Genomic DNA, 85,502 nt, shown 5'->3' with positions numbered 1-85,502 from the left:
ACGATCGAGCGCGTGATCTCGGACAACGCGTTCGCCTACCGGCACTCGGCCGCGTTCAAGGACGCCGTCGCCGCGCTCGGGGCGAAGCAGAAGTTCATCAAACCCCACTGCCCATGGCAAAACGGCAAGGTCGAACGATTCAACCGGACCCTCGCGACCGAGTGGGCCTACCGGCAACCTTTCACCAGCAACCAAGCACGCGCCGACGCGCTTGCGCCCTGGATCGAGCACTACAACACTGGCCGGACCCACTCAAGCCACGGACTCACACCTGCAGCCCGAGTGTCACCAACCTAACGGCCTAGTACAGCTAGTACAGCGCGTTCGCGAGCCGACGACGCGCCACGACGACCCGCGGGTCGTCCACACCGATGAGCTCGAAGTACTCCACGAGTCGGACGCGAAGCGCCTCGCGCTCAGCACCGAACACGGTGGGGACGAGGTCGAGCAGGCGCCCGAAGGCGTCCTCGACGTGCCCGCCGCTGACGTCCAGGTCGGCCACGGCGAGCTGCGCCTCGACGTCCTGGGGCGCAGCGGCAGCAGCGCTCCGGACCTCGTCCGCTGTGCGGCCGGAGAGCCGGTCGAGCAGCGACACCTGCGCGAGACCGGCGACGGCCATCTGGTCGTTCGGGTCCTGCGCGATCGCGGTCTTGTACTCCTGCACGGCGGCGGCGTAGTCACCGCGCTCGATCGCGTCGTAGGCGGCCTGGTGGTGCGGTGGCAGCGGCTCCGGCTCGGGTTGGCCCTGCGGCTCCGCGGCGACGTCTCCGGACTGGCCGTCGACGCGCACACGCCCGGTCACGCCGTTCTGCTCGGCAGCAGCGACGACCTGCTCGAAGACGTCGCGGACCTGCGCCTCGGGAAGCGCCCCGACGAAGAGCCCGAGCGGGCGCCCGCCGATGACCGCCGCGACGGTCGGGATGGACTGCGCCTGGAACGCCTGGACGAGCTGCGGGTTGGTGTCCGCGTCGACCTTGGCGAGCACGACACGACCGTCGTACTCGGCGGTGAGCTGCTCGAGGATCGGTGAGAGCTGCTTGCACGGCCCGCACCACTCGGCCCAGATGTCGACGATCACCGGGACGACCGAGGACAGCTCGAGCACGTCCTGGAACGTCTGGTCGGTGACGTCGAGCACGAGCGACGGGACGGCCGGCTCGGTCGTCGACGGCGCTGCACCTGCGGTCGCGCCCTGCGGTGCCCCCGGAGCGGGGGCGGCCGGGGCGGTTGGGGCTGCCGGACGCTGGGCCCGGTCGACGAGCGACGACAGGTCGACGGCTCCGCGGAGACCGGACGGGGTCGGGGGGACGTTGGTCATTGCACCTCACTCGCTGCGGTCAGGCCCTGCGTGAACCCGAGCAGGACCACCTTGTCATCACTTCCGACGGGCGGCACGGAGAAGAGCAGCTGCACGCTGTACGTGGCGCTGATTCCCTTCGTGCTGGAGTCGACGCCCGACAGTGCCTTGACGGCACCCTCGGTGTTCACCTCGGCACCCGCTGCGGTCGGCGTGACCTTCTCGATCTCGTCCAGGTCGGCGGACACGAGCGCACCGGCACCGTCGGTCGCGATGGCGATCGCGCTGTCGTCGGGGACCTGGGACGAGTACTCGATCTTGGCGGTGTCCGGCAGCGATTCGGACTTCTTGTCCTTGTACGCCTTGCCGATGGTCGACCGCAGGCCGTCGCCGTCGGACTCGAACAGCGACGCCGACGAGCTCTCGCTGTCCTTCGACAGCACGTCACCGTAGGCGGCGGCGATGTCGTCCGGCGCGATGCGGAGCAGCTTCGTGTTGCCGGCGAGCTGCGCGGCACCGAGGGACGTCGGCGCGAGGCTCGGCACCTGCGCCGCGGCCTCGAGCGACACGTCGTACGCGACCTTGTACTCGTCGCGTGCGCTCGCCTGGACCATCGTGAGCGCCTGCGGGGCGGTCTTCGCGGTGCAGTCCTCGGCCACGATCGCGAACACCGTGCGCGGCCAGGTGTCCGTCTGCTGCGGGAGCGCGACGCACACCTGCTGCGCGGAGATCGCGGGCGGGGCCGCCGCCTTGTCGTCCTTCGCGCGGATGGCGTAGTTGGCCTTCCGGAAGTCGAGCGCGGCACCCGTGAAGCGCGACTCGAGGAGCGACGCGTCCTTGGCCTCGTCGGCCTTCTGTGCCACCTCGGCGACGCGCTGCACGATCTTCTGGATCTGCTGCTTCGACGCTGCCGTCGGCTCGTCCTGCTCGGCACCCGCCGTCGCCGATGCGGTCGGCGTGGCGGTCACGTCCGCGGAACCGCCCTGCGGCCAGTAGTCGGACGAACAGCCGGCGAGCCCGAGCGCGCCGACGAGCACGATCGGCACGGCGATGAGCGGACGGCGCCCACGACGACCGCGGCTCGGCACCTGGGCACCCGCTGCGGCGGCCCGGCGCGACGCGCGCACCCTGGGCGGCCTCGTCCCACCGCTGCGACGACGCGGACCGCGCCCCCGACGCTGGTGCAGGAACGCCCAGACGAGCAGCGCGACGCCGCCGACGAGGAACAGGCCGCCCGCGACGAGCAGTGGGCCGACCGACGGGGTCGCGGTGTCCCGTGGCCAGGTCACGGACACGTCCGTGGGTGCCGCGTCCTTCCCGTTGCCGAGGACCACGAGCGACACGTCCGACGGCAGCCGCACGGTGAACTGCCCCGCGCCGGGCCACTCCTGGTACCAGAGGTCGCTGCCCGACGGGTCCGGGACGCTCGAGGCACTGCCGGTCGTCTTGCCGACCAGGCGGTCCTGCTCGGCGTCGAACCGGAGCGTGGTGTGCTTCGCGTCACCGATCCAGGCCTGCACGTCGCTCGTCTTGCCGTAGGCGGCGAAGACGTCGCCGGAACCGGAGACGTTGATGCGTTGGTACCCGGGGTTGGCGTTGAGCGTCGACCCCGGGATGACCGTCACCGGGGCGGAGGCCTTGCTGGTCGACTGCGCGACGAGCGAGGACGGTGGCGCGAAGACGGTTCGCTGGCCGACAGCGAGCCCGACGAGCAGCAGACCGATGACGAAACTGACGATCGCCAGGACGAATCGCACGGATCTTCTCCCTACCGCGCCGGGGTGGGGGATGTCGGCGCGCGAATCAGCGCTCCAGGATAGCGAGCGACCCTGGACATCGCATCCCTGCTCGCTGAGCCGAGCGCTCGCGCGCCACCGATGGACCGTCGGCGGCCGCGACTCAGCCCCGTCGGTGGCACCGCCTCGACGAGACCCCGGCTCAGGCCCCCCGGTGGCGCCGCCACTACAATCGTCCGCGGGCCAAGGGCTGGCCCTCCGCCGACCCCCAGGAGCAACACGTGGCGAACGACGAGGCCGAGTTCGGGACCGAGCTGCGCGGGTACCGCCGCGACGACGTGGACCGGGCCCTGGGCGACCTGCGCCGGGAGCTCATCAAGTCGAACAACGACCGCGCCGAGGCCGCGAAGGAGATCCGTCTCCTGCAGACCCGTGTCTCCGACCTGCAGGGCGAGCTCGACGAGGCCGGCACCCCGACGTACAGCGGACTCGGGACGCGCCTCGAGTCGACGCTCCGGGTCGCCGAGGAGCAGTCCACGCGCCTGATCAGCCAGGCCGACATCGACGCGCAGCGCCTGCGTGCCGCGAGCCGGAACGAGGCCGACCGCCTGCTCCGCGAGGCCCGGCAAGAGGCCTCCGAGACGCTCGAGGACGCCAGGAGCCGCGCCACCGACGAACTGTCCCGCGCCCGCGCCGAGTCCGCCGACACCATCGAGCGTGCCCGCGCCGAGGCCGGCCTGCTCACGCAGGACGCCCGCAACGAGGCCGCCGCGATCCGGGGCGCCGCCGTCACCGAGGCCGCCGAGGTCCGCTCGGTCGCCATCCGCGAGACGAACGCCCTGCGTGCCCGCGTCGAGCACGAGGTCGCCGAGCTCCGCGAGACCGCGCAGCGCGACGCCGCGCAGGCCCGCGCCGCGGCCGAGGAACTGGACCGCGAGACCGAGCACCGCCGCAGCGTGTTCGAGGCAGAGCACACCCGTCGTACGGCCGACCTCGAGCGCGAGGAGACCGACCGGCGCACGGCCCTCGACCGCGAGGTCACCGAGGGTCGCACGGCCTGGCACCGCGAGCGCGACGAGCAGCAGCGCGAACACGCCCTCGCGCTCGAGGAGGGCCGCGCCGCCCTCGAGTCGGAGACCGCGACCCGCCGCGCCGACCTGGACGCCGAGCTCGGGGAACGCCGACGCGTGCACGACGAGGAGCTCGCCGCCGCCCGTGCCGGCTGGGAGCGCGAGCTCGCCGGTGCCCGGGCGGCGCTGGAGCAGGAGGCCGAGGCCCTCCGCGCCCAGCTGCGCGTCGACGAGGAGCAGACCCGCGTCGAGAACGCCCGCCTCGTGCAGGAGACCTCCGACCGCATCGCCGATGAGCTGCAGCAGCACAGCGCGCGCATCGAACGGGAGCGCGCCGAGGCCGACGCCGCCGCGGAGCGCGCCGCCCGTGAGCACGCCGACGAGCTCGCCGCCCGCCGGGAGCGCGAGCACGCCGAGCTGGACGCCGAGGTCGCCGACCGTCGCCGCGCCGAGCTCACCGACCTCGAAGCCGAGCGCGCTGCGCTCCAGCAGGAGGTCGAGACGATGCGCGCGGTCCTCGCGAAGGAGCGCGACGAGGTCCGCGCCGAGATCGCCCGCGAGCGCGACGAGGCCCGCACGGCGCTCGAGTCGGAGCTCGCCGCCCGCCGCGACGACGCCGAGCAGGAGTACCTGCAGAAGCACCACGAGACGGTCACCGAGACGCAGAAGTACCTGGACGAGGCGAACCTGCAGCTCGCCGAGGCGACCCGCCGAGCAACCGAGGCCCGCGAACGCGCCGAGCGCCTGCAGCAGGAGGCCGACGACCTCGAGCGCTCCAGCACGGCCGACGCGCAGGAGCACGCCCGGACGATCGTCGCCGACGCCCAGCAGCGCGTGCACCGCATGGTCGCCGACGCCGAGGAGCGCACCGCCGCGATCGAGGCAGAGGCCGAGGACCGCCTGGCGGCGATCCGGACCGAACGCGATGCCGTCGCCGGCTACCTCGAGAACCTGCGTGGCGTGCTGACGCACGCCACCGGACTGCTCGGTTCCGGCGCACCGGACGCCGGTCGCGACGCGGACGCGGACACGGACACCGCGACGGACCTCACCACCCGCTGACGGTGACCCGGCCTGGAGGCGCGACCGGCGCCTCCAGGCCGGGTTGCGTCGTCGGGACGGCCGGGTGGGCCATCAGGCGGAACGGACCGGCAGGTCGGTGTGCGTCGGCAGCGGTGCACTGCCGGGCACGACGAGGTCGGCGATCGTGTCGAGCACGATCCGCACGTACCGCTCCCCCACCCACAGGTGCTTCGCGCCCTCGATCGGCACGACCCGGACGTTCGGCGCAGGAGCGAAGCGACGCGCGGCCTCGTCCGGGCGCAGGAAGTCGTCGTGCTCCGGGACGAGCGCGACCACGGGAACGTCGACGGACGCCCAGCGTGCGAGTTCCTCGTCCGAGGTGCGGTGCAGGGGCGGCGACAGCAGAACCACCCCGGCGACGGTGCCGGCCGCGACGTGCTCGAGCGCGTGCTTGAGGACGACCTCGGTGCCGAAGGACCACCCGACGAGCCACGGCGCGGGGAGCCCGCGCGCGGTGACCTCGCGGACGGCGGCGCGCAGGTCGAAGCCCTCGGAGACGCCGTCGCCGAAGGTGCCCTCGGACGTCCCGCGTGGCGAGGAGACCGACCGGAAGTTGAAACGGAGGACCGCGATGCCGGCGAGATCCGGCAGGCGGGCCGCCGCCTTCTTCAGGACGTGCGAGTCCATGAAGCCCTGCGCCGTGGGCAGCGGGTGCAGGGTGACGATCGTGCCGCGAGCGGGGCGTCCGAGCGGTTCCGCGAGCTCACCGACGAGCGTCAGGTGGTCGTCCGTGTACAGCTCGACGTCGGTCCGCTGTGCCGGCAGTTCGGTGTTCGAGCGGATCTCGGTGCTCATGCGATGCTCCAGCAGTGGTTGTGCCAGTGGCGGCGCGACGCCAGGTCGGCCTCGTCACCGAGGACACCGTCGGCTCGCCAGACGACAACGTGCGCGGTACCGGGCAGGACGGTGCCGCCGCAGCCCGGGCAGACGTACTCTTTCTGCGCCGACGCAGCCGAGACGGGCTGCACGGTGAACGTGCGGCCGCGACGGACCTCGGTCCGCTTCCAGGACGACATGAGCCGGTCGAGGCCCGTGGGTTCGTCCTCGGGCTCGGGTCCGTGACCGCGGGGACGCCGCGGTCGGTTGCTGCGCGGCACCCCCGGCGCCGATCAGTACCAGTTGAAGGACTGGCTGTGGCCCCAGGCTCCGCACGGCGTGCCGTACACGCCCGAGATGTAGTTGAGACCCCAGGTGATCTGGGTCGCCGGGTTCGTCTGCCAGTCGGCGCCGACCGTGCCCATCTTGCTGCCGGGCAGGGCCTGCGGGATGCCGTACGCACCGCTCGGGTTGTAGGCGTTCACGCGCCAGCCGGACTCCTTGTTCCAGAGCAGCACGAGGCAGTTGAACTGGTCGGAGCCCCAGCCGCGGGCCGCGACCATCTCCTGGGCGATCGCCTGCGCGCTGCCGGGGTTCGGCGTGGCGGCCTGCGCGGCGATGGTGTTCGTCGCGGTGACCTTCTTGGTGGCGGTCGTGTCCGCGGTGTCGTCGGTCTCGGTCGCCGGCGGGGCGGTCACCTTCGGCGCGGGGACCGTGACGCCGTAGCCGTCGCGGGAGACCTCGAAGTCGCCGTAGGTGCCGTGCGCGGTGTACTGCTGCGGCTCGACCGGGGCCTTGACGAGCACGGGTGCCGAGACGGCAGCCTGCGCCACGTCCGGCTGCATCGGGTTGAAGAGCGAGCCACCCACGAAGCCGAACACGGCGAAGAACGAGAGCGCGGGGATCGTCGCGCGCTTGCGCATGAACGTGTTCACGCTGCGGGCGGGCTTCGGTGCGGCGGCGACCGCTCGGCGCTGCTGCACGGCACGTCGCTGCTTGACGACGCGCGGGTCGGCCGGCGTCCGCGGGACCGCGGCGTCGAACGTGGATCGCGCCGGAGCGCTGACGGGTGCGGCGGGGATGGACGCCGTCGCGACCGCGGGGGCCGCGTGGAGGACCGCGTGCTCCGCCGTGCGGAGTCGTTCACGTGCCGCGCGACGCTCACCGACGACCGTCTGGTCGAGGTGCTCGCTGCTGCCGCGGTCGGAGCTGAAGTCTGCCGTGTGCCTGCCCATGAGTCCGACCAGGATAACGGAATGGTCACGCAACCGGAAGCACCGGCACCCAGCGCGTCGTCGGATCGCCGGGCCGGACGATGCGGGGAGTCGTCAGCGGACGGCGAGCATGACCTCGACGACGGCGTCCAGCAGTGCGTCGACCTGCGCCTCGCGGTAGCCGCCGTGCTTCGGTCGGAAGACGATCGACCGGACCTCGGTGAGGCTCAGCGGCTTGCCGTCGCGGAAGTAGCCGGCGAGGCGCTGGGCGAAGGCGTCGACGTCCTTCGGGTGGTACCCGGTCCCGAGCGGGCTCGTGCGGGCGAAACGCTGCCCGTCCGGACGCTCCAGGCGGGCGACGACGTCCGAGGCCTTCGAGCGGGCCTCGGCGTACCAGGCCTTCTTGCCGACGGCGGCGATCTCCCGCTCGCGCTCCCGGGCGGCGAAGGCGTCCTCGAGTCGCTCGAGGGCGGCGTCGACGTGCGCCGTGGAGTACCCGCCCTTGCGCATCGAGAACGCGGTGGCGCGGATCTTCGCCGCCTCGATCCCCGGCGCCGTGTCGGCGGCCGTGTAGGCGCGGCGGGCGTCCTCGAGGAACCGGTCGACCTCGTCGACGTCGTACCCGAGGTCGCGGCGGTCTGCGGTGGGGAAGGTGGTGGCCACGGCGACATTCTGCCAGCACCCGACCCTGGCGCTGGCTGGACGCGCCCCGAGCACGCCTGTCAGTGCACGACGATCAGTGCACGACCGTCGGTCCGTGCACGACGATCAGTGCACGACGATCAGGAACAGGACGTACGCGACGGCGGCCGACGGCAGGATGCTGTCGATCCGGTCGAGCAGTCCCCCGTGCCCCGGCAGGAACGACGAGATGTCCTTGATGCCGAGGTCGCGCTTGATCATCGACTCGGTGAGGTCGCCGAGGGTCGCGGACCCGGAGATGAGCACGCCGAGGACGATGCCGGTCCACCACGGCAGCCCGAGCAGGAGCCACACGACGACGATCCCGACGAGGATGCTCGCCGCGACCGATCCGGCGAAGCCCTCCCAGGTCTTCTTCGGGCTGATCCGCGGCGCCATCGGGTGCTTGCCCAGGTTGAGCCCCGTGGCGTAGGCCCCGGTGTCGACGGCGACGACCACCAGGATGAACGCGATCACCCAGAGCTCACCGCGGGGCTGCGCCGACAGCAGGACGATGCACGCTCCGAGGAGCGTGATGTACGCCTGGACGAACAGCCCGTTCGTCAGGTCACGGGCGACGTGCCCGGCCGGCGGCTTCTCGCGCGCGAGGGCGACCTCGACGAGCCGCCAGACCACGATGAGGACGATCCCGCCGAGCACCGCGAAGAGCGCAGCCACCTGTCCGCCGAGGAACGCCAGCGGCACCATGCCGACCGCGGCCGCGACGCTCGGGATCCGCGGCACGTCCCGCCCCGCGAACCGCATGGCGCTCGCGAGCTCGTACACGGCGACACCGAGCAGGAACGCGGCGACGACCATGAACGCCGGCTTCCAGATGAGGAGCGCGGCGAGCATGACGACCGCGAAGGCCAGCGCGATGCCGATCGCCGCTGGCAGGTTCCGTCCGGTGCGCGCCGTCAGCGCCTCGTTGCGCGCGCCGAACTCCGCCTTGCGCTGCTTGAGCTGCGCTTCGAAGTCGGCGCGCGCCGCGCGGGCACGGGCGTCGAAGTCCTGTCGGAGCCCCTTCTTCGCGGACGGGCGCGGTTGCGTGGGGCGGTCGCCGCCCGGGTCGGGGAGACGCATCAGACCTCGAGGAGTTCGGCTTCCTTCTTCTTCAGCGCGTCGTCGATCTGGTCGACGTGCTTCTTCGTCAGGGTCTCGAGGTCCTTGTCGGCGCGGGCGATCTCGTCGTCGGAGATCTCGCCCTTCAGCGCGTCCAGGTCGTCCTTGGCGCGACGACGGATGTTCCGGACGACGACCTTGTGGTCCTCGCCCTTGCCGCGCACGAGCTTCACGAACTCCTTGCGGCGGTCCTGGGTGAGCTCCGGGATCGTCACGCGGACGATCTCGCCGTCGTTCGACGGGCTGGCGCCGAGGTTCGGGAACGTCGCGATGGCGCGTTCGATCTCCTTGAGCGCGGACTTGTCGTACGGCGTGACGACGAGCGTGCGGGCCTCGGGCGTCTGCATGGACGCCAGCTGCGCGAGCGGCGTCGGCGTGCCGTAGTAGTCGACCGGGATCTTCTGGAAGAGCGCGGGGTTGATGCGTCCGGTGCGGACGGTCGCGAAGTCGTCCTTGGCGACGTCGACGGCCTTCGCCATCTTCTCGGTGGCTTCGGTCAGGACATCACTGATCACGGTGGTTCTCCTTCGGTACTGCTGTCGAGTCTAGTCAGCGGCCGGGGTCAGTTGCTGACCACCGTGCCGATCCGCTCCCCGCGGATCGCGGCGGCCACGTTGCCCTCGCCCTCCATGCCGAACACGTGCATCGGCATGCCGTTGTCCATGCAGAGGGAGAACGCGGTGGCGTCCACGACCTTGAGGCCCTGGAGCAGTGCGTCCTGGTACGTCACGTGGTGGAGCTTCTCGGCCGTGGCGTCCTTCTTCGGGTCCGCCGTGTAGACGCCGTCGACGCCGTTCTTCGCGACGAGGACCTCGTGCGCGTCGATCTCGAGCGCACGCTGCGCGGCGACCGTGTCGGTGGAGAAGTACGGCAGACCCGCGCCGGCACCGAAGATCACGATGCGGCCCTTCTCGAGGTGACGCTCCGCGCGGCGCGGGATGTAGGGCTCCGCGACCTGCGTCATGCTGATCGCGGACTGCACGCGCGTGGCCGCTCCGGCCTGCTCCAGGAAGTCCTGCAGCGCGAGGGCGTTCATCACCGTGCCGAGCATGCCCATGTAGTCGGCGCGACCGCGGTCCATGCCGCGCTGCGAGAGCTCGGCGCCGCGGAAGAAGTTCCCGCCGCCGACCACGATCGCGACCTCGACGTCCTGCGCGGCCGCGGCGATCTCCTTGGCGATGGTGCTGATGACGTCCGGGTTCACCCCGAGGGACCCGGCCCCGAACGCCTCCCCCGACAGCTTCAGCAGGACCCGGCGGCGTCCGGTCTTCTCGTTCGTCATGTGGCGCACCCTTCGTCGAATGTCTCGTGGGAATCTACCCGGCCGGAGCCGGTCCGGCGGAGGAGGTCGTGCCTCCGTGCCGGTTCCGCGCGTGTCGCAGCGCGCGCAGAAACGGGGCCCGGAACCGATGTGGTTCCGAGCCCCGTCACGGGTTCGCTACGCGCCGACCTTGACGCGGGCGAAGCCCTGGATCGTGATGCCGGCGTTCTCGGCGGCCTTCGCGACGGACAGCTTGTTGTCCTTCGCGTAGTCCTGCTCGAGGAGCGCGACCTGCTTGCGGTAGGCGTTGAGGCGACCCTCGACGATCTTCGGCAGGGCGGCCTCCGGCTTGCCCTCCTCGCGCGTGATCGCCTCGACGGTCGCGCGCTCCTTCTCGATCGCCTCGGCCGGGATCTCGTCGCGGGTCAGGTACGTCGGGTTCGCGAACGCGACGTGCTGGGCGATCGAGCGGGCCTCGGCCGCGTCGGAGCCCGAGTAGGCGATGACGACGGCGATCTGCGGGGGCAGGTCCTGGCTGGTCTTGTGCAGGTAGACCTCGAAGGCGTCGCCCTCGACCCGGACGACCGTGCGGAGCGCGAGCTTCTCGCCCAGCGCAGCGGCGGCCTCGTCGATCGCCTCGGCGACCGTCTTGCCCTCGAGCGGCGCGGCGTTGCCGGCCTCGACGTCGGACGCGCCTGCAGCGGCGACCGCGGCGACGACCTTGTCGGCGAGGGTGGTGAACTTCTCGTTCTTCGCGACGAAGTCGGTCTCGCTCGCGAGCTCGACGACGGTGGCGGCGCCACCCTCGGTCGACGCCACGACGACGCCCTCGGAGGTCGCACGGTCGTCGCGCTTGGCGACGGCCTTCGCGCCCTTGATGCGGAGCAGCTCGACGGCCTTGTCGTAGTCGCCGTCGGCCTCGACGAGGGCGTTCTTGGCGTCCATCATGCCGGCCCCGAGGTCCTCACGGAGCTTCTTCACGTCAGCAAGGCTGTAGTTGGCCATTGGCTGGAGTCCTTTCTGGACTGGAGTTGTGGAGAGAGAAGGAAGGGGCGCCGAGCCGACCGGCCCGACGCCCCCGGATGTCACTCGGCGGGGGTGGCTTCGGCGTTCTTGTCGGCCTCGGCGATCGGCTCGCCGATCTCCTTCGCGGCGACCTGCGCGTCGGCGTCGTTCTCCTCGACCGGGGTCTCGGCGGCGGGCGCGGCCGGCTCGCCACCGAGGAGCTCCTGCTCCCACTCGGCGAGCGGCTCGGCCTCTTCCTGGTCGCCACCGTTGTGGCGGGTCTTCAGGCCCTCGGCCGCGGCGTCGGCGACGATGCGGGTGAGGAGGCCGACGGAGCGGATCGCGTCGTCGTTGCCCGGGATCGGGTACGTGATCTCGTCCGGGTCGCAGTTGGTGTCGAGGATGCCGATGACCGGGATCCCGAGCTTCTGCGCCTCGTCGACGGCGAGGTGCTCCTTCTTGGTGTCGACGATCCAGAGCGCGCTCGGGGTCCGCGTGAGGTTGCGGATACCACCGAGGGTCTTGTGGAGCTTGTCCAGCTCGCGCTTCTTGATGAGGAGCTCCTTCTTGGTGAAGCCCTTCGTTGTGTCGTCGAAGTCGATCTCCTCGAGCTCCTTCATGCGCGCGAGGCGCTTGGAGACCGTCTGGAAGTTCGTGAGCAGACCGCCGAGCCAACGCTGGTTGACGTACGGCTGGCCGACGCGGGTCGCCTGCTCGGCGATGGAGCCCTGGGCCTGCTTCTTGGTGCCCACGAAGAGGATCGTGCCACCGTGCGCGACCGTCTCCTTGACGAAGTCGTACGCGCGGTCGATGTAGGCCAGCGACTGCTGCAGGTCGATGATGTGGATGCCCGAGCGCTCGGCGAGGATGAAGCGCTTCACCTTCGGGTTCCACCGACGGGTCTGGTGTCCGAAGTGGACGCCGCTGTCGAGCAGCTGGCGGATGGTGACGACGGCCATGCCGTCCCTCCTTGTTCTCGGCGCACGGCTGTCAGGCCGTGAGCACGGTTGCGGTTGTGTCGGTCACGACCGGTGGTCGTGACCCCTGGCGCCCTGTCCGCACGGCCGCCCGCTCGTGAGAGCGGGACCGGTGGCCGAGAGACGCGAGTGGACGCGCGAAGTCAGCGCGCTCGGCGCGCTGCTGGAAGCACTCTAGCAGGTCTGGACGCACGGGAGGCGCGGTGCGGGTCGGACCCGCACCGCGCCTCCAGGACGTGGTGACGCTGGTGCGTCGTTACTTGGCGGACACCGTGTCACCCTCGGCCGTGATGCCCATCTCCTCGAGGGAGCGGCCCTTGGTCTCCGGGATCTTCGCGATCACGAAGAACAGGGAGAGCAGGGCGAACAGGGCGTAGATGCCGTAGGTCACGGTCAGGTTGAAGCCGGACAGGACCGGGAACGAGATGGTGACGACGAAGTTCGCGACCCAGTTCGCCGCGGAACCGACACCGAGCGCGGTCGCACGGATGCGGTTCGGGAACATCTCGCCGAGGAGCACCCACATGAGCGGGCCCCACGTCGCGCCGAAGGACACGACGAACAGGTTCGCGAAGATCAGCGCGATGAGTCCCCACGCGCCGGGCAGCTGCGGCGCGCCGTCGACGATGGTGGCCTGCGAGAAGGCGATCGCGACCATGGTCAGCGACACGAACATGCCCGTCGAGCCGGCGACCAGGAGCGGCTTCCGCCCGAGCTTGTCGACCGTGAAGATGGCGATGAAGGTGACCGCGACGTTCACGACCGAGGTGATCGTGGAGATGAGGAAGGACTGGTCCTCCTTGAACCCGACGGCCTGCCAGAGCGTCGTCGAGTAGTAGAAGATCACGTTGATGCCGACGAACTGCTGCAGGACGGCGAGGATGATGCCGACCCAGACGATCGGCTGCAGGCCGAAGCGGTTGCCCCGGATGGAGCCCTTCTTCTCCTTGGACTCCTTCTCGATGCCGTCCTGGATCTCCTCCAGGCTCGTGTTCACCGTGTCGCGCGGGACGATCTTGCCCATCACGTCGCGGGCGTCCTCCTTGCGGCCCTGCGCGAGCAGGAAGCGCGGGGACTCCGGGAGCGTGATCGCGAGCACGCCGTAGACCACCGAGGGGATCACGCCGACCAGGAACATCCAGCGCCACGCGGCGAGCCCGAGCACCTGCTCCGATGCACCGCCGGCGGTCACCGCGAAGATCTGGTCGGACAGCAGTGCGGCGAAGATACCGAGGGTGATCGCGAGCTGCTGGAACGAGGCCAGCCGACCGCGGATCGCCTTCGGGGACACCTCGGAGATGTAGGCGGGGGCGATGACCGATGCGGTGCCGATGCCGAGGCCGCCGACGAGACGCCAGATCACGAGGTCCCAGGTCGCGAACGCGAAGGCGCTGCCGATCGAGCTGACGAAGAACAGCACTGCTGCCCAGAACATGACGCGGGTGCGGCCCCAGCGGTCCGCCAGGCGGCCGGCGAAGTACGCACCGAAGGCGCAGCCGATCAGGGCCGAGGCGACCGCGAAGCCGCTGGCGGCCTCGGACAGGCCGAACTCGCCCTTGATCGCGTCGACCGCTCCGTTGATGACGGAGGAGTCGAATCCGAAGAGGAAGCCACCGACCGCCGCCGCGATGGCGAACAGGGTGACCTTCCCCTTGAACGCACGGTCCTCGCCGTGCTGGGTGGACGTGTTCGACACGGTGCTCCAGGTTCTTGCCGCCGTGCTGGGTGGCGCACGGTGCCCCGGCGGTCGGCTGGTTCGCCGTCCGAGCGGCGTTGCGTGTTCCGGAGCGCCCCAGACCCTACTCCCCGTTCGGGGCGCGGGCACAACCGGGGTGCGCGGTCGGGTCGTCGCACTCCTCCACCGGACGGGAGGCGCGGCTCCCGTTCCACAGACCACGAGCGCCGTGCGCGGATGGCGTCCGGCGCTGCGAACCTCGGTGCATGCGGTGGAGCGGGTCACTCACGGGGTCGGTACTGGTCGGAGCAGCGCTGGTCGGGACGGCGCCGGTCGGGTCGGTGCCGGTCGGGTCGGTGCCGGTCGGGTCGGTGCCGGTCGGGTCGGTGCGGTCGGTCGGTGCGGCGGTGCTCGCGCCGGGGTCCCCGGGAGCGGCGGTGCGGGCGGCGGACGCGCAGGACGAGGCGCCGTGGGTGTGGCCGACCGGCTCACGGATCGTCGAGCGCGGGTGGGAGGCCCCGGCCGACGACTACGCAGCGGGGCATCGCGGGATCGACGTCGCCGCGTCGATCGGGACGCCCGCGGTGGCGGTGGCCTCCGGCACGGTTTCGTTCGCCGGTTCGGTGGCCGGCCGCGGCGTGGTGTCGATCGACCACGGCGGCGGGCTCGTCTCCACCCTGGACTCGGTCGACCCGTCGGTCTCCACCGGGGACGAGGTTGATCAGGGCAGCACCGTCGGCACCGTCTCGGTCGGGCACTGTCCGGCGTCGGCCCCGTGCCTGCACCTCGGCGCGAGGGTCGACGGTCGGTACGTCGACCCTCTGCCGTACCTGCCGGCCGCCGAGTGGCCGGTGCTGCTGCCGGACGACGCCTGGCCGGGGTGACACGAGCGGGCCGGGCGTGCTCGGGCCGAGCGTGCTCGGGCCGAGCCTCGGCGGGCTGGGTCTGCTCGGGTTGGTCTGCTCGGGGCGGGTCTGCTCGGCGGCGGTGCCGGGTCAGGCGCGCGGGTGGGCCGTGCGGTAGACCTCCCGGAGGCGCGCCGACGAGACGTGCGTGTAGATCTGCGTCGTGCCGAGGCTCGCGTGCCCGAGCAGCTCCTGCACGGCGCGGAGGTCCGCTCCCCCGTCCAGCAGGTGCGTCGCCGCCGTGTGCCGGAAGGTGTGCGGCCCGCTCGGACCCTCCCCCGGCAGGTCCGCGAGCACACGGGCCACGATCCGGTAGACAACACGGGTCCCGAGCCGGCCGCCCCGGTCCCCGAGGAACAGCGCACCGTCCGATCCTGATCCAGCGACGGCGATGCGAGAATGCCCGGCCCCGGCGGACGACACCGCGGTGTCGGTGCGCGCTGCCGCCCGTGCAGCCAGCACCGGACGGCCGCGGCTGGTCCAGGCCTCGAGGGCATCCCGGGCGGGCACCCCGAAGGGCACCACGCGCTCGCGGCCGCCCTTGCCGAGCACCCGCACGGTCAGCCGGGACCGGTCGACCGCGGTCAGGTCGATCCCCACCAGCTCCCCCACCCGGATGGCGGTGGCGTACAGCAGTTCGACCACCGCGAGGTCGCGGAGCGCCACCGGGTCGTCACCAGAGGCCCGACTCGCGAGCCCGTCGAGCAGCACGCGCACCTGGTCGGACCCGACGACCCGCGGCAGGTGGGCCGCGCTCTTCGGCGCCCGGAGCCGCGCCCCCGGGTCGGTCGGCAGCACCCCGGACTCGCTCGCCCACCGGGTGAACGCTCGGACAGAGGACGAGCGCCGCGCGATGGTCGACCGCGCGAGCCCCCGCTGGTCTGCCTCCCAGAGCCAGTCGCGGAGGAGCTCGAGTCCGACGCCGTCGAGGGTCGCGATGCCACGGTCGTCCGCGAAGGCCACGAGCTGCTCGAGGTCACTCGCGTACGCGCGGACCGTCTGTTCGCTGAGCCCACGGGCCGAGCGGACGTGCGTGAGGAACGCCTCCACGACCACGACGATTCGGTCGTCCGTCTGCTCCGCCACGGCCCCAGCGTAGGCGCGGTCCCCGTCACGCCCGCGCCCACCCGCCGCCGATGTGCACCACGAGCCCCTGCAGCTCTGCGAGTGCCAGCGCGTCGGCGACCTCGGCCTGCGACATCCCCGAACGGACGACGATCTCCGGCTCGACGAGCGGACGCCGGCCGAGCGCGTCGAGGACACGGAGCACCTCGGGATCCGTCCGCGCCCCGACGAGCGGGTCGGTCCGAGCGCGGTGGCGGGCGGTCCCGGCACGGCGCGGGTCGTCGTGCTCCCGGCCGTCGGGCGAGCACGACCCCGGCGCCGGGACGTCAGCGACAGAGGTCTCCGCCACGACCGCGCGGACCGGGTCGTCCGGACGCACGACGATCTGGGCCCGCCCGTCGGCGACCAGCCGGTGACACCCCACCGACGCCGACGACGAGAACGCCCCGGGGACCGCGAAGACCGGCCGGCCGAGCTGCGCGGCGTGGTGCGCGGTGTTCAGCGCCCCCGACCGAGCGCCCGCCTCGACCACGACGGTGGCGTCGCCCAGCGCAGCGATCAACCGGTTCCGCGCCAGGAACCGCCAGCGACTCGGCCTGGTGCCCGGCGATGACTCCGCCAGCAGACGACCCTGCCGGGCGACGGTCCGGAGCAGGTCGGTGTTGCCGACCGGGTAGAGCTGGTCGATGCCCCCGGCGAGCACCGCGACGGTCGTCGCCCCCGCAGCCAGGGCGACGCGGTGCGCGACGGCGTCGATCCCGTAGGCCCCTCCGCTGACGACGGCACACCCCGAGTCCGCCGCGGCCGAGGTGATCTCGGCCGCCGCCTCTGCGCCCGCGACCGTGTTCGCGCGGGACCCGACGACCGCGAGCGTCGCCGGGTCGTCAGCCCGTGTGCCGATCGCCCAGAGCACGACCGGCGCGTGCGGTCCGAGGTCGTCCACCCGATCCGGCCACCCCGGAGCCCCTGGGACGAGCAGTCGCGCCCCGACCGCGAGCGCCGCACCGACCGTGTCGGCAGGACGTCGCGCCCGGAGTCGCGGTCCCCAACGTCCGACGGCCGCCCGGAGCGCCGTCCCGAGGGCGTCGGGATCGTCAGCACCCGCAACGTCGTCCTCGAGGGCGGTCCACAGGAGCCCCCGGAGTCCGGCATCCCCGGTCCCGATCGCCCCCTCGACGGCGCGGAGGGCGCGCCCCGCTCCGCACGCAGCGAGCAGCGCGCCCGCCACGCCGTCGCCGGGCTCCACGAGCGCGGACCACACCACGCGGGCCGCCGCCTCTCCGAGGTCGACCCCGTGGACCCCGGGCCCGAGGGCGGTGCCGACCAGGTCCCGCCATGCCTGCTGCCGCATCAGAGCGCACCCCTGAGCGCGAGGGCCTCGTGCACGTGGTGGGTCGCAGGCCGCTCGGCACCCTCGAGGTCGGCGAGCGTCCAGGCGAGTCGCATGGTCCGGTCCCACCCCCGCATGGTCAGCGTGCCGAGGTCGAGCGCCCGGTCGAGCGTCGCCGTCGAACCAGGCTCGGACCGCCCGGCCCCGCGGAGCCAGGCCCCGGACACCTGCGCGTTGCTCGTCCATCCCGTCCCGTCGAGCCGCGCACGTGCTCGGTCCCGCGCACCGACCACGAGCGTCCGGGCCTCGGCGCTCGTCGGTGTCCCGCCGTCCACCGCCCGGATCGACGCCGTCGTGACACGTGGCACCCGGACCCGGATGTCCAGCCGGTCGAGCAAGGGACCGGACATCCGGGCGAGGTAGCGCCGGACGGTGGACGGCGGGCACTCGCACGGCTGCGTGCCCTGTCCGGCGTTCCCGCACGGACACGGGTTCGCCGCGAGCAGGAGCTGACACCGCGCCGGGAACTCCGCCGCGCCCGCCGCCCGGTGCACCGTCACCGTGCCGGACTCGAGCGGCTGCCGGAGGGCGTCGAGCACCGCGCGCGGGAACTCCGGCGCCTCGTCGAGGAACAGCACCCCTCGGGTCGCGCGCGACACCGCGCCCGGGCGGACCGTCCCGCTGCCCCCGCCGATCAACGACACCGCGGACGCCGAGTGGTGCGGCGCCTCCCACGGCGGCCGGGTGGTCCACGAGGCCGCTCCGGCACCGGCGACCGACCGGACCGTCGCGAGCTCGAGCGCAGCCTCGTCGTCGAGGTCCGGCAGGATCCCGTGCAGGCGCTCGGCGAGCATCGTCTTCCCCGCTCCCGGAGGCCCGAGGAGCAGCGCGTGGTGACCCCCGGCCGCCGCGGCGATCACCGCCCGTACGCCGATCGGGTTGCCGACCACGTCCGCGAGCTCCGCTGCCGGGGCGGGTGCGGCCGGGAGCTCGGGCGCGAGCACCGGGTCCACCTGCACGGGCGGCAGCAACGCTCCCCCGGCGATCGCCGCCGCGCGTAGCGAGTCCACGCCGACCACCTGCACGCCGGAGACCACGCGCGCCTCGGCCAGGTTGCCCACGGGCAGCACGACCCGCTCGATGCCGGCCTCGCGCGCGGCGAGCAGCATCGGGATGACCCCGTGCACCGGTCGCACGCGGCCGTCGAGCCCGAGCTCCCCGACGTAGGCCGTCCGCTCGGACACGTCCGGTGCCACCTCGGCGGCGGCGAGCACGGCCATCGCGATCGCCAGGTCGAACCCCGACCCGCGCTTCGGGATCGCGGCCGGGGTCAGGTTCACCGTGATCCGCCGGGCCGGGAGCGGCGACCCGGCGTTGGCCGCGGCCGCCCGCACGCGCTCCCGGGCCTCGCCGAGCGAGGTGTCCGGCAACCCGATGATGCTGAAGCCCGGCAGCTGGCTCGTGAGGTGCGCCTCGACCTCGATGCACCGCGCCCGCACCCCGAGAAGCGCGATCGCGGACGTCCGTCCGACCCCGCTCACAGCACGCCCTCGACGTGCTCGACGCCGTGACGGTCGCCGTCGAGGTGCACCGCCACCGCGTCGATGCGGATGAACGGCGCACTCGTCTCCGGGTGCTCGCGGAACCACTGCGGCACGAGCTGCCGCAGCCGGGCGGCCTTCGCCGGCGTGATCGCCTCGAACGGGTGTCCGGCGGTCGGCCCGGTGCGGGTCTTCACCTCGACGAAGACGAGCGTTCCCCGGTCCCACGCGACGACGTCGACTTCACCGGACCGACACCGCCAGTTCCGGTCGACGATCCGGTACCCCTTCGCCACCAGCCAGTCGACGGCCAGCGATTCCCCCGTCGCTCCGATCCCCCTGCGACCTGTGTTCGTCCGTTCCACGGCGTCACCTCCACCATCGACGATGACGGCGACTGATCACCTCGCGGCGGTCGTTCCCGGAGCGGTGGAGAACACCGCGCCAGGAATGCGTTGTGGAGGAACGACGGAACCCCGGACGACACGAGGTCGTCCGGGGTTCCGTGGAGTCTCAGTGCGCTGGAACTCAGTGCGCTGCTGCGTACGCTTCCTGCACCTGGGTGGAGATACGGCCGCGGCTCGAGACCTCGTACCCGTTCTCCTTGGCCCATTCGCGGATCTTCGCGAGTTCTTCCGAGTTGCCACGCTTCGGTGCCGACTTCTGTGCCGAGGCGGAGCCCGAACCGGAGCGACGGCCGGACACCTTGCGGGCGGCCGCGACGTAGTCGGAGATGGCCTCGCGGAACTTGTCGACGTTGTCGTCGGACAGGTCGATCTCGTAGTTCGAACCATCGAACGCGAATTCGACCGTGCGGCCTTCACCCGCGGCGATGGGGGAATCGTCGAGGTCGTCGACGAGCTGGACGGTGACCTTCTGTGCCATGTCTGCTCCTGTTGTCAGTGGATGTTTCCACTGCAGGTTAGCGGAATGCGCCGCCGAATGTCCGACGTGACACCGCATTTCCCCGGAGAACATTCTCCGACAGAAAACGACGTTCACTCGTCGAGTGCGAGTTCCTTCGGCAATTCGAGTTCACGCGACGTGAGTTCCTCGACGTTCACGTCCTTGAACGTGAGCACACGCACCGACTTCACGAACCGGTCGGAACGGTAGACGTCCCAGACCCACACGTCACTCATCGACAACTCGAAGTAGAAGTCGTGCTCGGTGTCACGGCGCACGAGTTCGACCTCGTTCGCCAGGTAGAAACGCCGCTCGGTCTCGACCACGTAGCGGAACTGCGACACGACGTCGCGGTACTCGCGGTACAGGGCCAGTTCGACCTCGCGGTCGTAGTCGTCGAATTCGTCGTCATCCATCGCTCCGACAGTCTACGGCGACACGGGGCGACCGTCGCGCCGGTTCAGCGTCCGACGACCTCGAGTTCGTCGAAGCCGTCGAGCGCCACCGACGAGGCCTGGTGCAGCCAGCTCTTGCGGTGCAGGTCGTGCGCCCCGACCGCGCGGATCGCGTCGTAGTGCGCGGTCGAGCCGTAGCCCTTGTTCGAGGCCCACGCGTAGTGCGGTGCGTCCTCGTGCGCGGTCGTCATCAGGCTGTCGCGTTCGACCTTCGCCACGACCGACGCCGCGGCGACGGAGGCGCAGTCCCGGTCGGCCTTCACGCGCACGACCACATCGAGTGACCCGGTCGGCGGGTGCATCGTCGGCGGCACGGCGCGGGACAGCCAGTCGAACGATCCGTCGAGCACGACGACCGCGCCCTCGAGGTCGAGACCGTCCGCGACGAGCGACCCGAGCGCGGCAGCCCCGGCCTGCCCGAGCGCCGGGACGATGCCCTGCTCGTCGACGACCTGCGCCGAGGCCATCCCCACCGCGGTCCGCGCCCACCGCCGGACGACGGGGACGAGTTCGGTCCGGCGGGCGGCCGACAGCAGCTTCGAGTCCGCGAGCCCTTGCGGCACGCGCCCGACGTCGAGCGTGACGGCGGCGACGCCGACCGCGACCGGTCCGGCGATGGCGCCGCGACCGACCTCGTCCATGCCGATCACGGTGACGCGACCGGCCGCCAGCAGCCGCTTCTCGACGCGGAGGGAGGGACGGACGGCGGTCACTCGTCCCGCTGCTCCACGCCGGCGAAGACGTCCGGGTAGTCGTCGAGCCACGTCCAACGGCTCGTCGGCCACGAGATGACGAAGGCTCGTCCGGTCACGTCGGACAGCGGCACGAAGCCCTTCGACGGGGTGTCGCCGTTGTACCGGGAGTCCTTCGAGTCGTAGCGGTTGTCGCCCATCACCCAGATGGTGCCCTCGGGGACGGTCACCGAGAAGTTCGTGCCGGACGCGCGGGTCTCCCCCACCGGCAGCTTGAGGTACGGCTCCTTGATCGGCACGCCGTTGACCGACATCTGCCCGAGCTCGTTGCAGCAGGACACCTTGTCGCCGGGCAGACCGATCACCCGCTTGATGAGGTGGTCGTCGCTGTCGCCGGTGCCGAGCCCGACCTGCGTCAGGAGCCAGTCGATGGCCTTCGCGGGCTGCGTGTCCGGAGCGACCTTCGGCACGTCGGCGCCGCTGAGCCATCCCCCCGGGTCCTTGAAGACGACGACGTCCCCGCGCTTCAGGCTGACGACGTCCGGCACGAGCTCGTTGACGATCACCCGGTCGTTGATCTGCAGGGTGTTCTCCATCGACGCCGACGGGATGTAGAACGACCGGATCAGGAACGTCTTGACGAGGAACGAGACGAGCAGCGCGGCGACGAAGATGATGACGAGGTCGCGGAGGAAGGTGAGGACTCCGTTCGCCTTCTTCTTCTCGGTCCGCGGGCGCCGGCCCGATCCCTGCGTCGTGTCCGTCATGTCCGCTCTCGTTCACACCCGTGCGCGCCGGAGCGAGCAGGTACTGCAGTCCGGGTCGCCGGTGGACGACTTCCCGGACGACGGGAAAGGCCCCCCGTCGATGCACAACCGTACATGGACGAGGGGCCCGCAGCGGCACCCGCCTCGCGGGGCTCACTGTGAAGGCGATCAGGCGTCGCGCTTCTCCTTGATCTTGCGGCGGGCCGCCTTGCCGCGCAGCTCGCGCAGGTAGTACAGCTTCGCGCGACGGACGTCACCACGGGTGACGACCTCGATGTGGTCGATGATCGGCGAGTGCACCGGGAACCAGCGCTCGACGCCGACCTGGAAGCTCACCTTGCGGACCTTGAAGGTCTCGCCGAGGCCGTGGCCCTGACGCGCGATGACGACGCCCTGGAAGACCTGGACGCGCGAGCGCGTGCCTTCGATGATGTTGACGTGCACCTTGATGGTGTCGCCGGGGCGGAAGTCCGGGACGTCGGTGCGCAGCGACGCTGCGTCGACGTGGTCGAGGAGCTGGCTCATGATGGGTTCACTCTCTGCGGACGCGCACGGGTCGCCGCGGATCGGTTGTGGAAAGAATGGTGTGTACCCGGAAACGGCGACTCCCCCGTGGCAGAGTCCAGCCAGGGCACAGCGATCAATCTTGCCACAGAACCGCGGACCCCGCCAACCGGTGCAGGATGGACGAATGATCGAACTCCGTACCGCCGCCGAACTGGACGGCCTGCGCGCCGCCGGCCGGTTCGTCGCCGACGTCCTCGACGAACTGCTCACGACGGTCGACGTCGGGGTGAACCTGCTCGACCTCGACCGCGTCGCGGCCCGGATGATCGCCGACCGGGGCGCGGTGAGCTGCTACGTCGACTACCACCCGTCGTTCGGCAACTCCCCCTTCGGCAAGAACCTCTGCACGTCGGTCAACGACGCGGCGCTCCACGGGCTGCCGTACGACCGCGTGCTCGCGGACGGTGACCTCGTCAGCCTGGACTTCGCTGCGAGCGTCGACGGCTGGGTCGCGGACTCCGCGGTCACGGTCCAGGTCGGCGCACCCCGCGACGAGGACCAGCAGCTCATCGCGACCGTCGAGCGCGCACTGGTCGCCGGCATCGAGCAGTTCCGCCCGGGCAACAAGCTCGGCGACGTCTCGTACGCGATCGGTCGCGTCGCGAAGGACGCGGGCTACAGCGTCAACACGCAGTTCGGGGGACACGGCGTCGGGCGCACGATGCACGGCGAACCGCACGTCCCGAACGACGGCCGACCCGGGCGCGGCCTGAAGCTGCGACCGGGACTCGTGGTCGCCATCGAGCCGTGGCTCATGCAGGGCACGGACGAGCTGGTCCAGGACGAGGACGGCTGGACGCTGAAGAGCGTCGACGGCTCGCGCGCCGCGCACGTCGAGCACACGGTCGCCGTGACCGATGCGGGTCCCGAGGTCCTCACCCTGCGTCGCGCGCAACGGTCCGACGCCACCCACTGACGGACTGGAGGCGCGGTGCCAGCCAGCACTGTGCCTCCTGCCCGTCAGGCACGACCGGTCTACGAGTCCGGCAGCAGGTCCGGACGGACGCGCCGCGTCCGCTCCACCTGCTGCTCGTGCCGCCACGCGGCGACGCGGGCGTGGTGCCCGCTCAGCAGGACGTCCGGGACCTCGAGGTCCCGCCAGACGGCGGGCTTCGTGTACGAGGGGTACTCGAGCAGGCCGTCCTCGTGGGACTCCTCGACGAGGGACTCCGGGTTGCCGACGACGCCGGGGACCAGGCGTCCGACGGCCTCGATCATGGCCATGGCCGCGACCTCGCCGCCGTTCAGCACGTAGTCGCCGAGCGAGAGTTCCACCACCGAGCAGCGGGACGCCGCCCACGCGAACACCCGCGCGTCGATGCCCTCGTACCGCCCGCAGGCGAACACGAGGTGCTCCGACGTCGACGCGAGCGACCGCGCGATCGACTGCCGGAACGGGGTACCGGCAGGGGTCGGCACGACGAGGGTGGACGAGCCGTCCTCGCGCAGGACCGACTCGAGCGCCTGGGCCCACGGCTCGGGCTTCATCACCATGCCGGCGCCGCCGCCGTACGGGGTGTCGTCGACGGTGCGGTGCCGGTCGGTCGTCCACTGCCGCAGATCGTGCACGTGCACGTCGAGCAGACCGTCGACGCGCGCCTTGCCGAGCAGGGAGACGTCGAGGACCGAGAAGAACTCGGGGAAGATCGTGACGATGTCGATGCGCACGGCGGCCTAGGAGATCGTCTCGGGCCGCGAGGTGTCCTCGGGGTCCTCGAACAGGCCGGTCGGGGGCGTCACGGTCACCGTGCCGGCCTCGATGTCGACCGACGGCACGATCGCCGAGACGAACGGTACGAGTACCTCGCCGCGGTCCGCGGTGTCGATCGCGAGCAGGTCCTGCGCCGGCAGGTGGTCGACGCGTGCGACCGTCCCGACCTCGACGTCGTCCCGCAGGACGCGGAGGCCGACCAGCTGGTGGTCGTACCAGGCGTCGTCCTCGCCGGTGTCGGCGTCGGCGTCCTGTTCGACCCAGAGGATCGCCCGTGCGAGGGTCTCGGCCGCGGTGCGGTCCCCGATGCCCTCGAAGAAGGCGACCGGGTGGCCGTTGTACCAGCGGAGCTCGTCCAGCGTGATGGTCTTGCCCGACCACGGGGACTCCGCAGGCACCTGGAGCGTGAACTCCGCTCCTGGCGTGAACCGACGATCCGGGTCGTCGGTGTAGAGCTCGAGCTTGATGCCGCCCTTGAGCCCGTGCGCCTTCGTGATTCGACCCACCCGGAGTTGGGTCGTCTCCCTAGGAATCGGTGTCGACCACGTCGACCCGCACCCGCTTGCCGTCGGCGAGAGCCGAGACGAGGGTGCGGAGCGCCTTCGCGGTCCGTCCGGCGCGACCGATCACGCGGCCGAGGTCCTCGGGGTGCACACGCACCTCGAGGACCTCGCCCCGCGCGGAGGTGGAACTGGCGACGCGCACGTCGTCCGGGTGATCGACGATCCCCTTGACGAGGTGCGTCAGCGCGGATTCGAGCAAGGAATCAGGCCTCGGTCGTCTCGGCGTCGTCCGACGCGTCGGCAGCAGGGGCCTCGGGGGCCTTCTTCTCCGACTTCGGCTTGAGGACCGGCTTCTTGGCCGAGTCGGCCACGAAGGCCTGCTTCGGCTCGGCGACCTTGACGACGGACTCGGTGTTGCCCTCGCCCTTGAACTTGCCCCAGTCGCCCGTGAGCTTGAGGAGCGCCGCGACCTGCTCGGTCGGCTGCGCGCCGACGCCGAGCCAGTACTGGGCACGGTCCGAGTTGATCTCGATGACCGAGGGCTCCTCGGTGGGGTGGTACTTGCCGATCTCCTCGATCACGCGACCGTCGCGCTTGGTGCGCGAGTCGGCGACGACGACACGGTAGTACGGCGCACGGATCTTACCGAGACGCTTGAGACGGATCTTGACAGCCACAATTGCTCCTGTTGCGTGTTGTTGTGGTTGAACCGGAACCGCGGGCGTGGGGGCACGCGCGGTGGAAGCTCGAAGGGAGTCGCGCACTGCTGGATAGAGGGTCGAGCAGACGCGATTCGACCGTTCATTCTTGCAGATCTCCGGCTGAGAAGCGAGCCGAGACGCGCCGGAGATCGTCACGGTGCGAGTCGGCGGACCGCCTCCAGCGCCTCGCTCGTCGCCCGGACGGCGTCCACACCGCGCGCGTCCCGGGCGCCGCCCACCACCGCGAACGGCACACCGGCGGCGCGGAGGCGCGGCACCAGTCCGTCGGCGGCGGTCGCCGCTGCGGCCGGGCTCGGTTCCTGCCCGGCGCACACCACCACGTGGTCGGCCGGCACGGCGCGCTCCTGTCCGTCCTCGTCGCGGATCCAGAGCCGCCCCGGCTCGATGCGGAGGTACTCCTGCACCCCGCCGACCATCCGGACGCCGGCGTCCCGCAGCCGTCCGACCGCCACCCACCGGGACGTGATGCCCACCCCCTGCCCGAACTTCCCGGACCGCCGCAGCACCGTGACGTCCGACCCCGGCCGGAGCACCCGTTCGGCGGCCGGCTCGCGCTGCGGCACGTCGCCGAGGACCTCGTCGGACACCGCGACGTCCCACCACTCGCCGAACTCCCGTGCCCGGACGACCTCGTCGGGCGACTCGACCAGGAACGCCGCCGTGTCCACCCCGATGCCGCCGCCCCCGACGAGCGCGACGGTCCCGGCCGGGACACCGTGCCGGAGCGCGTGCTCGTAGCTCACGACGTGCGGCAGGTCGGCCCCGGGGACGTCGAGGGTGCGCGGGACCACCCCGACCGCCACCACGACGGCGTCGCTGCCGAGCAGGTCCGCCACGTCCGCGGGGTGTCCGGTGCGGACCACGGCGCCCCGTTCCTCGAGCTCGGCGCGGGCGGCCCGGACCGTCGCGGCGTAGTCCTCCTTGCCCGGGACGAGCGCCGCGAGGTCGAACTGGCCGCCGAGCCGGTCGTCGGCCTCCCACACCGTGACGCGGTGCCCCCGCCGCGCGGCGTCCACGGCCGCGGCGAGGCCGGCCGGACCGCCGCCGACGACGTCGACCCGCTTCGGTCCGTCCGTCGGGCGGGACGGGAACGCGAGCTCACGGCCCGCGCGCGGGTTCACCAGGCACGAGACCGGCGCACCGACGATCGACCGGTCCAGGCACGCCTGGTTGCAGCCGATGCACGTGTTCACGAGGTCGAAGCGACCGGCAAGGGACCGGTCGACGAGCGCGGGGTCGGCGAGGAACGGCCGCGCGAGGGCGACCGCGTCGAGCAGGCCGTCGGCGAGGACCGCCTCGCCGTCGCGCAGGTCGGTCATCCGGTTCGAGGCGATGACCCGCACGTCGGGGAACGCGGACGCCCGGACGACCCGGGCGATGCGTTCGGCGTACGCGAGCCACGCACCGTGCGGCACCGCGGCCTGCACGGTGGGCGTCCGGGACTCGTGCCAGCCGATGCCGACCGAGATCCCGTCGAGCCCGAGGGGCAGCAGGTCGTGCACGAGCGCGTCCACCTCGGCGTCGGTCGTCGACCCCGGCATCAGGTCGGCCCCGGAGAGCCGGATCGTCACGGCCAGGTCGGGCACCGCGGCGCGCACCGCACGGACGACCTCGACCGCGAACCGCCGGCGCTTCTCCGGCGTCCCGCCCCACGCGTCGTCGCGCAGGTTCGTGAGCGGTGACTGGAACTGGTTGATCAAGTACCCCTCGGACGCCATGATCTCGACACCGTCGAACCCGATCGCCCGCGCCGACCGGGCCGCCGCGGCGAAGTCCTCGACGGTCCGCTCGACCTCGGCCGCCGTCAGTTCCTCGGGCACGACCCCGCGTGCGGCCGCCCACGGCAGTGCCGACGGTGCCACCGCGCGCTGCTGCCGCCCGTGCCGGTCGAGCACGCCCTGCACCAGGGCGTAGCGCCCCGCGTGGAAGAGCTGGGCGAGGATCGTCCCACCCTCGTCGTGCACGGCGGCGACGGCCACCCGGAAGCGCTCGTCCGCTCCCCCGGCGCCGAACACCGCGAAGTCCGGGCCACCACGGGCCTCGTCGCTCACCGCGATGCCGCCGGTCACGATGCACGCGGCACCGCCCGCCGCCCGCTCCCGGTAGAACGCGGCCATCGCGGCGCCGCCGTCGTCCAGCACCTCGAGCCCGGTGTGCATCGACCCCATGAGCACGCGGTTCGACAGGCGCAGCGACCCCAGGGTCCACGGCGAGGAGACGACGGCGAGCTCGGGCACGGCAACGTTGCGCATGCCACCACTCTGCCGGACGCCGCGCCGGGCGCCGCGTTCCTTGTGCCGACCCTCCAACACCACGGGCAGGATGGCCGCATGGACATCCGCTTCACCGAGTCCCGCCCGTCGACCATCGGCGTCGAGTGGGAACTCCCGCTGGTCGACCGGGACACCGGCGACCTCGCACCCCGCGCCCCCGCCGTCATCGCCGCCGTGCAGGAGCGTCTCGGGGACCACGACCGGGTGACGGAGGAGCTCCTCACGAACACGGTCGAGGTCGTCACGGGTGTCCACGAGACCGTCGGCGGTGCCACGTCCGAGCTCTCCGGGATCATCGGCGAGGTCATCGACGCGGCCGAACCCCTCGACGCCCAGGTGATGTGCTCCGGCACGCACCCCTTCGCGGTGTGGGACCAGCAGGAGATCACCGCCGACAGCGAGCACTACACGACGCTCATCGACCGGACGCGCTGGTGGGGCCGGCAGATGCTCATCTGGGGTGTCCACGTGCACGTCGGCATCGACGACCGCGACAAGGCCGTGCCGATCATGAACGCGATGCTCGCGTACGTCCCGCACCTGCAGGCGTTCACCGCGTCGAGCCCGTTCTGGGCCGGCACCGACACGGGCTACGCGTCGAACCGCGCGCTCATGTTCCAGCAGCTCCCGACCGGCGGCCTCCCACCCTCGATCGGCGCGTGGTCCGGCTTCGAGACCGTCGTCGACGACCTGACGAAGACCGGCGTGATCGACGGGTTCAAGGACCTCCGCTGGGACATCCGGCCCTCGCCGGGCTGGGGCACGCTCGAGAACCGCGTGTCCGACGGCGTCTCCACCCTGCACGAGGTCGGCGCGGTCACCGCGTTCGTGCAGTGCCTGGTCACCGCACTGTCCGACCGGCTCGACCGCGGCGAGACGCTGCCGTCGATGCAGCCCTGGTTCATCCGCGAGAACAAGTGGCGCGCGGCCCGCTACGGCATGGAGGCCGAGATCATCACGAACGCGGCCGGCGACGAGCGCCTGGTCACCGATGAGGTGCACGACCTGGTCGAGCGGCTCGACCCGATCGCGGAGCGGCTCGGCTGCCAGCAGGAGCTGCACCACCTCGACACGATGATCGCGGACGGCGCCTCGTACCAGCGCCAGCTCCGGATCGCGCAGGAGCACGGCGGCGACCTCCGCGCCGTCGTCCGCCACCTGGTCACCGAGCTGCGCGACTCGCTCTAGACGCGACCCGCGAACGGACAGGAGGCCCGTGGCGGGATCGCCACGGGCCTCCTGTCCGTCATCCGGTCGCGACTAGCGACCCAGGAACTTCTGCAGGCTCGCCATCTCTTCCTCGGTGGGAGCCTTGGGGTTCTTCGACCCGCCGAACCCGAAGCCCGAGCCGCTCGGCGTCTGCTGCTGCGGCTGCGCCGCGGCACCCGACGCCAGCGCCGCGCGCTTGGCGGGGTTGCCGACCTTCTTCTTCTTGGCGCCGCCCTGCTGCTGCTTCTTCTTGCCGCCGTGCATGCCCGGGATCGGACCCATGCCCGGCATCTGCGGCACACCGCCGCGCGCGACGGTCTTCATCATCTTCGCCGCCTGCTCGAAGCGGTTCACGAGGGCGTTGACCTCGGTGACGGTCGTGCCGGAGCCCTTGGCGATGCGGAGCCGCCGCGAGCCGTTGAGGAGCTTCGGGAGCTGGCGCTCCTGCTTCGTCATCGACTGGATGATCGCCTCGGTCCGGACGATCTCGCGCTCGTCGAAGTTGTCGAGCGCCTCGCGCATGCCCTTGGCACCCGGGAGCATCCCGAGCATGCCCTTGATCGAGCCGGCCTTGCGGAGCTGCTGCATCTGCCCGAGGAAGTCGTCGAGTGTGAACGAGTCGCTCGCGATCTTCTCGGCGACCTTGCGCGCCTCGTCCTCGTCGAACGCCTGCTGCGCCTGCTCGATGAGGGACAGGATGTCGCCGAGGTCGAGGATGCGGCTCGCCATGCGGTCCGGGTGGAACGGCTCGAAGTCGTCGAGCGACTCGCCGGTCGACGCGAACATGATCGGGCGGCCGGTGACGCTGGCGACCGACAGGGCCGCACCACCGCGGGCGTCGCCGTCGAGCTTCGACAGGACGACACCGGTGAAGTCGACGCCCTCCTGGAAGGCGCGCGCGGTGTTCACGGCGTCCTGACCGATCATCGCATCGATGACGAACAGGACCTCGTCCGGGTCGACCGCCTTGCGGATGTTCGCGGCCTGCTTCATGAGCTCCGCGTCGACGCCGAGACGACCGGCGGTGTCCACGATGACGGTGTCGTATTGCTGGTCGACGGCGGCCTTGATCGCGTTCTTCGCGACCTTCACCGGGTCGCCGACACCGTTGCCGAGCTCGGGGGCGAAGACGTGCACGCCGGCCTGCTCGCCGACGACCTGCAGCTGCTGCACGGCGTTCGGACGCTGGAGGTCCGCCGCGACGAGCATCGGCGTGTGGCCGTCCTTCTTGAGCCACTTGCCGAGCTTGCCCGCGAGGGTCGTCTTGCCGGCGCCCTGCAGGCCCGCGAGCATGATGACCGTCGGTGGCCGCTTGGCGAACTCGAGCCGACGCTGCTGCCCGCCGAGGATGCCGACGAGCTCCTCGTTGACGATCTGGACGACCTGCTGCGCCGGATTGAGGGCCTTGTTGACCTCGTCCGAGAGCGCGCGTTCGCGGATGGATGCGGTGAAGGACTTGACGACCTCGAGCGCGACGTCCGCGTCGAGCAGGGCCCGGCGGATCTCGCGGACGGTGCCGTCGACGTCGGACGGGGACAGACGACCCTTGGTCCGCAGGTTGCGGAAGGTCTCGGTCAGCCGATCGGAGAGTGAGCCGAATTGCGCCATGATCCGTCGATTCTACAGGCCGCACCGCCGGACCCCGGGACCGCGGAGGATGTCCGTCCGCTGCACTCCCGCCCGGGTTGTTGGACGGAGTCCAGGAACTGCCGTAGCGTGCTCCCCGTGGTGGAACTCGAGATCATCCGGTGGCCCGGACTCCTCGACTACGAGGAAGGCGTCGCCCTGCAGCGCGCGTACCACGCCGACGTCGTCGCAGGACGCTCGCCCGGGGTCGTCGTCCTCTGCGAGCACCCGTCGGTGTACACCGCCGGACGCCGGACCGAGCCGTCCGACCTGCCGACGGACGGCTCCCAGGTGGTCGAGGTCGACCGGGGCGGGCGCATCACGTGGCACGGTCCCGGGCAGCTCGTGGCCTACCCGATCGTCCGGCTCCCCGCACCGCTCGACGTCGTCGCGTGGGTCCGGGACCTCGAGCAGGTGGTGCTCGACACCGCGGCGTCCGTCGGGCTCAGCGCGCAGCGGGTCCCCGGGCGCAGCGGCGTGTGGCTGCCCCGACCGGGCGAGGACGGACCCGGCGCCCGATCCGCCGGGCCCGTCGCCGGCGACGACCGGTCCGGCCGCACCCTCGACAAGGTCGGCGCGATCGGCCTGCACGTCGCCGAGGGCGTGTCGAGCCACGGCATCGCGGTGAACTGCGACAACGACCTGACCCCGTACGCCGCGATCGTCCCGTGCGGCATCGCCGACGCCGGGGTCACGACCCTGAGCCGAGCGACGGGACGGCACGTCACCGTCGACGAGGTCGCCGCCGCGGTCGGGCACCGCATCGAGCAGGCCGTCGCGGGCATGCACGCCGGCGCCCGCATCAGCACGGCCGGTCACGCCGGTCCCACCAGCACGCGACAGGAGGTCGTCGCATGACCCTCGCCCCCGAAGGCCGCCGGATGCTCCGCGTCGAGGCCCGCAACGCCGAGACGCCCATCGAGGTCAAGCCCGCCTGGATCAAGACGCGGGCGGTGCAGGGCCCCGAGTTCCGCGAGCTGTCCGGCCTGGTCCGCGACAAGCAGCTGCACACCGTCTGCCAGGAGGCCGGCTGCCCGAACATCTTCGAGTGCTGGGAGGACCGCGAGGCCACCTTCCTGATCGGCGGCTCGCAGTGCACGCGGCGCTGCGACTTCTGCCAGATCGACACCGGTCGGCCGGAACCCCTCGACCGCGACGAGCCCCGACGGGTCGCGGACTCGGTCGCCGAGATGGGCCTGAAGTACGCCACGGTGACGGGTGTCGCCCGGGACGACCTCGACGACGGCGGTGCCTGGCTCTACGCCGAGACCATCCGCGCGATCCACGAGCACTCCCCCGGTACGGGCGTCGAGATCCTCGTCCCCGACTTCAACGGACGCCCCGACCAGCTCGGTCAGGTGTTCGACGCCCGCCCCGAGGTCTTCGCGCACAACGTCGAGACCGTGCCGCGGATCTTCAAGCGCATCCGGCCGGCGTTCCGCTTCGACCGGTCACTCGACGTCATCACGCAGGGTCGCGACGCGGGACTCGTGACGAAGTCGAACCTGATCCTCGGGATGGGCGAGGAGCGCGCCGAGGTCGAAGACGCCCTGCAGCAGCTCCACGACGCGGGGACCGACATCATCACCCTCACCCAGTACCTCCGACCGTCGCCCCGGCACCTGCCGGTCGCGCGGTGGGTGAAGCCGGAGGAGTTCGTCGAACTCCGCGAGGTCGCCGAGCGGATCGGGTTCGCCGGCGTCCTCGCGGGCCCCCTCGTGCGGTCGTCCTACCGCGCCGGGCGACTGTGGGCGCGCGCGACGGTGGCACGGGGCGGCACGGTGCCGCCGCACCTGTCCCACCTGCTCGACGCGACGCCGGGGCGCCAGGCCGTCTGACGTCCGCCGACGCGACCGGGAGACGGACTGGAGGCGCGGTGCCAGCTGGCACCGCGCCTCCAGTCCGTCCTGTGGTCACGTCGGGACGTGCCCGGTCGTCGCTACGCGCGGCCGCGGATGCTCCGCAGCAGCCAGCCGATGACGGCCAGCAGGACGATGACGATGCCGACCCACAGCAGGAACTTCAGGGCACCGACGAAGATGCCGCTGAAGAGCAGGACGAGGCCGACGATGATCGCGATGATCAGCAGAGCGGGCATGGGGTGTCTCCTAGTTCTGGCGGGCAGTACGGCGGAGACGGTACCCGGATCTAGCCCACCAGGTTCTGCACGAAGACGTGGGGGGTGAAGCCGGTCAGGTCGTTGATGCCCTCGCCCTGACCGATGAGCTTGATCGGGATCCCGGTCTTCTCCTGCACGCTGAGCACGAACCCGGCCTTCGCGGAGCCGTCGAGCTTCGTGATGACGAGCCCGGTGACCCCGGCGCCCTCGATGAACGCCTGCGCCTGGGCCAGGCCGTTCTGCCCGGTCGTGGCGTCGAGGACGAGCAGCACCTCGGCGATCTCGGTCTGCTTCTCGACCACGCGCTTGATCTTCGAGAGCTCGTCCATCAGCCCGGCCTTGGTGTGCAGTCGGCCGGCGGTGTCGATGACGACGATCTCGGTGCCGTCGTGGATGGCCTTCTCGACCGTCTGGTACGCGACCGAAGCCGGGTCCTGACCGGGCTGCGCCGGGCGCACGACGTCCACGCCGGCGCGCTGGGCCCACGTGGCGACCTGCTCGACGGCGGCCGCGCGGAACGTGTCCGCCGCGCCGACGAGCACGGTGCGGTCGTACGTCTTGAGGAACTTCGCGAACTTGCCGATGGTCGTCGTCTTGCCGACGCCGTTCACGCCGACGACCAGCACGACGGCTGGACGGGCGCTGAGCTTGAGCGTCGTGTCGAGCTTCGACAGGCGCTCCTCGAGCACCTCGCGGAGCATGCGCTGCAGGTCCGCCGGGTCGGTCGTGCCGTACCGGTCGACGCGCGCGTGCAGGTCCTCGATGACCTCGTCCGCGATGTCGGGGCCGAAATCCGCACCGATCAACGCGGTCTCGAGGTCGTCCCACGTGGTCTCGTCGATGGTCTTCCGCTGGAACAGGCCGCGGAGACGGGAGGACAGGGACCAGGAACTCGCCATGTTCCCAGCTTAGAGCGCGTCGAGTGCGGGCTGTGCCGGATAGGCTCAGGTCCTGAAGGGGAGTACTCCCTCGCGGCGCACCCGTCAGTACGGTCTGGGACGATCCAGGCCCGGGACGCCGGTCGTGACGACACGGTCGACACGGTGGAGGAGACCTTCAGGCATCGGCGTACCCGCACGGCGGGACGCCCCGAACCTGAAGGACATCCATGGACGTTCCTCTCTCCGTCTGGCTCATCACCATCGCGGGCATCCTCGCGCTGCTGGTGTTCGACTTCTACTCGCACGTGCGCACGCCGCACGTGCCGCACATCAAGGAATCCGCGTTCTGGTCGGCGTTCTACGTCGGGCTCGCGATCCTGTTCGGTGTCGGCATCCTCGTCTTCGGCGGCGGACAGGCCGGCGGCGAGTACTTCGCCGGGTGGTTGACCGAGAAGGCGCTGTCGGTCGACAACCTGTTCGTCTTCCTCATCATCATGACGAGCTTCGCGGTGCCGAAGGAGTTCCAGCAGAAGGTCCTGCTGGTCGGTGTCGCGATCGCCCTCGTCGCGCGCGGTGTGTTCATCGCCCTGGGCGTCACGATCATCGAGAACTTCTCGTGGGTGTTCTACCTGTTCGGCGCGCTGCTGTTCTGGCTCGCGTGGTCGCAGGCCCGCAGCAGTGGTGAGCACGACGCGTCCGAGGGCGACTCCCGCCTCATCCGGATCCTCCGCCGCATCATCCCGACGTCGAAGGACTACGACGGCGACAAGCTGACCACCCGGGTCGACGGCAAGCGGCTGTTCACCCCGATGCTGCTCGTCATGGTCGCCATCGGTCTGACCGACGTGCTGTTCGCCCTCGACTCGATCCCGGCGATCTTCGGTCTGACGCAGGACGCGTTCATCGTGTTCACCGCGAACGCGTTCTCGCTCCTCGGTCTCCGCCAGCTCTACTTCCTCATCGCGGGGCTGCTCGAGCGGCTCATCTACCTCGGCCAGGGTCTCGCCGTCATCCTCGCGTTCATCGGCGTGAAGCTCGTCTTCCACGCGATGCACGTCAACGAGGTGCCGTTCATCAACGGTGGGCAGCCGATCCTCTGGGCGCCGGAGATCCCGATCTGGTTCTCGTTGAGCTTCATCGCGCTGACGATCGCCGTCGCGACGGTCGCCTCGCTGGTCGTCTCGAAGAAGCGCCAGGAGCGCGGGCTCACCCTGACCGGCCAGCCGAAGACCGCGGTCGAGGCCGACGCGAAGTAGTCGCGGGACGGTTCCGGACAGGAGGCGCGGTGCCAGCTGGCACCGTGCCTCCCGTCCGTTCGTGGGTCGCGACCGGGCGACTTCACGCGCCCAGCGACACTTCACGGCGCGCCGAGCGCGTGGACTGTCGCTCTCGCCGACAGGTCGGGAACCGCGCTACGCGACCGCGTCCGCGGGCTCCGGCTCGCGGCGCTGCACGCGCTGCCCGACCACGGCCGAGACCCCGTCCTGCCGCATCGACACCCCGTACAGCGCGTCCGCGATCTCCATCGTGCGCTTCTGGTGCGTGATGACGATGAGCTGCGAGGACTCGCGGAGCCGCTCGAACACCGTGAGCAGACGCCCGAGGTTCGCGTCGTCGAGCGCCGCCTCGACCTCGTCCATGATGTAGAACGGCGACGGCCGCGCGGTGAAGATCGCCACGAGGAGCGCCACCGCCGCGAGGGACCGCTCCCCGCCGGACAGCAGCGTCAGGCGGTCGATCTTCTTGCCGGCTGGCTTCACCTGCACGTCGATGCCGGTGGCGAGCAGGTCGTCCGGGTTCGTCAGCGTGATCGACCCGGAGCCGCCCGGGAACAGGATCGGGAAGATCACGTCGAACGCCTCGCGGGTGTCGTGGAACGCGGCCTCGAAGATGGTCTGCATCTTCGTGTCGAGCTCCTCGATGATCGTGAGGAGGTCCGTCCGGGTCTTCTGCAGGTCCTCGAGCTGCTCCGCGAGGAACGCGTGCCGCTGCTCGAGCGCCTGGAACTCCTCGAGGGCGAGCGGGTTCACCTTGCCGAGCCGCCCGAGGTCGCGCTCGGCCGCTGCGAGTCGGGCCTCTTGCTCGGCGCGGACGTAGGGCACGGTCTCGACCGAGACGGGGTCGACCTCGTCGGTGGCGTCGAACTCGGGCAGGGCCGCACCGCCGGGCAGCGTGGACCCGGCGTCGACGAGCTCGACCACGTCGTCGGCATCCAGGTCCTCGGCCCCTGCCTCGACCGCGTCGACGCCCGCGGCGTCGGTGTCGGTGTCGGCGTCCCGCTCCGCCGCCGCGCGCGCCCGCTCCGACTCGCGGTGCCGCCGCGCCAGGACCCGCGGGTCGACCAGGACGTCCACCGGCACCGGCACGTGCGGCCCGTACTCCGTGACGAGCACCGCCTCGGGCAGCCCGAGCTCGCTCTGCGCCCGGTCGAGCAGCCCCGACACGTGCAGCTTCTTCTCGTAGATCTCCATCTCGAGGGAGTGCACGCCGTCGGTGATGGTCTGCAGACGGTCCCGGAGCTCGCGCTCCTCGTTCCGGATGACCTGGAGCTCGGTGTTGCGCTTCGTCCGCTCGGCCTCTTCGGTGGCCAGCCGCACGCGGGCCTCGGCGAGCGAGCGGTCCACGGCGCCGAGCAGCCCCGGCAGGTCCGCGAGCACGCTCTCGGCCACCGCGATCTGCCCCCGCCGCACGACGGCGAGTCGGGCTGCTTCCTCGGCGGCCGCGCGCTCCGCCTCGAGCTGCCGCTGGAGCCCCGCGGCCCGGTTCCGCTCGGACCGCGCGCGTTCGCGCACCGTCTCGACCTGGATGCGGTGCTCGATCTCGGCGGCCCTGGCCGCCTCGACGGCCTCCTGCAGCGCGGGTCGCCCGGACGCGTCGACGACCGGCCGGGGCTGCTCGGCGAACGCGTGCTGGTCCTGTTCGGCGACCGCGAGCGCGGCCTCGGCCGCCTCGCCGGCACCGTCGGTCTCGGCGAGGGCGGCACGCAGCCGCTCGACCTCGGCCACGGCGTTCTCGGCCTTCGCGCGCGTCGACGCACTCGACCGGTCGTACTCGGCCTTCGCCGCGGTGTGCGCGCGGAGTGCGCGGTCGGCCTCGTCGGTCCGGCGGCGCGCGTCCTCGACGGCGGTCCGCGCGGCCTGGAGGCTCGTGGCCGCGCCCTCGGCGTCCGTCGCGACCGCGTCGCGGCGGGCCCGGGCGGCGTCGCGTTCCGCGACGAGCTCGATGCGGGAGACCGCGCGCTCCCCGCCGCCGGTGACGCGGACCGCACGGACGAGGTCACCCGACCCCGTGACGACCGTGGCGTGCGGGGCGGCGGCGAGCACCGCCTCCAGGTCGACGGTGTCGTCCACCGCGACCAGCGTGGTCCGGAGGAGCGCGGTCAGGGCGGGCGGGCCCTGGACGACGTCCAGGGCGGGTCGGACGCCGGCCGGCAGCGTCGTCGGCAGCCCGGGGCCGTCGTCGACGGCGTCGGCGACCACCACGTCGACGCGCCCGAGGTCCGCTGCGCGGGCGTGCGCGACGGTGTCGAGCGCGGCGGCGCGGTCCGCGGTGAGCACGGCGTCGGCGAGCCCGTCGAGGGCGGCTGCGACCGGCGCCTCGAAGCCGGCGGTGACGGTGAGCGCGTCGGCCAGGCGACCGAGCACGCCGTCCCGTGCCGCCTCGATGACCGCCTGGGAGCCGTCGCGCACGTCGATGGACATGCCGAGCGCGGCGACGCGCGCGTCGAGGGCGTCCCGTTCGCGCTCCAGGGCGTGCAGCCGGTCGCGCTGCGCGTCCCGCGCGGTCTGGGCAGCCTCGAGGTCGTGCCGGGCGGTTTCGTGCGCGGTCGTCAGCGCGGACTCGTCGACGCCCTCGGCGGGGTCGACGCCGACCTCGGCCAGCGCCGCGGCCGCGCGCTCCGCACGGTCCTCGGCCTCGGCGAGGGCGCGCGCCCGTCGCTCCCGGTCGGCGACGGCCGATCCGCGGCGCGACCGCGCGACGTCGACGGCACCGGCGAGCCGCTGGGCCTCGAGGTCGTGCTGCGCGACGAGGGCGGCCTGCGCGGCGATCTGCTCGTCGAGGGCGTCGAGCCGCGCGCGGGCCTCGGCGACCGCACGGGCGGTGTCGGCGGTGCCCGCGGTCATCGCGGCGGCACGGGCCTCGAGCCGCGCGGCCTCGTCGCGGACGCCCTGCACCCGCTCCGGGGTGATCGTCGGGCCCTGCTGCGGCGCGTCGGCCTGCTGCGCGAGGAACATCAGCCGCTGGTTCGCCAGGCTGGACAGGCCGCGCAGCCGCTCCTGGACGCTCTCCAGCCGGTGCACGACCGTCCGGGCGCGGTCGACGTCGTCGCCGACCATGCTCTGCTCGACCTGCTGCTGCCGGGCCCTGGTCTGCTCCAGGCGCTCCTGCAGCACGATGCGCTCGGACTTCCGGCCGGCCTCGACCTCCTGGTGGTCGTGCAGCTCGCGGCGGAGCCGGACCACGTCGTCGGCGAGGATGCGGGCCTTGGCGTCCCGGGCCACCGCGGCGACGGACTGCGCGCGCCGGGCGACCTCGGCCTGGCGCCCGAGGGGCTTCAGCTGCCGACGGATCTCTCCGGCGAGGTCGGACAGGCGCGTCAGGTTCGTCTGCATCGCGTCGAGCTTGCGGAGGGTCTTCTCCTTGCGGCGGCGGTGCTTGAGGATCCCGGCGGCCTCCTCGATGAAGCCGCGGCGGTCCTCCGGGGTGGCGTGCAGGACCTTGTCGAGCTGGCCCTGCCCGACAATGACGTGCATCTCGCGGCCGAGTCCGGTGTCGCTCAGGAGCTCCTGGACGTCGAGCAGGCGGCAGTTCTCGCCGTTGATCGCGTACTCGCTGCCGCCGTTCCGGAAGAGCGTGCGCGAGATCGTCACCTCGGAGTAGTCGATCGGCAGCAGACCGTCGGTGTTGTCGATCGTCAGGAGCACCTGCGCCCGGCCGAGCGGGCCGCGCGTGGAGGTCCCGGCGAAGATGACGTCCTCCATCTTGCCGCCGCGCAGGGTCTTCGCGCCCTGCTCCCCCATCACCCACGCGAGGGCGTCGACGACGTTCGACTTGCCCGATCCGTTCGGTCCGACGATGCAGGTCACCCCGGGCTCGAACGCGAACGTCGTCGGCTGCGCGAAGGACTTGAACCCCTTGATGGTCAGGCTCTTCAAGTACATGCGGTCTCCGGGCGGTCTGCTGCGCTGCTGGGGGCGGCGGTGCTGCCGCCGCTGGCGGTGGTCCTGGTGGGCGTCAGGCTAACGCCTGCGCGGGCGCGGGGCGGGCTGGCACACGGGGCAACGGTGGCTCGACCGGTTCATGAACGCCTCGCGCACGATCGTCGTGCCGCACCGGGGACACGGCTTCCCCTGCTGCCCGTAGACCGCCAGGCGCTGCGAGAAGTACCCGGACTGCCCGTTCACGTTGACGTACTGCGCGTCGAAGCTCGTCCCGCCGTCCTCGAGCGCACGGCCCAGGACGCTCCGGACCTCGGCGAGGAGCCGGTGCAGGTCGGCCCGGGGCAGCCGGTCCGCCGGACGGTCGAAGTGCAGGCGGGCAGCCCACAGCGACTCGTCGGCGTAGATGTTCCCGATGCCGCTCACGACGCCCTGGTCGAGGAGCACCCGCTTGATGCCGCTCGAGCGCTTCCGTGCCGTGGCGACGAACCGGTCGTCGTCGAACGCGGGGTCGAGCGGGTCCCGCGCGATGTGCGACACCTGGTACGGGATCGAGCGGCGCCACGGTGCGTCGGGGTCCCGGGTGTCGACGGCCCCGGCGGACCCGGCCGGCGCTCCGTCCACGGTGGGGACCATCGCGTCGATCGCCATCGACCCGAAGGTCCGCTGGTCGACGAACTCAAGCTGGACCGGGGCCTCGGGGGCGCCGTCGCGGTCGGTGCCGACGGGTTGCACGTCGATGAGGATGCGGCGGTGCTTCGCCGCCGGGCGGTCGCGGCCGAGGAGCACCTGGCCGGACATGCCGAGGTGGGTGACGAGCGCCTCGGGGTGTGTGTCGCCGTCCGGCCCGGGCGCCAGCGGGAACCACATGAACTTGCCGCGACGGACGGCCGCGGCGATGGTCCGCCCGGTCAGGCGCTCCGCGAAGTCCTCGGCGGGGCCGTCGTGCCGGGTCAGCGCCCGGTCGTCGACGACGTCCACGTGCAGGACCCGGGCGCCGCTGACGGCGGGTTCGAGGCCGGCGCGGACGACCTCGACCTCGGGGAGTTCGGGCACGCGGTCAGGCCGCCCGGCCGGACAGCCGCGTCCACGCGTCGAGCGCGGCGGCCATCTCGGCGGTCTTCTTGCTCGAGCCGGAGCCCGTGGAGACGTCCTCGCCCTGCAGCACGACGGTCGCGTGGAACGTCTTGTCGTGGTCGGGGCCCTCCTCGGTCACCCGGTACGACGGGTTGCCGAGGGCCAGGCTGGCGGCGAGCTCCTGCAGGCTCGTCTTCGGGTCCATCGCGGCGCCGAAGCGGTCCGGGTCGACGAGCAGCGGTTCGACCAGGCGGAGCACGAGGTCGGTCGCGTCGTCGGGGCCCGCGGACAGGTACGTCGCGCCGATCACGGCCTCGACGGTGTCCGCCAGGATCGACGCCTTGTCACGGCCGCCGGTCTGCTCCTCGCCCTTGCCGAGGCGCAGGTAGGCGCCGAGCCCGATGTTGCGGGCGATCTCGGCGAGGGCGACCGTCGAGACGAGGCTCGCACGCCGCTTGGCGAGCTCGCCCTCGTCGAGGTCGGGGAAGGACCGGAAGAGCTTCACGGTCACGGCCTGGCCGAGGATGGAGTCCCCCGAGGAACTCGAGGCGTTCGTTGTGCCCGATCCCGCCGTGCTCGTACGCGTACGAGCGGTGGGTCAGGGCGAGCTGGAGCAGCTCGGGGTCGAGGTCGACGCCGAGGATGCCCTGCAGACGAACGACGTCCGGCCCCACGGGGCGGGACCCCGTGGTGCCGGACGTCGCGGTCATGCGTGCTGTCCGATCAGACGTCGGCGACCTTGCGGCCCTTGTACTCCATGTACAGGGGCGTGCCGGCCGAGTCCTCGACGACCTTCGCGCGGTGCGGGAGGCTGTAGGTGACCTGACCGTTCTCGATCGTCTTCACGAGCTGGACCGGCGCGGCCTTCCACTGCGAACGACGGGCGTGCGTGTTGGCACGGGACTGCTTGCGCTTGGGAACGGCCATGGTGGTCCTCTTTCGGTAGGTCGGTGGTCGGTGTGCGAGGAGCGTCAGGCCGTGCGGCCGTCGTCCTCGGGGCTCTGGTTCGGTGTGTCGTCGGCGCCCTGGAAGCCGCTCAGTGCGGCCCAGCGCGGGTCCAGGACCTCGCGAGGGGTGTACCCGTCGAGGTCGGCCAGACGCTCACCCGTCTCCGGGTCGAGTCCTGGGCAGTCCGGTCGGCAGACCGGCTGGAACGGCAGCGACAGCACCACCGCATCTCGAACGACCGGTTCGCAGTCCACGTGGTCGTCGCGAACGAAGAAGTCGAAATCCTCCGAGGCATCATACGCGAACAACTCGGCGAAATCGACCTCGACGGGTTCGCTGATGTCGATGAGGCAGCGCGAGCACTCCCCCGTCGCCTCTGCCGAGGCGTGACCGGAGACGAGGACACCCTCGTGCAGGCCCTCGAGTCGGACGTCCAGGTGGAGCTGCGCCCCCGTGCGGACGGCGATGACGCCCGCACCCATCGCGTCCGGCACCTCGACGTCGAGCGAGTGCTCGCGCATCTCGCCCGGACGGTGCGCGAGGTCACGCACGCGCAGGGCGTAGGGGCTGTTCACGGGGGAAGACACGATCGACGAGCCTAGCGCGAACCGGGCGGAGAGTCGAGGTGGCGGGAGGGCGTGTCAGTCGTCGGTCGCGCCCGTGCGCTGTGCCAGCGCCTCGGCCACGACGGCGGGGACGTACGGCGTGACGTCGCCGCCCAGGGTGGAGACCTGGCGGATGAGGGAGCTCGAGACGTGCGCCCGCGAGGCCTCCGGCAGCAGGAACACCGTCTCGACGTCCGCGAGGTGCCGGTTCATGATCGCCATCGGCGTCTCGTAGGCGACGTCCTCGCCCGAGCGGACGCCCTTCACGAGGACCCCGGCACCGACCTGCCGGCAGTAGTCCACCAGCAGGCCCGACGTCCACTCGCCGACCCGGACGTCCCCCGGCACGCCGACCTCGGCGAGCGAGGCCTCGATGAGCCGCACCCGGTCAGCGGCCTCGAACATGGCGGGCTTCTTGTCGGGGTTGTGCACGACGAGGACGTGCACCTCGTCGAAGAGCCGGGCGGCCCGTCCGATGACGTCGAGGTGCCCGAGGGTCACGGGGTCGAAGGAGCCGGGGACGACGGCGATGTGGGCCATGGCCGCAACGCTACCGAGTCCGGGTGCTCGGGTGCCTCGGAGCGCGTGTGGTCGCGTCCGGCCGCGTGCCGCCGCCTCCGACCGCGTGCTGTCAGTTCTTGCCGAGGAAGGCGGCGTCGGACTCGTCCAGGCGGCGCGCGAGGGCCTCGCGCAGGGCCGGGTGGTCCTGCAGCTGCGGGTCCGGCTCGAGGACCCGCTCGGCTTCCTCGCGCGCGTCGACGATGAGGTCGGCGTGCTCGACCACGCGCAGCAGGTTGAGCGACGACCGGCCGCCGGACTGCCGTTCGCCGAGCACGTCTCCTTCGCGGCGGAGTTCGAGGTCCACCCGGGCGAGTTCGAAGCCGTCGTCCGAGGCCGCCACCGCGTCGACGCGCTCGCGGGAGACCGTCTCGGCCTCGGCGGTGGTGACCAGCAGGCACACGCCCGGGTACTGCCCGCGGCCGATGCGCCCGCGGAGCTGGTGGAGCTGGGACACCCCGAACCGGTCGGCGTCGAGCACGGCCATCATCGAGGCGTTCGGGACGTCGACCCCGACCTCGATGACGGTGGTCGCGACGAGCACGTCGACGTCGCCGGCCGCGAACGAGGTCATCACGCGGTCCTTCTCGTCGGCGGACATCCGACCGTGCAGGACCTCGATCCGGCGGCCCTGGAGCACGGGCATCGCGCGCATCCGCTCGGCCGTCGCGAGCACCGTGGCGGGCGCGCGCTTCGGCGCGTCGTCGCCGTCCGGGTCGGCGTCGCCGTCGTCCTCGCGGTGGGCGTCGTCGATCGCCGGGCAGACCACGAACGCCTGGCGCCCCGCAGCGAGCTCCTCGGCCATCCGGGTCCAGATCCGGGCTTCCCACCCGGGGTGCTCGGCGAGCCCGACGGCGAAGGTCTCGACGCCCGCGCGTCCTGAGGGCAGGCCCGTGATCGTGGAGACGTCGAGGTCGCCGAAGACCGTCATCGCCACCGTTCGTGGGATCGGCGTGGCGGTCAGGACGAGCACGTGCGGCGGGGTCGCGCCCTTCGTGCGGAGTGCTTCGCGCTGCTCGACGCCGAAGCGGTGCTGTTCGTCGACGACGACGAGCCCGAGCTCGGCGAAGTCCACGCGGTCGCCGAGGAGGGCGTGCGTGCCGACGACGAGGCGGGAGCTGCCGGACGCGGCGGCGAGCAGGGCCCGTCGGCGTTCATCGGTGGACTGGGAGCCGGTCAGGATGACGGGACGGAGTTCGGCGGCCAGGTCCGGTCCGAGGAACTTCACGATGGAGCGCAGGTGCTGCGCCGCCAGGACCTCGGTCGGGGCGATGAGCGCCGACTGACCGCCGGACTCGGCGACCGTGAGCATCGCGCGGATCGCCACGAGGGTCTTGCCCGAACCGACCTCACCTTGCACGAGCCGGTGCATCGGCCACTCGCCGGCGAGGTCGCGGTCGATCTCGGCGCCGACGGCACGCTGGTCGTCGGTGAGCGTGAACGGCAGCGTCGCGTCGAAGCGCTCGAGGATGCCGCCCGGAGCTGCACGCCGCGGGGTCGCCGCGGTCGCCCTGGCCGCGATCCGCCGCTGGACGAGCGCGGTCTGCAGCACGAACGCCTCGCGGTGGCGCAGGGCGTCCTGGGCGCGCTTGAAGTCCGCGACCTTCTCCGGCCGGTGGAGCAGCTCGAGTGCCCGGCGGAAGGGCACCAGGCCGAGTCGGTTCCGGACCGGTGCCGGGATCGGGTCGTCGACGTCGGGCAGGGTGTCGAGCACCACACCGATGGCCTTCGCGATCTGCCAGGACGTCAGCGAGGCGGTCGCCGGGTAGATCGGGATGGGCTGGCGGGACCAGCGGATGGCCTCGTCGCTCTCCGGGTCCGCGGTCGCACGGGGGTCGTCCGCGTCGAACAGCTCGTAGTCGGGGTGCGCCAGCTGCCGGGCGCCGCGGTAGTCGCCCACCTTGCCGGCGAACACGCCCCGGGCACCGGGGACGAGGTCCTTCGTCCGCCAGCCCTGGTTGAAGAACGTCAGCGTCAGGAGGCCCTTGCCGTCGCCGATCTTCGCTTCGAGGATCGACCCGCGGCGGGCGCGCATCGTGCGTTCGCGGACGTCGATGACCTCGGCCACGATCGTCACGGACTCGCCGATCGCCAGGGAGTCGAGCGCCGTCAGGGCACCGCGCTCGGCGTAGCGCCGCGGGGCGTGCTCGAGGAACTCCCCCACGGTGCGGTACCCGAACGCCTTCTCGATCGCCGTCGCCGTCCGGCCGCCGAGCACGCCGCTCAGCCGGGCGTCGAGCGGCGCCGGACCCAGGTCGGGCGCCACCGCCGGTGCGGGGCTCGCGGAGGTGACCACGCGACCACGGTACCCGGCACGGCCGACGTGCCCCGATCCTCCCGTCCGGCCTGTGGAGCAGGCGACTGGTCACGCGAGCCTGTGGAGGGACCCGGGGTGGCGCCCGGCGGCCGCTACGGTGGCTGCATGACACGGATCATCGCCGGTGCCGCCGGTTCCACGACGCTCCGCGTGCCGAAGTCCGGGACGCGACCGACGAGCGACCGGGTGCGCGAGGCGCTGTTCTCCTCGTTGGAGGCGCGTGGGCTCGTCGACGACGCGGCGGTGGCCGACCTGTACGCCGGCACGGGCGCGCTCGGGCTCGAGGCGGCGTCCCGCGGCGCGGTCGAGGTGGTCCTGGTGGACCGTGCCTCCGGGGCGGCCGAGGCGTGCCGGGCGAACGCACGGGCCGTGCAGCAGCGGGTCCCCGGGGTGCGCGTCGACGTGCACCCGCAGCCGGCGCTCGGGTTCCTGCGGGCGACGGTGCGGACCTTCGACCTGGTGTTCATCGACCCGCCGTACGACGTCACGGAGCACGAGATCGCCGAGGTGCTCGAGGCGCTCGTGCCGCGGCTGACCCCTGGTGCGGTCGTGGTGGTCGAGCGGAGCAAGCGTTCCCCGGAGCCGACGTGGCCCGCGGGACTGGAGCCCTTCAGCAAGCGGAGCTACGGCGAGACCGTGGCGTGGGAGGCCGTCGCACCGAGCGTGTGACGCGGGGGCCGGTGGTGCTCGCTGGACGGGTGCAGGCGTGTCAGCCCGCGGCGCCGTCCCAGTCCGCGTAGGGGTCCCAGCCGGAGGTCGGCACCGGGACGCCGGCGCGGAGCAGGTCGTGGTCGCCGCGGTCGAGCACGCTGCCGATCCGCCGGAAGCCCCCGGGCAGGTCCGTCCCGGCGGGGAAGGTCGCGAGGAGCCCGTGGTCCTCGCCGCCGTGCAGCGCAGGGCCCTCGGGGACGGCCTCGGCGTCGAACGCCAGCGTGACCCCGCTCGCGCGGGCGAGGCGACCGGCGTCGATCGCGAGGCCGTCGGACAGGTCGAGCATCGCCGTGGCCCCCGCAGCCGCGGCCGCGGGGCCGTCGGCGATCGGTGGGACGGGACGCCGCTGCCGCGCGACGTCCGGGTCGGTGTCGGCACCGCTCGCGAGCGTCGCCGCGCGGGACGGCTCGCCGTCGGCGTCGACGCCGTCACGGAAGAGCCGGGCGAGCCCGCGCGCCGCGGGGCCGAGCTCGCCGGACACGGCGAGGACGTCGCCGGGACGGGCCCCCGAGCGCAGGACCGGTGCGTGTCCGTCGAGGTCGCCGAACGCCGAGACGGACACCGTGAACGTCGCCGACGTCGAGAGGTCGCCGCCGACGACACCGCACCCGGGCGCCAACGCGTCGACGGCCTGCCGGACCCCGTCCGCGAAGGACTCGAGGACCGCCACCGGGGTGTCCTGCGGTGCAGCGAGGGCGATCACGAGCGCCGTGGGGACCGCGCCCATCGCCGCGACGTCGGACAGGTTCGTCGCCGCGGCCTTCCACCCGACGTCGGCCGGCGAGGACCACGCCCACCGGAAGTCCGGACCGTGCACCATCATGTCCGTCGTCACGACGAACCGGCGGTCCGGCGCCGACACCACGGCGCAGTCGTCGCCGGGGCCGACCTCGGGTGACCCGGGCGGGAGCCGTCGGACGATGCGGTCCAGGACGGCCAGCTCACCGACCTCGCCGACGGTCGGTCCGGCCCAGGCCTCGTTCGGTGCGTCCACATCAGAACGGTAGCCTGGACCCCGATGGACACCGTGCGCCGCCCCCTCCGCTGGACCGCGATCGCGGGCGTGGCCGTGGCCCTCGCCGCCGGCCTGACGGGCTGCACGAACGCCGTCTCGATGTCCCCGGCGCCCTCTGCCGACGCGGCCGCGTGCGCCGCCGTGCAGGTCCGGCTGCCGAGCACCGTCGACACGAAGTACGCGATGCGGAACACGAACGCGCAGTCGACCGCCGCGTGGGGCGACCCCGAGGCGGCGATCTACCACTGCGGCGTCGCGGTGCCGACCGTGTCCGACCTGCCGTGCTTCAGCCAGGGCGGGGTCGACTGGATCCGCGACGACCGGGGCGCGCAGATCGTGTTCACCACGTTCGGCCGCACGCCCGCGGTGCAGGTCGTCATCGACACGAAGCTGACCACCTCACAGGTGGTGCAGGACCTCTCCGACGCGGTGTCGACGCTGCCGAAGGACGGACGCGAGTGCCTCGACCCGTCGCAGGTGCAGGGCTGACGCACGGCCGCCAGTCGCCCCGAGTCTCGGGCTGACCGACACGACTCGGTCGCGCCACGCCGCGACTCGTCGCTGCACGCGAGTCTCGGGCTGACGCACGACCCGTCGCGCGTCAGCGGACGGCGGCGCGCCCCAGCTCGATGAGCTCCGTCACGAGTTCGCCGTACGACACGCCCGACGCCGCCCAGCACCGCGGGTACATCGACAGCGGCGTGAACCCGGGCATGGTGTTGACCTCGTTCACCACGAAGCCGTCGTCGGTCAGGAAGCAGTCGACGCGGGCGAGTCCCGCGCCGCCGATCGCCTCGAACGCACGAGCACCGATCGACCGGATCTCGTCGGTCTCGGCCTCGGTGAGCGGCGCCGGGCAGAGCAGCGCCTCGTCCCCGCCGAGGTACTTCGAGGCGAAGTCGTAGAAGCCGTCCTCGGCGACGACGATCTCGCCGGGCAGGCTCGTTCGCGGCACACCGTCGCGGCCCTCGAGCACGGCGACCTCGACCTCGCGACCGACGACCCGCGGCTCGACGATGACCTTCGAGTCGTGCTCGAACGCCAGGTCCATCGCGGCACCGAGCTGCGACGGCTCGTCGACCCGCGAGACGCCCATGCTGGAACCGGCGCGCGCGGGCTTCACGAACAGCGGCCAACCGTGCGCGGCGACGGTCTCGGCGACGTCCACCGGGTCGGCGGCCCACTCGCGGCGGAGCACCGTGTTCCACGGCGCGACGCGGAGCCCGGCGTGCTCGAGCACGGCCTTGGCGGTGTGCTTGTCCATCGCCAGGGCGCTCGCGAGCACGCCGTCGCCGACGTACGGCAGCCCGGCGATCTCGAGGAGGCCCTGGATCGTGCCGTCCTCGCCGAAGGGGCCGTGCAGGATCGGGAACACCACGTCGACGGCGATCGTCTCGACCGAGCCGTCCGGGTGCGACACGACGAGCTCGTTCGTCGCGGGGGACGTCGGGAACGCCACGCGGGTGCCGTTGTCGGGCACCGTCGGCAGCACGCCGTCCCGGAGCGCCCACTGCGCGGGGTCGTCGGCCTGCAGCGTGAACGCACCCTCGGCGGTGATGCCGATCGGCACGACGTGGTAGGACGACCGGTCGACGACGTCCATGATCCCACCGGCGGTCACGCAGCTGATCTCGTGCTCACTGGAGCGCCCGCCGAAGAGCACGGCGACGGTCGTGGTCGCGGGAGCGATCGTGGGCATGGCAGTCCCCTTGCTGGTCGGGACCGGACCGGTCACTCGCCCTGGGGTTCGTCGGTCTCGGTGAGGTGCGGCGCGATGTTGCGCGGGTCGAGCCTACCGGCGAGGACCTCGGCCACCTGCCCGACGATGGGCATGTCGACGCCGTTCGCCGCCGCGAGTTCGAGGATCGGAGCGACCGACGCCAGCCCCTCGGCGGTCTGGTCCATCTGCCGCACGACCTCGTCGAAGCGGTACCCCTGCCCGAGCAGTCGCCCGGCGGTGTTGTTCCGCGAGAGCGGCGACTGGCACGTGGCGATGAGGTCCCCGAGCCCGGCGAGCCCGGACAGCGTGGAGGGCTGCGCCCCGAGGGACACCGCGAAGTCGGTCATCTCGGCGAGCCCGCGGGTGATGATCGACGCCTTCGTGTTCTCGCCGTAGCCGACGCCGTCCACGATGCCGATCGCCACGGCGATCAGGTTCTTCAGCACGCCGCCGAACTCGGTCCCGATCACGTCGGTGTTCGTGAACGACCGGAAGTACGGGTTCGTGGCGACCGCGGCGACCGCGGTGGCGGTGTCGATCGAGGTCGACGACACGACGGCCGCGGTCGGCTGCCGACGGGCGATCTCGAGCGCGAGGTTCGGGCCGCTCGCGACGGCGATCCGGTCGCGGTCGATGCCGAGTCCCTCGTGCAGGACCTCGCTCATCCGCAGCCCGGTGGCCTTCTCGACGCCCTTCATCAGGCTGACGACGGGGACGCCCTCGGGCAGCAGCGGCGCGATCGCGGCCAGGTTCGAGCGCAGGGACTGCGACGGGACCGAGACGTACACCTGCTCGGCGCCGTCGAGCACGGCCGACAGCGAGGTCGACGCCGTCAGGGTCCGGGGCAGGTTGATGCCGGGCAGGTAGTCGGAGTTGCGCTTCGTCTCGGTGATCTCGCGGGCGACCTCGGGCCGGCGCGCCCAGACGACGGTGTCGGCACCGCCCTCGGCGAGCACCTTGGCGAACGTGGTCCCCCAGCTGCCGGCACCGATCACGGCGACGCGCGGCTTGTCGGTCGACTGCATCACCACGCGGATGGCGGCGGTGTCGACCGCGCCGGGTGCGGCGACCGCGGGGTCCGGGTGGTCCTCGTGCGGGCGGAGGCCCGTGCCGTGGTCACTCAAACTTGCCGGTCTCCTTCTGGTTGTTCGCGGACGGGTCCCAGCGGGTGGCGGGAGCCGTCTCGCCGCGCAGTTCCTCGAGCAGCTCGGTGATGCGCTGCATGACGATCGCGGTGGCCTCGAGCAGCATCTGCTGGTCGATCGGTCGGCCGCGGTACGCCGACAGGTCGACCTCGTCGCCGACGATCACGTCGACGCGGGTCGGCGGGAACAGCTTCAGCTTCTTGCCGTACCGCGCCATGATCCCCTGCGTGCCCCAGTGGGCCATCGGGATGAGCGGCACGTCGTTCTCGAGCGCGATCCGCACCGCGCCGGTCTTGCCGCGCATCGGCCACAGGTCGGGGTCGCGGGTCAGCGTCCCTTCGGGGTAGACGATGATCGCGCCGCCCTGCTCGATGACCGACCTGCCGCCGCCGAGCGGGTCGCTCAGCCGCGTACGTCCGGAGCGCTCGACCGGGATCTGGCCCATCCCCGACATGAGCTTGCCGAAGACGGGGACCTTGAAGAGGGACGCCTTCGCGAGGAACCGCGGGGCGCGCCGGGACAGCCACACGGCCGTGCCCACCACGAGCGGGTCGATGTTCGTGAAGTGGTTCGGGGCGAGCACGAACGCGCCGCCCTCCGGCAGCCGCTTCGACCCGTGCCAGTGGTACCGCGCCGAGAACCGGAAGACCGGGATCACGACGGAGGCGGTGATGCGGAACGCGGTGTTCAGTTCACCGCGTCGCCACCGGCGCCCGGGCGTGGGCAGACCCGTCGTGACGTCCGTGGCGGACGTGCGCCGTGCCTCCAGGCCGTCGCCGGCGCCGTCTGCCGGGCCGCGACCGGCCGCGTCAGCAGCCACGCGCCTAGCCCGCGAAGTCGAAGTCGGCGCCGAGCTTGCGCAGCTTCGGGATGAAGTGCTCGTAGCCCCGGCTGATGATGCCGACGTTGGTGATGTGCGACTCGCCCTCGGCGGTGAGCGCCGCGATGAGGTGGCTGAAGCCGCCGCGCAGGTCGGGGACGCGGACGTTCGCGGCGTGCAGCGGCGTCGGCCCGGTGATGACGGCGGCCTGCTCGAACGGGCGGCGGGCGACGCGACGGTCGTGGCCGGGCAGCCCCTCCTTGTGGACGACGATGTCGGCGCCCATCTCGTTCAGGGCGTCGGTGAAGCCGAAGCGGTTCTCGTAGACGGTCTCGTGCACGATGCTCGTGCCCTCGGCCTGGGTCAGCGCCACGACGAGCGGCTGCTGCCAGTCGGTCATGAAGCCGGGGTGCACGTCGGTCTCGACGACGACCGGGCGCAGGACCTCGCGCTCGCGGTAGAAGCGGATCCCGTCCTCCTGGACGTCGAACCCGCCGCCGACCTTGCGGAAGACGTTGAGGAACGTCATGAGGTCCTGCTGGTCCGCGCCCTCGACGAAGATGTCGCCGTTCGTGGCGAGCGCGGCCGAGGCCCAACTGGCGGCCTCGTTGCGGTCGTTGATCGCGCGGTGCGTGTAGCCGCGGAGCGACTCGACGCCCTCGATGAAGATCGTGCGGGACGGCTCGACCGTGACGATCGCGCCCATCTTCTGCAGGATCGCGATGAGGTCCATGATCTCGGGCTCGATCGCGGCGTTGCGGAGCTCGGTCACGCCCTCGGCGAGGACCGAGGACAGCAGGACCTGCTCGGTCGCGCCGACGCTCGGGTACGGCAGCTCGATCTTCGCGCCGCGGAGGCCGTCCGGTGCGGTCAGGTGGATGCCGTTGACTTGCTTGTCGACGACGGCGCCCATCGCGCGGAGGGCGTCGAGGTGGAAGTCGATCGGCCGGTCACCGATGCGGCAGCCGCCGAGGTCGGGGATGAACGCCTCGCCGAGCTTGTGCAGCAGCGGGCCGCAGAACAGGATCGGGATGCGGCTCGACCCGGCGTGCGCGTCGATCTCGGCGAAGTGCGCCGACTCGACGTTCGACGGGTCGAGGATGAGCTCGCCTCGTGCAGGATCCGTGATGCGCACACCGTGCACCTCGAGCAGGCCGCGGACGACCTTGACGTCGGAGATGTCCGGGACGTCCTTGAGGATCGACGGGGTGTCACCGAGCAGGGACGCCACCATCGCCTTGGTCGCGAGGTTCTTCGCGCCGCGGACCTCGATGCGTCCCACGAGCGGCTTGCCGCCCCGGATGACGATCTCGTCCGACTTCAGGCCGACGCGGGCCCCTGCTGCTGCTGCGTCCTGTACGAGGGAGTTCACTACTTCACCGGCAATGTCTTCGGCCGCCATCTGGAGCGGCGGGATTCGAACTCCGTGATCGAGGACTCGTCACGGAGGGTGAGCCCGATGTCGTCGAGCCCTTCCATCAACCGCCAACGAGTGTAAGCGTCGATCTCGAAGGGCACGTCCACCGCGCCGAGCGACACGCGCTGCGCGACGAGGTCGACGGTCGCCTCGATCCCCGGGTTCGCCGCGATCTCGGCCCAGAGCCGCTCGACTTCCGGTTCGGTCACGATCGCGGTGACCAGGCCCTGCTTGCCCGCGTTGCCCTTGAAGATGTCCGCGAAACGGGGTGAGACGACGACGCGGAACCCGAAGTCGCGGAGCGCCCAGACGGCGTGCTCGCGCGAGGAACCGGTGCCGAAGTCCGGCCCGGCGACGAGCACCTGCGCGCCCTGGAACACGGGCTGGTTGAGCACGAACTCGGGGTCCTGGCGCCACCCGGCGAACAGGGCGTCCTCGAAGCCGGTCTTCGTGACGCGCTTGAGGTACACCGCGGGGATGATCTGGTCGGTGTCGACGTTCGAGCGCTGCAGCGGGGCGGCGATCCCCGTGACGGTGGTGATCTTGTCCATCAGTTGGCCCCTTCGGTGCTGTTCACGACGTCGTTCAGTTCGTCGTCGGTGGCGAGGTCCCACGGGCTGGAGAGCGTGCCGCGGACGGCGGTCGCGGCCGCGACGAGCGGCGACACCAGGTGGGTGCGCCCGCCCTTGCCCTGGCGGCCCTCGAAGTTCCGGTTCGAGGTGCTCGCGCAGCGCTCCCCCGGTGCGAGCTGGTCGGGGTTCATGCCGAGGCACATCGAGCAGCCGGCGAACCGCCACTCGGCGCCGAAGTCCGTGAAGACCTGGTCGAGCCCCTCCGCCTCGGCCTCGAGCCGGACCCGGGCGGACCCCGGCACGACCATCACGCGGACACCGGGCGCCTTCGACCGGCCCTTGATGATCGACGCGAAGGCCCGGAGGTCCTCGATGCGGGAGTTCGTGCAGGAGCCCATGAACACCGCGTCGACCGCGATGTCCTTCATCGGCGTGCCGGCCTGCAGGTCCATGTACTCGAGGGCGCGCGAAGCCGCGGCCTGGTCGTTCGGATCCTGGAAGTCAGCAGGCGAAGGAACCGACTCGGACAGGGAGACGCCCTGGCCGGGGTTCGTGCCCCAGGTGACGAACGGCTCGAGGGCGTCGGCGTCGATGAACACCTCGGCGTCGAACACGGCGTCGTCGTCGGTCGCGAGCGTGTCCCAGTACGCGACGGCGTCGTCCCAGTCCTGGCCGGTCGGCGCGTGGTCGCGGCCCTGCACGTAGTCGTAGGTGGTCTGGTCGGGGGCGACCATGCCGGCGCGGGCACCGGCCTCGATCGACATGTTGCAGATCGTCATGCGGCCCTCCATCGAGAGCGCCCGGATCGCGGAGCCGCGGTACTCGAGCACGTAGCCCTGCCCGCCGCCGGTGCCGATCTCCGCGATGACCGCCAGGATGATGTCCTTCGCCGTGACCCCGGGGCGCAGCGTGCCCTCGACCGTGATCGCCATCGTCTTGAAGGGCTTCAGCGGCAGGGTCTGCGTGGCGAGGACGTGCTCGACCTCGGACGTGCCGATGCCGAACGCCATCGCGCCGAACGCGCCGTGGGTGCTCGTGTGCGAGTCGCCGCACACGACCGTGATACCCGGCATGGTCAGGCCGAGCTGCGGACCGACCACGTGGACGATCCCCTGCTCCTTGTCGCCCAGCGAGTGCAGGCGCACACCGAACTCCGCGCAGTTGCGGCGCAGGGTCTCGATCTGCGTGCGGCTGGTGGGGTCCGCGATGGGCCGGTCGATCGCGAGGGTCGGGGTGTTGTGGTCCTCGGTCGCGATCGTGAGGTCGAGGCGGCGCACCGGGCGTCCGGCCTGGCGCAGGCCGTCGAACGCCTGCGGGCTCGTCACCTCGTGCACGAGGTGGAGGTCGATGTAGAGGAGGTCCGGCTTGCCGTCCTCGCCCGTGACCACGACGTGGTCGTCCCACACCTTCTCGGCGAGCGTCTTTCCCATCGGCTCGACCCTTCCTCGTTGACGTCGATGCGCCGCGTGCGCGGCTCGGTCCAGCAAGACTAGCAGGTTGGTATACCAACGCGCGTGCGCAGGGCGGGACTGGAGGCACGGGGCGGGGCCGCCACGATCCTCCCCGTCCGGTGGTGGGTCGCGTTGCGCGCCGGGGCGGGCCGAGCACCCGCGGTCCCGGACGACACCTGTCGCGGTGGGATGATGGGGAGGACATGACGACACCTGCGCACTCGACCCGGACCACCAACCTCGAGGGCGCAGCCCGCGCCGCGATCGCCGGCGGCGCCCCGCTCGCCCTGCTCATCGCGCTCGGGATGCCCGGGTACGCGGCGTTCGCGATGTTCGCCGGGTTCACCGCGATCTTCGGCGCGACCGAGCCGTACCGACAGCGGATGGTGACCACCGGGGTGGCCGGGCTGCTGCAGGCCGCGTGCATGGCTGCGGGCATCGCGGTGTCGATGTCCGGCGCACCGCTGTGGTTGCAGGGCACCGGGCTCATCGTGGTGCTCGTCGTCGCGGTGTGCACCCTCAGCACGCTGCAGACGATCCCGGCCCAGCCGATCTTCCCGGTGTTCGCGTTCTGCGTGTCGGCCCTCGTCCCGGTGCGGCCGGCGGACCTGCCGCTCGTCGCGACGATCATCGTCGGCTCGGTCGTGTGGGCGTGGCTCGTGGCGATGTCCGGGGCGGTCATCCGGCTCGTGCTGCACCCGCGCGCACCGCACGTGTTCCGTCCGATCGCGCCGCACAAGCACCGGTCGTTCGCGGTCCTGCGGACGCCGGCACTGTGGGAGACCGTCGGGCTGAACGTCGTCGGGGCGCTCGTCGCGGGGGCCGTCGCCGAGTCGGTCCCGGCCCTCGGGCACCCGTACTGGGCGGTCGTCGCCGTGGTGTCGACCCTGCCCGCGATCCGGCAGCGGCACACCGTCCGGCGCGCGTTCCAGCGCGTCGTCGGCACGATCGGCGGGACCGTGGTCGCCGTCGGGATCCTGCTCCTGGAGCCCTCGGCGTGGTGGATCGTCGTGATCGCGGTCGTCGGGCAGTTCTTCGCCGAGATCTTCGTCGCGCGGCACTACGCCGTGACGCTGCTGTTCCTCACGCCGCTCGCGCTCGCGGTGTCGTGGCTGAGCCTGCCCGAGGCGCCGGAGCTCCTCGCACTCGACCGGATCGCGCAGACGACGCTCGGCGCCGTGGTGAGCGTGGCGCTCCTCGTGGTCGGGCGGCTGATCGAGCGTCGGCGGGGCCGGGCGCTCGGCGCGACGGGCGCGATCCGCACGGTCTGAGCCGCGGGGCGGGTGGTCTGCTCGGCCGATCCGCGCGTCGGAGGCTGTTCCGCGCGAAGGAGGACGACCTGCGCATGGAAGGCCGTTCGTTCCGGCTGTCCACGCGCGGATCGTCCTCCGATCGCACGTGCGATGGGACGTTCCGCCCCCGGGATCAGTCGCGCGGTGCGATGTTCCAGGAGTCGATCACCGGGCGGCCGTGCTCGTAGCCGAGCGAGCTCACCGTGGCCGTGCCGAGCTTCAGCACGGCACCGTCCTGCGGCGCGAGGCGGATCCAGGCGGCACCGAGGGCGCGCAGGACGTGCCCGTGGGCGACCACGATCGCGTCGTCCCCCTCGGCGAGGACCGGGCGCACCCGGTTCAGCACGCGCTCGACGCGGACGCGGACCTCGGCGGCGTTCTCCCCCGGGGTGTCGCCCGCGGGGACGCCGTCGGTCCAGAGGTCCCAGGGTCCGTGCCGCTTGACCTTGATCTGCGGGGTGGTCAAGCCCTCGTACGCGCCGTAGTCCCACTCGTACAGGTCCTCGTCGAGCTCCGGGTCGACACCGACGAGCCGCGCGGTCTCGCGGGCGCGTTCGAGCGGGCTCGACAGCGCGCGCGCGAACGTCCGGTCCGCCAGGTAGCGTCCGGCGCGCTTCGCCTGCTCGATGCCGTTCTCGGTGAGCGGGATGTCGGTGCGGCCGGTGTGCTGACCGCTCTTCGACCACTCCGTCTCTCCGTGGCGGACGAGGACGAGTTCGCCGGGGCGTTCCGAGGTCATGTGTTCCTTCCGAGGTACAGGCCGAGCGCAGCCGCGCCGACCGAGACGACGAGCATCCCGAGGCCGTTGAGCACGGCGGGCCCGGGCTTCCCGGACCGGAACAGCTGCACGGTCTCGACACTCGCCGTCGAGAACGTCGTGTACCCGCCCATCATGCCCGTCCCGAGGACCGCGACCAGCGGCAGGCCGAGCGTGCCCGCCTCGCCGAGCCCGGTCACGACCCCGAGCACGAGCGATCCGGTGACGTTGATGAGCATCGTGCCGACCGGGAACCACCCCAGCGTGGCCCGTGCCACCCGCGCCTTCACGGTGCCGTCGAGTGCGAAGCGGAGCGCGGAGCCCAGGCCGCCGCCGAGCGAGACGACGAGGAGTTCGAGGGGGCTCACCGGGCGTCCTCCGTCCGGGCGCGGCGCGAGCGGCGGGCCCCGGCGAGCCACGCACCCGCGGCCGCGGCCACCACCCCGAGCGCGACCGACAGCAGCGCGTACCCGGTGCCCGCGCCCCACCGGCCGACGTCGAGGAGCTTCGCGGTGTCGTCGGCGAGCGTCGAGTACGTCGTGAAGCCGCCGAGGACACCCGTGCCGACGAACAGGCGGACGGTGCGGCGCGCACCGACGTCGGGGCCGCGGTGCGCGAGCGACTCGAGCAGCGCGCCCAGGCAGAGCGCCCCGACGACGTTGATCGCGAGGATCGTCCAGCTCAGGCCGTCGACCGCGGGCAGGGCCGCGGCGAGCGCCGCACGGGCACCGGTGCCGATCGCGCCGCCGAGGGCGACGAGCACGAGGTACGGCCAGCGGCGGTGCGGGGGGCGGTCGGTCGCGGTCGTCATGGGTCTCCTGTCACCGAGCACGCGGCATCGCACGCGTGCACTCATCTCGGAACAGGGACCGTTGGCGGCTCAGCCGCGGTTGGGTCCGGCAGGCCCCACTGCCGGGTCTGACGACATCCCGACGATACCGCTTCCGTCCCGGACCGCGGCGACGCCCTCGACCTCGACGAGCTGGTCGTCGTAGCCCAGGACAGTGACACCCATCAGGGTGCTCGGTACGTCGTGGTCGCCCATCGCCGCACGGACCACCTGCCACGCGGCGACGAGGTCCTCCTGCCGCGAGGACGCCACGAGCACCCGCGTGTGGAGCAGGTCGCCGAGCCCCGCTCCGGCCGCGGCGAGCGCCGTCTCGAGGTTGGCCATGCACCGGGCGGCCTGCCCGCGGTGGTCCCCGACCGCCACGGTCCGACCCTGCTCGTCGAGCGGGCACGCCCCGGCCGCGAACACCAGGCGGGCGTCGGCGGGTGCGGTCGCCGCACACGCGTACTCGGCGACGTCACTGAGTCGGTCGGATCGGACGAGCTGGACGACACCGGTCATGGCCCCAGCCTGGCAGAGCCGCGCCGGGCCGGCGCGACGGCACGACCCGGCGCAGCACGGCGCGGCCCGGCGCCGCCCGCGCTCAGCGCCCGATCGGGTTCGGCATCCGCCCCGCTCGGATGAGCGACTCCGTCTGCGCGGACAGGTCCACCATTTGCAGGGTGTTCCGCAGCTGGAGCCGGTTCAGGCACGAGTGCTCGAAGTCCGGCGCCCGCAGGTCGAGCGGTCGCGCACGGCCCACGACGGCGTCGTCCACGCACGCGCCGACCAACCGCCAGAACGTCGCACCGGACAGGACCCCGTCCTCGTCGAGGATCGCGGCGAGGTACCGGAGCACCCCGTCGAACACGTCGGTGAACACGCCGAGGGCCGCCTCGGCGTCGTCGACCGGGTGCACGATCCGCTCGGTGCCGACCGGGACGGCGACGTCGCCGACGACCACCACCTCTTCTCCGATGTCCTTCATGAACACCCGGGAGACCACGCCGTCGCGCAGCACGAGCACGAGGTTCTCGCCGTGCGGCATGAAGAGCAGCTGGTGCTCGGTGAGGCAGTGAACGACGGGTCGGAGGTACGCGTCGAGGTACCGGCGCACCCAGTCCGCGGCGTCGAGGCCCGACTGTGCGACGAGGGCAGCGGCCACCGATCGACCGCGCGCGTCCCGGTGCAGCAGGGCGGCCATGGTGATCGGCCGCTCCCCCGGTCCCAGCCGCGGCACGGGGCTCTCCCGCCAGAGCGCGGCGAGCATCTTCCGCTGTGGTGACGCCACGTCGACGCGGTGGTGCGCGTCCCCGGTGTACCCGATGGCGGCGTGCTCGCGGAGCACGCCGAAGCCGGCGTCGGCGAGCACGGGGTCGGCGTCGACGAGTCCGGCGACCCAGTCGTTCACGGCGGGGGTCGTCCGCATGTACAAGGGGGACATGCCGCGGAGGAACCCCATGTTCTGCACGGCGAGCGCCGTCTTGACGTACGAGCGCGCGGGACGGCTCCGGTTGAACGCCGTGCGGATCGACTGCTGTGGCTGGTGCTCGTCGGGTCCCTCGCCGAGGTCGACGAGGTCCTGCCGACCGAGGTCGGGCGCGAAGGTCACGGCGATCCGGTGCTGCCACTGCCACGGGTGCACCGGGAACCAGGTGTACCCGTCGGGGTCGAGGCCACGGCGCTCGAGCATCGCGCGGAAGCCTGCGACGGTCGCCGTGTCGAGCTCGGCGGCCCAGTGGTCGTGCTCGGTGCGGTCCGCGGCGAGCGCCAGGTGCGTGTGCTCCCGCCGTGCGGCGAGCCACCGGTAGCGGAAGCGGGCGCCCGCCTCCGGGGCGTGGGCGTGGTACTCGTCGAGCCCGAACCCGATCCGCCCGTTCGCGGCGACGAAGGCCGGATGCCCCTCGGTCATCGCGGCCTCGGCGTCCTGGAACGACGCGACGACGTCGCCGACCGACGTGACCGACGAGCCCGCGAGAAGACCGCCCCCACCCGACCGCCCCCGCGCCAGCTGCGCCGCTGACGGCCCGCCTCGCCGGTGCTTCGCCGCCGCGCTCGCCAGCGTCGACGCGATCTCGTCCAGGTAGGTCCCGAGCATCGTGTCCGGGATCCCGAGCGCGTGCCGCAGGTCGAGCACGAGCTCCTGCGCACTGAGCGGCGTGGGGACGCCGTCGCGGGTCCGGGTCAGCGAGTCCTCGTCGAGCACCCAGTGTTCGAGCGTGTGCACCCGCGCCCGGAACCGGTAGGTCGAGTCCCCCGCGTCGAGCACCCACCCGTCGCCGTCCGCACGCGGGGCGATCAACCGCTCGTGCGTGAACTCGGCGATCGCCTTCGCGACGAGGTGCCGTTCCGCGGGCTCCAGGTGCTCCGGCCGCAGGTGCGCCGCCGGCCCGCCGTCGTCCGGCACCCCGATGCGCGCGGTGTCGAGCACCGAGAGGAGCGCCCGCTTGCCGTCGACGTCCACCACACGGAGCGCTCGGAACCCGACCTCGGCGTTCTTCTGCTGCACGGCCGTGTTCCGCACGTCCGGCTCGACGACGACACGGCGCGCGCCGAGCACGTCGCGGCAGTGCTCGACGACCGCTCGCATCACCGCGCTCGTCAGGCCGTGCACCCGTCCCTCGGCGGGCGGCGGTGCGACGAGCAGGTGCATGCCGACGTCGCCCGGCTCGGCGTCCCACACGTCGGTGAGCAGCACGACGGCCGGGTCGTACGTCTCGGCGTAGGCGATCGGCGCGCCGTCGCGGCGGAGCAGCCACCCCGCCTGCGCCGGGTCGTCGCGCACCGCCGTCAGGTACGGCCGGACCGCGTCCACGTCGCGGTCCGCCATCCCCCACCAGGACGACGCGGGCTCCGCCAGCCAGGACCCCAGCAGGGCGGCATCCCGTCCCGGGTCCACGGGTTCGACGGACAGGAGGCTCGTGGCTGCGCGCGCCAGGTCGCGCTCGGCCGTGCGGGCGCTCATGCGCGCACCCCCGCGGCCTCCGGGAGGCGCGTGGTGGCGGCGCTCGCCGCCACCGGCGACGCTCCGGGAGCCGGCCGCCCGCCGGGCAGGCCGAACTCCTGGAAGGCGATCCGATCCTCCAGGCCGTACACGGCGCGCCCCGTGACGGACCGGATGATCGACGCGTTCCGCCACGCGCCCATCCCGAGGTCGGGCGCGGTCAGGCCGTGCGTGTGCTCCTCGGCGTTCTGCACCCAGATGCGGCCGCCCAGGGTGTCGACGTGCAGGTCGCGGGCGACCGCGAACCGGCCGCGCTCGTCGCGGGCGACGAGGTGCTCGACAGGGGCGAGGAAGTCGGGCGTGCGGGGGCGGTACCCGGTCGCGAGGACGAGCCGGGCGACCTCGTGCGTCGCCTCGGTGCCGAGCTGCGCGTGCCGGAGCGTCAGAAGGAAGCGGTCGCGGCCGGGCAGCCACTCGGCCGCGACCACGCTCGTGTCCGTGCGGAGCGTCGTGGGGACGGGTCCGCGGGCGCTGATCCGGTAGAGCGTGTCGTAGATCGTGTCGACGAGGTCGGCGCTGATCCCCTTGTACAGCCCGCGCTGCTCGCGACCGAGGCGGTCGCGCACGGCGGGTGGCAGCGCGTGGAAGTGGTCGGTGTACTCCGGGCTCGTCATCTCGAGGGTGAGCTTGGTGTCCTCCATCGGGAAGAACCGGGGCGAGCGGGTGATCCAGTCGAGGCGGTACCCACCGTCGCGGATGCCCTCGAGCAGGTCGCGGTAGACCTCGGCGGCGGACTGCCCGCTGCCGACGACGGCGATCGAGTCGGCGCGGCGCAGGTCCTCGCGGGCGGGCAGGTACCCGGCGGAGTGCACGACGGGGCCGTCCAGGTCGCGGAGGGCCTCGGGGACGGCCGGCTCGGTGCCGATGCCCGTGACGACGTGGCGGGCACGGTAGGTCTCGGGCCCGGTCGGGGTCTCGGCGTGCACCGTGAACAGGTCGGTCTCGGGGTCGTGCTCGACGGCGACGACGCGACGGCCCCAGCGGAGGGTGTCGAGCTGGTCGGCGGCCCACCGGCAGTAGGCGTCGTACTCGCTGCGCAGCGGGTGGAAGTCCTCGCGGATGTAGAACGGGTAGAGCCGTCCTGTCTGCTTCAGCCAGGCGAGGAACGAGTACGGCGAGGTCGGGTCGGCCATCGTCACGAGGTCGGCGAGGAACGGCACCTGGATCGTGGCGTCGTCGAGCATCATGCCGTGGTGCCAGGCGAAGCCGTCGGCCTGGTCGAGGAACACGGCGTCGAGGTCGGCGACCGGGTCCGTCAGGCAGGCGAGGCCGAGGTTGAAGGGGCCGATGCCGACGCCGACGAGGTCGTGGACGGTGCCCGTGGTCGTGGTCGTGGTCGGGGTCGGGGTCATCGGTTGGCTCCCGTCGGCTCGGTGGGGCGGGTGTGGCTCGTCGTCGTCGCGGTGCGCTCGCAGTGCAGGCGCTCGCTGTGCAGGCGCTCCGCGGTCGCGACCACGTGGTCGAGCGCCGCGACGACCTGCTCGGCGCTCGTCCCGGGGTCGAGCAGCGTGAGCTTGTTGCACGGCCGACCGTCGACCACGGTCTTCGCGACGAGCACCCGCCCCTCGGCGAGCAGTGCGGCGCGCAGGGGTGCGACGAGGACGTCCGCATCGGCGTCGACGACCCCGTCCGGCTGCCAGCGGAACAGCACCGTGCTCAGCTGGGTCGGCGCGACGAGCACCAGGTCCGGGTGCGCACCCACGTGCTCGTGCACCTGCTCGGTCACGTCGAGCACGGTGTCGAACGCACGGCCGATCGCGGTCGCACCGCTCGCCCGCAGCGTCGCCCAGAGCTTGAGCGCGTCGAAGCGCCGGGTCGTCTGGAGCGACTTGTCGACCTGGTTCGGTTCGTCGGCGTCCTCGGGGTTCAGGTAGTCGGCGTGCCAGGCCGCACGGCCCAGGTCGGCCGGGTCCCGCACGAGCAGCGCGCTCGAGGACACCGGCTGGAAGAACGACTTGTGGAAGTCCGCGGTGACGCTCCGCGCCCGTTCGATCCCGTCGAGCAGGTGCCGGCGCGTCGGGGACACGAGCAGTCCGCACCCGTACGCGGCGTCGACGTGCAGCCAGACGTCCTCGAGGTCGCACACGTCCGCGATCGGCTCGAGCGGGTCGATGCACCCACGGTCGGTCGTCCCGGCGGTGGCGACGACGGCCATCGGCGTGCGGCCCTCGCGGCGGGCGTCCGCGACGGCGTGGGCCAGGGCGTCGGGGCGCATGCGGCCGGCGGCGTCGGCCGCGACGTCGACGACGGCGTGCTCGGGGAGCCCGAGGACCATCGCCGACTTGCGGACGCTGAAGTGGCTCGACGCGGTGGCGAACACGACCAGGTCGTCGAGCGCCGGACGGCGACCGGCCCGGCCCGTCCGGCTCGTGGCGGCCTGCCGTGCGAGCAGCAGGGCGTGCAGGTTCGACTGGGTCCCGCCGGAGGTGAAGATCCCGTCCCCGTCCGCGAAGCCGATCGTCCCGGCGGCCCAGCGGACCACGCGCCGTTCGATGTCGGTGCCGATGCGCGACTGGTCCCAGGTGTCGACCGAGGGGTTCACGGCCGCGAGCACCGTCTCCGCGGCGACGGCGGGCACCGCCACCGGGCAGTTCAGGTGCGCGAGGGAGCCGGGGTGGTGGAACCAGACCGCCTCGGCGCAGAAGAGCGTGTCGACCTCCGCGACGGCGGCCTCGGCGGTCCCGAGCGGGCGGTCGAGGTCGATCGCGGCGACCCGGTCCCGGAGCACGGCGGCCGGGGTGTCGGTGGTCGGCGCGGTGACCGACGCGAAGCGGTCCGCGGTCCGGTCGACGGCGGTGTGGACGACGGCCCGGTAGCGGTCGGCCCGGGCGGTGTCGAGGATCTCGAGCTGTGGTTCGGAGCTGTTCACGTTAGGGAAGGCTATCCTTACTTCCAGCGGTCGGGTACCCGCGGACGGGGGAAGAACGGTCGTTCTGGTGGGACTGTCCCCCGGAACAGGCGACACACCCGCCGGGTTATCGTCGGACCGTGCCCGCTGCCCCCGCCACCGCGTCGGTCGCCGTCGTCGGGGCCGGGCAGGCCGGACTGTCCGCCGCGCACCACCTCGTCCGCCGCGGGTTCGTCCCGGACGGCGACCCGGCGGGACGGACCGTCGTCGTGCTCGACGCGAACCCGCGGCCGGGCGGGGCGTGGCAGCACCGCTGGGAGTCGCTCCGGATGCGCACCGTGAACGGCATCTTCGACCTGCCCGGGATGCCCGTGCCACCGATCGACCTCGAGGAGCCGAGCCGCACGGCAGTCCCCCGGTACTTCGCGGCGTACGAGGAGCACGAGCACCTGCCGGTCCACCGCCCGGTGCACGTCCGCGCCGTCCGGTCCCTCGGGGCGACGACCACGGCGCCGCTGCTCGTCGGGACGGACCGCGGCGACTGGCAGGTCCGTGCGGTCGTGAACGCCACCGGCACCTGGGACACCCCGGTCGTCCCGGACGTGCCCGGTGCCGAGCGGTTCACCGGCGAGCAGCTGCACAGCCGGGACTACGTCGACGCCGAGCACTTCCGCGGCCGGCGCGTCGCGGTCGTCGGTGGCGGGATCTCGGCCGTGCAGCTCCTCGAGGAGGTCAGCCGGGTGACCGACACCGTCTGGTACACCCGCCGCGAGCCGGTGTTCCTGCCGGGCGACTTCGTCCACGAGCTCGACGGGGTCGACGTCGAGCGCCGGGTCGCGGCGGACGTCATGGCCGGTCGCACCCCGGGCAGCATCGTGTCCTACACGGGCCTGATCTGGACCGACTACGCCATGGCTGCCCGGGAGCGCGGCGTGCTCGACCGGCGGCCGATGTTCACGCGGATGGGGCCGCACGGGGTCGTCGAGCAGGACGGGTCGTCCACCTCGGTCGACGTCGTCATCTGGGCGACGGGCTACCGCGCCGACCTCGACCACCTCGCGCCGCTCGGGCTGCGCGGCCCGCTCGGCGGCATCCCGATGACCGGGACGCAGGTCACGGCGGACCCCCGTGTGCACCTGGTCGGCTACGGACCGTCGCAGTCCACGATCGGCGCGAACCGCGCGGGACGCGCGGCCGCCCGCGAGGTCGCGCGGTTCCTCGACGGCGCGCCGGTCCCGTCCGCGACGTGACCACAGGACGGGCGGGAGGCACGGCGCCAGCCCGCCCCGCGCCTCCCGTCCGTCGCCTGGTCGGGTCGCGACGCCGGACGCACGTGCACCCGCTCCCGCTCCCGCGCCCTGCGCCTGCGAGACGCCCCGAGTCCGCGAAACGCCTCCAGCGCAGCGAGACGCCCTCGGATCCGGCGGAGGCTCGCGGACTCGGCGGCGTCCGGCGCACGGGAGGGCGCCTCAGGAGGCCACGGTGAGCGGTGGGAGCGGCCGGTCGGTGTCCGCGACCCGGGTCACCCGCGCGGCCAGCGAGCGGAGCGGCGTCGACAGGAGCAGCGCGTCGACGGCCCACCGTGCCGCGAGTCCGACCCGGCTGCGCGGGTAGGCGAACCGCACGACGCCGCTCGGGATGCCCTGCACGTCGTCGACGAGCGGACGCATCCAGTCGTCGAAGGCCGCCAGCGCCCGCTCGACCGACGCGGACGACGTGTCGTCACGGGCTGCGGTGTCGTCGAAGAGCTGGGCGGCCAGGGACGCGGCGAGGACGTAGCCGCTCGTCAGGGCGAGTGACGCCCCGCCGCCACCCATCGGCGTGACGCACCACGCGGCGTCGCCGACCAGGGCGACACGCCCGCGCCGCCAGGACGGCATCCGGATCTGGGTCAGGCGGTCGACGTACAGGTCGTCGGTGGTGGCGAAGCCCGCGAGGACACGGTCGGTCTCCCACCCGACGCCCTCGTACCGACGGGCGAGGGCCGCGACGACGGCCGATCGGTCCCGGCTGTCCACGTCGCCCAGGTCGTCCTGGTCGCCCTCGGCTGCGTACGCGAGGATCGCCCGCGTGGTGCCGTGCGGGTCGGGGCGGAGGTGCACCTGCCGGCCGCCGACCGCCGTGTACCAGCGCCAGCGGTCGTCGTCGGAGGCGGTGCGCGGGATCGTGCCGAAGGCCATCGTGACGCCGAGGTCGCGGGGGTCGACGTCGTCCGGGTCGGTGAACACGAGGCTCCGCGTCGACGACCGGACGCCCTCGGCGACGACGAGCAGGTCGGCGTCGAACCGTCGTCGGGCCGAGGTCGTCACGGTGACGGCGTCGTCGCGGTCGGTCACCGAGGTGATCGTGTCGCCGTACACGACCTCGACCCCTTCGGGCAGGTCGTCGAGCAGGATGCGGGCGAAGTCGCCGCGCAGCACCTCGAGTTCGGCGGTCGCGCCGTCCGGGCCGTCGCTCGGCAGTTCGGCCCGGACCGACCCGTCCTGGGTGACGAGCACCGTGCCCGTCTCGGTCGTGTTCGCCGCGCGGACGGCGTCGACGAGGCCCATCCGCTCGAGGACCTCGTGGGCGACGCCGCGGACGTCGACGTTCTGGCCGCCGTCGCGGAACGCCGGCGCACGTTCGATCACCGTGACGTCCCAACCGGTGCGGCGCAGCCACCAGGCCGCGGACAGACCTGCGATGCTCGCTCCGGAGATCACTGCGTGTGGTGCGGACATGTCCTGCTCCTCGTGTGCTGTCGTCGGGCGACCGCTCGGCCGTCGTGCTTTACAGTGAAGCGACTTGACTGTGGAGGAACCTGGATGGACGTCGACCCGCTCGACACCGCGTGGACCGAGGTGGAGGTCGCGGTGATGCAGCGCCTGCGCGACTGGGCGGTGGCGTTCGACGAGCTGAACCGGCACCTCGGCGCCTGGGTCGACCTGACGCCGTCCGACGCCAACGCCCTCGGGCAGGTGCTCTGGGCCGAGCGGGCCGGCGAGCCGCTGTCGCCCGCCGAGCTGGCGCGGCGGATCGGGATGACCTCCGGGGCGACCTCGGTCCTGGTCGACCGGCTCGAGTCGGCAGGGCACGTCACCCGGCACCGGGAGAGCACCGACCGGCGGCGTGTGACGCTCCGGACGACCGAGACCGCACAGCGGGCGAACGCGGCGTTCCTCGGGTTCGCCGGGCAGGAGATCGCGTCGACGCTCCGCGGGTCGGCGCCGGACGAGACCCGGGCGGCGCTGGCGCTCCTCGACCGGATGACGGAGGCGGCCACGACCGCGAACGCCCGACTGGCACGGCGCGGGCGCTCCGGCGGCTGAGCGCGGCTGAGCCTCCACCTCCACGGTGGAGCAGAAGCTGTCGGGTCGGATCCGGATGTCCGACGTCTTCTGCTCAATCGACGAGCGACCGGAGACGCGCGACGCACGGGCAGCAGCGCGCAAGCAGCGCTCGGAGCTCGAAGCTCGGAGCTCCGAGCCCGGAGTCGACAGAGCCCGGCGGCGACACAGTCCGGGAACGACGGAACCCCCGCCGAGCCGGAGCTCGACGGGGGTTCGTAGTGCGTGACCCCAGCGGGATTCGAACCCGCGTTACCGCCGTGAGAGGGCGACGTACTAGGCCGCTGTACGATGGGGCCGTGGTCTCCGCGGACGGAGCACACGTGTTGTCGGACACGGAGGCAAGGCACCGAAGTGACCTGCTCTTGGTGACCCCAGCGGGATTCGAACCCGCGTTACCGCCGTGAGAGGGCGACGTACTAGGCCGCTGTACGATGGGGCCGTTCCGACAACCCGATAAGTATGGCACAGCCGCAGCGCACTGCCAAAACGAGGCGTGTCGCCCGGGTGTGCCGCGCCCGGAGCGGGCAGATCCGTGGGTGGTGGGGCGTGCCTCCAGGCCGGTGTCGGGTCAGACCTGCAGCACGTCGCCCGGCTGCAGCACCACGAGTTCCCCGTCGCCGAGCGCCTCGCGCTGGCGGCCCGTGTGCATCGCGAAGCCGACCGCGGAGAGCGTCGCCTCGTGGATCGGGTACGCACGGCGCGGCGCGACCGCGGCGATCCAGTCCATCATCTCGGCGACCTTGAGCCAGGGGGCGCCGACGGGTGCGGCGAGGACCTCGACCGGGACCCCCGGCACCGTGTAGGCGTCGCCCGGGTGGAACAGCCGGCCGTCCACGAGCACGCCGGTGTTGTCGACGACGGGGACGGACGCGTGGATCACGTTGTGCCGCGTGCCGTGGAAGTCGAGGGTGAAGGGGCCGACCTCGCGGTGGTCGCCGTCGGTGACCACGTCCACGGTGATCCCGGCGTCGGCGAGGACCGTGGCGACCCCGGGCGGTCCGAGGACGACCGCGTCCGGGTTGCGTGCGAGGATCCGGGCGACCTGCTCGGCCGTGACGTGGTCGGGGTGCTGGTGCGTGGCGACGACGGCCGCGACCCCGGTGACCTCGACCGGCCGGCTGAACTCGCCGGGGTCGAGCACCAGGCGGGCGGCCCCGGACCGGACGACCTGGCAGGCGTGCTCGAGCTTGGTGACCTCCACGCCGGCGACCCTACGCCCGGGCGCGTCGAGCCGGGCGGGCCGGGCGGGCCGGGCCGGCGGCCGGGCCGGCGGCCGGGCCGGGCGGGCCTCGGCACAACCAGAAGCACACCGTGCCACGGACTTCGACGGCGCGGCGTGCTTCCGGTTGTGCGGCAGCACGCCGCACCACGGACCGGCCCGCGCGATCGCGGCGCGCCGCCACGTCCAGCCCCGCGCCCTACCGCCGCGGGGCCGCCGTCGACGTGCGCACCACGAGCTCCGCCGGCGCCGCGGGCAACGGCCCCGCCGAACCGCCGTCGACCTCGGCGAGCACGGCCCGTGCCGCCGCGCGGCCCTGCGCCTCCGGGTCCTGCGCCACGGTGGTCAGCCCGACGACCGCGCCGTACTCGTGGCCGTCGATGCCCATCACGGAGACGTCCCCCGGGACCGACAGCCCGGCCCGCGACGCCGCGAGCAGTACCCCGAGTGCCATCTCGTCCGAGGCGCAGAACACCGCCGTGGGACGGTCCGCCGGGTCACGGTCGAACAGGTGCGCACCGGCCGCCACTCCCCCGGCGAACGAGAACCGTCCGTCGAGCAGCCGGTCCGCGCGGACGTCGAGGCCCCGCGCGTGCATCGCGTCCGCGAACCCGTCCCGGCGCAGGTACGGCACGGCGACGTTCATACCGTCCTCGTCCTGGCCGCCGAGGTACGCGACCTCCCGGTGGCCGAGCCCGGCGAGGTGCCCGATCGCGGTCTCGGTGACGGCGAGGTCGTCGACCCCGACGTTGCGGAGCCCGGGCGCGGGTCCCCCGATCACGATCATCGGGTGCCGGGTGAGCTCGAGCTCGGCGCGTTCGGTCTCGTCGAGCACGAGCGAGAGCAGCACGAGGCCGTCGACGCGGTGCCGGAGCATCGAGCGCCGGAACGCCCGACCACGGTCGCCGCCGGGACCGCCGAGGTTGTAGAGCACGAGGTCGTACCCGGCCCGCCGCAGCTCCGCGTCGACCCCGCCGAGGGCCCGCACGTAGAACCACCGGTCGATCACCGGGACCACCACCCCGATGGCCCGCTGCCGTCCGGTCGCGAGTCCGGCCGCCGCCGAGCTCGGCACGTACCCGAGCTCGTCGGCGACCCGCCGCACCTGGTCGATGGTGGCGTCCGCCACCGTCGGCATCCCCCGCAGCGCGCGGGACACGGTCGACTTGGACAGGCCCGTGACGGTCGCGATCTCCTGGATCCCCATGGGCATGCCGGGAGGCCCGTCAGCCGTCGGCACCGTGCGTCGCGTCCGCGACGGGCCGGGTCCGGACCGCGGATCGCGACGCCGGTGCGGACACGGACGCGGTCCGGCCCGGAGCGGCGCGGTCGACGCCGCTCCGGGAGGACCCGGGCCGGCCGCTCGCCGGTCCCGTCGCACCGATGCCGTCGACGACCCCGGTCGCCGCCGCGTGCCGCCGGAGGACGGAGACCCGCCACCGGTCGAGCACCACCACCGCGAGCACGCAGACGAGCAGGGTCATCGCCCAGCCGAGCGCGGGGCGTCCGGTGACCTCGCAGAACACCGTGACGCCGAGGAACAGGACGCCGAAGGTGCCGGCGAAGCCGATCGCCTCCTCGATCCGGGCGGTGGGACGGGTGGGTCCTCGCTGTGCCATGACTCCGTCAGCCCTTCACGCCGCCGGCGGTGAGGCCGGCCACGATGCGTCGCTGGAACACGAGCACGAGGATGACGAGCGGGATCGTGACGATCGTGCCCGCCGCCATCACCGCGGTGTACGGCTCCTGGTGCGGCTGCGACCCGGCGAACGACGCGATCGCGACGGTGACCGGCTGGGTGGCGTCGGACGACAGTTGGGACGAGATGAGGTACTCGTTCCAGGACGAGATGAACGCCAGGATCGCGGTCGTGAACACGGCGGGCGCGGCGAGCGGCAGGATGATCCGCCGGAACGCCGACACCCGGGTGCACCCGTCGATGCGGGCCGCCTCCTCGAGGTCCCACGGCATCTCGCGGAAGAACGACGCGAGCGTGTAGACGGTCAGCGGCAGCACGAACGAGATGCTCGGCAGGATGAGCGCCTGGTAGGTGCCCATCCAGCCGATGTCCGTGAACAGCTGGAACAGCGGCGAGATCAGCGCGACACCCGGGAACATCGACGCGGCGAGGATGGCGCCGGCGATGAGCGACTTCCCCTTGAACTCGAGCCGGGCCAGCGCGTACGCCGCACTCGTGCCGACGAGCAGCGCGATGATCGTGACCACGCCGCCGATGAGCAGGCTGTTCAGCAGCGCACGGCCGAGATGGTTGCCGAGCGCCGTCGAGAACGCCGTCGCGTAGTTGTCGAGCGTGACGTGGGTCGGCCACGGGGTGGCGTCGAACGTGAAGCCGACGTCCCGGAAGCTCGTGACGACCATCCAGTAGAACGGCAGCAGGCACCACACGGCGATGACCACGGCCTGGATGCCGGTGCGGAGCCGCGGGCCGGTGTGCCGCTTGACCCTGACATCGCCGCGTGCGCCAGCACGTTCGGCGGGAATGTGTAGCCGGTCTGCTGCAAGCGTCACTTGAGTTCACCCTTCTGCTGGGCGGCCTGGGTCTGCACGACGTTCGCACCGAGGAACCGGACGAAGACGAACGCGACGAGGAAGATCACCAGGAACGTGATGGTGGAGAGTGCCGAGGCGGAGTTGAAGCCCTGCCGGATCTGGTCGACGACCAGGATCGACAGCGTGGTCGTCGCGTTGCCCGAGCCACCGCCGCCGCCCGTGAGGATCGCCGGCAGGTCGTACATGCGCAGCGCGTCGAGCACGCGGAACAGGACGGCGACCATCAGCGCGGGCTTGATGAGCGGCAGCGTGATGTTGACGAAGCGCTGCACGGTGGAGGCGCCGTCCATCTTCCCGGCCTCGTAGACCTCCTCAGGGATGAGCTGCAGCCCGGCGAGGATGAGGAGCGCCATGAACGGCGTCGTCTTCCAGGTGTCGGCGATGATGATCGCCCAGCGGGACGCCCACTCGCTCGACGTCCACAGGATCTGCTGCCCGAGCACGTGGTTGAGCACGCCGTTCGCGTCGAAGATGAAGTACCAGAGCTTCGCGGTGACGGCGGTCGGGATGGCCCACGGCACCAGGATCGCGGCACGGACGAAGGCGCGGCCCTTGAAGTTGCGGTTCATGATGATCGCCATCCACACGCCGATGATGGTCTCGAGCGCGACGGTCACCACGGTGAAGAAGACCGTGTTGCCCATCGACACCCAGAACTGCGAGCCGAGGTTGCCGGGCGGGCAGGTGGTGTCGCCGCACTGCTGTGCGAGCCAGTGCACGTAGTTCGTGACGCCGGCGAACCCGCCCTGCACGAACAGGCCGGTCGCCTTGTCGAGTCCGGCGTCGAGCTGGAACGACTGGATGACGGCGCTGACGACGGGGTAGCCGATGACGATCGCGAGGAGCACGATCGTCGGGCCGATCAGGTACACGGCCCACCGGCCGTGCTCGGCGTTCAGTCCGCCCTTGCGCCGCTTCGGCGGCTCCATCCCCTGTGGGTTCGGGATGGCGGCGGGGATCTCGGTTGCTGCGGACACGTGGCGGCCTCCTTGCCGGGTGTCGGGACGCATGTGGGGGCGGACGGGAGGATCGTGGCGGGACCGCCACGATCCTCCAGTCCGCTGCGGCGTCAGCCGCGGGCCACGGTCAGTTGCTGTTGCCGCTGGTCGCGGTCTTGAGCGCGGCCTGCATGTCCTTGACGGCCTCGTCGACGCTCTTCGAGCCCTTGAGCGCGGCGTAGGAGTTGTCCTGGATCGCCTTCGTCACGGCCGGGTAGAACGGCGTCACCGGACGCGGCTCGGCCGACTCGATCGACTTCAGCAGGGTGGGCAGGTACGGCAGCTTCGACGTGAGCTCGGAGTCGGTGTACAGGTCACCGACGACCGGGGCCAGCGAGCCCTGCGTCGCGAAGAACTTCTGCGTCTCGTTCGACTCCAGGAACTCGAGGAAGTCGTGCGCGGTCGCCTTGTGCTTCGAGTACACGCTGATCGCGGCGTTGTGCCCGCCGAGCGTCGAGGCGCCCGTGCCGTCCTTGCCGGGGATCGGCGCGATGCCGAACGTGTCCTTCACCGTGCTCGACCCGTCGGTCTTCGCGAGGTTGTAGACGTACGGCCAGTTGCGCAGGAACAGCAGCTTTCCGCTCTCGAACGCGGTGCGGCCCTGCTCCTCCTGGTAGGTGATCGCCTCGGCCGGGATGTTCCCGTCCTTGAACGCGTCGACCAGGTTCTGCAGACCGGCCTTCGCGTCGGCCGTGTCGACGTCGGGCGAGCCGCTCTTGTTCAGCACCGAACCGCCGGAGCCGTTGATCGCCTCGGAGGCGTTCACGGTCAGGCCCTCGTACTTCGCGAACTGGCCCGCGTAGCAGCCGATGCCGGCCTGCTTGGCGATGTCGCAGTCCTTCATCATCTCGTCCCACGTGGTCGGGGGCGTCTTGACGAGGTCCTTGCGGTAGTAGAGCAGCGCGCCGTCGGAGGTCTGCGGGGCGGCGTAGAGCGTGTCGTTGTACGTCGCGGTCTTGACCGTGGACGGCAGGAGCTTCGAGGTGTCGATCTTCATCTTGCCGGTGAGCGGGGTGAGCCAGCCCTTCGCGGCGAACTCCGCGGTCCAGACGACGTCGACGTCGACCACGTCGTAGTTCGCGTCCTTGGCCTGGAAGTGCTGCACGAGGTCGTCGTGCTGCTGGTCGGCCTGGTCGGACTGCTCCTTGAACGTGACCTTCTCGTCCGGGTGGGCAGCGTTCCACTTCTCGATCAGCGGGCGCACCACGTTCGAGTTGTCCTTGCCCTGCACGTACGTGATCGGTCCGCGGCTGTCCTGGCCGTTCGAGGCGTCGTTCGAGCTGGCCGAGCCGCCGGACGAGCAACCGGTGAGCACGAGGCCGATGACGGCGACCCCGGCGACGGATGCGAAGCGCACCTTGGCGCGAGATTTCTGCACAGCGTTGTCTCCTCATCGAGATCACCAGGGGGCGTCGATCGGGTGCGACGACGCGGCCTGGAGCAGGCGGCGCTGCCTGCTGGAGGAGGAAGCTACGCCCATCCAGAAGATCTTCGCAACCGGTTGCAAAAGGATCGTGACCTGCCTGTGATCTCCACCCGGTGGACGGTTTTCCCTGGTGAGCGCTCACTTCCCCGGCGTTGCGGGATACGAGACCTTCGATCTGCGGAACCACGCAGGAACCGCGTGGGAACCCCGCCACGACGCTCATCGAGCATTGTCCGTCTCCCGCACTGCTCGGTACCGTCCGGTCATGGCCCTGCTCACGCCCGTGTCGACCCCCGGTCCCCGACGGGTGGTCCGTGTGGACCTGGACGCCCCGCTCCCGGAACTCGTCGCCGACGACCGTCGGGCGACCGCGCTCGTGGTCGGGTACCGCGACGGCCACCCCGTGACGACGCTCGACGTCGCACTGACCGACGACCCGGCCGACGCCGAGCGGGCGATCGCAGCACTCATCGGCGAGCCAGCCGGCTGGTCGGACGGCCTGCACGCCGGCTCGCCCGTCGCTCGGACGGGTGCGCCGACCAGCGGCACGTCCGCGGTGCCGGACACCGCACTGCCGTCCGTCTCCGTCGTGGTCTCGACGATCGTGACGCGCCTGGCCGACATCGCGCGGCTGCTCGACCACCTCGCGGCACTCGACTACCCGTCCTACGAGGTCGTCATCGTCGACAACCGCGTCGCGGTCCCCGCCGAGGACCCGCTCCCCGGACTGCTCGCCGGGCACGACGTGCGACTCGTCGTCGAGCGTCGCCCGGGCTGTTCCGCCGGACGGAACGCCGGGGTCGCGGCGGCCACGGGCGAGGTCGTCGCCTTCACGGACGACGACGTCCGCGTCGACCCGCGGTGGCTCCGGATGATCGGTACCCGGTTCGTCCAGGAACCCGAGCTGGACGCGGTCACGGGCATGATCCTGCCGGCCGAGCTCGAGACCCCCGCGCAGATCTGGTACGAGGCGTACTACGGCGGGTTCAGCGGCGAGCGCACCTTCGACCCGCTGACCCTGGTGCCCGAGGACGCTCCCGGGGCCCTGCGGCACGCACGGGTCTCCGCCGTGGCGGCCGACGGCTCTGTCCGTCGGCGGTTCCCGGTGTACGGCGTGGGCGGGTACGGTGCCGGTGCGAACTGGGCGGTGCGTCGGAGCGTGTTCGACCGCGTCGGCGGGTTCGACCCGGTGCTCGGTGCCGGCGTCCCCGCACGTGGCGGCGAGGACCTCGCGATGTTCATCGACGTCCTGTGGCGCGGTGGGCGGATCGGCGTCGAGCCGCGCGCGGTCGTGCACCACCGGCACCGGCCGGACCTGGCCGGACTGCACGGGCAGCTGCACGCGAACGGTGTGGGCTTCACGGCGCTGCTCTGCGCACTCGTGTCGGCGGACCGTCGGCACCTGGCAGCCCTGGTGCGGCTCGCTCCCCCGGCGGCCCGGGCGATGGCGGGCCGGGTGCTCGGCCGACTCGTCCGACGTGGGAGCACCCCGGCGGCGTCCGTGACCCCGTCGACGGTGCCGCCGACGCGTGTGCCGCGGTCCCTGGCGTTCCACGAGCTCCGGGGGTTCCCGGCGGGACCGGCCGCGTGGCTGCGCAGCCGGCGCGCCTGGCGCGAGGTCGAGCGGACGCACACCGGCGCATGACGCGCGCGGGGCGCCCCGCTGCCCGCGCCTGCCGGCGTCAGCGCCGGGCGCGCCGCGACACGAGGTACCGCCACGGCCCGCCGAGGGCCGCGGTCAGCTCGATCCGCCGCAACCCGACCGTCGCCGCGCGGAGCTCCTCGTCGGCCGCCCACGCGCCGGCGGAGCCGACACCCGCCGCGTCGGCGCCGCCCACCGCGCCGCCTGCAGCGACCGCGCCAGGAGCATCGGCCGACCGCGCACCGTCGTCCTGCCCGAGCGACCCGAGCCGCCGCAGCGCCGGGACCGCACGCCGCACCACGGCGAGCGCCGTCCGCGGGTCGAGCACGAGCTTCGTGACCCACGCGCCGAGCCCCGCGCCGTAGCCGACCGCCTGCGCGCGCAGCGCCGCCGGCTCAGACCGGTGCCGGTGCCACACCACGGCCGAGGGCTCGACCGCGAGCGCCGCGCCGGAGGACAGCACCCGGACGAACACGTCCAGGTCCTCGCCGCCCTTCGTCGGCGTCCCCACCCCGAGCGCGTCGTCGAACCCGCCGAGCGCGACCGCGGCCGAGCGCCGGAGGGACACGTTCGCCCCGGTGCCGAAGGCCCCGACCGAGAACGGGAAGAGCGGCAGGTCGGCGGGCGGCTCCGCTGCACGGAAGACCCGGCGGCGGGTGTTCCGTGCCCAGGTCACCCGCTCGTCGAACCACCGCTGCGTGGGCGTCCGGAGCTCCGCGCTCGGCACGAGCCCCGTCACGCACGCGACGTCCGCGTCGCGCGCGAACGCGCCCGCGACGGCCGTCACCCAGTCGGGGTCGACGACGACGTCGTCGTCGGTGAACGCGACCACGTCGCCCGTGGCGACGGCGAGACCGGCGTTCCGTGCCCGCGCGACGCCAGGCCGTGCCTCCAGGACGTAGGTGACGCGAGGATCCGCGATCGAGGCGACCACGTCCCGCGTCGCCGACGTGGTCGGCGCGCTGTCCGCGACGACCACCTCGAGGTCGGGCCACGTCGACGCGAGGACGGACCGCAGGCAGGTCCGCAGGTCCTCCGGCCGATCGCGGGTCCCGATCACGACGGAGACGCGCCCCACGGACGCGGTGTCGCCGTCGGCCGGGAGGATCGTGGCCGGCAGCGCGCGCAGCGACCGACCCAGCTCCGCCGGGTCCAGGTCCCCGTCCGGGGTGACGGACACGTCGACGGAGCCGGCGATCTCGACCCCGTCCCGGACGAGCAGGCGGGCGCGACGGAAGCCGTCGGCTCCCGCGAGCGCGACCGTCGTCGCGGCGAGCGCCGTCGGTCGGTCGACGGCTCCGACCCAGGCGGCGCCCGCCCACGTCGGTTCGTCGGCGCGCGGCAGCGCGGGGCGGAGCGTCAGGACGCTGCTGGCGATCGGGCTGGTCCGGCTCGGGGTCACGTCCCGATGCTCGGCAGCGGGCCGGGACGGGTCAAGCGACCCGGGCGACGGTTGCGGCGACGGTCGCCGAGCCGTGCGGTTTGCCGCGACCGGACCGCCCGCGCCCCGTAGGATCGCGGGTGACGCACCGGCCGACCCGAGCCGGGCACGAGGAGGACCCATGCCGGCCGGATCCGACACGGACCCCTGCGTCTGCGGGCACCCGCGTGCCGCGCACGAGCACTACCGCTCGGGCACCGACTGCGCGCTCTGCGACTGCCCGAGGTTCCGCCTGCGACGCTGATCGGCTGAGCCACGGGACCGGCGCCTGTGCCTGTGCCTGTGCCTGTGCCTGCGGGAAACCGCCGCTTCCCCGCAGGGGGCCCGGGACCGGCTGCCCGCCGCGCTGCGCCCGGGTTAGCGTCCCGGCATGGCCATCTCCCCCGCGGTCCCGGCGTGCGTCGTGCTCGCGCACCAGGACCCTGCGCACGTGCGCCGGCTCGTCGAGGCACTCGACCCGTTCGACGTGTTCCTGCACTGCGACGTGAGCACCCCGGAGTCCGTGTACCGCGCGATGGTGGACGGACTGCCCGACCGGGTCCGACTCCTGCCGCGCATCCGCACCGGGTGGGCCCGGTGGGAGAACGTCGTCGCCGAGGTCGCCGGCTACCGGGCCGCGCTCGACGGCACGGACGCGACCCACGTCGCCGTCCTCACCGGGAGCGACTACCCGCTGGCGGACGCCGCCGAGATCCGCGCGACCCTCGAGGCGCACCGCGAGGACTCCTTCGTCGCGACGTTCCCGCTGCCCGACCCGCTCTGGGGCCGCGACGGCGGGCTCGCCCGGCTCCGCTACCGGCACTGGGCCTGGCGCAAGCACATGCTGCGGCTGCCGATCCCCCGGCGGCTGCCCTCGGGCGTCGTCCTGACCGGCGGGTCGCAGCTCAAGGTCCTCGCCCGCCGGCACGCCACCGCGGTCGTGGACGCGTTCGACGGCCGCCCCGACCTCGTCCGGACCTGGCGGCGCAGCTGGGTGGCCGACGAGACCTTCGTCCCGACGGTGCTGGCGACCCCGGCGCTCACCCCCGGGTTCGCGGACGAGCACGTGCAGCACTCGCTGTGGTGGATCGGCTGGGACGACTCGCGGCGGAAGAGCCCGCCGTGGCTCGGGACCGCCGACGCCGGACGGGTGCTCGAGCGCCGGACCGTCCCGGACGGCGGCCTGCCGCACCTGTTCGCGCGGAAGTTCTCGACCGAGCGGAGCACGGAGCTGCTCGACCTCATCGACGGGGCGTTCGCCCTGCGGCAGGACGTGGTCCGGTCGTGACCCAGCCCCTCACCCGGCGCGAGGCGCTCGGTCGGGCACGACGGGCCGCGTCCGACCGGATGTCGGACGCATCGGACGCGGCAGTCGACGACGTCGCCGAGGGGTCGTCCCGACTGTTCGGCCGCGGTCTGCTGTACGTCGTCGTCTGGTCGATGCAGCTCGTCGTCTCGTCGCTGATCTCCCCCGTCCTCGCGCACCTGCTGCCCGCGTCGGAGTTCGGCGTCCTCGCGTCCTCGATCGCCCTGTTCCAGGCGCTCTCCGTGCTCGCGGTCGCCGGGCTCGACCAGGCGACGGTCCTGCAGCGCGCCGAGGACGGCTCGGACCGTCGCGCCCGCGGGCTGCTCGCCGTCGGCGCGCTGACCGCCGCGGTCGTCACCGGGACGGCGCTCGCCACGATCCCGGTCTGGGCGGACGCCGCGGGCTTCGTCGGGGCGCACCCGCTGCTCCTCGTCGCCGTCCTCTGGACCGCGCCGGCCGCGGTCGTCCAGGTGGCGCTGGCGCTCCTCGTCGCGCAGGACCGCATCCGGGTCTTCGCGGTCACGAGCCTGCTGTCGTCGGTCGGCGGCTCCGTCATCGGTCTCGGGCTGCTCCTGTGGGTGCACGCCGACGCCACCACGTACGCGTGGGGCGGTGTCGTCGCCCAGGGCGTCGCGATGGTGATCGGGATCGCGGCGACACGGCCCCGCCTCCAGGGCCTGTTCGACCGGCGGACCACGGCCCGGGCGTTCCGACTCGGGGTCCCGGTCGCCCTCGGCAACCTGTCGTACTTCGTGCTCAACGCCGGCGACCGTGTCGTCGTGCAGAGCCTGCTCGGCCCGGCGGAGGTCGCCCGCTACCAGATCGCCTACGTCGTCGGGTCGGCCGTGGTCCTCCTGCTCACGTTCACGAACTCGGCGTGGGCACCGCACTTCGCCGCGCTCCGGGACGCCGGCGCCCGACTCCGGTTGGCCCTGCACGCGCGGGACGAGCTCTACCGGCTCGTGGCGCCCGTCGTCCTCGCCGTGACGCTCGCGGCGCCCGTCGCGCTGCCGTTCCTCGCGCCCGCGTCGTACCGCGTCGACGAGCTCGGCGTCGTCGTCTTCGTCGTGGCCGTCACGGCCGTGCCCGTCGTGGCGAGCGGCGCGACCGGGCGGCTGCTCGTGGTCGAGCGCCGCGGAGTCGCCGTCGGCGTCATCGCGGCCGGCGCCGGGGCCGTGAACATCGCGGCGAACCTGGTCCTCGTCCCGTGGCTCGGCATCCTCGGCGCGGGCGTCGCGACCGTGCTCGCGTACACGCTCCTCGCGGCGGCCCAGCTGATCGCGCTGCCCGACCGTCGGGCGTGGCGGGGACCGGGAGCCCGGGTGACCCTGCCCCTCGTGGCAGCCCTCGTGGTGGCCGGGGTGTCCCTGCTGCTGCCCCAGGAAACCCCCTGGGACGTCGTGCGGGTCGTCGGCGTCGCGGCGTGCGTGCCGTGGTTCCTGCGACGGCTCGGGGCGGCGCGCGGCGGAGCCACCGCGGCCTGACGACGGAGCCGCGCGGACGCGTGCTCGTGCGCCCGGTCCGGCGCAAGCGGCGGGCGCGGTGCGGTCCGTGCGTCGGGGCCGACGGTCTCAGCCCGCCGCGGGGACGTCGATCGTGACCCAGTCCACGAGCACCGAGCCCCGTGCGGCCCGCGGCGGCGTGCCACCGGTGGAACCCGCCTGCAGCACGAGGTGCATGCGCGCCGTCGGGACGTCCTCGGTGGTCGTCCCGACCGTGCGTCCGTCCACCATGAAGGTCATCCGCTCGGGCGTCCACTCGATCGTGTAGGTGTGCCAGTCGCTGAGCCGGGCGTCCGTCTCGTGGTGCACGCACTGCCGCGCAGGGTCGTCCAGGCAGTGCACGTTGAGCCACGCACGCTGCCCCAGGCCACCCTCGGGGAAGTCGACCTCGCCGTCCGACCACCGGTTCGCGTCGCTCCACAGCAGGACGGCCACGCCGTAGCCGTCGACCCGGTCGCTCTTCATCCGGATGCTGTACCGTCCCGAGGTCTGCCCGCCCCAGCGCCCGTCGACGAGCGGCACGACGCCACCGGCCAGCGGGGTAACGCCGTCGGTCGTCCGCAGCCCGACGTCGAGCAGCCCGTCGTGCGCAGTGACCGCGGACGCGCTGTACCGTCCGGTCCCGGCGGTGTCCGCGAAGCCGTCGTAGGTGGTGAACCGGTCGGCGTACCGGGACGCGAACGTCCCGGTCGGCGCGTCGTCCGCGAAGTCCTCGGAGTACACGCGATGCCACGCACCGCCGTCCGAGGTCGGCATCGTCTCGCCGCTCGGGTCGTGCGCGCTCGAGCCGCCGGTCACCGTGAGCACCGCGGCGCCGACGGCGAGCGCGCCGACGACCGCGCCGACACCGAGCGCCGTCGCACGGTGTCGGCCACGGCCGGGCGGGCCGCCACGGTCCGTGGTGGCCCGCCCGGCCGTCGTCGTCATCGGTGGATCAGCTCGCGGCATGCCGCATCCCGGCCGTGGTCAGCTCGTACACGGCGGTGGTGCCGGACGACCAGACCCGGTGCCAGTACGGCGACGACGCCATCGCGTCCGCGAGCCGCTCGTAGTCGGGGTACCGCTGGTAGCCGTAGCGCTCGTCGTACGCACCCATCGGCGCGGCCACGAGGGCGTAGTACTTCGTCGCGGTGGTCCGCGCGACGAACTGCCGCGTCAGGGTCGAGACGTCGGCGTCGGGGTCGTAGCCCGTGCCGGACGGGTACGGGCCGAGCGCCTCACGCGAGACGTAGTCGACGTCGAAGTACCGGGCGCCGGTGTTCCCCGGCACCGCGTTCCCCGAACCGGTGAGGAGCATGACCGAGCCCTTCGGCGCGGTCCGGTCGTACCACTGCGTCGCCGCCGACTCGCTCCGGGTCGTCACACGGTTCCAGTCCAGGGCGGTCTGTCCGAAGGCGCCGACCGCCACGAGGGCCGTGACGCCCGCCGCCGCGAGGACGTACCGGGCGGCTGCCGGCCGGAACGCTGCCCGGACGGCCGTCCCGACGCGAGCCCACCGACCGGCGGGGAGCGGGAGCCCGGCGGCGAGCACCGCCAGCCACGGGGTCGCGAACAGCACCACGCGGAAGATGCCCTCCTGCCCGTAGTTCGTCGCGACGAGGAGCGAGATCGGGCTCGCGGCCGCGGCGAGGAGCCCCCAGTGCAGCCGGTCGCGTCGGACCAGCACGGTGACGACCGCCACGAGGCCGACGAGCACGAGCGTCGCCGCCGGCACGTCGAAGGCCAGCCCGGTGACGAGCGGCTTCGGGAGCACGGTCATGTCGTGCTCGGGCGGCTGCACGTTGTCGAACACCTTCCCGATCGCCGAGAGCGACAGGAACCGGCCGAGCACGTCGCCGTTCAGCGCGGCGAAGACCACCGCCGGCACGAGCACGACGACCGGCAGCCACCACGGACGCAGGAGCCGGAGGACCACGAGCACGCCGAGCGCCGCGACCGCGAGGTACGGCGAGATCTGGTGCGTGACGACGAGGACGACGCCGATCACGGCGATCGCGAGCACCTGCGGCAGTCGCACGGTGCACGGCCGGAGGACCCGCTGCACGGACCCGTCGGCGGCGGGCACTGCGGTCTCCAGGAGCGGACCGGTGGCGAGCACGAGCATCGCCACGACGAGCAGGACGCCGGTCGACTGCGGCGAGAAGTACGTCGTGTTGAGCGAACCGGTCATCGCGGTGAGGAGCGCCGCGATCCACGGCCGGCGTCGACCGGGCAGCCAGTGCGCGGCGAGCACCCCGACACCGAGCGTCGTGACGCCCGCGAGCAGCACCGGCACCCATGCGGCGATGGTCATCGCGTTCACGATGCCCCCGACGTCGGCCGCCCACGCGCCCCCGGCGAACAGCCCCGACCAGGTCTGGAAGATGTCCGAGGCCGGATCGGTGCGGCCGAACTGCCGGATGTACTCCAGGACCCCGACGTGCCGCGCGGCAGCGGTCACGGTGGGCATCCCGTAGGTGATCGCCTGCGCGAGCTGCACGGCCAGGCCGAGCGCCACGACGGGCACGGCGACGGCTCGCCCCCGGACGAACGCGACGACCGCCGCCGCGACGAGCACGGCGAGCCCGACCGGCAGCCCGATCCCGAGCCGACCGAACAGTCCGGCGGGCACCGGGTCGCCGACGTGGGTCACCGCGGCGACCACGACCGTCGCGAGACCGAGCACGGTCCCCCCGAGCACGATCCGCCCGGACCCGGTCCGCACGGACTCCGTCAGGGGTGCCGGGGCCGGTCGGCGCTCCCGTCGACGCAGCTGCTGGAGGTCCCGCAGCACGGTGGACGCGAGCACCGCCGACGTCAGGACGACCACGACCGCGAAGGGCACCGCCGGGTGCCACCACCCGACGGTCGCCATCGTGTAGCCGATCCCGATCGTGCCGGTGATCGAGCCGGCGACCGCGAGCAGCACGAAGCGTGCCAGGGGCATCGGCCGGACGAGCAGCAGCGGCGCGACGCCGAGCAGGGCGAACAGGAAGACGACGGTCGCACTCCCCCGCAGGACCGGCACGTGCAGCCCGGCGCCGAGGGCCACGGCGACGAGCGCGACGACGACGACCCCGGCCGCGGCGAGCCGAGCACCGGGTCCCATGACGTCGTCCGCGTCCACACCCTCGCGCCGTCGGGCCGACGCGGGTCCTGTGGCGACGTGGGCACCGACCGCGGGCGTCGCGGTCCCCCGGCTCATCGCGTGCCGACCGGGTCGGCGACGGGACGCGGTGCCGGCGCGGCGACGACCACGCCGCCGAGCAGCCGGCCCACGGCGTAGCCCAGGACGGTCGTGGCGACCGACGCGACCACCGTGGCAGCGCGCGCGAGCCCGCCGCGACCGACGGCACGGAGCTCGCGGAGCACCGCCCGCGGGATCACCCGGGTCAGGTAGGTGGACTCGCTGGCGAGCGCATCACCCGAGCCGACGCGGCGTGCCAGCACGGCCTTCGAGATGCCCTCGTAGTAGCTCCGGCGGAGCAGGTACCGCATGCCGACGCGGTCCGCCGACACCCGGTGCGACACGTTCGACCGCGGCTCGTGGCGGATCCGCGCCCCCGGCTGCACCGCGGCGATGCGGATGCACAGCTCGGTCTCCTCGCAGCCGAGCGGCTGGTTCCCGACGCGGCCGATGCCGGACCGGAAGCCGCCGGCGCGCAGGATCGACTCGCGACGGAACGCCATGCTCGACCCGATCACGTTGCGGACGTCGCCCGCGGTCTCCGGCAGGCCGGTGTAGCTGCAGCCGACGATCCACAGGAGCTCGTCGACGTAGGGCCCGGAGCCCGTGGTCGAGGGCCAGGACGGCGTGGCGCGGCCGCCGACGCCGACGACCGCGGGGTCCTCGAGCGCGGCGAGCATGTGCCCGAGCCAGTCGGGGTCGGCGGTGGCGTCGTCGTCCAGGAACGCGACCACGTCGGCGTCCGTCGCCGCCACCCCGGTGTTGCGGGCGCCGGACAGGCCGCGGTCCTCGGCGTTCTCGAGGACGAGCAGTTCCGGCCAGCGCGCGCGGGCCCGGGCGAGCAGCTCCGGCTCGTGGTCGATCACCAGCACGACCTCCGGGTGCTCCGGCTGCCGACGCGCCGACTCGACACTGTCCTGCAGGTCGCCCCACCGCAGCTGCGTGTAGGCGCAGACGACGACGGCGACCCGCGTCACGCGGCGTCCCCCTCGAGCGCCCCGGCCGGCGACGCGTGCACGGACGCCGGGTGCACAGCGGCCGGCGCGTGCGCCGCCGCCGGCAGCACCACCGGCGCAGCCACCACCGGCGCAGCCACCACCGGCGCAGCCGACACGGCACGGCGCCCGGAGGCCCGCCGCCGCTCGTGCACGATCGACGTCAGGACGCGGATGCCGTCCGTGACGGCGTTGAGGTTGCTCGCCCCGTGCACGCGCAGATTCTCGTGGCTCGGCACCTCGGCGATGCGCAGTCCGGCGGCCGACCACCGGCACGTCAGCACGGTCTCGATCTCGAACCCGTCGCCCCACAGCATCGAGCCGTCCAGCGGCTTCGGCAGCGTCGAGGACAGCAGCGCGATCGCCGGCAGCGTGTCGACCCAGAAGGCGTTGTAGCCGTAGCAGAGGTCGCTGTACCGGGTGCCGAGGATGACGTTGCACAGCAGGTTCAGCCCGCGGTTGCCGAGGCTCCGGACGATGGTGATGTCGTCGCTGCCGCCGCCGAGGGCGTACCGGGTGCCCTTCGCGACGTCGGCACCGTCGCGGAGCGCCTGGACGAAGCGCGGGATCTCGTCCGGGTCCGCGGAGCAGTCGGCGTCGAACATCACGACGACGTCGCCGGTCACGGCCTCGAACCCGCATGCGAGGGCGTTGCCCTTGCCCTTCCGGGTCTGGTGCACGACACGGATGCCGGGCATGATCCGGCGGGCGGTCGCGACGGTGTCGTCGACGGAGTTGCCGTCCACGAGGATGACCTCGTGCACCGGCGGGAGCTTCGGGAGGATGATCTCGAGGTTGCGCGCTTCGTTGCGCGCCGGGATGACCACGGAGACGCGGGGGTCTGCCGGACGGACCGGGCTGACGGACATGCGGAGGTGCTCCTGTCGGGTTCAGGGTGCAGGGGACGGCTCCCAGCAGGGGCGCGGGTACGCCGCCGGGGGTCCTGGACGAGTGGGTACGCCTCGTCCGTGCTCCAACCCTCGTCGCGGCGCGTGGGCGGGTCAATGCGCTCGGGTCCGCCTTGCGGCTCACCAGCGACCGCTACGGAAACCCGCAAGCGGCTCCGCCGCCGGCCTGGAGGATCGCCCCGCGCCCGCCCCGCACGTCCCGTCGCGTGGTCCCCGCCCTGGTGTGGACGGTCCGGTGCGAGCGACCCTGCGCGAACGATCCTGCTCCGGACGATCCGGTCGGATCCGAGCCTCGAGAGCGATCCGGGCGTGTCCTAGGGTTCGCGGACGGTCCGGACGACGCGAAAGGCCCCCGGGATTCCCGGGGGCCTTTCGCTTGTCTTGTTGCTGGGGTACCTGGACTCGAACCAAGAACGACGGTACCAGAAACCGCTGTGTTGCCAATTACACCATACCCCAAAAGGCCGATGGCCTCCTGTTCCCGGTTGCCCGGGGCACGATCAACTACTGTACAGCATCCCGAGCGTCTTCGAGACCACCCACCAGGTCCCGGTGCACGGCAGCCGCCGTCGCCGCCCCGTGACCGGCCGCCACGATGAGCTGTTCCGGGCCGGGCGGCGTCACGTCACCGACCGCGTAGAGCCCTGCGACACCCGTGCGTCCGAGCCGGTCGACCCGGACGAGGCCCTCCCCGTCACGCTCGACCGGGGCGTCGAGCCAGTCCAGGTCCGCGTGCCACACCGGGCGCACGAAGACCCCCGTGTGCGGCGTCACCGTGCCGTCGGCGAGCCGGACACCCGTGAGACCAGACCGGTCCCCCTCGAGGTCCGCCACCGGACGCTCGTCCACCCGCACCCCGGCGGCTGCCAGACGCGCACGTCCGGCAGGATCGAGCGACGCAACCCCGTTCGTGTACACGACGAGGTCGTCGGTCCAGGACACCAACAGCAGCGCCCGGTCGACGACGTCCGGCGTCTCGCAGACCAGTCCGAGGGCCTGACCGGCGTGCTCGTACCCGTCGCACTCGACGCAGCTGTGCGCGGACGTGCCGTAGAACGCCCGGAGCGACGGCAGCGCGGGGAACTCCTCGCGGAGGCCCGTCGCGACGACCACGGCGCGCACCCGCGCGGACGTCTCGGTGCCGCGCCACGAGCCGTGCACCGTCCACGTGGCGCCGTCCAGGGCCACGCGGTCGACGACGGTCTGCACGACGGTGGCCTCCGGGTAGCCGGCGACCTCCTCGCGGCCGAGGCGCCGCAGCTCGAGCGGCGAGATGCCGTCGCGCGTCACGAACCCGTGCGACCGCAGCGTGGCGGCGTTCCGCGGGCGGTTCGCGTCGACGAGGAGCACCGTCCGCCGTGCACGGACGAGGTTGAGCGCCGCGCTGAGCCCGGCCGGTCCCGCCCCGATGACCGCGACGTCCGCCTGCACGAGCTCAGCCGGCACCGCGTCGGCCGGCGCCGCGTCGGCGGGCACCGCGTCGGCGGGCACCGTGTCGTCAGCTCCCACGGTGTCGTCAGCGATCCGCGAGCCGACGCAGCCGCGTCAGGGTGGACTCCTTGCCGAGGATCTCCATCGACTCGAACAGCGGCGGGCTGATGCGACGGCCGGACACCGCGACGCGCAGAGGTCCGAACGCGACCCGCGGCTTCAGGCCCATCTCGTCGATCAGCGCCGTGCGGAGCGCGGCCTCGATCGAGGCGGTGTCCCAGTCCTGCAGGCCCTCGAGCGCCGCCGTGCCGGCACGGAGCACCTCGGCCGTGTCGCCCTTGAGCGAGGCCAGTGCGTCGTCCTCGACCACCAGGTGGTCGTCCGCCGTGAACAGGAACCCGAGCAGCGCCGGCGCCTCGCCGAGCAGCTGCATGCGCTCCTGCACGAGCGGGGCTGCGGCGGTGAGCACGCGCTCCTGCTCCGGCGTGGGCGGGTCGGCGACCACCCCGTCCAGGTACGGCAGCAGTCGCGCGCGGAAGTCGTCGGCGCCGAGCAGCCGGATGTGGTCGCCGTTGATCGCCTCGGCCTTCTTGTGGTCGAAGCGGGCCGGGTTCGGGTTCACGTCGACGACGTCGAACGCGGCGACCATCTCGTCCGAGGTGAAGACGTCGCGGTCCGGTGCGATCGACCAGCCGAGGAGCGCGAGGTAGTTGAGCAGGCCCTCGGGGACCATGCCCGCGGCACGGTGGTGGAAGAGGTTCGACTCGGGGTCGCGCTTCGAGAGCTTCTTGTTGCCCTCCCCCATCACGTAGGGCATGTGCCCGAAGCGCGGGATGAAGGACGTGATCCCGACCTCGTACAGCGCCTCGTACAGGGCGATCTGGCGCGGGGTCGACGACAGCAGGTCCTCGCCGCGGAGCACGTGGGTGATCCCCATCAGGGCGTCGTCCACCGGGTTCGTGAACGTGTAGAGCGGCTTGCCGTTCGGGCGCACCACGACGAAGTCCGGGAACGTCCCCTGCTTGAAGGTGATCTCGCCGCGCACGAGGTCCTCGAAGCTCAGGTCGCGGTCCGGCACGCGCAGCCGCAGGGCCGGCTGCCGGCCCTCGTCACGGAAGGCCTGGCGCTCCGCCTCGGTCAGGTCACGCTCGTGGTTGTCGTAGCCCTGCTTCGGGTCGCGACCGGCGGCCTTGTTGCGCGCCTCCATCTCCTCCGGAGTGACGTACGACTCGTAGACGTGCCCCGAAGCGCGCAGCTTCGCGATGACGTCGTCGTACACGTCCGAACGCTCCGACTGCCGGTAGGGGCCGTGCGGTCCACCGACCTCGACGCCCTCGTCCCAGTCCAACCGGAGCCACCGGAGTGCGTCGAGGATCTGCTCGTACGACTCCTCGCTGTCCCTGGCGGCGTCGGTGTCCTCGATGCGGAACACGAGCTTGCCGCCGTTGTGGCGGGCGTAGGCCCAGTTGAAGAGCGCCGTCCGGATGAGGCCCACGTGCGGGGTCCCCGTCGGGCTCGGGCAGAAACGGACGCGGATGTCGGAGCCGGTTGCGGCGGTGAACGGTGCAGTCATGACGGGTCGATCCTACCGGCAGCCCACTGCGCCGGGCAGGCTGCAGGAGACGCTGTGGAAGCCGCCCGGAAATGCAGGAGCCCCGAAACGCAGGAAACCCCTGACCAGTCATGGTCAGGGGTTCCCTGGTGTTACCAACGTTGAGTCCGGCGGCGTCCTACTCTCCCACAAGGTCCCCCTTGCAGTACCATCGGCGCTGAGAGGCTTAGCTTCCGGGTTCGGAATGTGACCGGGCGTTTCCCTCTCGCTATGACCACCGGAACACCTTCGACTTGACCCATCGGATCAAGAAAGCTGTCCCGCGCATGCGCGGTGTTCAGTTTCATGTTCCCGATCGTCTGTCGGGAACCACAAAGTGGACGCGAGCCCCACACCACGAATGGTGTGGGTAAAAAGTGTGTTGTCAAGTCTTCGGCTTATTAGTACCGGTCAGCTCCACGGGTCGTTAGTCCCCGCTTCCACATCCGGCCTATCAACCCAGTAGTCTGCTGGGAGCCTCTCACACTCAAGGTGCATGGAAATCTCATCTCGAAGACGGCTTCCCGCTTAGATGCTTTCAGCG

79 protein-coding genes, 3 tRNA genes, 1 rRNA gene and 1 pseudogene are annotated in these 85,502 nt (G+C 72.5%); 16 read left to right on the top strand and 68 right to left on the bottom strand.

From position 1 onward, the window contains the following. On the top strand, window positions 1-297 hold a 297-nt coding region (locus HUN58_RS20450; RefSeq protein WP_254631630.1), incomplete at its 5' end, for an integrase core domain-containing protein. A gap of 13 nt (window positions 298-310) precedes the next feature. On the opposite strand, the gene HUN58_RS06260 is transcribed toward HUN58_RS20450, so the two are convergent. Together HUN58_RS06260 and HUN58_RS06255 are read right to left on the bottom strand one after the other, a co-directional pair. Beyond that, window positions 311-1,318: a tetratricopeptide repeat protein gene (locus tag HUN58_RS06260; protein ID WP_180225431.1), complete on the bottom strand. Its 1,008-nt coding sequence runs from the start codon at window positions 1,316-1,318 to the stop codon at window positions 311-313. Next, on the bottom strand, window positions 1,315-3,054 hold the full coding sequence (locus HUN58_RS06255) for a hypothetical protein (protein WP_141861973.1): 1,740 nt from the start codon (window positions 3,052-3,054) through the stop codon (window positions 1,315-1,317). The genes HUN58_RS06260 and HUN58_RS06255 overlap by 4 nt, the downstream gene beginning before the upstream one ends. Before the next feature lie 260 nt (window positions 3,055-3,314). On the opposite strand from HUN58_RS06255, the gene HUN58_RS06250 reads away from it, so the two are divergent. Then, on the top strand, window positions 3,315-5,165 hold the full coding sequence (locus tag HUN58_RS06250) for a hypothetical protein (RefSeq protein ID WP_180225432.1): 1,851 nt from the start codon (window positions 3,315-3,317) through the stop codon (window positions 5,163-5,165). 72 nt (window positions 5,166-5,237) lie between these two features. Here HUN58_RS06250 and HUN58_RS06245 read toward each other — a convergent pair whose 3' ends face one another. The 10 genes from HUN58_RS06245 to HUN58_RS06200 form a co-directional block, all read right to left on the bottom strand. Continuing rightward, a complete protein-coding gene (locus HUN58_RS06245) occupies window positions 5,238-5,981 on the bottom strand; it encodes an alpha/beta hydrolase (protein ID WP_141861975.1) in 744 nt (247 codons plus the stop codon). Further along, window positions 5,978-6,283, bottom strand: a complete 306-nt coding sequence (locus HUN58_RS06240; protein WP_058742047.1) for a hypothetical protein — start codon at window positions 6,281-6,283, stop codon at window positions 5,978-5,980. The genes HUN58_RS06245 and HUN58_RS06240 overlap by 4 nt, the downstream gene beginning before the upstream one ends. Before the next feature lie 12 nt (window positions 6,284-6,295). Beyond that, window positions 6,296-7,237, bottom strand: coding sequence for a lytic transglycosylase domain-containing protein (locus HUN58_RS06235; protein WP_254631629.1), 942 nt, complete (start codon window positions 7,235-7,237; stop codon window positions 6,296-6,298). Between the two features lie 93 nt (window positions 7,238-7,330). Further along, window positions 7,331-7,879, bottom strand: a complete 549-nt coding sequence (locus tag HUN58_RS06230) for a DivIVA domain-containing protein (protein WP_180225433.1) — start codon at window positions 7,877-7,879, stop codon at window positions 7,331-7,333. Window positions 7,880-7,984: 105 nt separating this feature from the next. Beyond that, window positions 7,985-8,980, bottom strand: coding sequence for a phosphatidate cytidylyltransferase (locus HUN58_RS06225; RefSeq protein ID WP_058742045.1), 996 nt, complete (start codon window positions 8,978-8,980; stop codon window positions 7,985-7,987). Then, complete coding sequence (gene frr / locus HUN58_RS06220) at window positions 8,980-9,534, bottom strand: ribosome recycling factor (RefSeq protein ID WP_114850068.1); 555 nt, start codon at window positions 9,532-9,534, stop codon at window positions 8,980-8,982. The genes HUN58_RS06225 and frr overlap by 1 nt, the downstream gene beginning before the upstream one ends. A 47-nt stretch (window positions 9,535-9,581) precedes the next feature. Further along, window positions 9,582-10,301: a UMP kinase gene (gene pyrH / locus HUN58_RS06215; protein WP_058742043.1), complete on the bottom strand. Its 720-nt coding sequence runs from the start codon at window positions 10,299-10,301 to the stop codon at window positions 9,582-9,584. A 156-nt stretch (window positions 10,302-10,457) separates the two neighbouring features. Continuing rightward, entirely contained in the window at window positions 10,458-11,285 is an 828-nt protein-coding gene (gene tsf / locus HUN58_RS06210; RefSeq protein ID WP_058742042.1) for a translation elongation factor Ts, read from the bottom strand. Between the two features lie 80 nt (window positions 11,286-11,365). Next, window positions 11,366-12,244: a 30S ribosomal protein S2 gene (rpsB, locus tag HUN58_RS06205; RefSeq protein ID WP_180225434.1), complete on the bottom strand. Its 879-nt coding sequence runs from the start codon at window positions 12,242-12,244 to the stop codon at window positions 11,366-11,368. A gap of 274 nt (window positions 12,245-12,518) precedes the next feature. Further along, complete coding sequence (locus HUN58_RS06200; RefSeq protein ID WP_114850070.1) at window positions 12,519-13,958, bottom strand: sugar porter family MFS transporter; 1,440 nt, start codon at window positions 13,956-13,958, stop codon at window positions 12,519-12,521. Window positions 13,959-14,203: 245 nt separating this feature from the next. On the opposite strand from HUN58_RS06200, the gene HUN58_RS06195 reads away from it, so the two are divergent. Beyond that, complete coding sequence (locus tag HUN58_RS06195) at window positions 14,204-14,821, top strand: M23 family metallopeptidase (protein ID WP_180225435.1); 618 nt, start codon at window positions 14,204-14,206, stop codon at window positions 14,819-14,821. 111 nt (window positions 14,822-14,932) lie between these two features. On the opposite strand, the gene HUN58_RS06190 is transcribed toward HUN58_RS06195, so the two are convergent. The 9 genes from HUN58_RS06190 to rplS all read right to left on the bottom strand — a co-directional run bounded on the left by HUN58_RS06190 (window position 14,933) and on the right by rplS (window position 22,123). Continuing rightward, window positions 14,933-15,928, bottom strand: coding sequence for a tyrosine recombinase XerC (locus HUN58_RS06190; RefSeq protein ID WP_180225436.1), 996 nt, complete (start codon window positions 15,926-15,928; stop codon window positions 14,933-14,935). 25 nt (window positions 15,929-15,953) lie between these two features. Further along, window positions 15,954-17,258 (bottom strand): DNA-processing protein DprA, encoded by a 1,305-nt coding sequence (gene dprA, locus HUN58_RS06185; RefSeq protein WP_180225437.1) that lies wholly within the window; start codon window positions 17,256-17,258, stop codon window positions 15,954-15,956. After that, window positions 17,258-18,778 (bottom strand): YifB family Mg chelatase-like AAA ATPase, encoded by a 1,521-nt coding sequence (locus tag HUN58_RS06180; RefSeq protein ID WP_180225438.1) that lies wholly within the window; start codon window positions 18,776-18,778, stop codon window positions 17,258-17,260. Before HUN58_RS06180 ends, dprA begins: the two co-directional genes overlap by 1 nt. Next, on the bottom strand, window positions 18,775-19,143 hold the full coding sequence (locus HUN58_RS06175; RefSeq protein ID WP_141861985.1) for a YraN family protein: 369 nt from the start codon (window positions 19,141-19,143) through the stop codon (window positions 18,775-18,777). The genes HUN58_RS06180 and HUN58_RS06175 overlap by 4 nt, the downstream gene beginning before the upstream one ends. Before the next feature lie 163 nt (window positions 19,144-19,306). Continuing rightward, on the bottom strand, window positions 19,307-19,663 hold the full coding sequence (locus HUN58_RS06170) for an Lsr2 family protein (RefSeq protein WP_114850076.1): 357 nt from the start codon (window positions 19,661-19,663) through the stop codon (window positions 19,307-19,309). A gap of 113 nt (window positions 19,664-19,776) precedes the next feature. After that, window positions 19,777-20,100 carry a DUF2469 family protein gene (locus HUN58_RS06165; protein WP_058742034.1) on the bottom strand — a complete coding sequence of 108 codons (324 nt, stop codon included), beginning with the start codon at window positions 20,098-20,100 and terminating at the stop codon, window positions 19,777-19,779. A gap of 44 nt (window positions 20,101-20,144) precedes the next feature. Beyond that, window positions 20,145-20,852, bottom strand: a complete 708-nt coding sequence (locus tag HUN58_RS06160; protein ID WP_180225439.1) for a ribonuclease HII — start codon at window positions 20,850-20,852, stop codon at window positions 20,145-20,147. Continuing rightward, complete coding sequence (lepB, locus tag HUN58_RS06155) at window positions 20,849-21,598, bottom strand: signal peptidase I (protein WP_058742032.1); 750 nt, start codon at window positions 21,596-21,598, stop codon at window positions 20,849-20,851. Before lepB ends, HUN58_RS06160 begins: the two co-directional genes overlap by 4 nt. A 168-nt stretch (window positions 21,599-21,766) precedes the next feature. Then, window positions 21,767-22,123 carry a 50S ribosomal protein L19 gene (gene rplS, locus HUN58_RS06150; RefSeq protein WP_058742031.1) on the bottom strand — a complete coding sequence of 119 codons (357 nt, stop codon included), beginning with the start codon at window positions 22,121-22,123 and terminating at the stop codon, window positions 21,767-21,769. 166 nt (window positions 22,124-22,289) lie between these two features. Here rplS and map point away from each other — a divergent pair, with 166 nt between their 5' ends. Beyond that, window positions 22,290-23,081, top strand: a complete 792-nt coding sequence (map, locus tag HUN58_RS06145) for a type I methionyl aminopeptidase (protein ID WP_114850077.1) — start codon at window positions 22,290-22,292, stop codon at window positions 23,079-23,081. A gap of 59 nt (window positions 23,082-23,140) precedes the next feature. Here map and trmD read toward each other — a convergent pair whose 3' ends face one another. The 5 genes from trmD to HUN58_RS06120 form a co-directional block, all read right to left on the bottom strand. After that, window positions 23,141-23,833 carry a tRNA (guanosine(37)-N1)-methyltransferase TrmD gene (gene trmD, locus HUN58_RS06140; protein WP_114850078.1) on the bottom strand — a complete coding sequence of 231 codons (693 nt, stop codon included), beginning with the start codon at window positions 23,831-23,833 and terminating at the stop codon, window positions 23,141-23,143. Between the two features lie 6 nt (window positions 23,834-23,839). After that, window positions 23,840-24,409: a ribosome maturation factor RimM gene (gene rimM, locus HUN58_RS06135; RefSeq protein ID WP_141861991.1), complete on the bottom strand. Its 570-nt coding sequence runs from the start codon at window positions 24,407-24,409 to the stop codon at window positions 23,840-23,842. Then, on the bottom strand, window positions 24,402-24,638 hold the full coding sequence (locus tag HUN58_RS06130) for an RNA-binding protein (RefSeq protein WP_022902329.1): 237 nt from the start codon (window positions 24,636-24,638) through the stop codon (window positions 24,402-24,404). Before HUN58_RS06130 ends, rimM begins: the two co-directional genes overlap by 8 nt. Window positions 24,639-24,642: 4 nt before the next feature. Beyond that, complete coding sequence (gene rpsP / locus HUN58_RS06125; protein ID WP_058742027.1) at window positions 24,643-25,056, bottom strand: 30S ribosomal protein S16; 414 nt, start codon at window positions 25,054-25,056, stop codon at window positions 24,643-24,645. Window positions 25,057-25,232: 176 nt separating this feature from the next. Beyond that, window positions 25,233-27,353, bottom strand: a complete 2,121-nt coding sequence (locus HUN58_RS06120; protein WP_141861993.1) for an FAD-dependent oxidoreductase — start codon at window positions 27,351-27,353, stop codon at window positions 25,233-25,235. Window positions 27,354-27,431: 78 nt separating this feature from the next. Here HUN58_RS06120 and HUN58_RS06115 point away from each other — a divergent pair, with 78 nt between their 5' ends. Further along, window positions 27,432-28,562: a glutamate--cysteine ligase gene (locus tag HUN58_RS06115; RefSeq protein WP_180225440.1), complete on the top strand. Its 1,131-nt coding sequence runs from the start codon at window positions 27,432-27,434 to the stop codon at window positions 28,560-28,562. A 72-nt stretch (window positions 28,563-28,634) separates the two neighbouring features. Here HUN58_RS06115 and ffh read toward each other — a convergent pair whose 3' ends face one another. Continuing rightward, entirely contained in the window at window positions 28,635-30,191 is a 1,557-nt protein-coding gene (gene ffh / locus HUN58_RS06110; RefSeq protein ID WP_114850082.1) for a signal recognition particle protein, read from the bottom strand. A gap of 120 nt (window positions 30,192-30,311) precedes the next feature. Between ffh and lipB the strand changes: the two genes are divergently transcribed. Together lipB and lipA are read left to right on the top strand one after the other, a co-directional pair. Further along, complete coding sequence (lipB, locus tag HUN58_RS06105) at window positions 30,312-31,067, top strand: lipoyl(octanoyl) transferase LipB (RefSeq protein ID WP_254631672.1); 756 nt, start codon at window positions 30,312-30,314, stop codon at window positions 31,065-31,067. Then, window positions 31,064-32,047 carry a lipoyl synthase gene (gene lipA / locus HUN58_RS06100; protein WP_141861999.1) on the top strand — a complete coding sequence of 328 codons (984 nt, stop codon included), beginning with the start codon at window positions 31,064-31,066 and terminating at the stop codon, window positions 32,045-32,047. The genes lipB and lipA overlap by 4 nt, the downstream gene beginning before the upstream one ends. Before the next feature lie 101 nt (window positions 32,048-32,148). On the opposite strand, the gene HUN58_RS06095 is transcribed toward lipA, so the two are convergent. Continuing rightward, complete coding sequence (locus tag HUN58_RS06095; RefSeq protein WP_141862001.1) at window positions 32,149-32,307, bottom strand: DUF4175 domain-containing protein; 159 nt, start codon at window positions 32,305-32,307, stop codon at window positions 32,149-32,151. Window positions 32,308-32,357: 50 nt separating this feature from the next. After that, window positions 32,358-33,227, bottom strand: coding sequence for a signal recognition particle-docking protein FtsY (gene ftsY, locus HUN58_RS06090; protein WP_058742022.1), 870 nt, complete (start codon window positions 33,225-33,227; stop codon window positions 32,358-32,360). Window positions 33,228-33,436: 209 nt separating this feature from the next. Between ftsY and HUN58_RS06085 the strand changes: the two genes are divergently transcribed. Beyond that, window positions 33,437-34,465: a TerC family protein gene (locus HUN58_RS06085; protein WP_180225442.1), complete on the top strand. Its 1,029-nt coding sequence runs from the start codon at window positions 33,437-33,439 to the stop codon at window positions 34,463-34,465. Between the two features lie 156 nt (window positions 34,466-34,621). Here the strand turns inward: HUN58_RS06085 and HUN58_RS06080 are convergent, their stop codons facing one another. The 7 genes and pseudogenes from HUN58_RS06080 to HUN58_RS06050 all read right to left on the bottom strand — a co-directional run bounded on the left by HUN58_RS06080 (window position 34,622) and on the right by HUN58_RS06050 (window position 43,852). Continuing rightward, window positions 34,622-38,371, bottom strand: coding sequence for a chromosome segregation SMC family protein (locus HUN58_RS06080; protein WP_180225443.1), 3,750 nt, complete (start codon window positions 38,369-38,371; stop codon window positions 34,622-34,624). A 78-nt stretch (window positions 38,372-38,449) separates the two neighbouring features. Further along, entirely contained in the window at window positions 38,450-39,424 is a 975-nt protein-coding gene (gene mutM / locus HUN58_RS06075) for a bifunctional DNA-formamidopyrimidine glycosylase/DNA-(apurinic or apyrimidinic site) lyase (RefSeq protein ID WP_114850086.1), read from the bottom strand. Window positions 39,425-39,428: 4 nt separating this feature from the next. Beyond that, window positions 39,429-40,155: pseudogene (rnc, locus tag HUN58_RS06070) on the bottom strand (ribonuclease III). A gap of 13 nt (window positions 40,156-40,168) precedes the next feature. After that, window positions 40,169-40,372, bottom strand: coding sequence for a 50S ribosomal protein L32 (rpmF, locus tag HUN58_RS06065; RefSeq protein WP_056126067.1), 204 nt, complete (start codon window positions 40,370-40,372; stop codon window positions 40,169-40,171). A gap of 44 nt (window positions 40,373-40,416) precedes the next feature. Next, window positions 40,417-40,980 (bottom strand): DUF177 domain-containing protein, encoded by a 564-nt coding sequence (locus tag HUN58_RS06060; protein WP_306669567.1) that lies wholly within the window; start codon window positions 40,978-40,980, stop codon window positions 40,417-40,419. Window positions 40,981-41,034: 54 nt separating this feature from the next. Then, on the bottom strand, window positions 41,035-41,538 hold the full coding sequence (coaD, locus tag HUN58_RS06055) for a pantetheine-phosphate adenylyltransferase (RefSeq protein ID WP_114850089.1): 504 nt from the start codon (window positions 41,536-41,538) through the stop codon (window positions 41,035-41,037). 91 nt (window positions 41,539-41,629) lie between these two features. Next, entirely contained in the window at window positions 41,630-43,852 is a 2,223-nt protein-coding gene (locus tag HUN58_RS06050) for an ATP-dependent DNA helicase RecG (RefSeq protein WP_180225444.1), read from the bottom strand. Between the two features lie 126 nt (window positions 43,853-43,978). Here HUN58_RS06050 and HUN58_RS06045 point away from each other — a divergent pair, with 126 nt between their 5' ends. Next, window positions 43,979-44,542: an RsmD family RNA methyltransferase gene (locus HUN58_RS06045; RefSeq protein WP_114850091.1), complete on the top strand. Its 564-nt coding sequence runs from the start codon at window positions 43,979-43,981 to the stop codon at window positions 44,540-44,542. Window positions 44,543-44,582: 40 nt separating this feature from the next. On the opposite strand, the gene thiL is transcribed toward HUN58_RS06045, so the two are convergent. After that, window positions 44,583-45,578, bottom strand: coding sequence for a thiamine-phosphate kinase (gene thiL, locus HUN58_RS06040; protein ID WP_180225445.1), 996 nt, complete (start codon window positions 45,576-45,578; stop codon window positions 44,583-44,585). A gap of 24 nt (window positions 45,579-45,602) precedes the next feature. Between thiL and HUN58_RS06035 the strand changes: the two genes are divergently transcribed. After that, the gene (locus HUN58_RS06035) at window positions 45,603-46,088 is read left to right on the top strand and encodes a DUF3515 family protein (protein ID WP_058742014.1); all 486 of its coding nucleotides are present in this window, start codon (window positions 45,603-45,605) and stop codon (window positions 46,086-46,088) included. A 112-nt stretch (window positions 46,089-46,200) separates the two neighbouring features. On the opposite strand, the gene HUN58_RS06030 is transcribed toward HUN58_RS06035, so the two are convergent. The 6 genes from HUN58_RS06030 to leuC all read right to left on the bottom strand — a co-directional run bounded on the left by HUN58_RS06030 (window position 46,201) and on the right by leuC (window position 52,703). Next, complete coding sequence (locus tag HUN58_RS06030; protein ID WP_180225446.1) at window positions 46,201-47,298, bottom strand: D-alanine--D-alanine ligase family protein; 1,098 nt, start codon at window positions 47,296-47,298, stop codon at window positions 46,201-46,203. Window positions 47,299-47,330: 32 nt separating this feature from the next. After that, window positions 47,331-48,344 (bottom strand): NAD(P)H-dependent glycerol-3-phosphate dehydrogenase, encoded by a 1,014-nt coding sequence (locus HUN58_RS06025; protein WP_058742053.1) that lies wholly within the window; start codon window positions 48,342-48,344, stop codon window positions 47,331-47,333. Window positions 48,345-48,435: 91 nt separating this feature from the next. Next, window positions 48,436-49,284: a 1-acyl-sn-glycerol-3-phosphate acyltransferase gene (locus HUN58_RS06020; protein ID WP_241490183.1), complete on the bottom strand. Its 849-nt coding sequence runs from the start codon at window positions 49,282-49,284 to the stop codon at window positions 48,436-48,438. Window positions 49,285-49,288: 4 nt separating this feature from the next. Beyond that, complete coding sequence (gene murA, locus HUN58_RS06015) at window positions 49,289-50,656, bottom strand: UDP-N-acetylglucosamine 1-carboxyvinyltransferase (RefSeq protein WP_058742013.1); 1,368 nt, start codon at window positions 50,654-50,656, stop codon at window positions 49,289-49,291. Next, window positions 50,656-51,252 (bottom strand): 3-isopropylmalate dehydratase small subunit, encoded by a 597-nt coding sequence (gene leuD, locus HUN58_RS06010; RefSeq protein WP_114850093.1) that lies wholly within the window; start codon window positions 51,250-51,252, stop codon window positions 50,656-50,658. The genes murA and leuD overlap by 1 nt, the downstream gene beginning before the upstream one ends. Continuing rightward, the gene (gene leuC / locus HUN58_RS06005) at window positions 51,252-52,703 is read right to left on the bottom strand and encodes a 3-isopropylmalate dehydratase large subunit (protein ID WP_180225447.1); all 1,452 of its coding nucleotides are present in this window, start codon (window positions 52,701-52,703) and stop codon (window positions 51,252-51,254) included. Before leuC ends, leuD begins: the two co-directional genes overlap by 1 nt. A gap of 224 nt (window positions 52,704-52,927) precedes the next feature. Between leuC and HUN58_RS06000 the strand changes: the two genes are divergently transcribed. After that, window positions 52,928-53,995, top strand: coding sequence for an FUSC family protein (locus HUN58_RS06000; RefSeq protein ID WP_180225448.1), 1,068 nt, complete (start codon window positions 52,928-52,930; stop codon window positions 53,993-53,995). A 154-nt stretch (window positions 53,996-54,149) separates the two neighbouring features. Here the strand turns inward: HUN58_RS06000 and HUN58_RS05995 are convergent, their stop codons facing one another. The 7 genes from HUN58_RS05995 to HUN58_RS05965 all read right to left on the bottom strand — a co-directional run bounded on the left by HUN58_RS05995 (window position 54,150) and on the right by HUN58_RS05965 (window position 61,475). Continuing rightward, entirely contained in the window at window positions 54,150-54,755 is a 606-nt protein-coding gene (locus tag HUN58_RS05995) for a histidine phosphatase family protein (protein ID WP_180225449.1), read from the bottom strand. Continuing rightward, window positions 54,752-55,141 carry a CrcB family protein gene (locus tag HUN58_RS05990; protein ID WP_180225450.1) on the bottom strand — a complete coding sequence of 130 codons (390 nt, stop codon included), beginning with the start codon at window positions 55,139-55,141 and terminating at the stop codon, window positions 54,752-54,754. The genes HUN58_RS05995 and HUN58_RS05990 overlap by 4 nt, the downstream gene beginning before the upstream one ends. Further along, a complete protein-coding gene (locus tag HUN58_RS05985) occupies window positions 55,138-55,584 on the bottom strand; it encodes a CrcB family protein (protein ID WP_180225451.1) in 447 nt (148 codons plus the stop codon). The genes HUN58_RS05990 and HUN58_RS05985 overlap by 4 nt, the downstream gene beginning before the upstream one ends. A gap of 69 nt (window positions 55,585-55,653) precedes the next feature. Beyond that, entirely contained in the window at window positions 55,654-56,124 is a 471-nt protein-coding gene (locus tag HUN58_RS05980) for a RidA family protein (protein WP_180225452.1), read from the bottom strand. An 82-nt stretch (window positions 56,125-56,206) separates the two neighbouring features. Beyond that, window positions 56,207-58,567 carry a GNAT family N-acetyltransferase gene (locus HUN58_RS05975; protein WP_180225453.1) on the bottom strand — a complete coding sequence of 787 codons (2,361 nt, stop codon included), beginning with the start codon at window positions 58,565-58,567 and terminating at the stop codon, window positions 56,207-56,209. Beyond that, window positions 58,564-59,958, bottom strand: coding sequence for a lysine N(6)-hydroxylase/L-ornithine N(5)-oxygenase family protein (locus HUN58_RS05970; protein WP_180225454.1), 1,395 nt, complete (start codon window positions 59,956-59,958; stop codon window positions 58,564-58,566). The genes HUN58_RS05975 and HUN58_RS05970 overlap by 4 nt, the downstream gene beginning before the upstream one ends. Continuing rightward, complete coding sequence (locus HUN58_RS05965) at window positions 59,955-61,475, bottom strand: pyridoxal-dependent decarboxylase (protein ID WP_254631628.1); 1,521 nt, start codon at window positions 61,473-61,475, stop codon at window positions 59,955-59,957. Before HUN58_RS05965 ends, HUN58_RS05970 begins: the two co-directional genes overlap by 4 nt. Before the next feature lie 119 nt (window positions 61,476-61,594). Here HUN58_RS05965 and HUN58_RS05960 point away from each other — a divergent pair, with 119 nt between their 5' ends. Continuing rightward, window positions 61,595-62,704, top strand: a complete 1,110-nt coding sequence (locus HUN58_RS05960) for an NAD(P)-binding domain-containing protein (protein ID WP_180225455.1) — start codon at window positions 61,595-61,597, stop codon at window positions 62,702-62,704. Window positions 62,705-62,923: 219 nt separating this feature from the next. On the opposite strand, the gene HUN58_RS05955 is transcribed toward HUN58_RS05960, so the two are convergent. Further along, window positions 62,924-64,174, bottom strand: coding sequence for an FAD-dependent oxidoreductase (locus tag HUN58_RS05955; RefSeq protein ID WP_180225456.1), 1,251 nt, complete (start codon window positions 64,172-64,174; stop codon window positions 62,924-62,926). Window positions 64,175-64,258: 84 nt separating this feature from the next. Here HUN58_RS05955 and HUN58_RS05950 point away from each other — a divergent pair, with 84 nt between their 5' ends. Next, window positions 64,259-64,762, top strand: coding sequence for a MarR family winged helix-turn-helix transcriptional regulator (locus HUN58_RS05950; protein ID WP_180225457.1), 504 nt, complete (start codon window positions 64,259-64,261; stop codon window positions 64,760-64,762). A 244-nt stretch (window positions 64,763-65,006) separates the two neighbouring features. On the opposite strand, the gene HUN58_RS05945 is transcribed toward HUN58_RS05950, so the two are convergent. From HUN58_RS05945 to HUN58_RS05910, 8 genes are all read right to left on the bottom strand, one after another. After that, window positions 65,007-65,079, bottom strand: a tRNA-Glu gene (locus tag HUN58_RS05945). 67 nt (window positions 65,080-65,146) lie between these two features. After that, a tRNA-Glu gene (locus HUN58_RS05940) sits at window positions 65,147-65,222 on the bottom strand. Window positions 65,223-65,351: 129 nt separating this feature from the next. Continuing rightward, window positions 65,352-65,984 (bottom strand): MBL fold metallo-hydrolase, encoded by a 633-nt coding sequence (locus tag HUN58_RS05935; RefSeq protein WP_114850102.1) that lies wholly within the window; start codon window positions 65,982-65,984, stop codon window positions 65,352-65,354. Window positions 65,985-66,201: 217 nt separating this feature from the next. Next, window positions 66,202-67,215: a LacI family DNA-binding transcriptional regulator gene (locus tag HUN58_RS05930; RefSeq protein WP_180225459.1), complete on the bottom strand. Its 1,014-nt coding sequence runs from the start codon at window positions 67,213-67,215 to the stop codon at window positions 66,202-66,204. Window positions 67,216-67,228: 13 nt separating this feature from the next. Further along, the gene (locus HUN58_RS05925) at window positions 67,229-67,621 is read right to left on the bottom strand and encodes a hypothetical protein (RefSeq protein WP_152999483.1); all 393 of its coding nucleotides are present in this window, start codon (window positions 67,619-67,621) and stop codon (window positions 67,229-67,231) included. Window positions 67,622-67,628: 7 nt separating this feature from the next. Continuing rightward, complete coding sequence (locus HUN58_RS05920) at window positions 67,629-68,504, bottom strand: carbohydrate ABC transporter permease (protein WP_254631671.1); 876 nt, start codon at window positions 68,502-68,504, stop codon at window positions 67,629-67,631. Between the two features lie 23 nt (window positions 68,505-68,527). Then, window positions 68,528-69,502 (bottom strand): carbohydrate ABC transporter permease, encoded by a 975-nt coding sequence (locus tag HUN58_RS05915; protein ID WP_180226029.1) that lies wholly within the window; start codon window positions 69,500-69,502, stop codon window positions 68,528-68,530. A gap of 157 nt (window positions 69,503-69,659) precedes the next feature. Further along, window positions 69,660-70,949, bottom strand: coding sequence for an ABC transporter substrate-binding protein (locus tag HUN58_RS05910; RefSeq protein WP_241490167.1), 1,290 nt, complete (start codon window positions 70,947-70,949; stop codon window positions 69,660-69,662). A 313-nt stretch (window positions 70,950-71,262) separates the two neighbouring features. Here HUN58_RS05910 and HUN58_RS05905 point away from each other — a divergent pair, with 313 nt between their 5' ends. After that, window positions 71,263-72,642 carry a glycosyltransferase gene (locus HUN58_RS05905; RefSeq protein WP_180224678.1) on the top strand — a complete coding sequence of 460 codons (1,380 nt, stop codon included), beginning with the start codon at window positions 71,263-71,265 and terminating at the stop codon, window positions 72,640-72,642. 37 nt (window positions 72,643-72,679) lie between these two features. Here HUN58_RS05905 and HUN58_RS05900 read toward each other — a convergent pair whose 3' ends face one another. Beyond that, window positions 72,680-74,041, bottom strand: coding sequence for a glycosyltransferase family 2 protein (locus HUN58_RS05900; protein WP_180224677.1), 1,362 nt, complete (start codon window positions 74,039-74,041; stop codon window positions 72,680-72,682). Between the two features lie 409 nt (window positions 74,042-74,450). On the opposite strand from HUN58_RS05900, the gene HUN58_RS05895 reads away from it, so the two are divergent. Both HUN58_RS05895 and HUN58_RS05890 read left to right on the top strand, forming a co-directional pair. Next, on the top strand, window positions 74,451-75,347 hold the full coding sequence (locus tag HUN58_RS05895; protein WP_058741707.1) for a beta-1,6-N-acetylglucosaminyltransferase: 897 nt from the start codon (window positions 74,451-74,453) through the stop codon (window positions 75,345-75,347). Continuing rightward, a complete protein-coding gene (locus HUN58_RS05890) occupies window positions 75,344-76,849 on the top strand; it encodes an oligosaccharide flippase family protein (RefSeq protein ID WP_180224676.1) in 1,506 nt (501 codons plus the stop codon). The genes HUN58_RS05895 and HUN58_RS05890 overlap by 4 nt, the downstream gene beginning before the upstream one ends. 87 nt (window positions 76,850-76,936) lie before the next feature. Here HUN58_RS05890 and HUN58_RS05885 read toward each other — a convergent pair whose 3' ends face one another. From HUN58_RS05885 to rrf, 8 genes are all read right to left on the bottom strand, one after another. Next, a complete protein-coding gene (locus HUN58_RS05885; protein WP_180224675.1) occupies window positions 76,937-77,794 on the bottom strand; it encodes a glycoside hydrolase family 16 protein in 858 nt (285 codons plus the stop codon). Between the two features lie 7 nt (window positions 77,795-77,801). Next, complete coding sequence (locus HUN58_RS05880) at window positions 77,802-80,051, bottom strand: hypothetical protein (protein WP_180224674.1); 2,250 nt, start codon at window positions 80,049-80,051, stop codon at window positions 77,802-77,804. Further along, a complete protein-coding gene (locus tag HUN58_RS05875) occupies window positions 80,048-81,010 on the bottom strand; it encodes a glycosyltransferase family 2 protein (protein WP_144800812.1) in 963 nt (320 codons plus the stop codon). The genes HUN58_RS05880 and HUN58_RS05875 overlap by 4 nt, the downstream gene beginning before the upstream one ends. Continuing rightward, window positions 81,007-81,897, bottom strand: coding sequence for a glycosyltransferase family 2 protein (locus tag HUN58_RS05870; protein ID WP_180224673.1), 891 nt, complete (start codon window positions 81,895-81,897; stop codon window positions 81,007-81,009). The genes HUN58_RS05875 and HUN58_RS05870 overlap by 4 nt, the downstream gene beginning before the upstream one ends. Before the next feature lie 426 nt (window positions 81,898-82,323). After that, window positions 82,324-82,395, bottom strand: a tRNA-Gln gene (locus HUN58_RS05865). A gap of 45 nt (window positions 82,396-82,440) precedes the next feature. Next, window positions 82,441-83,382 (bottom strand): NAD(P)/FAD-dependent oxidoreductase, encoded by a 942-nt coding sequence (locus HUN58_RS05860; protein WP_180226115.1) that lies wholly within the window; start codon window positions 83,380-83,382, stop codon window positions 82,441-82,443. 70 nt (window positions 83,383-83,452) lie between these two features. Next, complete coding sequence (gene gltX, locus HUN58_RS05855; RefSeq protein ID WP_114850115.1) at window positions 83,453-84,940, bottom strand: glutamate--tRNA ligase; 1,488 nt, start codon at window positions 84,938-84,940, stop codon at window positions 83,453-83,455. A gap of 144 nt (window positions 84,941-85,084) precedes the next feature. Further along, window positions 85,085-85,201: ribosomal RNA gene (gene rrf / locus HUN58_RS05850) — 5S ribosomal RNA — on the bottom strand. Window positions 85,202-85,502: the final 301 nt, after the last annotated feature.

The organism is Curtobacterium sp. Csp1 (assembly GCF_013347185.1).
Note: the sequence above shows the minus strand (reverse complement) of the source record. Positions and strands in the feature narration are given on the sequence as shown.

Coding starts and splice junctions, on each gene's coding strand:
- HUN58_RS06260 (WP_180225431.1), bottom strand. CDS start 1,318: ATGACCAACGTCCCCCCGACCCCGTCCGGTCTCCGCGGAGCCGTCGAC.
- HUN58_RS06245 (WP_141861975.1), bottom strand. CDS start 5,981: ATGAGCACCGAGATCCGCTCGAACACCGAACTGCCGGCACAGCGGACC.
- HUN58_RS06235 (WP_254631629.1), bottom strand. CDS start 7,237: ATGGGCAGGCACACGGCAGACTTCAGCTCCGACCGCGGCAGCAGCGAG.
- HUN58_RS06225 (WP_058742045.1), bottom strand. CDS start 8,980: ATGCGTCTCCCCGACCCGGGCGGCGACCGCCCCACGCAACCGCGCCCG.
- pyrH (WP_058742043.1), bottom strand. CDS start 10,301: ATGACGAACGAGAAGACCGGACGCCGCCGGGTCCTGCTGAAGCTGTCG.
- tsf (WP_058742042.1), bottom strand. CDS start 11,285: ATGGCCAACTACAGCCTTGCTGACGTGAAGAAGCTCCGTGAGGACCTC.
- rpsB (WP_180225434.1), bottom strand. CDS start 12,244: ATGGCCGTCGTCACCATCCGCCAGCTGCTCGACAGCGGCGTCCACTTC.
- HUN58_RS06195 (WP_180225435.1), top strand. CDS start 14,204: ATGCGGTGGAGCGGGTCACTCACGGGGTCGGTACTGGTCGGAGCAGCG.
- dprA (WP_180225437.1), bottom strand. CDS start 17,258: ATGCGGCAGCAGGCATGGCGGGACCTGGTCGGCACCGCCCTCGGGCCC.
- HUN58_RS06170 (WP_114850076.1), bottom strand. CDS start 19,663: ATGGCACAGAAGGTCACCGTCCAGCTCGTCGACGACCTCGACGATTCC.
- HUN58_RS06165 (WP_058742034.1), bottom strand. CDS start 20,100: ATGGATGACGACGAATTCGACGACTACGACCGCGAGGTCGAACTGGCC.
- lepB (WP_058742032.1), bottom strand. CDS start 21,598: ATGACGGACACGACGCAGGGATCGGGCCGGCGCCCGCGGACCGAGAAG.
- rplS (WP_058742031.1), bottom strand. CDS start 22,123: ATGAGCCAGCTCCTCGACCACGTCGACGCAGCGTCGCTGCGCACCGAC.
- map (WP_114850077.1), top strand. CDS start 22,290: ATGATCGAACTCCGTACCGCCGCCGAACTGGACGGCCTGCGCGCCGCC.
- HUN58_RS06120 (WP_141861993.1), bottom strand. CDS start 27,353: ATGCGCAACGTTGCCGTGCCCGAGCTCGCCGTCGTCTCCTCGCCGTGG.
- HUN58_RS06115 (WP_180225440.1), top strand. CDS start 27,432: ATGGACATCCGCTTCACCGAGTCCCGCCCGTCGACCATCGGCGTCGAG.
- ffh (WP_114850082.1), bottom strand. CDS start 30,191: ATGGCGCAATTCGGCTCACTCTCCGATCGGCTGACCGAGACCTTCCGC.
- lipA (WP_141861999.1), top strand. CDS start 31,064: ATGACCCTCGCCCCCGAAGGCCGCCGGATGCTCCGCGTCGAGGCCCGC.
- HUN58_RS06095 (WP_141862001.1), bottom strand. CDS start 32,307: ATGCCCGCTCTGCTGATCATCGCGATCATCGTCGGCCTCGTCCTGCTC.
- ftsY (WP_058742022.1), bottom strand. CDS start 33,227: ATGGCGAGTTCCTGGTCCCTGTCCTCCCGTCTCCGCGGCCTGTTCCAG.
- HUN58_RS06085 (WP_180225442.1), top strand. CDS start 33,437: ATGGACGTTCCTCTCTCCGTCTGGCTCATCACCATCGCGGGCATCCTC.
- HUN58_RS06080 (WP_180225443.1), bottom strand. CDS start 38,371: ATGTACTTGAAGAGCCTGACCATCAAGGGGTTCAAGTCCTTCGCGCAG.
- rpmF (WP_056126067.1), bottom strand. CDS start 40,372: ATGGCCGTTCCCAAGCGCAAGCAGTCCCGTGCCAACACGCACGCCCGT.
- coaD (WP_114850089.1), bottom strand. CDS start 41,538: ATGGCCCACATCGCCGTCGTCCCCGGCTCCTTCGACCCCGTGACCCTC.
- HUN58_RS06045 (WP_114850091.1), top strand. CDS start 43,979: ATGACACGGATCATCGCCGGTGCCGCCGGTTCCACGACGCTCCGCGTG.
- HUN58_RS06035 (WP_058742014.1), top strand. CDS start 45,603: ATGGACACCGTGCGCCGCCCCCTCCGCTGGACCGCGATCGCGGGCGTG.
- HUN58_RS06030 (WP_180225446.1), bottom strand. CDS start 47,298: ATGCCCACGATCGCTCCCGCGACCACGACCGTCGCCGTGCTCTTCGGC.
- HUN58_RS06025 (WP_058742053.1), bottom strand. CDS start 48,344: ATGCAGTCGACCGACAAGCCGCGCGTCGCCGTGATCGGTGCCGGCAGC.
- leuD (WP_114850093.1), bottom strand. CDS start 51,252: ATGGACAAGATCACCACCGTCACGGGGATCGCCGCCCCGCTGCAGCGC.
- leuC (WP_180225447.1), bottom strand. CDS start 52,703: ATGGGAAAGACGCTCGCCGAGAAGGTGTGGGACGACCACGTCGTGGTC.
- HUN58_RS06000 (WP_180225448.1), top strand. CDS start 52,928: ATGACGACACCTGCGCACTCGACCCGGACCACCAACCTCGAGGGCGCA.
- HUN58_RS05995 (WP_180225449.1), bottom strand. CDS start 54,755: ATGACCTCGGAACGCCCCGGCGAACTCGTCCTCGTCCGCCACGGAGAG.
- HUN58_RS05985 (WP_180225451.1), bottom strand. CDS start 55,584: ATGACGACCGCGACCGACCGCCCCCCGCACCGCCGCTGGCCGTACCTC.
- HUN58_RS05980 (WP_180225452.1), bottom strand. CDS start 56,124: ATGACCGGTGTCGTCCAGCTCGTCCGATCCGACCGACTCAGTGACGTC.
- HUN58_RS05975 (WP_180225453.1), bottom strand. CDS start 58,567: ATGAGCGCCCGCACGGCCGAGCGCGACCTGGCGCGCGCAGCCACGAGC.
- HUN58_RS05970 (WP_180225454.1), bottom strand. CDS start 59,958: ATGACCCCGACCCCGACCACGACCACGACCACGGGCACCGTCCACGAC.
- HUN58_RS05955 (WP_180225456.1), bottom strand. CDS start 64,174: ATGTCCGCACCACACGCAGTGATCTCCGGAGCGAGCATCGCAGGTCTG.
- HUN58_RS05950 (WP_180225457.1), top strand. CDS start 64,259: ATGGACGTCGACCCGCTCGACACCGCGTGGACCGAGGTGGAGGTCGCG.
- HUN58_RS05930 (WP_180225459.1), bottom strand. CDS start 67,215: ATGCCCATGGGGATCCAGGAGATCGCGACCGTCACGGGCCTGTCCAAG.
- HUN58_RS05925 (WP_152999483.1), bottom strand. CDS start 67,621: ATGGCACAGCGAGGACCCACCCGTCCCACCGCCCGGATCGAGGAGGCG.
- HUN58_RS05915 (WP_180226029.1), bottom strand. CDS start 69,502: ATGGAGCCGCCGAAGCGGCGCAAGGGCGGACTGAACGCCGAGCACGGC.
- HUN58_RS05905 (WP_180224678.1), top strand. CDS start 71,263: ATGGCCCTGCTCACGCCCGTGTCGACCCCCGGTCCCCGACGGGTGGTC.
- HUN58_RS05895 (WP_058741707.1), top strand. CDS start 74,451: ATGGCCATCTCCCCCGCGGTCCCGGCGTGCGTCGTGCTCGCGCACCAG.
- HUN58_RS05885 (WP_180224675.1), bottom strand. CDS start 77,794: ATGACGACGACGGCCGGGCGGGCCACCACGGACCGTGGCGGCCCGCCC.
- HUN58_RS05880 (WP_180224674.1), bottom strand. CDS start 80,051: ATGAGCCGGGGGACCGCGACGCCCGCGGTCGGTGCCCACGTCGCCACA.
- HUN58_RS05870 (WP_180224673.1), bottom strand. CDS start 81,897: ATGTCCGTCAGCCCGGTCCGTCCGGCAGACCCCCGCGTCTCCGTGGTC.
- gltX (WP_114850115.1), bottom strand. CDS start 84,940: ATGACTGCACCGTTCACCGCCGCAACCGGCTCCGACATCCGCGTCCGT.